The 115,343-nt window shown below is 34.1% G+C and carries 109 protein-coding genes, 1 tRNA gene, 2 pseudogenes and 1 other annotated feature (1 of these 113 running past the window's edge); of the genes and pseudogenes, 12 read left to right on the top strand and 100 right to left on the bottom strand.

Going from position 1 to position 115,343, the window contains the following annotated elements; translation table 11 throughout:
• Nucleotides 1-193 (top strand): IS3 family transposase (locus tag LrDSM24759_RS01295; RefSeq protein ID WP_157964221.1); only part of this gene is annotated, 193 nt, incomplete at its 5' end.
• 28 nt (nt 194-221) lie between these two features.
• Here the strand turns inward: LrDSM24759_RS01295 and LrDSM24759_RS01300 are convergent.
• The 6 genes from LrDSM24759_RS01300 to LrDSM24759_RS01325 form a co-directional block, all read right to left on the bottom strand.
• Nucleotides 222-491: a hypothetical protein gene (locus LrDSM24759_RS01300; protein ID WP_117117695.1), complete on the bottom strand. Its 270-nt coding sequence runs from the start codon at nt 489-491 to the stop codon at nt 222-224.
• 265 nt (nt 492-756) lie between these two features.
• A complete protein-coding gene (locus tag LrDSM24759_RS01305) occupies nt 757-1,986 on the bottom strand; it encodes a metallophosphoesterase (protein ID WP_117117696.1) in 1,230 nt (409 codons plus the stop codon).
• A gap of 4 nt (nt 1,987-1,990) precedes the next feature.
• Nucleotides 1,991-3,100 (bottom strand): glycosyltransferase, encoded by a 1,110-nt coding sequence (locus LrDSM24759_RS01310; RefSeq protein ID WP_117117697.1) that lies wholly within the window; start codon nt 3,098-3,100, stop codon nt 1,991-1,993.
• A gap of 106 nt (nt 3,101-3,206) precedes the next feature.
• Nucleotides 3,207-3,749, bottom strand: a complete 543-nt coding sequence (locus LrDSM24759_RS01315; RefSeq protein WP_117117698.1) for a PadR family transcriptional regulator — start codon at nt 3,747-3,749, stop codon at nt 3,207-3,209.
• Nucleotides 3,750-3,794: 45 nt separating this feature from the next.
• A complete protein-coding gene (locus LrDSM24759_RS01320; RefSeq protein WP_117117900.1) occupies nt 3,795-4,331 on the bottom strand; it encodes a phenolic acid decarboxylase in 537 nt (178 codons plus the stop codon).
• Between the two features lie 150 nt (nt 4,332-4,481).
• On the bottom strand, nt 4,482-4,862 hold the full coding sequence (locus LrDSM24759_RS01325) for a winged helix-turn-helix transcriptional regulator (RefSeq protein ID WP_117117699.1): 381 nt from the start codon (nt 4,860-4,862) through the stop codon (nt 4,482-4,484).
• Nucleotides 4,863-4,985: 123 nt separating this feature from the next.
• Between LrDSM24759_RS01325 and LrDSM24759_RS01330 the strand changes: the two genes are divergently transcribed.
• Nucleotides 4,986-6,167 (top strand): MFS transporter, encoded by a 1,182-nt coding sequence (locus tag LrDSM24759_RS01330; RefSeq protein ID WP_117117700.1) that lies wholly within the window; start codon nt 4,986-4,988, stop codon nt 6,165-6,167.
• 296 nt (nt 6,168-6,463) lie between these two features.
• Here LrDSM24759_RS01330 and LrDSM24759_RS01335 read toward each other — a convergent pair whose 3' ends face one another.
• The 3 genes from LrDSM24759_RS01335 to LrDSM24759_RS01345 all read right to left on the bottom strand — a co-directional run bounded on the left by LrDSM24759_RS01335 (nt 6,464) and on the right by LrDSM24759_RS01345 (nt 9,153).
• A complete protein-coding gene (locus LrDSM24759_RS01335; RefSeq protein ID WP_117117701.1) occupies nt 6,464-7,309 on the bottom strand; it encodes an aldo/keto reductase in 846 nt (281 codons plus the stop codon).
• Between the two features lie 123 nt (nt 7,310-7,432).
• Nucleotides 7,433-8,221, bottom strand: coding sequence for a glucose 1-dehydrogenase (locus LrDSM24759_RS01340; protein WP_117117702.1), 789 nt, complete (start codon nt 8,219-8,221; stop codon nt 7,433-7,435).
• Between the two features lie 74 nt (nt 8,222-8,295).
• The gene (locus LrDSM24759_RS01345; RefSeq protein ID WP_117117703.1) at nt 8,296-9,153 is read right to left on the bottom strand and encodes an aldo/keto reductase; all 858 of its coding nucleotides are present in this window, start codon (nt 9,151-9,153) and stop codon (nt 8,296-8,298) included.
• Nucleotides 9,154-9,285: 132 nt separating this feature from the next.
• Between LrDSM24759_RS01345 and LrDSM24759_RS01350 the strand changes: the two genes are divergently transcribed.
• Nucleotides 9,286-10,161, top strand: coding sequence for a LysR family transcriptional regulator (locus LrDSM24759_RS01350; RefSeq protein WP_245953318.1), 876 nt, complete (start codon nt 9,286-9,288; stop codon nt 10,159-10,161).
• 38 nt (nt 10,162-10,199) lie between these two features.
• Here LrDSM24759_RS01350 and LrDSM24759_RS01355 read toward each other — a convergent pair whose 3' ends face one another.
• Together LrDSM24759_RS01355 and LrDSM24759_RS01360 are read right to left on the bottom strand one after the other, a co-directional pair.
• Entirely contained in the window at nt 10,200-10,406 is a 207-nt protein-coding gene (locus tag LrDSM24759_RS01355) for a DUF3923 family protein (protein ID WP_117117704.1), read from the bottom strand.
• 103 nt (nt 10,407-10,509) lie between these two features.
• Nucleotides 10,510-11,400 carry a LysR family transcriptional regulator gene (locus tag LrDSM24759_RS01360; RefSeq protein ID WP_117117705.1) on the bottom strand — a complete coding sequence of 297 codons (891 nt, stop codon included), beginning with the start codon at nt 11,398-11,400 and terminating at the stop codon, nt 10,510-10,512.
• Nucleotides 11,401-11,510: 110 nt separating this feature from the next.
• Between LrDSM24759_RS01360 and LrDSM24759_RS01365 the strand changes: the two genes are divergently transcribed.
• On the top strand, nt 11,511-11,924 hold the full coding sequence (locus tag LrDSM24759_RS01365) for a cupin domain-containing protein (protein ID WP_117117706.1): 414 nt from the start codon (nt 11,511-11,513) through the stop codon (nt 11,922-11,924).
• Nucleotides 11,925-12,065: 141 nt separating this feature from the next.
• Here the strand turns inward: LrDSM24759_RS01365 and LrDSM24759_RS01370 are convergent, their stop codons facing one another.
• The 19 genes and pseudogenes from LrDSM24759_RS01370 to LrDSM24759_RS01460 form a co-directional block, all read right to left on the bottom strand.
• On the bottom strand, nt 12,066-12,878 hold the full coding sequence (locus LrDSM24759_RS01370) for a LysR family transcriptional regulator (protein ID WP_170133347.1): 813 nt from the start codon (nt 12,876-12,878) through the stop codon (nt 12,066-12,068).
• Between the two features lie 2 nt (nt 12,879-12,880).
• Nucleotides 12,881-13,459 carry a TMEM175 family protein gene (locus LrDSM24759_RS01375; RefSeq protein WP_117117707.1) on the bottom strand — a complete coding sequence of 193 codons (579 nt, stop codon included), beginning with the start codon at nt 13,457-13,459 and terminating at the stop codon, nt 12,881-12,883.
• A 22-nt stretch (nt 13,460-13,481) separates the two neighbouring features.
• Nucleotides 13,482-13,931: a flavodoxin family protein gene (locus tag LrDSM24759_RS01380; protein ID WP_245953319.1), complete on the bottom strand. Its 450-nt coding sequence runs from the start codon at nt 13,929-13,931 to the stop codon at nt 13,482-13,484.
• A 55-nt stretch (nt 13,932-13,986) separates the two neighbouring features.
• A complete protein-coding gene (locus tag LrDSM24759_RS01385) occupies nt 13,987-15,027 on the bottom strand; it encodes a zinc-dependent alcohol dehydrogenase family protein (protein ID WP_117117709.1) in 1,041 nt (346 codons plus the stop codon).
• A gap of 108 nt (nt 15,028-15,135) precedes the next feature.
• Nucleotides 15,136-16,274: pseudogene (locus LrDSM24759_RS01390) on the bottom strand (ArgE/DapE family deacylase).
• Nucleotides 16,275-16,336: 62 nt separating this feature from the next.
• Nucleotides 16,337-17,761 carry a C69 family dipeptidase gene (locus tag LrDSM24759_RS01395; protein ID WP_117117710.1) on the bottom strand — a complete coding sequence of 475 codons (1,425 nt, stop codon included), beginning with the start codon at nt 17,759-17,761 and terminating at the stop codon, nt 16,337-16,339.
• A 20-nt stretch (nt 17,762-17,781) separates the two neighbouring features.
• Nucleotides 17,782-19,143 carry a signal recognition particle-docking protein FtsY gene (gene ftsY / locus LrDSM24759_RS01400; protein ID WP_117117711.1) on the bottom strand — a complete coding sequence of 454 codons (1,362 nt, stop codon included), beginning with the start codon at nt 19,141-19,143 and terminating at the stop codon, nt 17,782-17,784.
• A complete protein-coding gene (smc, locus tag LrDSM24759_RS01405; protein ID WP_117117712.1) occupies nt 19,143-22,703 on the bottom strand; it encodes a chromosome segregation protein SMC in 3,561 nt (1,186 codons plus the stop codon). The genes ftsY and smc overlap by 1 nt, the downstream gene beginning before the upstream one ends.
• Nucleotides 22,704-22,723: 20 nt before the next feature.
• Complete coding sequence (gene rnc / locus LrDSM24759_RS01410) at nt 22,724-23,398, bottom strand: ribonuclease III (RefSeq protein ID WP_117117713.1); 675 nt, start codon at nt 23,396-23,398, stop codon at nt 22,724-22,726.
• A 116-nt stretch (nt 23,399-23,514) separates the two neighbouring features.
• The gene (locus LrDSM24759_RS01415) at nt 23,515-25,281 is read right to left on the bottom strand and encodes an oligopeptide ABC transporter substrate-binding protein (protein WP_117117714.1); all 1,767 of its coding nucleotides are present in this window, start codon (nt 25,279-25,281) and stop codon (nt 23,515-23,517) included.
• 251 nt (nt 25,282-25,532) lie between these two features.
• Complete coding sequence (locus LrDSM24759_RS01420; RefSeq protein ID WP_117117715.1) at nt 25,533-26,438, bottom strand: ABC transporter permease; 906 nt, start codon at nt 26,436-26,438, stop codon at nt 25,533-25,535.
• Nucleotides 26,439-26,451: 13 nt separating this feature from the next.
• Entirely contained in the window at nt 26,452-27,411 is a 960-nt protein-coding gene (opp4B, locus tag LrDSM24759_RS01425) for an oligopeptide ABC transporter permease (RefSeq protein WP_117117716.1), read from the bottom strand.
• Nucleotides 27,412-27,414: 3 nt separating this feature from the next.
• Complete coding sequence (locus LrDSM24759_RS01430; protein WP_117117717.1) at nt 27,415-28,383, bottom strand: ATP-binding cassette domain-containing protein; 969 nt, start codon at nt 28,381-28,383, stop codon at nt 27,415-27,417.
• A 14-nt stretch (nt 28,384-28,397) separates the two neighbouring features.
• The gene (locus tag LrDSM24759_RS01435; RefSeq protein WP_117117718.1) at nt 28,398-29,399 is read right to left on the bottom strand and encodes an ABC transporter ATP-binding protein; all 1,002 of its coding nucleotides are present in this window, start codon (nt 29,397-29,399) and stop codon (nt 28,398-28,400) included.
• Nucleotides 29,400-29,566: 167 nt separating this feature from the next.
• Nucleotides 29,567-29,809 carry an acyl carrier protein gene (gene acpP / locus LrDSM24759_RS01440; RefSeq protein WP_117117719.1) on the bottom strand — a complete coding sequence of 81 codons (243 nt, stop codon included), beginning with the start codon at nt 29,807-29,809 and terminating at the stop codon, nt 29,567-29,569.
• 13 nt (nt 29,810-29,822) lie between these two features.
• Entirely contained in the window at nt 29,823-30,830 is a 1,008-nt protein-coding gene (plsX, locus tag LrDSM24759_RS01445; protein ID WP_117117720.1) for a phosphate acyltransferase PlsX, read from the bottom strand.
• 35 nt (nt 30,831-30,865) lie between these two features.
• Nucleotides 30,866-32,917, bottom strand: a complete 2,052-nt coding sequence (gene recG / locus LrDSM24759_RS01450) for an ATP-dependent DNA helicase RecG (RefSeq protein WP_117117721.1) — start codon at nt 32,915-32,917, stop codon at nt 30,866-30,868.
• A gap of 1 nt (nt 32,918) precedes the next feature.
• Nucleotides 32,919-34,586: a DAK2 domain-containing protein gene (fakA, locus tag LrDSM24759_RS01455; RefSeq protein WP_117117722.1), complete on the bottom strand. Its 1,668-nt coding sequence runs from the start codon at nt 34,584-34,586 to the stop codon at nt 32,919-32,921.
• 22 nt (nt 34,587-34,608) lie between these two features.
• On the bottom strand, nt 34,609-34,971 hold the full coding sequence (locus LrDSM24759_RS01460; protein ID WP_117117723.1) for an Asp23/Gls24 family envelope stress response protein: 363 nt from the start codon (nt 34,969-34,971) through the stop codon (nt 34,609-34,611).
• Between the two features lie 186 nt (nt 34,972-35,157).
• On the opposite strand from LrDSM24759_RS01460, the gene rpmB reads away from it, so the two are divergent.
• Entirely contained in the window at nt 35,158-35,343 is a 186-nt protein-coding gene (rpmB, locus tag LrDSM24759_RS01465; protein WP_117117724.1) for a 50S ribosomal protein L28, read from the top strand.
• Nucleotides 35,344-35,383: 40 nt separating this feature from the next.
• On the opposite strand, the gene LrDSM24759_RS01470 is transcribed toward rpmB, so the two are convergent.
• Genes LrDSM24759_RS01470 through gmk form a run of 10 tightly spaced genes read right to left on the bottom strand, consistent with a single transcriptional unit; the run spans nt 35,384 to nt 45,913 of the window.
• Nucleotides 35,384-36,076 (bottom strand): thiamine diphosphokinase, encoded by a 693-nt coding sequence (locus LrDSM24759_RS01470; RefSeq protein ID WP_117117725.1) that lies wholly within the window; start codon nt 36,074-36,076, stop codon nt 35,384-35,386.
• Nucleotides 36,073-36,729 carry a ribulose-phosphate 3-epimerase gene (rpe, locus tag LrDSM24759_RS01475; RefSeq protein ID WP_117117726.1) on the bottom strand — a complete coding sequence of 219 codons (657 nt, stop codon included), beginning with the start codon at nt 36,727-36,729 and terminating at the stop codon, nt 36,073-36,075. Before rpe ends, LrDSM24759_RS01470 begins: the two co-directional genes overlap by 4 nt.
• Before the next feature lie 13 nt (nt 36,730-36,742).
• Entirely contained in the window at nt 36,743-37,636 is an 894-nt protein-coding gene (gene rsgA, locus LrDSM24759_RS01480; protein ID WP_117117727.1) for a ribosome small subunit-dependent GTPase A, read from the bottom strand.
• A complete protein-coding gene (pknB, locus tag LrDSM24759_RS01485; RefSeq protein ID WP_117117728.1) occupies nt 37,636-39,597 on the bottom strand; it encodes a Stk1 family PASTA domain-containing Ser/Thr kinase in 1,962 nt (653 codons plus the stop codon). The genes rsgA and pknB overlap by 1 nt, the downstream gene beginning before the upstream one ends.
• A complete protein-coding gene (locus LrDSM24759_RS01490; protein WP_117117729.1) occupies nt 39,597-40,349 on the bottom strand; it encodes a Stp1/IreP family PP2C-type Ser/Thr phosphatase in 753 nt (250 codons plus the stop codon). Before LrDSM24759_RS01490 ends, pknB begins: the two co-directional genes overlap by 1 nt.
• A 5-nt stretch (nt 40,350-40,354) precedes the next feature.
• The gene (rsmB, locus tag LrDSM24759_RS01495; RefSeq protein WP_117117730.1) at nt 40,355-41,671 is read right to left on the bottom strand and encodes a 16S rRNA (cytosine(967)-C(5))-methyltransferase RsmB; all 1,317 of its coding nucleotides are present in this window, start codon (nt 41,669-41,671) and stop codon (nt 40,355-40,357) included.
• On the bottom strand, nt 41,664-42,608 hold the full coding sequence (gene fmt / locus LrDSM24759_RS01500; RefSeq protein ID WP_117117731.1) for a methionyl-tRNA formyltransferase: 945 nt from the start codon (nt 42,606-42,608) through the stop codon (nt 41,664-41,666). The genes rsmB and fmt overlap by 8 nt, the downstream gene beginning before the upstream one ends.
• Nucleotides 42,609-42,624: 16 nt before the next feature.
• The gene (gene priA, locus LrDSM24759_RS01505) at nt 42,625-45,021 is read right to left on the bottom strand and encodes a primosomal protein N' (protein WP_117117902.1); all 2,397 of its coding nucleotides are present in this window, start codon (nt 45,019-45,021) and stop codon (nt 42,625-42,627) included.
• A 56-nt stretch (nt 45,022-45,077) separates the two neighbouring features.
• Nucleotides 45,078-45,296: a DNA-directed RNA polymerase subunit omega gene (gene rpoZ / locus LrDSM24759_RS01510; RefSeq protein WP_117117732.1), complete on the bottom strand. Its 219-nt coding sequence runs from the start codon at nt 45,294-45,296 to the stop codon at nt 45,078-45,080.
• A 2-nt stretch (nt 45,297-45,298) separates the two neighbouring features.
• Nucleotides 45,299-45,913, bottom strand: coding sequence for a guanylate kinase (gene gmk / locus LrDSM24759_RS01515; protein WP_117117733.1), 615 nt, complete (start codon nt 45,911-45,913; stop codon nt 45,299-45,301).
• A gap of 166 nt (nt 45,914-46,079) precedes the next feature.
• On the opposite strand from gmk, the gene LrDSM24759_RS01520 reads away from it, so the two are divergent.
• The gene (locus LrDSM24759_RS01520; protein ID WP_117117734.1) at nt 46,080-46,385 is read left to right on the top strand and encodes a hypothetical protein; all 306 of its coding nucleotides are present in this window, start codon (nt 46,080-46,082) and stop codon (nt 46,383-46,385) included.
• Between the two features lie 60 nt (nt 46,386-46,445).
• Here the strand turns inward: LrDSM24759_RS01520 and recN are convergent, their stop codons facing one another.
• The 13 genes from recN to LrDSM24759_RS01585 form a co-directional block, all read right to left on the bottom strand.
• A complete protein-coding gene (recN, locus tag LrDSM24759_RS01525) occupies nt 46,446-48,128 on the bottom strand; it encodes a DNA repair protein RecN (protein WP_117117735.1) in 1,683 nt (560 codons plus the stop codon).
• Between the two features lie 9 nt (nt 48,129-48,137).
• Nucleotides 48,138-48,950, bottom strand: a complete 813-nt coding sequence (locus tag LrDSM24759_RS01530) for a TlyA family RNA methyltransferase (RefSeq protein WP_117117736.1) — start codon at nt 48,948-48,950, stop codon at nt 48,138-48,140.
• Nucleotides 48,950-49,819, bottom strand: coding sequence for a polyprenyl synthetase family protein (locus LrDSM24759_RS01535; protein WP_117117737.1), 870 nt, complete (start codon nt 49,817-49,819; stop codon nt 48,950-48,952). Before LrDSM24759_RS01535 ends, LrDSM24759_RS01530 begins: the two co-directional genes overlap by 1 nt.
• Nucleotides 49,820-49,821: 2 nt before the next feature.
• The gene (locus LrDSM24759_RS01540; RefSeq protein ID WP_117117738.1) at nt 49,822-50,064 is read right to left on the bottom strand and encodes an exodeoxyribonuclease VII small subunit; all 243 of its coding nucleotides are present in this window, start codon (nt 50,062-50,064) and stop codon (nt 49,822-49,824) included.
• Nucleotides 50,045-51,415, bottom strand: coding sequence for an exodeoxyribonuclease VII large subunit (gene xseA, locus LrDSM24759_RS01545; protein WP_117117739.1), 1,371 nt, complete (start codon nt 51,413-51,415; stop codon nt 50,045-50,047). The genes LrDSM24759_RS01540 and xseA overlap by 20 nt, the downstream gene beginning before the upstream one ends.
• Nucleotides 51,405-52,256, bottom strand: coding sequence for a bifunctional 5,10-methylenetetrahydrofolate dehydrogenase/5,10-methenyltetrahydrofolate cyclohydrolase (locus tag LrDSM24759_RS01550; protein WP_117117740.1), 852 nt, complete (start codon nt 52,254-52,256; stop codon nt 51,405-51,407). Before LrDSM24759_RS01550 ends, xseA begins: the two co-directional genes overlap by 11 nt.
• A 42-nt stretch (nt 52,257-52,298) precedes the next feature.
• On the bottom strand, nt 52,299-52,700 hold the full coding sequence (nusB, locus tag LrDSM24759_RS01555; RefSeq protein WP_117117741.1) for a transcription antitermination factor NusB: 402 nt from the start codon (nt 52,698-52,700) through the stop codon (nt 52,299-52,301).
• Nucleotides 52,701-53,132 (bottom strand): Asp23/Gls24 family envelope stress response protein, encoded by a 432-nt coding sequence (locus LrDSM24759_RS01560; protein WP_117117742.1) that lies wholly within the window; start codon nt 53,130-53,132, stop codon nt 52,701-52,703.
• A 28-nt stretch (nt 53,133-53,160) separates the two neighbouring features.
• Entirely contained in the window at nt 53,161-53,730 is a 570-nt protein-coding gene (gene efp, locus LrDSM24759_RS01565) for an elongation factor P (protein ID WP_117117743.1), read from the bottom strand.
• A gap of 230 nt (nt 53,731-53,960) precedes the next feature.
• On the bottom strand, nt 53,961-54,275 hold the full coding sequence (gene rpmA, locus LrDSM24759_RS01570; RefSeq protein ID WP_117117744.1) for a 50S ribosomal protein L27: 315 nt from the start codon (nt 54,273-54,275) through the stop codon (nt 53,961-53,963).
• A 17-nt stretch (nt 54,276-54,292) separates the two neighbouring features.
• Nucleotides 54,293-54,604 carry a 50S ribosomal protein L21 gene (rplU, locus tag LrDSM24759_RS01575; protein ID WP_117117745.1) on the bottom strand — a complete coding sequence of 104 codons (312 nt, stop codon included), beginning with the start codon at nt 54,602-54,604 and terminating at the stop codon, nt 54,293-54,295.
• Nucleotides 54,605-54,619: 15 nt separating this feature from the next.
• Nucleotides 54,620-54,699, bottom strand: a sequence feature (ribosomal protein L21 leader region).
• A gap of 90 nt (nt 54,700-54,789) precedes the next feature.
• On the bottom strand, nt 54,790-55,629 hold the full coding sequence (locus LrDSM24759_RS01580; protein WP_117117746.1) for a YitT family protein: 840 nt from the start codon (nt 55,627-55,629) through the stop codon (nt 54,790-54,792).
• A gap of 100 nt (nt 55,630-55,729) precedes the next feature.
• The gene (locus LrDSM24759_RS01585) at nt 55,730-56,737 is read right to left on the bottom strand and encodes an alpha-hydroxy-acid oxidizing protein (protein WP_170133348.1); all 1,008 of its coding nucleotides are present in this window, start codon (nt 56,735-56,737) and stop codon (nt 55,730-55,732) included.
• A gap of 378 nt (nt 56,738-57,115) precedes the next feature.
• Between LrDSM24759_RS01585 and LrDSM24759_RS01595 the strand changes: the two genes are divergently transcribed.
• Entirely contained in the window at nt 57,116-58,150 is a 1,035-nt protein-coding gene (locus LrDSM24759_RS01595) for an aldose epimerase family protein (protein ID WP_117117748.1), read from the top strand.
• An 80-nt stretch (nt 58,151-58,230) separates the two neighbouring features.
• On the opposite strand, the gene pgmB is transcribed toward LrDSM24759_RS01595, so the two are convergent.
• The 5 genes from pgmB to thmT form a co-directional block, all read right to left on the bottom strand.
• Nucleotides 58,231-58,893, bottom strand: a complete 663-nt coding sequence (gene pgmB / locus LrDSM24759_RS01600; RefSeq protein WP_117117749.1) for a beta-phosphoglucomutase — start codon at nt 58,891-58,893, stop codon at nt 58,231-58,233.
• 16 nt (nt 58,894-58,909) lie between these two features.
• On the bottom strand, nt 58,910-61,162 hold the full coding sequence (locus LrDSM24759_RS01605) for a glycoside hydrolase family 65 protein (protein WP_117117750.1): 2,253 nt from the start codon (nt 61,160-61,162) through the stop codon (nt 58,910-58,912).
• A gap of 58 nt (nt 61,163-61,220) precedes the next feature.
• Nucleotides 61,221-62,564, bottom strand: coding sequence for an SLC45 family MFS transporter (locus LrDSM24759_RS01610; RefSeq protein ID WP_117117751.1), 1,344 nt, complete (start codon nt 62,562-62,564; stop codon nt 61,221-61,223).
• A gap of 118 nt (nt 62,565-62,682) precedes the next feature.
• Nucleotides 62,683-63,615, bottom strand: coding sequence for a LacI family DNA-binding transcriptional regulator (locus tag LrDSM24759_RS01615; protein WP_117117752.1), 933 nt, complete (start codon nt 63,613-63,615; stop codon nt 62,683-62,685).
• 88 nt (nt 63,616-63,703) lie between these two features.
• On the bottom strand, nt 63,704-63,883 hold the full coding sequence (thmT, locus tag LrDSM24759_RS01620) for a 2-hydroxymuconate tautomerase (protein WP_117117753.1): 180 nt from the start codon (nt 63,881-63,883) through the stop codon (nt 63,704-63,706).
• A 214-nt stretch (nt 63,884-64,097) separates the two neighbouring features.
• Between thmT and LrDSM24759_RS01625 the strand changes: the two genes are divergently transcribed.
• Nucleotides 64,098-64,171, top strand: a tRNA-Arg gene (locus tag LrDSM24759_RS01625).
• A 142-nt stretch (nt 64,172-64,313) separates the two neighbouring features.
• Here the strand turns inward: LrDSM24759_RS01625 and LrDSM24759_RS07695 are convergent.
• The 7 genes from LrDSM24759_RS07695 to LrDSM24759_RS07825 all read right to left on the bottom strand — a co-directional run bounded on the left by LrDSM24759_RS07695 (nt 64,314) and on the right by LrDSM24759_RS07825 (nt 74,534).
• A complete protein-coding gene (locus tag LrDSM24759_RS07695; protein ID WP_157964222.1) occupies nt 64,314-64,457 on the bottom strand; it encodes a hypothetical protein in 144 nt (47 codons plus the stop codon).
• A gap of 63 nt (nt 64,458-64,520) precedes the next feature.
• Nucleotides 64,521-66,119, bottom strand: coding sequence for an APC family permease (locus LrDSM24759_RS01630; RefSeq protein ID WP_117117754.1), 1,599 nt, complete (start codon nt 66,117-66,119; stop codon nt 64,521-64,523).
• A gap of 139 nt (nt 66,120-66,258) precedes the next feature.
• Nucleotides 66,259-66,804: a hypothetical protein gene (locus LrDSM24759_RS01635; protein ID WP_117117755.1), complete on the bottom strand. Its 546-nt coding sequence runs from the start codon at nt 66,802-66,804 to the stop codon at nt 66,259-66,261.
• 138 nt (nt 66,805-66,942) lie between these two features.
• Nucleotides 66,943-70,410 (bottom strand): Rib/alpha-like domain-containing protein, encoded by a 3,468-nt coding sequence (locus LrDSM24759_RS01640; protein ID WP_117117756.1) that lies wholly within the window; start codon nt 70,408-70,410, stop codon nt 66,943-66,945.
• A gap of 213 nt (nt 70,411-70,623) precedes the next feature.
• Complete coding sequence (locus LrDSM24759_RS01645) at nt 70,624-73,173, bottom strand: M1 family metallopeptidase (RefSeq protein ID WP_117117757.1); 2,550 nt, start codon at nt 73,171-73,173, stop codon at nt 70,624-70,626.
• A 654-nt stretch (nt 73,174-73,827) separates the two neighbouring features.
• Nucleotides 73,828-73,929 (bottom strand): type I toxin-antitoxin system Fst family toxin, encoded by a 102-nt coding sequence (locus tag LrDSM24759_RS07820; RefSeq protein ID WP_117117758.1) that lies wholly within the window; start codon nt 73,927-73,929, stop codon nt 73,828-73,830.
• Between the two features lie 506 nt (nt 73,930-74,435).
• A complete protein-coding gene (locus LrDSM24759_RS07825) occupies nt 74,436-74,534 on the bottom strand; it encodes a type I toxin-antitoxin system Fst family toxin (protein WP_117117759.1) in 99 nt (32 codons plus the stop codon).
• 137 nt (nt 74,535-74,671) lie between these two features.
• On the opposite strand from LrDSM24759_RS07825, the gene LrDSM24759_RS01660 reads away from it, so the two are divergent.
• Nucleotides 74,672-77,056, top strand: coding sequence for a Xaa-Pro dipeptidyl-peptidase (locus tag LrDSM24759_RS01660; RefSeq protein WP_117117760.1), 2,385 nt, complete (start codon nt 74,672-74,674; stop codon nt 77,054-77,056).
• Between the two features lie 69 nt (nt 77,057-77,125).
• Here LrDSM24759_RS01660 and LrDSM24759_RS01665 read toward each other — a convergent pair whose 3' ends face one another.
• From LrDSM24759_RS01665 to LrDSM24759_RS01755, 18 genes are all read right to left on the bottom strand, one after another.
• A complete protein-coding gene (locus tag LrDSM24759_RS01665) occupies nt 77,126-77,422 on the bottom strand; it encodes a type II toxin-antitoxin system RelE/ParE family toxin (protein WP_117117761.1) in 297 nt (98 codons plus the stop codon).
• Nucleotides 77,412-77,753, bottom strand: coding sequence for a toxin-antitoxin system (locus LrDSM24759_RS01670; RefSeq protein WP_117117762.1), 342 nt, complete (start codon nt 77,751-77,753; stop codon nt 77,412-77,414). The genes LrDSM24759_RS01665 and LrDSM24759_RS01670 overlap by 11 nt, the downstream gene beginning before the upstream one ends.
• 106 nt (nt 77,754-77,859) lie before the next feature.
• A complete protein-coding gene (locus tag LrDSM24759_RS01675) occupies nt 77,860-78,696 on the bottom strand; it encodes a helix-turn-helix domain-containing protein (protein WP_117117763.1) in 837 nt (278 codons plus the stop codon).
• A 149-nt stretch (nt 78,697-78,845) separates the two neighbouring features.
• Nucleotides 78,846-79,601: a helix-turn-helix domain-containing protein gene (locus LrDSM24759_RS01680; RefSeq protein ID WP_157964223.1), complete on the bottom strand. Its 756-nt coding sequence runs from the start codon at nt 79,599-79,601 to the stop codon at nt 78,846-78,848.
• Nucleotides 79,602-79,659: 58 nt separating this feature from the next.
• Nucleotides 79,660-80,421, bottom strand: coding sequence for a helix-turn-helix domain-containing protein (locus tag LrDSM24759_RS01685; RefSeq protein WP_117117765.1), 762 nt, complete (start codon nt 80,419-80,421; stop codon nt 79,660-79,662).
• Between the two features lie 255 nt (nt 80,422-80,676).
• Nucleotides 80,677-81,321 carry a hypothetical protein gene (locus LrDSM24759_RS01690; RefSeq protein WP_117117766.1) on the bottom strand — a complete coding sequence of 215 codons (645 nt, stop codon included), beginning with the start codon at nt 81,319-81,321 and terminating at the stop codon, nt 80,677-80,679.
• Nucleotides 81,322-81,342: 21 nt separating this feature from the next.
• The gene (locus tag LrDSM24759_RS01695; RefSeq protein ID WP_117117767.1) at nt 81,343-82,077 is read right to left on the bottom strand and encodes a hypothetical protein; all 735 of its coding nucleotides are present in this window, start codon (nt 82,075-82,077) and stop codon (nt 81,343-81,345) included.
• Nucleotides 82,078-82,506: 429 nt separating this feature from the next.
• Complete coding sequence (locus LrDSM24759_RS01705; RefSeq protein WP_133297773.1) at nt 82,507-83,133, bottom strand: hypothetical protein; 627 nt, start codon at nt 83,131-83,133, stop codon at nt 82,507-82,509.
• A 16-nt stretch (nt 83,134-83,149) separates the two neighbouring features.
• On the bottom strand, nt 83,150-84,037 hold the full coding sequence (locus LrDSM24759_RS01710) for a hypothetical protein (protein WP_117117770.1): 888 nt from the start codon (nt 84,035-84,037) through the stop codon (nt 83,150-83,152).
• 82 nt (nt 84,038-84,119) lie between these two features.
• A complete protein-coding gene (locus tag LrDSM24759_RS01715) occupies nt 84,120-87,620 on the bottom strand; it encodes an SEC10/PgrA surface exclusion domain-containing protein (protein ID WP_170133349.1) in 3,501 nt (1,166 codons plus the stop codon).
• 201 nt (nt 87,621-87,821) lie between these two features.
• Nucleotides 87,822-88,775 (bottom strand): Lreu_0056 family protein, encoded by a 954-nt coding sequence (locus LrDSM24759_RS01720; RefSeq protein ID WP_117117772.1) that lies wholly within the window; start codon nt 88,773-88,775, stop codon nt 87,822-87,824.
• Between the two features lie 143 nt (nt 88,776-88,918).
• The gene (locus tag LrDSM24759_RS01725) at nt 88,919-89,479 is read right to left on the bottom strand and encodes an LPXTG cell wall anchor domain-containing protein (RefSeq protein ID WP_157964224.1); all 561 of its coding nucleotides are present in this window, start codon (nt 89,477-89,479) and stop codon (nt 88,919-88,921) included.
• 170 nt (nt 89,480-89,649) lie between these two features.
• The gene (locus tag LrDSM24759_RS01730) at nt 89,650-90,450 is read right to left on the bottom strand and encodes a zinc-ribbon domain-containing protein (protein ID WP_117117774.1); all 801 of its coding nucleotides are present in this window, start codon (nt 90,448-90,450) and stop codon (nt 89,650-89,652) included.
• A 200-nt stretch (nt 90,451-90,650) separates the two neighbouring features.
• Nucleotides 90,651-91,064 (bottom strand): protein-export chaperone SecB, encoded by a 414-nt coding sequence (locus LrDSM24759_RS01735; protein WP_117117775.1) that lies wholly within the window; start codon nt 91,062-91,064, stop codon nt 90,651-90,653.
• Nucleotides 91,064-91,609 carry a helix-turn-helix domain-containing protein gene (locus tag LrDSM24759_RS01740; protein WP_245953320.1) on the bottom strand — a complete coding sequence of 182 codons (546 nt, stop codon included), beginning with the start codon at nt 91,607-91,609 and terminating at the stop codon, nt 91,064-91,066. The genes LrDSM24759_RS01735 and LrDSM24759_RS01740 overlap by 1 nt, the downstream gene beginning before the upstream one ends.
• A 10-nt stretch (nt 91,610-91,619) precedes the next feature.
• Complete coding sequence (locus LrDSM24759_RS01745) at nt 91,620-91,973, bottom strand: hypothetical protein (RefSeq protein WP_117117777.1); 354 nt, start codon at nt 91,971-91,973, stop codon at nt 91,620-91,622.
• 163 nt (nt 91,974-92,136) lie between these two features.
• Complete coding sequence (locus LrDSM24759_RS01750) at nt 92,137-92,997, bottom strand: DUF4767 domain-containing protein (protein WP_117117778.1); 861 nt, start codon at nt 92,995-92,997, stop codon at nt 92,137-92,139.
• Between the two features lie 105 nt (nt 92,998-93,102).
• Nucleotides 93,103-93,951 carry a zinc ribbon domain-containing protein gene (locus LrDSM24759_RS01755; protein ID WP_117117779.1) on the bottom strand — a complete coding sequence of 283 codons (849 nt, stop codon included), beginning with the start codon at nt 93,949-93,951 and terminating at the stop codon, nt 93,103-93,105.
• A 226-nt stretch (nt 93,952-94,177) separates the two neighbouring features.
• On the opposite strand from LrDSM24759_RS01755, the pseudogene LrDSM24759_RS01760 reads away from it, so the two are divergent.
• Together LrDSM24759_RS01760 and LrDSM24759_RS01765 are read left to right on the top strand one after the other, a co-directional pair.
• Nucleotides 94,178-94,531 (top strand): annotated as a pseudogene (locus LrDSM24759_RS01760) (type II toxin-antitoxin system RelE/ParE family toxin); the annotation flags it as partial.
• A gap of 2 nt (nt 94,532-94,533) precedes the next feature.
• A complete protein-coding gene (locus tag LrDSM24759_RS01765) occupies nt 94,534-94,809 on the top strand; it encodes a helix-turn-helix domain-containing protein (protein WP_117117781.1) in 276 nt (91 codons plus the stop codon).
• Nucleotides 94,810-94,925: 116 nt separating this feature from the next.
• Here LrDSM24759_RS01765 and LrDSM24759_RS01770 read toward each other — a convergent pair whose 3' ends face one another.
• The 13 genes from LrDSM24759_RS01770 to miaA all read right to left on the bottom strand — a co-directional run bounded on the left by LrDSM24759_RS01770 (nt 94,926) and on the right by miaA (nt 113,242).
• Nucleotides 94,926-96,197 carry a sensor histidine kinase gene (locus tag LrDSM24759_RS01770; protein WP_117117782.1) on the bottom strand — a complete coding sequence of 424 codons (1,272 nt, stop codon included), beginning with the start codon at nt 96,195-96,197 and terminating at the stop codon, nt 94,926-94,928.
• 13 nt (nt 96,198-96,210) lie between these two features.
• Nucleotides 96,211-96,876, bottom strand: a complete 666-nt coding sequence (locus tag LrDSM24759_RS01775; RefSeq protein WP_117117783.1) for a response regulator transcription factor — start codon at nt 96,874-96,876, stop codon at nt 96,211-96,213.
• Nucleotides 96,877-96,878: 2 nt separating this feature from the next.
• Complete coding sequence (locus tag LrDSM24759_RS01780; RefSeq protein WP_117117784.1) at nt 96,879-97,490, bottom strand: GTP pyrophosphokinase; 612 nt, start codon at nt 97,488-97,490, stop codon at nt 96,879-96,881.
• A 102-nt stretch (nt 97,491-97,592) separates the two neighbouring features.
• Complete coding sequence (locus LrDSM24759_RS01785) at nt 97,593-97,991, bottom strand: OsmC family protein (RefSeq protein ID WP_117117785.1); 399 nt, start codon at nt 97,989-97,991, stop codon at nt 97,593-97,595.
• Between the two features lie 134 nt (nt 97,992-98,125).
• Nucleotides 98,126-102,772 carry a BspA family leucine-rich repeat surface protein gene (locus tag LrDSM24759_RS01790; protein ID WP_117117786.1) on the bottom strand — a complete coding sequence of 1,549 codons (4,647 nt, stop codon included), beginning with the start codon at nt 102,770-102,772 and terminating at the stop codon, nt 98,126-98,128.
• Between the two features lie 456 nt (nt 102,773-103,228).
• The gene (locus tag LrDSM24759_RS01795; RefSeq protein WP_117117787.1) at nt 103,229-104,791 is read right to left on the bottom strand and encodes an ABC transporter permease/substrate-binding protein; all 1,563 of its coding nucleotides are present in this window, start codon (nt 104,789-104,791) and stop codon (nt 103,229-103,231) included.
• Entirely contained in the window at nt 104,784-105,746 is a 963-nt protein-coding gene (locus LrDSM24759_RS01800) for an ATP-binding cassette domain-containing protein (protein ID WP_117117788.1), read from the bottom strand. The genes LrDSM24759_RS01795 and LrDSM24759_RS01800 overlap by 8 nt, the downstream gene beginning before the upstream one ends.
• Nucleotides 105,747-105,817: 71 nt before the next feature.
• Nucleotides 105,818-106,636 carry a Cof-type HAD-IIB family hydrolase gene (locus LrDSM24759_RS01805; protein ID WP_117117789.1) on the bottom strand — a complete coding sequence of 273 codons (819 nt, stop codon included), beginning with the start codon at nt 106,634-106,636 and terminating at the stop codon, nt 105,818-105,820.
• Nucleotides 106,637-106,761: 125 nt separating this feature from the next.
• Complete coding sequence (locus LrDSM24759_RS01810) at nt 106,762-107,937, bottom strand: MFS transporter (protein ID WP_117117790.1); 1,176 nt, start codon at nt 107,935-107,937, stop codon at nt 106,762-106,764.
• Nucleotides 107,938-107,962: 25 nt separating this feature from the next.
• The gene (gene yjeM / locus LrDSM24759_RS01815) at nt 107,963-109,453 is read right to left on the bottom strand and encodes a glutamate/gamma-aminobutyrate family transporter YjeM (RefSeq protein ID WP_117117791.1); all 1,491 of its coding nucleotides are present in this window, start codon (nt 109,451-109,453) and stop codon (nt 107,963-107,965) included.
• Nucleotides 109,454-109,608: 155 nt separating this feature from the next.
• Nucleotides 109,609-110,943 carry a type I glutamate--ammonia ligase gene (gene glnA, locus LrDSM24759_RS01820; protein WP_117117792.1) on the bottom strand — a complete coding sequence of 445 codons (1,335 nt, stop codon included), beginning with the start codon at nt 110,941-110,943 and terminating at the stop codon, nt 109,609-109,611.
• Between the two features lie 138 nt (nt 110,944-111,081).
• Complete coding sequence (locus tag LrDSM24759_RS01825; RefSeq protein WP_117117793.1) at nt 111,082-112,329, bottom strand: methionine gamma-lyase family protein; 1,248 nt, start codon at nt 112,327-112,329, stop codon at nt 111,082-111,084.
• Nucleotides 112,322-113,242 carry a tRNA (adenosine(37)-N6)-dimethylallyltransferase MiaA gene (miaA, locus tag LrDSM24759_RS01830; protein ID WP_117117794.1) on the bottom strand — a complete coding sequence of 307 codons (921 nt, stop codon included), beginning with the start codon at nt 113,240-113,242 and terminating at the stop codon, nt 112,322-112,324. Before miaA ends, LrDSM24759_RS01825 begins: the two co-directional genes overlap by 8 nt.
• Before the next feature lie 155 nt (nt 113,243-113,397).
• On the opposite strand from miaA, the gene LrDSM24759_RS01835 reads away from it, so the two are divergent.
• Nucleotides 113,398-113,577 carry a DUF3042 family protein gene (locus LrDSM24759_RS01835; RefSeq protein ID WP_117117795.1) on the top strand — a complete coding sequence of 60 codons (180 nt, stop codon included), beginning with the start codon at nt 113,398-113,400 and terminating at the stop codon, nt 113,575-113,577.
• A gap of 60 nt (nt 113,578-113,637) precedes the next feature.
• Here LrDSM24759_RS01835 and LrDSM24759_RS01840 read toward each other — a convergent pair whose 3' ends face one another.
• The 4 genes in view from LrDSM24759_RS01840 to LrDSM24759_RS01855 are tightly spaced (at most 51 nt apart) and all read right to left on the bottom strand, a layout consistent with a single transcriptional unit that may run on beyond the window.
• Nucleotides 113,638-114,039, bottom strand: coding sequence for a rhodanese-like domain-containing protein (locus LrDSM24759_RS01840; protein ID WP_117117796.1), 402 nt, complete (start codon nt 114,037-114,039; stop codon nt 113,638-113,640).
• A gap of 51 nt (nt 114,040-114,090) precedes the next feature.
• The gene (locus tag LrDSM24759_RS01845; RefSeq protein WP_117117797.1) at nt 114,091-114,306 is read right to left on the bottom strand and encodes a YqgQ family protein; all 216 of its coding nucleotides are present in this window, start codon (nt 114,304-114,306) and stop codon (nt 114,091-114,093) included.
• Nucleotides 114,306-114,989, bottom strand: a complete 684-nt coding sequence (locus LrDSM24759_RS01850) for a rhomboid family intramembrane serine protease (RefSeq protein WP_117117798.1) — start codon at nt 114,987-114,989, stop codon at nt 114,306-114,308. Before LrDSM24759_RS01850 ends, LrDSM24759_RS01845 begins: the two co-directional genes overlap by 1 nt.
• Nucleotides 114,979-115,343, bottom strand: partial view of a 5-formyltetrahydrofolate cyclo-ligase gene (locus LrDSM24759_RS01855; RefSeq protein ID WP_117117799.1) — the 3' portion only. 208 nt of this gene lie beyond the right edge of the window; the window shows 365 of its 573 coding nt (coding positions 209-573); its start codon lies off the right edge, out of view — the gene reads right to left on this strand; the stop codon is at nt 114,979-114,981. Before LrDSM24759_RS01855 ends, LrDSM24759_RS01850 begins: the two co-directional genes overlap by 11 nt.

The following is a 115,343-nucleotide window of genomic DNA, read 5'->3' on the forward strand; positions in this document are numbered from 1 at the left end:
TGCGGCTATGGAGAGCTTCTTCCATACTATGAAAGTTGAAATGTACTTTAATCAACATTATCAAACTAAAGAAAAGTTAATCAAAGCAATAAAGAAATACCTAAGATATTACAACTTTGAGAGAATTCGCCATACATTAAAAGGCAAGACTCCAATGGAATATTGGAATCTTGCCTTAGAAAAATATATTTAAAACTAACGTCCAGTTTTAGGGGTTAGCTTCATAAGCCTTTTTGACTAATTACATAATTTCTAACTTTAGAACTTAAAGCAATTATAATGAAGAACACCCATGGAATAATTACAAAGAGAATTAGTAAGTTCAACATCTGGTTTGAATGAATAACATTGATCCTCATAAACTTAAGCATCCCCATTATCATAAAAACAATTACTACTAATAAATATTGTTTTAACACTTCTTTTTTATCCTTAATTTTATTTTGTCTAATCTCACGTAACTCTTTTTCATTTAACTTTTCTATTTTCATAATTTTCCCTCAAATATATAATTAATTGTATTTCATAATAACAAACTATTCTTAATTAGACTAATCTAGTCACAAAATAGACTGATTTCGTTAAATCTAATTACTAAAAAATGTTAGTAATCTCTTTTTAAAATAAATTACTAATATTTTTATCCATCTTCCACGTCTATAATTTTTAAATAAGATTTTAATTTCTTCATTATCTAAATCATAGGAGTAAATAAAAAGTGCAGTTTCAAAAAACTACACTTTTATTACACACATTCTAAAATTTAATTTTTAAATACTGACTATCTTGATTTACATCCAGTAATGAATCAAGATAATTTTTCATCTCAGGTAATTTTTTCTTAACTAATTGATATATCTTAGAAGCTTTGATTTTATTCTTTTCCTCTACTGAATAATTACTTTGACCAACAAAATAATTCCAATTAAGTCGTTCAATGAACTCTAAAATATCTTTGTATTCTTTTGGATTCCTTATTTTCTTTCTTAACCATGACATCTGTTTTTCGTTAGTTCGGTAAAAAATATCGTGTAAATATTCATGAAAATCTTGTTTTGGTAATAACGCCTTTTCCCTCTCTGTTAAATAAGGCACCATATCAAATGAATGACGTTGGTATTCTAATGAATTTTCTTGTAAGTCAATAATTCCATAACCTTGATCAGACATTGAAAATCCAGAGCTAGCCACTTCTGGTGTATTGCATTCTGAATTACCACGAATAATATTTTGGGCATGAATATGGCCCGAAAAGACTACTGCAACCTGATATTGTTGACATAATTTACGTAACTCAGCAGCGTTATCGAGAGTAAAACCACCCTTAATAATTTCATTATGGTCATACAAGTTGTGATGCATAAAAAACAAAATATGTTGATTTTGAGCTTTGGCTTGCTTAAATTCTGTTTCGATCCATTTTAATTGTTTACTACTTAATTTTCCATTAGTAATGGGATGAGCTCGCGATTCTTGCTCACCATAAATATTAGAATCTGCAAAAACAAAACGGTATTTTTTATTGAAATTAACGCTATATGAAAGGCCATTAATACTCGCAGCCTTCTTATACGAGGCCACAAAAATACTTTTCCATTGTGCGGGACTAATCTGGTCAGCATAATAACTTTTTTCATCTCGGAACTTCCTGGCCCACCCATCATAAATATCATGGTTACCAGGTATAACTAAAAATGCAATTCCAGCTTCTTTAAGTGGTGCAAAAATCCAGGCTAATTTTTCGGCTGATTGTTTTTCCCCATTAAAAGTTAAATCACCAGTAATGATCACTGCTGCCGGTTTTTCTTTTAAAATTTTACGAACAAAAGCTATTAATGCCAGCCCTTGATAATCTAGGTCTTTACCTGCACTTGTATCACGCATGCGTTGAAAGGCGGTACCATCATCATGCAAATCTTGAGCAATTAAATGCGTATCAGATAAAAGATAAATCTTATTATTCTCACTAGTAGTTAAATAAGTCATTTAATCACTTCTTTTCTAACTCACGCATCATATTTAGCGCTTTTTCGGCAGATTTTCGAACGGTTAAATTTTTCGCATATTCGCGATAAGTTTGACGCATTTTCTTAAGCTCCGTGGGATGTTCGTACCAATAATCAATTTGTTTAGCTAATTTTTGGCTATCGCCAGCAGGAAAAAGATTGTGCTCAGTTAAAGCATAAGACGCAGTTGAAGATAATGGACTATTGGCAATTATCGGTACACACCTTGCCGCAAAAGCTTCCATACATGCCATTCCTTCGACTTCTACATCAGCACAATGAACCACTAAATCAGCTTTGCTCATTGCCTTACATAACTGCTCTGGTGTAAAAAACTGCATAATTACTTTATTTGGTAAAGTTTCAGCTAGTTTTTCATATTCTTGCTTCAAAGGTCCTTTGCCCGCAAAAATTAATTTAATTTCTTGATTATGCTTAACAGTTTGCATCGCTTTAAAAAGAACCTCTTGATGCTTTTCTCTTGAAAAACGTCCAATGCATAAAATCGTAAAAGGATGACCTATTTCTTGTTTATGGGGATTTTGGATAAACTTTTCTGTAATTCCATTAGAAATAACAAATAATTTTTGCTTAAAGTGATACTTTTCTAATTGCTGCTTAACTTTTTCAGTAGGACACTGCATTGCTAGACAATTGCGGAAGGAAATATTTTTAAAGAAATACATAAAAAAGTTATTAAAGAAGTGATTATTAATGTGCAAGGTTTCAGTAATGTTACCTGGATAGATATGAAAAGTACCATAAGCTGGTTTACCCATCTTTTTGGCAACTTTTGCTGCACGCCAGGAAACTGGAAAAGGCGTTTCTATGGCTACTACATCAGCCCAAGCAACTGCCTTTTTTAAAACAATTGTTTTGGGCCAAGCAAGATGATAACCTTCTTTGGCAATAATTTTTCTAAAAAATGGAACCATTAATTCTGGTAATGAATAATCGGCTTTTCCATTATCATTACAAGAAACAATTCTTACTTCATGGCCTGCTTTTTTAAATTCATGGGCAAAACGCTGGGTTGAAATACACATGCCATTGCTTTTGTTGAAAAAGTCGTCAATTACAATTAGAATTCGCATTTTATTAGCCTCACTGATAATCTTTATTTTAATTATATTAGTTTTACGCCAAAAAGTTGAATTCTTAACGCTGAATAAAAGAAAAAGCGCAGTTTATCTCACTGCGCTAATTATTTAACTTACTTAATTCTTCTTTTAACCAGTTAATTTGTCCTTCAGTACGTGAAATTGCACGTGTCAAAATCAAATAATGCCCATAATGATGATCAATTGCAGCCTGCTCAGCAAAAATTAATTTTTTACGTTCTAACAAATGCTCTAAGTCATCTTTTAGTAACTTAATTTGCTGTACAAGCAAATCCTTGATACGAGGATCATTAGCCTTTTTAATAAAGAATAATTTAAGGGAAAATAAATCTTGGTGAATTGGAAGTTTAGTTACCGCCTGCGTCAACCAATGATTAAGAACTTCTTTTCCCTCTGAGGTTAAATCATAAAATTTTTCTTTAGCATTATCTGGATTCATAGTGACCTTGATCCAGTGATCCGTCAACATGCGTTTCAATTCGGGATAAATTTGACTGTGGGATGCTTTCCAAAAATCTCCAATTTCAGTATTAAATTCATTTGTAATTTCTCTTCCCGTAATTTTGGGATGATTATCAATAATTCCCAAAATAATAAAAGGAAGAATACGCTCTTTGGGCATAATTAAGCCTCCAAACTAGATTCTTCCTTTATTATACTAGAAAAATTATTTATTAATACGTTTGTAGTTCTCGTCAAAGTACTTACCATCACGGATATCATCAGTCATCCCTTCATAAGGTGCTTCAGCAATAACTTCTTCGTTATTTTGACCAGCATCTCCCATATAAGTGATGGTAGCAAATTCTGGTACCACCATCTTTGGGTAAGTATCATATTTTTCACGTGATTCATGCATTAAATCAATGTGTTCATTTTGGAAAGTAACAGTAATTTCGGGATGATCTTGAACCCACTTAGGGAAAAAGATAGTTCCGTTTAACTTATGCTCATTAGGTACAAAATCAAGTGCAACATCAGTTCCAGTTGGTTCAGTCCAAGCAATCTTATAAATACCTTCAGTTAAAAGATTAATATGTGCTTCTTGATCTTTTACCCAACGACCAGCAACCATTCCGCCGTGAATGCGGTAGTCAACAGTATGATCATTTTTGGCATACCATTCGTATTCCCAACCATTGTCATAAGTATAAATGAAGTGAGTACCTAAAAAGTCATCTAAAGTTTTGAACTTTTTGTCCATGTGATTTAAGTTTGCCATAATTTATCTTCTCCTTTTATGTTTATATCGACATATTTCATTAACTAGTATAAGTCGTTATCGACATATTGTCAAACAAAAATAAAAAGTACTTAGTTAATAACTAAGTACTCTCTTAAATTTAAATACAAATCATCTCATTTTATCAAAGCCATTTAAATTATGGTCCAAAATAGTGACCTTTTCGCCTCTTTTTTGTTGCTGACTAACTCTTTTTTCACCCCAGTCTGACATTGCCAATAAAATTTCGCGTAAACTTCTTCCTTCTTTTGTTAAAGAATATTCAACCCTTGGTGGAACTTCACCATAAATTTTACGTGAAATAATTCCGTCTTGTTCCAATTCACGTAATTGTTGAGTTAAAACTTTTTGCGAAATATTAGGAATCAGTTTTTTCAATTCACCATTACGTTGACTTTTTTCTCCTAAGTGACAAAGAATAATTGGTTTCCATTTACCACCAATTACGTCTAGAGTTGCTTCTACTGCCAAATGATAAATTTTTTCTGTCATCTAATCCCCTTCTTTTCCAATTCTTACTTTACGGTAACTAAGGTACTATAAAGTTCGTACTTACTTTTTGTTAGTTGTGCTTTTAAAATAACTTTATTAACTTAAAAATTTTTGGAGGTAATTATGACAAACAAAAAAATCAAAATTGCTCTTTTTGCATTAGCAATGACCTTTTTTGCCGTAGGGGTAACTGAATTTATTAGTGTTGGAGTACTTCCATCAGTAGCACATGAATTCAACCTAACTACTTCAATTGCAGGTCTTATTACAACACTTTATGCTTTAGGTGTTGCACTTGGTGCACCTGTACTTACTTTATTAACCAATAATTTAATTAAGAAAAAAGTTATTTCTGGTGCCCTCTTAATTTTTGTTCTTGCTCATTTAATCATTGCTTTAGCGCCTAACTTTTTAACTGTCTTAGTAGGTCGCTTTATTGCAGGTGCGGCTCATGGATTACTCTTTGCACTTAGTTCTTCCATCGCTGCCGAATTAGTAGGTGAGTCAAAACAAGCACGTGCCATTGCCTATATTTTTTCTGGATTCACCATTGCCACTGCAATTGGTGCTCCATTAGGCACATCTATTAGCAGCTTTATTGGCTGGCGAATTCCTTTTATGATCATTGCTTTTTTAGGTTTTATTGCCTTTATCCTCAATACTTTAATTTTACCAGTTGATGCCAAAAACAATGATAAATTAAAAATTAAAACTCAACTTAAACTTTTTAGTCATCAACATATCTTATTAACGTTAATTATAACTATTTTAGGATATGGCGGAACCTTCGCTGCGTTCACTTACTTGTCACCAATTCTTGAAAAAGTTACCCATGTCAAAACTAATTATATCAGTCTTATTTTAGTAATCTATGGAGTAGCTATTGCTATTGGTAATAATTTAGGTGGTAAATTCGGTAATAATAAACCAGTTAAAGTCTTATTCAATATCTTCCTTATTCAGGCAATTGCTTTATTTGCATTCTACTTTACGGCTTCCAATCTTATTTTAGCAATTTTAAATATTATTGTTTTAGGATTACTAGCCTTTATGAGTGTGCCAGTTTTACAATCATATATTTTGTCTCTAGCAAAAAGCTACCAACCGGAAGCAATTGACATGGCCTCATCCCTTAACATTTCTTCGTTTAGTTGGGGGATTGTATTAGGCTCATTTGTCGGTGGTAAAGTAATTGATCGGATAGATTTAAAACATACTGCTATTGCTGCAGGATTATTAGTAACTATTGCTATCGTTTTAACTATAATTGAATTTAAATTAGAAAGAGAACGTTTAAGTAACTAAAAAATTTATCTTATTAAAAATGGATGATTATTCAAAATTATCTTTCGCTTAAACTTGAACAAACAAAAACCTCGATACGGAAATAGTATCGAGGTTTTTTAATGAGAATAATTAGTAAGGATGAATTAATATACCGGCTTATCTGAACCTTGAGTTGCAAGATCGAGCCAAGTTATACACATCACAGTCCAGTTAAGGATGGTGCTATTCAGAGCACGTATAATAATTTAAAACTATTATTATCAAAATTTTTGCAATAAAAAACTGAGCTTAAAGCTCAGTTTTAAAATATAAAATTATTTTTGAGAATTAAAATCCATTTTCATGTTAGCATAGCTTTCTTCTAAGCTATCTGAAGGGATGTAATATCTCTTATTCTTCTTAATCTTAGCAATCTCTGCCATGTCTTCAGCACTTAAACTGAAATCAAAGATATCTGCATTGGCCTTGATATGTGCAGGATTTGTTGAACCTGGAATTACGATATTACCTTCTTGAATATGCCATCGTAAGATAATTTGAACGTTAGATTTGTGATATTTCTTGCCTAATTCAGAAAATACAGGTTCGTTAATTAAACTTGCATCTCCATGGCCTAAAGGATACCATGCCATAATTCTAGTACCATAAGGTTTTAAGAATTCTTTTAATTCAGTTTCAGGGAAATATGGATGTGCTTCAACTTGCATTACTTGAGGCTTAATTTCAGCCATTTCGAATAATTTGCTTAACTTTTCATCATGAAAGTTAGAAATACCAATCGCTTTAACTTTTCCCTCTTTATATGCTTTTTCAATTTGCTTATAGCCTTTTTCCCAATTACCTGCTGGTTGGTGGAGGAAAAGCAAATCAATGTAATCAATACCTAAACGTTTTAAGGTATCATCAATTGCATTTTCATCTTCATAAACAGTTGGCCAAAGCTTTGAACTTATAAAAATATCTTCACGTTTAATGCCACTTTCTTTAATGGCACGTCCAACAGCTCTTTCATTCATATAACCATTAGCTGTATCAATCAAATGATATCCATCGTTCAAAGCGTCCACTACCGCCTTCTCAGCTGCTTCTGGTTCCATTTGAAATGTACCGATACCAAGTTTTGGAATTTCAACTCCATTATTTAATTTAAAAGTTTCCATAAGAGCATCTCTCCCTTTTTCTTTCTTGATTTAATTTTCAAATATATTTTATTAAGTTTCATCATAAAAGAAAATTACTATAGTTTTATACTTCTATACACTTTTAGAATAGTAACTATAATTTTAGCCACGTCCACCTTGGAATGATGGGTAAAGGGTCATACCACCGTCAACAAACATGGTAATTCCAGTTACATAACTAGATTCATCAGAAGCAAGCCACGCAGCAGCTGCCGCAACTTCTTCAGGATCACCAATTCTTCCCATTGGAATCATTGAAGTAGTAATTGCTTTTTGTTCTGGATCGGCAAATTTTTCTGCATTAATTGGTGTATTAATTGCACCAGGTCCAATAGCATTAACACGGATATTTTGCTTAGCATATTCCATCGCTACTGTTTCAGTAAAGAGCTTAACTCCACCCTTACTTGCTACATAGTGAGCAAAAGTAGGCCAAGGAATTTGTTCGTGAACACTAGACATATTAATGATGTTCCCCTTCTTATTGTGATCAGTAAAGTAACGAAGAGCCATCTTAGTTCCTAAAAATACACCAGTTAAGTTAACATTAATAACTTTATTCCAATCATCTAAAGAAAGATCTTTAGTAGGAACTTGGTTTTCCATGCCGGCATTGTTTACCCAAATATCTAAACCGCCAAAATTATCAACTGCAGCATCAATTAACTTTTGAGCACCTTCTTCAGAACCAATATCAGCTTGAGCAATGACAGCATCCCCGCCATTTTTCTTAACGCTATCAGCTGCCCTTTGGGCACCTTCTTTGTCAGAGTGATAGTTGATAACAACTTTCATTCCTTCTTTACCAAAACGTTCACTGATTGCTGTTCCGATTCCTTTTGAACCACCGGTAACTACAGCAACTTTATCTTTTAATTCAGAATAAACCATCTATTTCTTCTCCTTTTATAATATTTAATTATGTAAACTAAATTTTTTAATAAAATGTATATTGGTATTTGCCTTTAACGTAATGCTCTCAAACTTGATCCAAAGATTGATTCAATCGCTGCTGGATCACGGTGATCAAAGAATTGACTTTCATTCTTATTAAGTTTACTAATTGTTTCCATATCTTCTTGTGATAATTCAAAATCAAAGACATTGAAGTTTTCTTCCATTCTTGTTTTATGAACAGACTTTGGAATTACAACAATTCCTCTTTGAAGAAGCCAACGTAAAATAACTTGACCATTGCTTTTACCGTATTTTTTACCAATTTTAGCTAAAGTCTCATTAGTAAAAATTTCATGTTTTCCTTCTGCAAATGGTGCCCAGGCTTCTACAGCAATATCTTCTTTTTGCATAAAGTTAACATCTTGATCTTGCTGGAACCATGGGGAAACTTCAATTTGGTTAACTGCTGGTTTGACTTCACTCATTAATTCCAAGTTTTTAACTTGGTCGGGATAAAAGTTTGAAACACCAATTGACTTAATTTTTCCTGCTTTTTGAGCTTCTTCTAGGGCACGCCAAGCCCCATAAGTATCACCATAAGGTTGGTGCAATAAATATAAGTCCATATAATCCATTTTTAACTTCTTAAGTGAATCATCAATTCCTTGCTTAGCCTTTTCATAAGTAAAATGATCTACCCATAATTTTGAAGTAACAAAGAATTCACTTCGATCAATTCCACTATTATTAATTGCTGCACCAACTGCTTCTTCATTTAGATAAGCTGCTGCTGTATCAAATAAACGGTAACCTACATCAATTGCATCAGTAACTGCTTGACGAGCTTCTTTTAAATCAGGTACTTGGAAAACACCGAATCCTAACATTGGCATTTTATTTCCATCATTTAATTTAATATATTCCATTTTTCTACCTCGGATTATTATTTACTTTTATTTTTAATTCAGTTATGAGTATATTGCACAATCTTCAAGCTTAAAATTACCAAAGAATTATGCTAGTATACGATTAGTGTATAGTAGAAAGAAGGTTAGGCTTTGATTAATCCAGAATTATTAGAAGAATTAGTATCCTTTAAAAAATATGGAACTTTAAGTGCAACGGCAGAACATCTGCTAATTACGCAACCTAGTGTTACTCGGGGTATGAAAAAACTTGAACAAGAACTTGGCGTTACTCTTTTTAATCGGAGCGCTAATAAAATCGAACTAACTGCTACGGGAAATCTAGCTGCCCAAGAAGCTGAAAAATTATTAAAAAGCCAGGAAGTCTTTATCGAAAAGGTAATTAATTTTGATAAGAGTCAGCAATCTATCAAGCTAGGTAGTGTAGCACCTGGTCCTCTATTATTTATTCAATCTGAATACGATCAAAATAAATTTGAACAAAAATTAACCTTTAATCATCAATTAGTTACTCCAGAAGATGTAACTTCAGACTTACTTACTTATAAAGAACAAATTGTTTTTTCTCATCAAGAAATTCAAACTAAAGAAATTGAATCTCTTTATTTAGGGAGCGAACAATTATCAGTAAGAATCGATAAGTTTAACCCACTATCACAACAAAAAAGTGTTAGTTTTGCGGATTTAGCTGGCGTAAGTTTTTTAGTTGCTCAAGATATTGGCCCCTGGAAAAATATTTGTGAAACTTATATTCCTAAGGCTAAGTTTCTTTACCAAGACGATCTCAATTCACTTGATGAGTTAACGCGTTATTCAAATTTCCCTGTTTTTCGTTCCAATCTAACTCGATTAGATCAAAATCGTAATGAAAATGATAACCGAAAAGAAGTCCAAATTAGTGATGAACATAATTTCTTACCAATTTATGCTAGCTATTTAAAATACAAAGAAAATAAGGCTCGCATCAAACCATTTTTGCAAAAGTTAATTAAAATCTGGCCTAAATAAAAGAGATAGCTCATACAGTGAACTATCTCTTTTTTGCATTAACTTTTCTTCTTTAATATAATCAGCCAAATTAGATACCCGATAATGACAGGAACAGCACAGGCCAACCAAATTAATAAAGTAATTTCTTTTATTGGAACTGTTTGTACTACTCCTGCCCCATCAACCTTCCTAAACCAAATAATTGCTGTAACAACTAACCAAAATATTAAAATAATTGCACCACTAATTTTCCAAGCTTTCATAGTTTCCTCCTAATATTCTAGTATTAACTATTAAACCAATTTTACTTTATCTTAATCTTGAGAACTATATAAAAAAACTATTTCCATTCTTAGCTGAATAGAACTAGTTATTAGAAGAATTTAAAGTACCAGTAATCAATTGTAAAAATGTAGTCATTAAAGATGAAAGATATGTATTTTTACGCCAAGCAATAATATGCCCCGTTGTTGTATTAGGTTCTAGAGGAATAAAAACTAAATCGGGATCATTATGTAATTCTAAAACACCCTTAATTCCTAAATGAAAACTGGCATGATTTTTCACTAATTGAAGTGGATTACTAGCCAAATTATGTGTCGAAGTAATATTCAAACGATTAGGATTAAGCTGAAGTGATTGGGCTAATTCATTACGTACTAATGATCTTTTAGATAAGGTAAGTGGAATTTGATAAAGATCATTCGTCGTAATAACTTCTTTTTTTGCTAAATAACTATCTTTGGCTGCAATAATACCCCAAGTATCTTTAATTGGTAATCTAATATAGTTATACTTTTTAGCCTCAATGGGTTCTAATAAGAGCGCTAGATCCAAAATTCCTTGATCCAACTTTTCTTTTAGATCATCCCCATTAGCAGTATAAATATCAAACCCTACTTGCGGATAACGTTCTTGCATTTTTTTGACCAAGTTCATTAACCAAATTGAAGCAGTACTTTCGACACTACCTAAATTAATCGTCCCAGTTAATTCATTTTCTTGGGTTTGTAAGTCTGCCTCTGTTTGAGAAACTAGATCTAAAATCATATGCGCGCGTTTTTCAAAAAACTTCCCTGCTTGAGTAAGTTTCAAATGCCGATTCGTTCGATCAAATAGCCTTACATTAAGTGAAGCTTCCAAATCACTTATTTGTCTTGAAAGTGTCGGCTGGGTAATATGTAATTTTTGAGCAGCCTTGGTTACGTTACCCTCTTTGGCAACAGTTAAGAAATAATTGAGTACTCGTGTATCCATTTTATTCATACCTTTTAAGCATTAAATTTAAGAAACTATAAGCATTTTACATAGAATTGCTCTCTATTTACAATAATATTGAATAAAAAATTAATTATGAGGTGAATAAAATGGCTAAAAATGAAAAAGAAGTAAAAAATAATATGTTTGGTTTTGGTGATGAAAACGTAGCTTATGCTAAATATTTCAAAGGTACCAGTTACTTAAATGGCTTAGTTGCACCAGATGACAATATCGATGTTAGTGTTGCTAATGTTTCCTTTGAACCAGGTGCACGTAATGATTGGCATGAACACCATGGCTACCAAATTTTAATGTGTACTGGTGGTGAAGGCTGGTTCCAAGAAGAAGGAAAACCTGCGCAATTAATGAAGCCCGGTGATGTAGTCGAAGTTCACGATGGTGTGAAACACTGGCATGGAGCTACCAAAGATAGCTGGTTCTCTCACCTTGCTATTACTAAGGGAACTACTACGTGGGAAGAACCTGTTGACAGTGATTACTATAACTCATTGAAGGATTAACTATTCTTAATTAAAACAAAAGCGCTGAAATTCAAAGTAAAACTGAATTTCAGCGCTTTTAAGTTCTAAATTATTTTAATCGAACTGCTTCTTAAGAATTTTTGCAAAGTCCTTTATATATGGGTTAGTATTTTCTTTTTTTCAATAAGCATAATACTTTTGATGTAATGGAATATCACCATTATATAAAGGAACAATTGAAACTAGCTCTTGATTTATCAAATTAATCGTTCGCGAATTGGCAACCAAATAACCTTGATTAGAAGCAACCATTAACTGTGCTTCATCTGAATTCATTACGGTTAAAAATGAACTTTTTACTCCCAGAATTTCACGATAATATTGTTCTTCTTGAGCCTCTTGGCGACTATTTACCACAATTATACAAGGTAAATCTTTTAATTTAGTAGTTGAAATTTTATCTTCTACTTTAAAACTTGGTGGTAAAACGGCCATAAAATCAGTTTCGGTTAAAAATTCATTATTATACTCTGGTGATAATGCCCTTCTTTGATCAGAAAAGTTAAGATCAATTTTATCGTTCCGGATTAAATTAAATAAATACTCATGCATCCCACTCGTAATTTTAACCTTAACTTGAGGATTCTTTTTAGAAAATTCGGCCACTGCCTGTAAAAATTCTTTAGAACCAAAATTAATTAAATACCCTAAATCCAAAGTATTATCTTTATTTTGATTGGCAATTTCTTGAGTAGTAACGGTTATATTTTCCATCTCGGCAACTATTCCTTGAGCCTGATGATAAAAATATTCGCCGGCCTGAGTAAACTTAAAACTACGGCCCTCTCTTTTTAATAGTTCAACTGCAAGCGTATTTTCTAATTCTTTAATCTGTTGAGAAATGGCCGATTGTGAAATATTACATTCTTCTGCAGCTTTAGTAAAACTATGCTCATCTACTACTGCAATAAAGTATTTCATTTGCTGAAACACAATTATTCACCCTTTGAACGTTTTATTTGATTAGGAATTACCAAAAATAACAAGGTAATTAAAACTGAATACAACATTGCAGGTGGGTAGATAGTTGCAGCTAAGACTAATCCTAAAACCTTTATAATAATGTCCCAAATGGCCCAACCACGTTTTCGTTGTTTCATCCACTTACCTAAGGACAAATGTAAATCTTCTTTAGCAATTGAAGTATACATATTACCATTAGCAAAAGTAATCAATAAAACAATAATTCCATAAAAAACTTGTGCCTCTTTATTGTTATAGTTGGTTGAAACGATACTTGTAGCATATGGGAATAAAGATGAAAAGAATAACATAATCAGAGTTGCCCAAAGAGTCCTAGTTCCAATTTTTTTAACGTTATACCATTCATTATGCATGTTAATCCACATCGCACCTAGCCAAAAGAATGAAATAGTATAAGCCATATAGTTAGGCCATAATTCTAAAAAGCCATTTAGGGTTAAAGTATGTGGCTTCTCTAATTCTAAAACTAAAATTGTAATAATAATTGCAAGTACGGCATCGGTAAAAGCCGCTAGTCGTTCTTTACTCATTATTAGTCCTTTCAATTAAATATTATTTTTCAATCCATTCACTAATTTTAGACGAATCTCGTCTAGTACCTATTATATTTAAATTTTTACCCCATGTCTTAAAAGTTTGATCATAATTTCCATCTTGACCAACATCAGTAAAAAATGAAGCCACATTACCAGAATAATTAACTCTTTGTAATTCATTCAAAAAACTTTTAATCGGACTGGCTGGCATCCCCGACCAAACTGGGCTACCAATTAAAATAAGATCATATTGTTCAAAATCAACTTTAGGTAAGTTAATTTGAGGAAGTTGATTTGTCTCTATTTGTTCTTTAAAAATATCATTAGTTTCATACATATCAGCAGAAAAAGTCCCCGCAGGCACTTTAATTTCTACCAAATCACTATTTTTTACTTCATGATGAATCTTCTCTGCTCCTCTTTTCGTATTACCAGACCCAGAATAATAAATAATCAAAGTTTTCATTTTTAAATTTCTCCTCATATACAAAATAACTGGTCATAAATTGACCAGTTACTTTTTATTTATCATTTACAATTATTAAAGACTTAATTGCTTCCCGTTTATCCATTGCTTCATAAGCTTTTTGAATATCATCTAATGGAAAACGTTTAGTAAATACTTTACCAGGATTAATATTACCGGCTAATACTTCATTAAGCAGACGTTGCTTATCATAAGTAGTTACTGGTGCAATACCACCTCTTAAACCAATATTTTTCCAGAAAAGTTGGTTAGAAGCAGGCTCGGTTTGCGGTACACCAACACGACCAATGACGCTACCTGCACGTCCTACTTGACCTGCTTGTTCAATTGCACTGGTTGCTCCGACACATTCCAAAACGCTGTCTGCGCCCACGCCATTAGTGAGTTTCATTACTTCAGCTACAGCATCATCGCCACGACTGCTGACAATATCAGTTGCACCAAATTCTCTACCCAACTTTGCTCGATCTTCATGGTGACTCATTAAAATAATTCTTTTAGCACCTAATAAACGTGCACCAATAACACCACATAAACCTACAGCACCATCACCAATGACAACTGTGGTGTCTCCTGACTTTACTTCAGCACTTGCTGCAGCATGATATCCCGTTGCCATTACATCTGACAAGGCTAAGAGATTATTTAGTTGACTATCGGTATAATCTTCAGGTTGTCCAGGAATTTTAATTAAAGCCCAATTAGCATTGGTAAAGCGTAAGTATTCTCCTTGGTAACCACCATTAGAGCCTGGTTCTTGATTGAGACAGTTACCGTCAAATCCTGCACGACAATTAGCACAATAACCGCAGCCATGAGTAAAAGGAGCAATGACAAAATCCCCAGGGTGAACAGCAGTTACATCTTCTCCAATACTTTCAACAATTCCAATTGCTTCATGACCAATCGTTGAACCACCATCACGTTTAGCAATTCCACGATACCACCATAAGTCTGAACCACAAACACATGCCCGAATAACACGAATAATTGTATCAGTTGGCTTTTCAACTTTTGGCATTGGCATTTCTTTTACTTCAACTTTTTTAGGTTCAACAAAAATTGCTGCTTTCATTTTATTACCTCTTAATCAAATAAACTTACTCTATTATTTTAATATTAAGGTTAAAAATTAAATATTACTATCTATTAATACTGCTATGCATTGAGTGTATAGTGATTTTTATTTAAAAAAGTCTCTTATTATTTCTTTATAAGTTTCAATTGTGGCCAGATAACTTGAGAGCGTAGTATATTCATTAGTTTTGTGAGCCTGATCCCATTTATCTGATCCCAAAACTACTACTGGTAAGTCTGGTCTTCTTAAAGTAAAGACACTAGCATCAGTAGCACCGTTAATGATATCTAATTTTGGATCTTTAAAATTATTCTTAGCAGCTCTTAAAGCTAATTTCACAAAGTAATTTTCGGGTTTGGTTGCAATTGGCTGAAAGCTCTGAAAAACATTTAAGGTCAATTTATAATCTGAGTTTTGATTAATCTCATTTACTAGATTTTGCAAACGTTCAATTACTTTTTGATTTGGAAAAATTGCAGTTGGGCGAATATTTCCTTTCAGTGAAGCTTTGTCAGGGATAATGTTAACTTGATTACCACCCTCAATGATAGTAATACTATGTTTTAATTCCCCTAAATATGGGTCTTTCTCGATATCATTAAATAAATCTTTTTCTCGATTAATAAATTCTACCAGCCCTTGAATGGCATTAATTCCCTTTTCTGGTTTTGAACTATGAAAAGCACGTCCTTCACTAATAACCTCATAATTCATACTACCAGAATGGGAAAAATAATATTTCCTCCAGTTGGTTCACCAACTAAAAGTGCACTTAAATCTTGGGCAATATTTTGATCTTGTAAACGATTAGCACCAGGTGTCCCATATTCTTCACCCGCTGTGATAATTAATCTTATTTTTCCATTTTGTGGTAATTGTTCTGCTTCTTTTAATTCAATCAAACTAATAATTTGCGCGGCCAAACCACTTTTCATATCACTACTACCACGACCGTATAATTTATCACCAATAATTGTGGCCGTAAAAGGTGGATACTGCCACTCTTTTTCATTGACTGCAACTGTATCCATGTGACCAGTAATTCCAAGAATTTTTTGTCTAGCTTTATTTCCTACTTCGGCCACCAAATTTGCTCGCTGATCTCCAAATTCATCTATTTTTGACTCAATACCATACTTTTTTAATAATTTGAGTAAATATTGTGCTACTTCTAATTCATTTCCATTAACTGAATTAATTGCAATTAAATCTTTTAGTATTTGTACTTTTTCAGTATCTTTCATTTTTCCATCTTCTTCATTTATAACTTTACAAAAAAATCCTGCCAAAGCAGGATTTTAGATTATTAAAGATTTTCATCCATATTAAAAGTTAATTTAGACATGTTGATTGAATCAGTAAACATTTGGCCCATTAACTTATCACTTTCTTGACGAGTATACTTAACCGTCTTTTGATTTTCCTTAGTTAAGTAATTAGTCAATTCTTCACCAGAAAGCCCTTCACTATCCTTAATAATTTCTTCAACACGCCCACGGTAGTAACGGTTTAAGTCAGTGAGGTAGGTAATATCTAATTGAACAAATTGAGGATAATGACTTTCAACTAAAGCAGATAATGACTTGTAGTACCACCAAGCATCCCGGTTATTCCACTTCATCTTGGTGTTCTTATAAGTTGGATCAGTATCATTCATGTTAGTAAAGAATGGAACATATGGTGAAAAGGTTGGGCCACCAATACATAACCACATGATAGCAGCTCTATCCTCAGGAACATCACTTCTTATTTGTAAAATATGTGAGTTTTGCGTTCTGTTCAAACCAATTGGACGATAGCGGTGCTTTTCTTCTTCTGTTCCCTTACCGTATGGATCATATGGCGTATCTTGATAATGTGAACCTAAAAGATATTCAATATCTTCACGGGTAATTTTCTTGTTAGCACGACGAATAAATGGGATATCACCATCTTCAGGATCTTGTTCAATATCTGGGTTAAAGTACTTTTGAATATACCATTGACGACTAGTATTGTAGTGACGATCTTGTTCAGTATAAGTACCAAAAATGTGACGGAAGTTCCAACCTTCGTGGTCTGGGTTTAAATCATGTTCTTCAACAAATTCTTGAATTCCTTCTGACCACATAAAGTTATCCGGATCGTTAAAGTCAACTTGTTGAATTGCCACACGGTTACCAGTTGCTGCATAACAATCATCTGGAATACGCTGTGCAACCCAGTGGTGACCAGTAACAATTTCCATGTACCAAACTTCATCTTTATCACTAAATAAAACTGAATTTCCTGCTGGAGAACCATATTTAGCAATTAATTTACCAAGGTATTGCACACCATCACGAGCAGAATGAATATATGGTAAAACAACGGTTTGCATACAATCTTCATCAAGACCATCTTTTACTAATGGATCAAAAGCTAAAGTTCTTTCGTTACCATAAGTAGATTCAGTACATGACATGGCGACATTTTCTTCGTTAATACCACTTTCATCATAGTACCCTTGAGTCTTGTAATCTACATTAGGTACAGCCGGTACACGTTGCGCATTTTCAGGTAATTCCATTTGGAACTTATTAAGCCATGATTTAATCTTGCGTCCCTTTTCACCTTTAACAGCGGGTTCAATAATGAAACGTTGCGGGGTAATTGGACGGAAAGTATCATCATTGCGGGCAATCATAGTTGAGCCGTCAATTGATGCCTTTTTTCCTACTAAAATTGTGGTACAAGCACTTAATTTACTCATAAATTTTCTCCTTAAAATATCTAAATCAACCCTTGGAACAAGCCAATTGCAAATTTCTCGGCATCAAAATCAGCCAAGTCATCAACTTTTTCTCCTAGACCAACAAGTTTTACTGGCAAATTCATTTCATTTCTAATGGCAATAACTACTCCACCCTTAGATGAACCATCAAGTTTAGTCAAAACTAAGCCAGTTAATTCAGTAGTCTTATTAAAGTCTTTTGCTTGTAATAAGGCGTTTTGTCCGGTTGAGCCATCTAAAACTAATAAAACTTCATTTGGTTGATCAGGTAAAATCTTCTTGATTGTTCGTTCAATTTTATCAAGCTCATTCATTAAGTTAACTTTATTTTGCAAACGACCAGCAGTATCAACTAATAAGTAATCAATCCCCTGTTCTTTAGCCTTACTTACTCCATCATACACTACTGAAGCAGGATCAGCATTTTCTTTTCCAGTGATTACTTCAACACCATCACGCTTGCCCCATTCAACTAATTGTTCAACGGCACCTGCTCTAAATGTATCACCAGCAACCATCATTACGGATTTGCCAGAATCTTTTAACCTTTTAGCTAATTTACCAATGGTTGTAGTTTTACCTGCACCATTAACACCGACAAAAAGATACACATTTGGTTTTGCATCTGGATCATAAGTTAAGGCTGAATCTTTATTATTTTCACCTTGATCATAAATTTCAACTAATTTTTCAACAACCACTTGTTTTAATTCATCGTGACTTTTAGCCTTTTGTAATTTTGCTTCATCACGTAAAGAATCAGTTAATTGCATGGCAGTTTCATAACCAACATCTGATTCAATTAGTAGATCTTCAAGATCGTCAAAGAAATCTTCATCAACACTTCTGAATTTTGCGAAGAAAGCATTTAATCTTTCACCAAAAGTACGGTTAGTTTTTTCAAGGCCTTTATCATACTTTTCCTGGTCTGCTTCTTCAGTCTCTTCAGTAGTCTCAACTTTTGTATCTTCAGAATCAGTCTCTGTTTCATCATCACTTGAACTTTCTTCAGGTACAGATTCAGATTCTATTACTGTTTCATCAGTAACCTCAACCTCATTACTTTGAGTACTAGTTTCTTCCTTATTTTGACTAGCATTTGAACTTTCTTGCTTTTCTTGTTCAGTAACCACACTAGTTTTTTCATTTTCAGGAGCTTGAGAATTAATTTCAGCTTGTTGATCTTCTTGTTTTAGGTCTGATGAACTTGCTTCTTGCTTATCTTCAGGCGTTGCTACTTTTTCTTCAGTTTCTGAAGCTTGTTCCTCTTCCTCTGATTGAGAAGTATTTTTCTCATCTTCGACTTCTTGTTCGTCTTTTTTATTAAATAGTGACTTTTTGATTCGATCAAATAAACCCATTATTTCACCTCATCCTTTATTTCTTTTAAAGATACTGATAATACTTGTGATACTCCCGATTCCTGCATTACAACACCATAAAGCTGATCAGCTTGTTGCATTGTTCCACGACGGTGAGTAATAACGATAAACTGAGTTGAGGTATCATAACGACTCAAGAACTTGGCAAATCTAGTTACATTTGCTTCATCTAGAGCAGCTTCCACTTCGTCAAGAATACAAAATGGCACTGGATTTACTTCCAAAATGGCAAAGAGCAGTGTAATGGCAGTTAGCGCCCGCTCACCTCCGGAAAGTAATCCTAATCCTTGTAATTTCTTACCAGGTGGTTGAGCAATAATATCAACTCCAGTTTCTAATAAATTATCAGGATCAGTTAAAACTAATTGCGCCTTACCACCACCAAACATTAAAGGAAAAATCTTTTCAAATTTTGCCTCTATTTGGTCAAAAGTGTCTTTAAAGCGTTGTTTTACATTCTCATCAAGAGCAGACATAGATTTTTCAATATCCTGACGTGCCGTTAAGAGATCATCCTGTTGTCCATGCAAAAAATCATAACGAGTTTTTACATCTTCGTATTCTTGAATCGCATTTAAATTAACTGGACCAATATCTTCAAGTGACATTTTATTAAGTTTAACAGCACGTTGAAGTTGTTCACGAGCTTCAGATGTATTTTCTTGCGAACATAAACTTCGAGCAGCTTCATAAGTTAAGGCATAATCTTCACGTAGTTCTGTTAACCTCTGATCAATTTGTCCACTTAATTTACTTGCTTGAACTGATAATTGTTCTTGTTCATCCGCAGCATCTTTACGTAAATCATAATTTCGGTTAGCTAGTAATTCTAATTGGTTGATTTTTGCCTCTTGTCGACCAAGAAATTCATTGGCTTCAACCAATTCGGTACTTAGTTGATTTTTTCTTTTGGTAAGTGATGCAATTTCTTCCTTAATTTCAATAGTTGATTTGCCATTCTTACCACTATTACCTAAATTATTAATCTTATTATCTAAGTCAGTAATTTGACTTTGATTATTCTTCAAATTTTGACTAATTTGTGCTTGCTGTGCCTGTAAATTGCTAATTTGATTATGTACAACAGCAATTTGTGAATTAAGTTCACTAAGTTGAGCTTGAATTTTGGTATAGGCCTGATCCAAATCCTCTAAAGTAGCTCGTATCTGAGCCATCTTTTCTTTATATTTATCTGCTTTTTGATCTAAATCACTACGTTTTTGCTTTTCACTAGCTAATTTTTGTTTTAATTCTTCTAATTCACTAGCCCTTGCTACTTGCTCAGCATCTTGGAGTTGTTTAAGCTTTTGAATTCGTTCAAGATCACGTTCTTGATTTTGATATCTAATGGCTTGTTCATTAATTTTTTGTTTTAATTCTTGCAAATTATTTTGCAGTTCCTGCAAAGCTTTATTATCTTGAGCAGAATTTATTTGTAATTTAGTTAATTCTTCTTTCAACGAACTAACTTGTTGAGACAAAGTGGCAACATTTTGATTAAGACGATTAATTTCTGTATTTGTTTGGAGCGGAGAATTATTGCGTCGATTACGTGCTCCACCAGTCATACTACCACCAGGGCTTATAATGTCACCGTCTAAGGTTACAATCCGATAATAATGACCAGTTCGTTTTTGAATTCTTAAAGCCGTATCCATATCTTGAGCAACTAGTACATTACCCAATAAATAATTAATAGCCCGTGAAATATCAACTTTAGCCTTTGACTTAACTAAGTCAGCTGCTACCCCAATAAAGCCATCAATTGTTTGCAAGGTATTAATGGTAGAAGTTGCAATTGTATTTTGACGCACACCATCTAATGGTAAAAACGTTGCGCGGCCTGCATGATTTTGTTTAAGTTTAGCAATTGCACCGCGAGCATTTTCACGCGTCTGGGTAACAATATTTTGGACTCCCGCTCCCAAAGCCGTAGTCATGGCTGCTTCTAATTCATTGGGAAAATTAATTAATTCACCAATTACTCCGACCACGCCCTTAAAGTCCTGTGACTGATTTAAAACATATTTAACCCCTGCATAATATCCTTCATGTCTTTCTTGAAGACGTTTTAAACCATTTAATTGTGCACGGTGTTGGGCTATCTGAGTCTCTAATTGTTGAAGTTTTTGCGTTAAACTTGCTTCTTTTTCTTTTTGATCTTTAACTTTATTTTCTTGACCTGCTAATTGCGCTTCAATCTGCTTTCTTTGCGCAACTAAATCACTACCCTTTTCTTTTAATTGGGTTAGCTTCTTTTTGGCTTGCTCTAACTCATGGTCCATTGCTGGAGTCGAATTATTAGCCTGCTTTGTACGTTCTAATTCATTATTTAAATAGACAACCTGATTATTAGCAGAGGTTTGAGCTTGTAAAATATCAATATACTCAGTTCGTAATTGTTCTAATTGCGCATTTAACTCTTCTGGATCCTGTTGCAAAGCATTAGCTAAGTCTTGTTTTTGATCATTTAATTTGGATAAACGATCTTGTTCGTTAGCTAAATTAGCTTCATATTCCTTTAAAGAATGAGTTAGCTTTTCCCCTTGTTTAATTAATTCTTGCTTTTGAGTTTCATATTCCTTTTTAGTTGCGGCATCATATTGACTAGATTGTTCTTTAATTTGCAAGTCAGTATTAAGTTGCGCAATATCTTGAGTTAAGTTCAAAAGCGACTTTTGTTGTTCATCTTTTTTCTCATGCCAAGCATTATATTCTTGGCGATATTTTTCCAGGTTTTCTTTGCTTTCTTTAACTTCGTGATCAAGTTTATTTAAAAGATTCTGATTCTTTGTGGACTTAGATACAACTTGCTCTTTTTCTTGATTTAAATTTTCAATTTCTAAGGCCAATAACTGCTTTAAATTAATATCAAGTTTTTCTTTAGCAAATTGATATTCCTTAGCTAAAGAACTTTGCTCATGAAGAGGTTCAACTCGATCCTCTAATTCTTTGACTAAGTCATTAATTCGAATCAAATTATTATTAGTTTGTTCAAGTTGTTTAAGCGCCGTTTCTTTTTGTTGCTTGAAATGCAACACACCAGCGGCTTCTTCAAAAATACTACGTCTTTCTTGCGCTTGAGAATTTAAGATTTGATCGACTCTTCCCTGAGAAATAATCGCCAAACTATCATGCGATAAACCCACATCCATAAAGAGATTACGAATATCTTTTAATCTAACTGATTGGTTATTAATAAGATATTCATTATCTCCTGAACGCAAAATTTTCCTGGTAACTGTTACTTGATCATTATTAAAATTGAGTTTGCGATCATGATTATCAAAAACTAAACTCACTTCAGCTTTATTTAATGGCGGACGTGATTGACTTCCGGCAAAAATAATATCCTTCATTTTTGCACCACGAAGCGACTTGGCAGAACTTTCCCCCATTACCCAACGAATTGCTTCAGTAATATTACTCTTCCCACTTCCGTTGGGTCCAACAATCCCGGTAATTCCAGAATCATAATTAATAGTTGTTTTGTCTGCAAATGACTTAAAGCCATTTAAAATTAATTGTTTAAGCGGCAAAATCTCACCTATTCATAAAATTATTTTTTCAATGCTTTAGCTGCAGCTTGTTGCTCAGCTGCTTTTTTATTTCTTCCAGTTCCAGTTGCAACTTTTTGATTATTTACCAAAAGTTGAACAGTAAAGGTCGGTACACTTTCATCTTCAGCAATAACTTCATATTTGATATCAATTGCACCATTTATCTGTAATTTTTCTTGAAGCTCTGTCTTGTAATCACGGGATGCATCAAAGTCCCCTTCATCAATCAAAGGATAAACAGTTTGTTTAAGAAATCTTTGAACCGCTGACATCCCTTGATCAAGAAATAAAGCACCATTAAAAGCTTCAAAAACATCTTCTAAGAGCGTCTTACGATTACGTGCACCAGATTTTTCTTCACCATTACCCAAGTAAATCTCATTTTGAAAACCTACTTCTTTAGCAAATTCAGAAAAACCTTCAGTTCGCACAATATTAGAACGCATTCTAGTTAGCTGACCTTCATTCAGCTTAGGATAATTACGATAAAGATAATCAGAAATGGCCAATTCCAAAACTGCGTCACCCAAGAATTCTAATTTTTCATAATTATGTTTGCCATGATGTTCATTGGCATAAGATGAATGCGTAAAAGCTCTTTCTAATAAATCTTCATTATTAAATTCAATACCATATTTTTCTTTTAAATTTTTTTTGAAAGCTACTGATACCATTAAATCGTCCTTTCATCTAACTCCTTAATTATACCCATTTTTAGAAGGATAAAAAAGCACACAAAAGAGCCATCTTATTAAAAAGATGACTCTTTAAAAATATTTAACTAATTAACTTATTTTACGTATGCAATATGGTACCATAAGCTGTTAGCATCTGATGGTTTAGTTGAATAACCTGTTAATTTATTATTCACCGCAGTAACTTGGTAAGCATTTGCTACTGGTAATACATAAGCTTCATCATGCATATATTGTTGCCACTCATGGAACTTATTTACACGATATTTATTATTAAATGCCTTTTCAGAATCCATTTCATTTAATAATTCAGTATTCTTATCAGTTACAAAACGTCCATAGTTAAATGGTGCCTTTTCGCCATAAAGATCATTAGGTGAAGGTTCTGATGATAATGACCATGCACCTAAAAACATATCAACTGAAGAAGAATCATTTTGTAATTTATCATAGAAGGAATTCATCTCAAGCAGACGGCCACTAGTTAATTTAACGTTTAATCCTAACTTTTGCCATTGTTGAATATAATTTTGAACAATTGGTTCTACTGCTGAACTACCCGTGGCATAGTCAGTTGTTTTGGAAGCAAGATAAATCGTTAAAGGTTTACCATTAGGCTGAGTACGCCACTTACCCTTCTTCTTGTAACCAGCCTGATCAAGCAATTTATTGGCTTTCTTCATATTTTGAGTATAGGCTTTAACATCAGGATTGAAGTAATCACCAAATTGTTCAGGAATTAAAGTAGGTACTTGGAAGGCTAAACCTTTGGTATAACGTTTAGTTACAGGTTCAATATTCATACCATAAGCAATTGCTTGACGTAAATTTTTATTATTCATCTTGGCATTAGGATCCATGACATTTTTGCCTTCTTTAGCATCCCATTTACCAACTTTAAAACCTAAATATGAATATGCTAGTGGTACTTGCTTTACAAAGTTTACTCCACTTGTATTCTTAACATCATCCCATTGGGTATTTACTACATCAGCAATATCATATTTGTTTGACTTAATTGCTTGACTAGCTGAGTTAGGACTTACTACAGAAAGACTGACTTTGTTAAGCTTAGGAGTACCTCTCCAATAATACTTATTAGGAACAAAAGTTACTGATTGACCACGAACAACTTTTGAAACCTTATAAGGGCCGAAGAAAATTGGATTCTTTCTAATTTGATCAGATGATTCTAATTTCTTAAATGGCACATCCTTTAAATAGTGGTAAGGAACAGCTGATTCCCAAATATAACCATTACCAGATTGCTTCATGCCCGGTTTCATTTCTTTAAAGTGGAGGACAATCTCTCGGCCATTTTCTCCATCTGGCATCTCAATTCCAGAAATAGTCTTTGCCTTACCATCATGATATTCTTCCAGACCTTCTAAGTCGGCCAAACTACTAGTATATCGTTGTGAAGCAGTATCAGGGTTAGCGATTATTTCATAGGCATACTCGTAATCTTTAGCAGTTACTTGCTTACCATCTGACCACTTGACACCCTTTTTAATATTAATTGTAACTGTTTTAGCATTTTCATTAATATCAATCGTTGCTGGACCTTTATTAGTATATTGATAAGTATTATTAGTATCAAATAAAGTTTCATTCGCAGGTGCCATTACATCTGTATCAGTTTGAGAAGTAGCTAATTCATTTGAAAAGATACCAGTAAATGGAGTATCAGTTTCAATTGCCTTAGTTACTGTACCGCCCTTTTTGGCAGTTTTAGTTGGAACAGCAGATTTAATCTTCTTGATTGAACTAGCATCATTTGAACTAGAGTTACCACAAGCGGCCATAGTTAAAGCCACACCCGTTAATAACGTTAAACTTCCGAATAATTTGGCTTTTTTCATATATTTATCCTCCAAAATCTGGAAATAATTTTTAATTACAATTAAATATTACCATCGTAATTTTTAAAATACAACAATTTTACTTATTTATTTTTAATTTTATTATCAAATAATCATTTTGATTAATTAAGCGGTTTAATAAGTATTAATCCCCTTTCATCATTCATCATTTCATTAAAAAACCTCTTATATTTTTTAATATTAAACAAAAAAATAAGGATTTAGTAATTACTAAATCCTTATTTAATATGTTAATTTTCACGTTGACGCGCATCAAATGCTCTTTGCAAGGCACGTCCAACATAGTTAATACTCAATGAAATTGCTAATAACAATATCGTAGCCGGTAGCCATAACCAAGGTCTCGTAGTAACGTTAACTGGATCATTAGCAAATCCAATCAAACTACCTAATGATGGTACATTACTTGGCAAACCATAGCCAATAAATGAAAGTGTTGTTTCAATTCCAATGTTTCCTGCAATTGTTAATACGACATCAATAATGATCATTGAGGTAATGTTGGGTAAAACTTCACGGAACATAATTTGTAAGTTTGAAGAACCGGATGTTTTAGAGGCCAAAACATACTCACGTCCACTTTGTGATAAAACAAATGAACGGTAATACCTAACAGTAGTGGTCCATCCAAACATGGCAATTAATAATACCAAAGTAAAGGCATTGTAGTTAGGAATAACAGTTACCAAAACAATTAAAATTGGCATTTGTGGCAAAATTTGAATGAAATCCACAATACGCATGATAATCGAGTCAGTTAAACCACCAAAGTATCCGGCAACTAATCCAATAACTAAACCAACACATTCGGTAATGATAGTGATGGCAACCCCAATAAAGATTGAGTTTCTACCACCCATCATTAACAATTGCACAATATCGCGACCACCATCGTCAGTTCCAAGCAAGTGGCCAGCCTCACCCCAACCATAATAAGCATCAGCAATATTAATTTGGGTAACTTGACTACTATTTAAAAATAAAGAGCCAACAAACGTAAATAGCAAAATTAAGATAATTATAATTAAAGCTATCATCGCGGTCGGATCATGAAAGATTTCTCTGGCTACAACTCTAAAACCTGAAGCAGGAAGAGTTGGCTTATTTTGTTTATCTTGTTTTGTTTCTTCAGCCATTTTTCTCTCCCTCCTATTGGACTCTAATTCTTGGATCAACAATACTCATGACAATATCGGAAATCAAATTACCGAGTAAAGTTAAAATACCGAAGATCATAATTAAAGCTGTTAAAGTAGTGTAATCACGTTGACCAATTGAATCTAAGAATAGTTTACCCATTCCAGGATAACTAAAGACAGTTTCAATTATCATTGAACCAGAAAGCAATCCAGTAATAGTAGTTCCTAAAAAGGCAGCAATTGGCAACATTGAGTTTCGTAAAATATGTTTATTAAAGACAACTTTATCAGGTACACCTTTACTGCGAGCGGTTCTAACATAATCTTCAACCTTGTTATCAACAATTCCAGTTCGTAAATATTGAACAGTTGCTGTAGTTGTGATTAAAGCACAGAGGATCGCCGGCAAGATGATGTGATATAACCTACTGCCTAAAATACCAAAGAATTCTGATGCAGTATCAGAAACTGATCCGGATACTGGGAACCAACCTAAAACAAAACCAAAAATATATAATCCCAAAATATAAAATACAAAGGCTGGAGTAGCCAAAGTTATATAGTTAAAGATTTGAATTGATTGGTCTTGCCACTGATCTTGGTGACGACCAGCAGTAATTCCTAAAGGAATTGCAATTGCATACGTAATAATTACAGTGACTAATGACAACCAAAAAGTATTAACCGCACGATCCCAAATTAAGGATGCAACTGGTACTTTTTGAATGTAGGATTGGCCTAAATCACCATGGAATAAATTACCAACCCATCGTCCATATTGCACCCAAACTGGATCGTTTAAACCATATTCTTGTTTTAAATGAGCGATTGTCTTAGGATCAGAGTTCGGATTAATCATCCCTGTAAATGGATCCCCAGGCATCATTTTAGCTAAGAAGAAAACTAAAATACTCAAAATAATTAATTGAGGGATCATAATTAAAATACGACGTAAAACTGTCTTCCACATTTTCTATTCACCCTCCTTTAATTCTTCTTGAATCATATCTTCTGGTAAAGCGACATAATGGCGATCTGAAACCTTCTTCAAAGGCAGAACCCGACCGTCTTTGTCATACCATTTGTCCTGATTATCCAAGAATTCTTTCTCTACTCTTTGACGTTCTTTTTTATGTTCTTCACGATGTTCAACGTCAACTTTAGGTATTGCTGAAAGTAGTCGTTTGGTATAGATATGCATTGGATCATTGTAAATTTGATCTCGATCACCAATTTCAACAAAACGACCACGGTGCATAATCGCAATATCTTCTGACATATGCTTAACTACACCTAAATCGTGAGAAATGAATAAGAAAGCGATGTTATATTGTTGCTGGATTTGCTTCATGAAGTTAAGCACTTGGGCTTGAACCGATAAATCCAGTGCTGAAGTTGGTTCATCAGCAACGATTAATTTTGGATTAGTTGCTACAGCACGTGCAACACCAATTCTTTGTCTTTGACCACCAGAGAATTCATGTGGGTACTTATAAATTGCATCACTTGGCATCCCAACGATATCAAGTAATTCTTGTACTCTTTTTCTTTCTTCATCAGTAGTTAAATTTTCAAAGTTTCTGATTGGTTCAGCAATAATATCTTCAATTCTTTTACGTGGATTGAGCGAAGACATCGAATCCTGAAAGATCATTTGGACATCTTTGTTATAATTCAGCTTCTTACGATTTGCTGCTTTAGTAACATCCACACCTTTATATAGAATTTGTCCGCTAGTGACTTTTTCTACACCGACAATTGCCTTACCAGTAGTTGATTTTCCAGAACCCGACTCACCAATTAAGCCGTATGTTTCTCCTTCTTTGATGGAAAGATTAATCCCATCCACGGCACGAACATAATCAGTAATCCGATTCCAAAAACCAGAGCGAATAGGATAATGGACTTTTAAATCTTTAATTTGAATTATTTCTTCTGCCATAAGCCACTCCTGCTTTATTTCTCATCCTCAAAATGGAATCCTTGCCAACAAGTACATCTTACAAAATGATTTGGTTCTACTTCATGAATCCTTGGATTATCTTCATGAGCTGAAGCTGGAATCCAAGGAATTCTTGCTGCAAAACGATCACCAGAGCGAGGCATATTCTTTAATGAAGGAACAGTCCCTTGAATTACGTGTAATTCTTCATCATTACTATCAGTTTGTGGCATTGAATGTAATAATGATCTGGTATATGGATGCAATGGATTAGAGAAGATAGTTTTCACATCTGCCTTTTCTACAATTTGTCCTGCATACATTACTGCTACTTGGTCTGCAGTTTCTGCAACTACTCCTAAATCGTGAGTAATTAAAATGATTCCTGAGTGCGTCTCTTTTTGAATTTCCTTTAGTAAATCCAAAATTTGAGCCTGAATAGTAACATCCAAAGCAGTAGTAGGTTCATCAGCAATAATAATTTCAGGTTTGCAAGCAATCGCAATTGCGATCACAACACGTTGACGTAATCCACCAGATAATTCATGTGGGTACATACTATACATTTCTTCTGGACGAGGCATACCGACTTGATTAAAAAGTTCAATTACCCGATCATGTCGTTGCTTTTCATCCATATCAGTATGATAATACAAAGTTTCAGCAACTTGATCACCAACCCGCATTAAAGGATTAAGAGAAGCTAGAGGATCTTGAAAAATCATGCCAATACGTTTACCACGGATTTGATTAAAGAGCTTATCATTTAAGCCGACTAAATTTAATTCATTATATAAAATATCTCCAGTTACTCTAGTATTTTTCTGGTCATATAAACCAATGATACTTGAGGCAATCGTACTTTTACCAGAGCCTGACTCACCAACAATGGCCAAAATTTCATCTCGTTTTAGTCTCAAATTAATATCATCAGCTGCATCATAGAACTTTCCTTGCAAACGATAGGCAGTATGCAAATGTTCGATGTCTAATAATACATCAGTTTGTTTGTCCAAAGTTCATTCTCCTCTCAACCCTTTTTGAATATAAAATTAAAAGTCAATTAGATTCTTAATTAATGCTCTCATTATATATAAAAAAAACCACCAATTCAATGATTTCACAAACATTTTTCATTAATTGGTAGTTTTTTCTTAATCTATTTCTTACTTTTAAAATCAAATTAACTTTGATGTGACTTAATATAAGCAACTGCTTCTCCCACAGTAGCTAATTTTTCGGCATCTTCATCAGGAATTTCTTCTCCAAAAGTATCTTCTAAATCCATGACGAATTCTACAAAATCAATTGAATCGGCATCCAAATCATTTTGGAAATTCAAATCATTAGTAATTTTATCACGATCAAATTCAAAACGATCAGCAATCATATCAGCAATCTTATTAAAAATTTCTTCTTCAGTCATTGTTTTTCTCCTTTTACTTCTTATTATCTTTAAATAATTCAGTATATTTAGCAACTAAATTTTGATCAAGCATTTTATCCACTTGCTTAAAGGCGTAATAAATAGTAGTTGCATCTGACCGGCCATGGGGCTTAACTACAATACCATTAACTCCTAATAAAACCGCACCACCATAACGTTTAGTATCAAAACGTTTGGCTAAATTTCTAAGAGCTGGTTTAGCAAGGCCCGCACCAATTTTAGGTATTACTCCACTATTTAATAATGAATCTTTTAACATATGTAAGATAACTGTGGCAGTTCCTTCAATCGCTTTGAGAACAGCATTACCGGTAAAACCATCAGTTACAACGACATCGGCTTTACCCTCCATCAATTCATTACCTTCAATATTTCCAGTAAAATTCAAATCTGTCTCTGATAAAAGTTTATATGCTTCTTGGTGCATTGGATCCCCTTTATCATCTTCAGCACCATTATTTAACAGAGCTACTTTGGGATTTTTAATATTACGAATTTTTTCAGCATAATAGTTTGCCATTTGAGCCCATTGCACTAAATAACTTGCTTTACTTTGTGCATTAGCTCCAACATCAATAATATTAAAGCCTTGTTCGCCCTTTTGACTCGGCATCGTGGGCATTAAAGCTGGACGATCTACGCCCTTAATGCGACCAATGATAAAGATTCCACTAGAAAGTAAAGCTCCTGTATTACCTAAAGACACTAAGGCATCAGCCTTCTTATCTTTGACATAATTAGCTGCTACTACCATGGAAGAATCTTTTTTGCGACGAATTGCTTTTACGGGCTCATCACTATCAGCGATTACTTCAGTTGTATTAACAAATTCTACTTGCTTAAAGTCATCGTCTTTTGGAAAAGCACCCTTAACCTTTTGTTCATCGCCAAATAAGATAAAAGTTACATTAGGTAATTCTTTACGGGTTTTAATAACTGCATCTACAATAGCTTGCGGTGCATGCTCTCCGCCCATTGCATCTACGGCAATTCTTTTCATCACTATATCTCCTATAAACAAATTACTTAAAATAATTAATCACTATTTTGTAAGTCTTTGCTATATTTTAACACTTTATTTAAAAAGTCATATTCATAATTTTCTAAATTTGGATCTTTTTTAATTAAATTCCTTGCTTCTTTTTGAGCTGTTTGGAGAGCATTAAAATCTTGTACCACATCTCCAACTCTAAACTGCGGCAAGCCAGATTGTGCCTTACCAAAAATATCACCTTCACCACGAAGTTTGAGATCTTCTTCTGCAAGTTTAAACCCATCAGAAATATTAGCAATAATTTCCATGCGCTTTTTTCCCACTTCTGTTTTGGGATCACTAACAAAGATACAATAACTTTGGGTTTGGCCACGTCCAATTCTACCGCGTAACTGATGCAATTGACTTAGGCCAAACCGATCAGCATTAAAAATAATCATCATATTAGCATTAGGAACATCCACTCCTACTTCAATAACGCTGGTTGTCACCAAAATATCAATTTTTTTGTCTGCAAAAGCATCCATAATTTGATTTTTTTCTTCACCAGACATCCGACCATGAAGTAAAACAACATTTTGCTCTTTAAAGTATTGAGCAAGTTTTGCTTGAAGTTCTTCCGCATTTTTTAAATCAGTCGTTTCGGATTCACTAATTAAAGGAGTAACTACATAAATCTGAAATCCTTGATCTAATTGACGTTGCATTTGGGTTAATACTTCACGCAGTTTATTAGAAGTTATCCACGATGAAATTATTGGTTTTCTTCCCTTAGGTAATTGATGAATTGAAGAAACGTTCATATTACCGTAAACTGTCAAAGCCAAAGTTCGTGGAATCGGCGTAGCTGTCATCGCAAGAATATCAGGCTGATTCCCTTTTTGAATTAACTTATTGCGCTGATTAACTCCAAAACGGTGTTGTTCATCAATAATTACTAATCCTAAGTTTTTAAATTCAACTGGATCTTGGATTAAAGCATGGGTACCAATAACCACATTAATTGTCCCATCTGCTAATTCACGATAGATTTCTTTTTTCTCTAGTTCTTTAGTATCACCAGTTAATAAAGCAACCCTTACTCCCAACTGACTTAGCATCTCATTAATTTTATCAAAGTGCTGTTGTGCTAAAATTTCGGTCGGTACCATTAAGGTAGCCTGATAACCAGCAGTTACCACAGCATAAATAGCAAAAACAGCAACAATTGTTTTTCCAGCTCCTACATCCCCCTGGAGTAAGCGCCGCATTTGACGTGATGAGTGAAGATCAGCAAAAATTTCATTTACTACCTTTTTTTGATCATCAGATAATTCAAAAGGTAATAAGTTAATTAATCTTTTTATTTCTTTGAGATCATACTTCTTTGCTTCACCTGGAGCTTCATCATCTTGCTGATTGAGCATTTGCGCTAACTGAACTTGAAATAGGAAAAATTCTCGAAAAATTGCACTTCGTTTAGCTTTTCTTGCCATCATACTATTTTTGGGATGATGTAAATCTTGAACAATCGCTTGATCTGTCTCTAATTTATATTTAGTGCGCACTTCTGGAGGAACAATATTTCCTAATAAAGGCAAATAATCTGTTATTGCCAAATCTATTAATTCTTGCAGCTTTTTTTGCTTAATATGCCGATTAAGGGGATAAATTGGCTCCATCGCCGCTCCCTCTTTTTTTTCAGCTACGAATTTAAAGGCACTGAGAGATTGACGATTTACATTATATTTGCCATATATGGCTACTTCTTTACCAAGTTCAATCTTATCTTTTAACCAAGGCCGATTAAAAAAATTGACCATGACAACATCATGGTCAATTTTGATTTTAAAGCTAAGACGACTTTTTTTGTAGCCAAATCTACTAACATAAGGCTCAGTAACAACTATTCCCTTTAAAAGAGTCTTTTGTCCATCCATTAATTGATCAAGGGGCAAGGTTTCCAAATCGTTATAACGAAAAGGAAAATACATTAGTAAATCGTAAATACTTTTAATTCCTAACGAAGCCAATCCTTGGGCAGTCTTGTCTCCAACTCCCTTTAAAACTGTTACTGGTGCAAACAAGTCTTTTTCTTGAGCTATAGTATTCATTTTATTCCACAGAAACTAAGAAGTAATAAACTGGTTGACCACCATCATGTACTTCAAATTCTAAATCATCATCGTCACTAACTGCTTTGATTTTTTCAATAACTGCTTCAGCATCTTTCTTAGTAGCGTCACTACCATACATCACAGTAATGATTTCACTATCTTCATCAAGCATTTTTTGAATCATTTCAACAGTAGTGTTAATTAGGTCAGGATTATCAACTGCAATCTTGCCATCAATAATACCTAAGAAGTCATCTTTATGTACTTGAATATCATCAATTTCAGTATCACGAATTGCCTTTGTTACTTCACCTGATTTTACTGTATCCAGATCTTCAGACATTGCTTCAACATTCTCATCAACATCAGCATCTGGATCAAAGGAAAGCATAGCAGTTAAACCTTGGGAAATGGTCTTAGTTGGAACAATTCCTACTGGAATATCAGCAAGCTCGGCTGCTTGTTTTGCAGCCATCACAATATTACCGTTATTAGGTAAAATAATCGCTTTCTTTGCCCCAGACTTCTTAATTGCATCAAGAATATCTTGAGTTGAAGGATTCATTGTTTGACCACCCGAAATAATGCGGTTAACACCTTCACTCTTAAATAATTCACGAATACCATGACCAGAAGCAACCGCAATTACGGCAAAATCAACAGCTTCTTCTTGTTCATCATGATTTTCAACAATAGTTTCATGTTGAATTCGCATATTATCAATCTTTATCTTGCCTAATTTTCCAAATTGTTTACCGTAAGTAAATACTTCAGCTGGATGTTCAGTATGAACATGGACTTTAGCCACTTCGCCGTCAGAAACAGCTAATAAAGAATCTCCTAATTCAGATAAGTGCTTTCTAAATTCATCTAGATCAAATTTCTTTTTATCTGGTACATCAGCAGCCAAGTCAACCATAATTTCAGTACAGTAACCATTCTTGATATCACTAGTAGCTAACTGTACTTGTGCAGATTCTGCTTGATGATGAGCGGCATTAATTAGCTCGTCCATTTCAGTATCATCTAATTGATACTCATTATCCTTTTCACCAAGTAAGCCTTCTAAGAATCCTTGATAAATAAAGACTAAACCTTGACCACCAGAGTCTACTACTCCTACTTGTTTTAAAACTGGTAACAAATCAGGAGTTGTCTTTAAAGCTTTACGTGCTCCGTCAACTACTGCACGCATTACTTCACTGACATCATCAGTTTCAGCAGCCTTATTTTTACCTGATTCAGCAGCCACTCGAGCCACGGTTAAGATAGTTCCTTCAACTGGCTTCATTACAGCCTTGTAAGCTGAAGCAACACCATTAGAAAATGCAGTTGCTAGATCTGTGGCAGTCAAAGTATCTAAATCTTCAGTAGCCTTATAAAAGCCACGGAAAAGTTGAGAAGTAATTACTCCAGAGTTACCTCTTGCACCCATCAACATTCCCTTTGACAATGCTTCAGTTAAATCACCAATGCGATCACTATCACATTCATTTACTGCTTTTGCACCACTAGTAACGGTTAAGTTCATGTTTGTTCCAGTATCACCATCAGGAACTGGAAATACATTTAATTTATCAACAAATTCAGCATTCTTGCTTAAACGATGAGATGCTGAACGGACCATATCTTTAAATTGTTGACCTGTAATTTCGGTTAATACCACTATGTCTTCCTCCAAATAAGCACTATTCGTCTAAAACTTTAACGCCTTGTACGATTACGTTAACTGATTTCGCTTTAATGCCTAAAAGATGTTCGAGATTATATTTTACACTATCTTGTACATTGCGGCTAACCTCGGAAATTTTAAGACCGTAACCAACAATAATATAAACATCGACAATAATTTGATTATCTTTTGATTTAATTACTACACCACGACGGTAGTTTTCCTTATTCAAAATAGTAAAAGCACCATCACGGATAGTATTTTTAGATGCCATTCCTACTACACCATAATTAGATGTAGCGGCACCTCCAACTACAGTAGCAATCACATTATTAGAAATATCAATTAATCCATATTTAGCTTTAATTTTTACTGCCATAATTTCCTCCATTTCTGAAGAATACTTTTCTATATTTATTTTAACATAGCATAATTAACATCAAAGTACCAACTTTAACAATTAAAGAAAAAGCAGATATATCTTAATAAGATATTGAAATCAATTTAAGGGTATGATAACCTAATAAGGTACTAACAACCGATATAAAAGGAGGGTTTAGCACAAATGGCAAAAGACTTTATTACTGGCCGCAAGACCACTTTCGGTAACAAGCGTTCAAAGGCTTTGAACTCTACTAGACGTTCATGGAAGCCAAACCTTCAAAAAGTTCGCATTCTTGTCAATGGCAAGCCAAAGCGTGTTTGGGTTTCTGCAAAAGCATTGAAATCAGGTAAGGTTACCCGAGTTTAATTAAAGATTATAAAAAAAGCAGGTTAATAACCTGCTTTTTTTATTTGGCTATATTGCTAAAACGATCCTTATCACATGAATAGATTGCAATTACTTCTCCTTTATCAAAGGAAACTTCTATTTTATTTTGACCAATAAATTCATTTGAAGAAAACATGTGTGGCACAGTAGTATTAAATGATTTTAAAGGATATTTAGCACCAATGATATTGAGATTCTTAACTGGAGTTAAATTAGCCAGGCCTAAATAAGAATACGAAAGAATTGGAAACAGACTATTCATTCTCGGTTTTAGAAAAAGAATTAAATTTTGTTGATCAATAATTCTAATGCGGTCGTTATACTTAGCTAAAGGTGGATTTAAAAAAGTAAAAATATTTACAAAAAAATGATCTAGCCTTCCACCAGTAGCACCATAAAGATCCACTTGTTCAATCTGATAATCTTCAAATAAAGTTAACAATAACAATTCTGAATCTGTTTCATCTTTTGCTGGTGGCGCATAACGAATATCAGCAACACTTTTTTCGATTTGCCCTAATTCAAAATCACGAAGTGAATCAAAATCTCCCATTGCTAAATCTGGAATAATTCCTAATTCTAACAAAAACAGACTTCCACGATCGCTACTAGCAATCATAATGCCAGAGTTCTTGGCTTTGACTAACTTTTCTTTTAAATTAGGTGGCCAATTCTCAGTTGGCCCTCCTAAAACTGCAATTGCTTTTTTCATACTAAAATATTCTCTAGTTTTAGAATTTGTTGCGCAATTGGACCCTTTTTAAAGATAAAAGAACCAGCCACAAAAATATCTGCCCCTGCATTTTTAGCTATTTCTGCCGTGTGATCATCTATCCCACCATCAACTTCAATTTTAATATTTTTACCACTAGCAGTAATTAATTCTTTGACCTGACTAATTCTTTCATCAGAATCTGGTCTAAAACTTTGACCACCAAAACCTGGCTTGACTGTCATAACTAAAATTTGGTCAACTAGATCTAAGTAAGGCTTAATTTTTTCAACAGGGGTTTCAGGATTAATTACTAATCCTGCTTTTACATTATGATCTTTTAAGTAATTAAGCCACTTTTCTACTTGATCAGTTGCTTCATAATGAAACTCTACTAAATCTGCTCCGGCTTTTACAAAAGCAGGAATTGTAACATCTAAATTATTACTCATTAAGTGAATCTCTGCTTCAATATTAGGAAAGGCTTCTTTAAAATCTTTTACTAATTCTGGACCATAAGATAAATTAGGTACAAAATGACCATCCATAATATCAATATGAAATCTCTTAATTCCTGTATCAATGGCTTCTTGAATATCACTACCTAAATTCATGTTATCGGCATTCAAAATTGATGGTGCAATTTTACTCATATCTTAATTCCTCTTATTTTAAATAATCAGGCATTCTCTTATCCTGAATTTCTTGTCTAATTTTTAAATAATCATCATAACGACTTTGCGCAATTTCTCCGGCTTTAACCAACTTTTTCACTTCACATTTTGGTTCTTGCAGGTGCTGACAACTCCTAAATTTACACTTTGCACTTGCCTTTTTAAATTCATAAAAATCATTAGCCAATTCATCAAGTTTAATTTTATAAAGATCGACCGCAGAAAAACCAGGAGTATCTGCGATATAGCCCTTTCCATATTTAAATAATTGTACTTGACGCGTTGTGTGTTTTCCTCGATTCAAGGCATAAGAAATTTGTCCCGTTGCTTGATTAGCCTCTTTTTCTAACTGATTAAGTAGAGTTGACTTGCCAGCGCCTGATTGACCAGCCAAGGTCCAAATTGCATCTTTCTTGATTAATTCTGGTAAGTCTTTTTCTAATTTATTACCATCAGTGAAAACTGGATAACCAATTTTTTCATAGTAGGACAATTCCTCTTTAATTTTCACTAGTTGTGCAGCAGGAGTAATATCAGTTTTCGATAGGTAAATTGTTACTCCGATATTTTTCCAAGCAAAAAATGTTAAGTAACGATCTAATAATTCCAGAGAAAAATCAGGTTCTACTGCTGAAATAACTAATAATACCTGATCTACATTAGCTACAGCTGGGCGACCAATTTCATTTTTTCGGGGTAAAATTTCTACTAAATAGTTCATCCCTTGTTCATCTAATTGAACAATGACATGATCTCCTACTAATGGCTTTTGTTTCCGGTTACGAAAAACGCCACGCGCTCGAGAGCGAATGGCGCCTTTTTTAGTTTCAACATCATAGTAGCCTGAAATTACGCTGATTACAATTCCTTCTATTTTTTCAAGCATTATTTATTAATATCCTCATCTAAAATAGTATTACCATCTCTTTCAATTCTAATATGGCCATTGCCTTTACTCAAATTAAAAGGAATAGTAAATGTTTGATCTTGGGTAATTACTTGATCACGGTAAATATTATTCAAACTATGGTTAGCATCAGAAATATAAATTTGGATATGATTACCCTGATTACTACCATCACTTGCTTGGTAAGGAACAGTAAATGCTTTAGTTACCTCATCATTATCTGACGAAGTATCTTCGTCACTCGTGTCGCCGTCCTTACCTTTTGAAATTACTAAATGAATTTTTGATCCTTTTTTCACTCGCGTACCTGGTGCTGGATCTTGTCGCATTACTGTACCCTTTTGAGCAGAATCAGAATTTTCTTCACTAATATCTAAACTTAAATCATTATCTTTAGCATAGTCTTGTGCCCCTTTTAGGGTATAGCCTGTTAAATCTCGTAATTTTACTTCATCTTTTGAAGCTCTAGCTTTACCTGTAGAAACAAATAAAGTAATAGTTGTTTTATTTGCCTGTACTTTTTTGCCAGGTGTTACATCTTGAGAAATAACGGTATTTTTAGGGATAACAGCATCTGGTTGATTAACCTTAGATACTTTAAATCCAGCCTTAATTAATCTCTTTCGAGCACTCGTATAATTTTCACCAGCCACATCTGGAACTGTTTTTAATTTTGCACCACGAGAAATTATTAGATCAACTGTTTGTCCATTTTTAACTGTAATTCCAGTTTGAGGGTCAGTACTTATAATTCGACCCTTTTTAACCTTATCTGAATATTGGTATTTATCTTTTCCAATTTTTAAGCCACGAGCCAAAAGGCTTTGTCTTGCATCACTTTCACTTAAATTGTTTACGTTAGGTACAGTTACATCATCTTTACGACCTAAAGCAAAAATCAAAATTAACATAATGCTTAAAAAGGCAATCCCAGCTCCTAGCCACCACCATTTATGGTTTTTAATATTTTCCCATAATGTTGGTGAATTGCTATTTTCTTTGTCTTTATCAGCAATTTTTTGTGTATTTTGGACTGAGCCATCCATTTGGGGTAAAACAATCGTATTATCTTTATTAGGATCAAATTTAGGCTCAAAAACTGGCTCATTGCGACGACTAGGATCTAAACTAGTATCCAAATCCTGCTTCATTTCCATCACAGAATGATAACGATCCCGCGGATCTTTAGCAGTTGCTTTAAATACTACATTTTCTAAGGCCTGCGGAATATCTGGGTTTTGTTTTCGAAGTGAAGGAGTAGTTTCTTGGAAATGTTTCAAAGCTACTGCAACGGCATTTTCTCCACCGAAGGGAACTTGTCCCATTAACAATTCATACAAAATAATACCTAAAGAATAAATATCAGATTGAATGGTTGCACGATTCCCACGCGCTTGTTCTGGCGACATATAATGTACTGAACCAATGGCGGTATTAGTTTGACTCATAGTACTTTGATTTAAAGCCACAGCAATTCCGAAATCAACGATTTTGATATTACCTTTTTTATCTATCAAAATATTTTGTGGTTTTAAATCTCGGTGAATCACATGATGCTTATGAGCTAGTGCCATAGCCGATAAAATTTGATCCATAATCGCAATTACTTTTGGTAATGGAATAGGATTATTTTTTTGAATATATTGTTCTAGATCTGGGCCTTCAACATATTCCATGACCAAATAATGGCGATTATGGTCACTACCAACATCTAAAATTGAAACAATATTGGGATGACTTAATTCACTAGTGGCACGTGCTTCTCTTTTAAATCTTTCAATGGTCTTAGGATCTTTTTGTAAGTCTAATCTTAAAATTTTAACTGCAACTTTACGCTTGAGAATGATATCTTCTGCTAAATAGACATTAGCCATCCCACCCTCACCCAGTAAAGTAAGGATTTTATAGCGACCGCCAATTAAGTAGCCCTTATCAAACACTAGTGTTCAGCCTCCTTTTCGGTGTAGGCAATTAAACAAACTGTGATATTATCGCCACCACCTAATCGGTTGGCTTCATTAATTAACTTATTACATCTTTCCTTCAAAGTTAGATTTTTAGTTGCGAGAATTTGTTGAATTTGTAAATCAGTTAACGAATTTGTTAAACCATCAGTACATAAAAGAAAAATATCACCAGCGTGAACTTCTAAAGTATTAAACTCAGGATTAACTGTACTTGATACGCCTAATGTTTCAGTAATAATATTTTTTTGAGGATGATTACGAGCTTCTTGTTCAGTAATCTGTCCCATTTTGACTAATTCATTTACTAAAGAATGATCTTGAGTAATTTGTTTAAAATTTTTATTACCATAAATATAAGCACGAGAATCGCCTAAATGAGCAACTAAAATCTTTTCAGCAAAAGCAATTGCTAAAACAACAGTAGTCCCCATTCCATTCAAATCTGCAAAACGATCTGCAGTATTTAAAATAATATCATTTTCCAATTTTAATTGGACCAAAAGCCATTTTTGGGCTAATTCAGCATTAGTAAAATCAGTTTTTTCAAATGCGTGTCCCAAATGACTAACTGCCATTGTAGAAGCAACATCACCACCTTGGTGACCACCCATTCCATCACAAACAATTCCCATTACAATATTGTTTTGATTCTTAAAAACTTTAACAAAGTCTTGATTTGTCTCTCTTACTCTTCCGATACTTGAGGCAAAAGCTGTTTTAATCAAAATAATTAACCTCGTTTTTTAAATTTAGCAATAAAAAAGCCATCGCTATTAAATTCATCTGGTAATATTTTAACAAAATCTTGCTTAGGTAAATTACCAACCTTAATTGGAACTAATTCAAAATCAGCATGATTCTTCAAAAAAGCTGCAACCACATCTTCATCTTCTTCTTTAGTAATCGTACATGTAGAATAGACTAATTCCCCACCTGGTGCAAGTAAAGGTGCGATGTGATTCAAAATGTCTTTTTGAATTTTACTTAAATTTTTTATATCAGCTAATTTTTTATCATATCTAATTTCTGGTTTTCGTCTAATTAAGCCAAGTCCAGAACAGGGAGCATCTACAAGAATTTTATTAAAAGTTCCGGAAGTAAAATGATCTTGCGCCTTGCGTGCATCAAGTGCTACTGTTTTTACTTTATCACTTACTCCAAGACGTTGAGCAGCTTTTTTTACTAAAGCTAATTTATTTTCATGAATATCTGATGCTGTTACATTTCCAGTAGTCAATTGTTCGGCAATTTGTACTGTCTTGCCCCCAGGAGCGCTACAGGCATCGAGCACTTTTTCATTGCCCTTAAAATTAAAAGCATCTACTGCTAAAGAAGCAGCACTATCTTGAATCGTAATTTTTCCCTCTTTAAATAAGTCGGATTTTGCGACATTACCATGCTCAATTAATAAATTATGATCAGTTAATTTAGAAGGCAAGGTTTTTATCTTTTCTTTTGCTAATTGATCAGCAACATCTGAGTGACTTAAATTAGAATCGGTAATTCTAATACTGGTTGCCGCTGGAATATTACTTGCGCTTAAAATACTTTTAGCTCGCTTTAAACCAAATAAATCAATAAAATATTCTACTAACCATTTTGGAAAAGAATATTTAATGCTTAAATACTCCTCTGTATTATTTTTATTTGGTAATAGTTCCCCCTGTCGATCTAGAGCACGTAAAATTCCATTCACCAATTTGTAACTACCAGAATTTCTTCCACTATAATTTTTAGCAAGTTTATTAGCCTCATCAAAAATTGCACTAGTTGGAATACGTTCCAAAAAGAAATATTGATAAGCCGACATTAAAAGCAGAGGATAAATAAATTTATCCTTTAACTTTGTTTTTATCAGTGGTTTTAGTTGATAATCTAAAAATATTTTATATTGAATAGTTCCATAAACTATCTTAGTAGTCAAAGCCTTATCTTTATCGCTTAACTTACTTTTTTCTAAAGCATTATTAAGTGCAATATTTGAATATGAATTTTGATTAAGTACCTTAATTAAGGTATCTAAGGCTACACTCCGAGCACTAGTCATCAATTATTTTTTCTCCGCTCTTAAACTTACTACCTTGTCCATTTACATAATCTCTAATTGGCATTCTCTTTTTGCCAGTTGGTTGAACTTCTAATAAATCTAATACCGTTCCATCTGCAAAGGCAATAGCAAAACGTTTTTTGTTAGTAACCAAACTACCTGGAGCAAGATCAGTTTTTTCATCACTAACTTTGGTTTGCCAAACTTTCATGCGTTTACCATCTACTAATATATAGGCACCAGGATCAGGATTTAATCCTCTCACTAAGTTATGTGCTTGTTGGGCCGTCATACTAGTTTTAATTTGTTCTTGTTCTTTTGAAATATTAGGTGAAAATACTACGCCCGCTTCATCTTGCTTAGTTCTAGTTACAGTACCATCAAGAAATTTAGGTAAAGTTTCTAATAAAAGATCGCGTCCCAGAACACTTAGTTTTTCAAAAAGACTGCCAGAAGTATCATCATCTTTAATTGACAAGCTGGCTTGTGCAAAAATATCACCAGCATCCATTTTTTTAACCATTTCCATAATTGAAATTCCAGTCTCTTTATCTCCGTTTAATAAAGAGTATTGGATTGGAGCACCACCGCGATATTTAGGAAGTAAAGATCCATGCACATTTACTGGAGCAATCTTAGCTGATTGTAAAAACTTGCTTGGTAAAAATTGGCCATAAGCTGCGGTAACAATAAAATCAGGTTGAATTTGCAACAACTCAGCTAATTCTTCTGAACCTGACAATTTTGCTGGTTGGTAAACTTTTAAATGATTGGCTAATGCAAGTTCTTTAACTGGGGATTGGTGAAGAACTTGTTTACGGCCTATTTTTTTATCAGGTTGTGTAACAACAGCCTTAATGTCATAGTTGGAATCTATTAATCCTTCTAAAACTGTGCGTCCAAATTCTGGTGTTCCTAAAAAAATTATTGATGGCATGTAACAACACTTCTTTCTAAATTATTCGTTCAGGTTCATTATCAATATAAACATTTAGACCCTGCTTTTTAATTTTTTGTGCCTCATCTTGGAGTTCATGCAAGATTGGGATTAATTTGTCTTCTTTCTTATATTTTACCAGTATTTGATAAAAATATTGATTCTTGATTTTTGCAATACTACTTGGAGTTGGTCCCAGAATAATGGTCGGTGCATGTAACTGCTCCATTAATTTTCTTTTAACCACAAAAGCAAACTTCGCTGCCGCTTGTTCATTTTTTGAAGCAATAGAAATTAAAATAGTATAAAAGAACGGTGGATAATTTCCTTGGTGTCGCACTACCATTTCTTTTTGATAAAAGCTTTCATAATCTTGATTCTGGGCTAATTGGATTGCATAATGCTCAGGATTATAGGTTTGAATCATTACTTCTCCCTTTTTGTCTGCACGACCAGCTCGACCAGACACCTGGGTCAAAAGATCAAATGTTTTTTCAGAAGCATTATAATCAGGAACTTGCAAGGAAGTATCGGCATTGATTACTCCCACTAGCGTCACATTGGGAAAATCAAGTCCTTTGGCAATCATTTGCGTACCTAGTAAGATATCAGCCTTACCTTCACCAAATTGATCAAGAATTTTTTTATAACTTCCTTTTCTTCTTGTCGTATCTACATCCATTCGGAGGATTTTACTAGCAGGAATTAATTCCTTTAACTCCTCTTCAACTTTTTGGGTTCCTGTACCCAAAAAACGAATTTTTGTTTCACCACATTTAGGACATTTGCGCGGAATTGGTTCCTTATGACCACAATAATGACATTCCATCATTCCTGTATCTTTATGCATTGTTAAAGAAATATCACAATTGGGACATTGCATCACATATCCACAAGACCGACAAAGCATAAAATTAGCGAATCCACGTCTGTTCAACAGTAAGATAACTTGCTCTTTTTTGGCAATTTTCTCTTTAATTTTATCTACTAACTCTACTGAAAGATCAAATTGACCACCTGCAAATTCAACATGCTTTAAATCGACCAGCTTCACTTCTGGGAGTGCTTTTTTATTTGCTCGCTGAGTTAACCTTAATAATTGATAGTTACCTTTTTGTGCTCGAGCACGACTAGCTAACGAAGGAGTTGCACTTCCTAAAACTACCGGACAGTTGTGGTATTTACTTCTTAATAAAGCCACATCACGCGCATGATAACGCGGATTATCTTCTTGCTTATAAGAAGATTCATGTTCTTCATCAATTATGATTAAGCCTATATTTTGTAAGGGAGCAAACACCGCACTACGTGCCCCAACTACTACTTGTGCCTCTCCACGACGAATTCTACGCCATTCATCATAACGTTCTCCAGTAGATAAGCCACTATGTAAAACTGCAACACTTGAACCGAATCTCGCTTTAACTTGCTCAACCATTTGGGGCGTTAAAGATATTTCAGGAACTAGCATTAAGGCATTACGCTTACTTGCCAAGGCTTTTTGGATGGCATGGAGATAAACTTCAGTTTTCCCACTGCCAGTTACACCCTCAAGTAAAAACGGTTGTGCCTTCTTAGCTGTAATAGCCTTATTTATTTCATTTAAAGCATTTTCCTGATCTTTATTCAACACAATATCTTTGGGGACGTTTTTAGTATCAACTTCAGCTAAAGGATCACGATAGGTTTCTTTTTTTGTTCTTTTTAACCAGCCTTTTTCTACCGCTTGTTTTAAAATTGCGCTATTTAAATGCAATTGCTCTTGTAACTCTTTACCGGTTTTGGGATAACTAGCAATATTATCGATAAGATCAGTGATTAATGCCAACTGATTAATAGCATTTTTTCGCAGCGAAGTTTTAATTTCTGGATAAACATGCGCGCCAAGATTAGGTTGATAAACAAATTCTTCTTTTTTCTTTGCCTTATTTTCAACTAAGTATTCAATTTTAGCCTTATTAGTTTTGATTAATTTTTTAATTTGAACGATTTTTTTAAGATCAGTTACTTCATCTAAATCAATTGGTTCTCCAGAAAACAGGTCTAATTGAGCTGTTGCTTTATCGATAGGCGTTAAAATTTTACGATAATTTGCTTTCATTACCCGTGGTAACATCGTTTGAAGTATAGTTATCCGATAGGAAAAAATTTTTTTAGCCAAAATAGCAGATAACTCAACTAATTCCGGTGTTAATGGTGGCATTTCATCAACAACTACTAAAAGATCTTTTAATTTTCCTTTATATTCTGTTTTATCAGTAATCCCAACCACAAATCCTTGGACCTTTCGACGTCCAAAAGGGACTACTACTCTAGACCCGACAGTTACATCAGTTAGTGCGGTTGGAATATTATATTCAAATATTCGATCTGTTTGCTTTGCAGCTACATCTACAATAACTTGTGCAATCATTTTCTCACCTATCAAAAAACCTCCATTGAAAAACAATGAAGGTTTAATGTTAAATATTAATCAATCTTTTCAAAGTGTTCAGGATCAATTGTTACCTTACCAGCTGCAATTTCTTCTAAAGCCTTACCAACTGCCTTAGCTGAATTATAATGAGTTAAAGCTCCTGGAGCACCTGCTTCTAATTCATGCGCTCTTTTTGCTGCTAAAACTGAAAGTGAATAACGTGAATCAACCTTAGCTAATAAATCATCAATTGATGGGTAAGTAATTCTCATAATTAATCCTCCTTAACCATATTTCTGTAATCATTAATGACTCTAGGAACACGGACATGTTCTGCTTCAACAATAGACTTAATGTGATCTACGGCATTAGCCACGGTATCATTAACAACTGCATAATCATAATCTTCCATCATTAGGATTTCTTTGCGTGCCTGTTGCATTCTTTTAGCAATCACTGCTGCAGAATCAGTTCCCCGATTTACAATTCTATCCTTCAATTCATGCAAATCTGGTGGTGTTAAGAAAATAAAGACTCCATCTGGCATTAACTTTCTTACCTGTCGTGCACCATTAACATCAATTTCTAAAAGAACATCTTTACCCTCATCAAGTAACTTCTTAACTGGGGCCAATGGTGTTCCGTAATGATGACCAACATATTCATTATATTCTAGTAATTCATTATTTTTAATTGCTTCTTGAAAACGTTCTTCAGAAACAAAGAAATAATCTTTACCATCTTCTTCCCCTGGACGAGGTTTACGTGTGGTCATTGAAACTGAATATTCAAATGAAAAAGCTCTTTGCTTTACCATTGCACTTTTAACAGTACCCTTTCCGACACCAGAAGGGCCAGAAAGCACAATTAATAATCCTTGCTTTGCCATGATTGCTCCTAACGATAAATGTTAACATGATTATTTTGCATTAAATCGCCATCTAATGCAAGTTTAAGCCAAATTTTTTCAAAAATAAAATTTTTCTTGATTTTCAGAACGCTTGTTCGTATAATGATTATTGCAAACATTTGTTCGAGCTTAAAGGAGCCTAATAATGTCTTTTACTAAAAATTTACAATCTAAACTTAAAACCTCAGTTAAAAATATTTATCATCACTTTTTTGAATACGACTTATCAAAATTAACTACCCTAGGACAAGAACCAAGCTTAATCATTAGAAGACTTGAACATGCATTTTTCCAGCGTGAATTTGTCTTAATTACTTATCAAAATGGCAAAACTGAAATTGGTCAATTAATTGCTCGTTCTACTAATGGACGCTTTGTTCTTCGTTCTTACGATCACAAAGTTTATCGTTTAATCGATTTAACAACTATTTTTAATATTGAAGTAGCTTAAATAAAACTAATTTCTTGGCTCTTAAACAAAAAAACTTTAGGTTATTAACCTAAAGTTTTTTTATTTATCCTTAAAACTATTCATTAAATCAGCAGCATTTTGTTTTGCTGCAGCAGTAACATCCTGACCAGCCATCATTTTGGCAATCGCAGTTACCGCTTCCTCTTGACTCAAAGGACCAACTTGCGTGTAAGTGGCGCCATCTTCGACTTTCTTTTCAACCGAATAGCGTTGGTCACCAGCAGCAGCAACTTGAGGTGAGTGAGTAATAGCAATAACTTGTTTTTCTTGACCAATGGCATGCATTTTCTTTCCAATCGCAGCTGAAACACGACCGGAAACACCTGTATCGATTTCATCAAAAATCATTGTGCCAACTGGTTCTACTTTACTAAAGATTGCCTTTAGGGCAAGAATAAGTCGTGACTGCTCCCCACCGGAAACAATTTTAACCAAAGGCATTAATTCTTCACCAGGATTAGGAGCAATCATAAACGTCACTTCATCAAGACCAAGTTTGTTAAATTGACTACTCTGATTAATTCTAATTGCAAACCGGGCCTTTTCCATATATAGATCGGCTAGCTCATGCTTAATTTTTTCTTCTAAGTCATGTGCAACTTTTTCTCTTTCATTATGAAGCTCATTTGCTTCTAAACTCATTGTTTTTTCGAGTTCTTGTAATTCTTTTTGTAATTTACCTTCATCCAGACCGCCAGTTTCAAATTGATCCAATTCTCTTTGAACTTTTTCGTAAAACTTAAAAACTTCAGGCAAGGAAGGTCCATATTTCTTTTTTAAAGAATTCAAGGTATCAAGTCTGCTAGTAACAAATTTATATCGTTCTTCATCAAAATCCATACTATCGATTAAGGAAGATAATTCACTGCGAGCATCATTAAGGGAATAGACTCCATCATTAAAACTTTGGGTAAAATTTTCAAACTTTTTACCATACTCAGAAAGTTCTTCAGCCGCATTTTGCGCATCTCCCAATAAGGTAGCTAAACCATGATCGGCATCATCATACAATTGCATAAAATAATTGGCCGTATCGGCAATTTTTTGAAAATTACTTAATTCATTGAATTCTTCTTCAAGCGCTTCATCTTCATGGGGATCAACTAAATCAGCATTACTAAGTTCATTATTTTGAAATTCCAAAATATCTTGTCGTTGTGCTAATTCTTGGGCATCTTCTTTTAATTGATGAAGACGCTTATTCAAAGTCTGCCATTTTTGATAATGTTTTTGATAGGAAACTAATTTATTTTGAAAATTAACTGAAGCATAATTATCCACCAAATCAATTTGGCGATCAGGATCCATTAAAATTTGTTGATCATTTTGGCCATGAATATCAACTAAATTCTTCCCCAGTTCACGTAGAACATTAATAGTCGTTAGTTGACCATTAATTCTAACAACATTTCGTCCTTTAGCAGATAATTCGCGACTAATCACAATTTGTTTATCTTCACATGGTAAACCATATTGATCACAAATAGCCTTCACTTGTTCAAATTGGTCATCAAGTTCAAAAAGTCCAGTAATAATTGCTTTTTCTTCACCACTACGAATCATTTCATGTTGTGCCCGACTGCCTAACAACAATGAAACTGCATCAATAATAATTGACTTACCTGCTCCTGTTTCACCAATGATTACAGTCATATTTTCTTGAAAGCGAACTTTTAAAGCCTTAATAATTGCAAAATTTTTAATATCAAGTTCAACTAACATACTTTTCTCCTACAAACCTGCAACTGCCTTTTGTACTAAAGCTGTAATATCTCCTTGCCACAAATTTTGACCGGGATTAGTAGTATCTTTACCCAAATGAATTAAAAATTCAATGTTTCCCTTACCACCTTTAATTGGTGAATAATCTACTCCTAAAATATTAAAGCCAATTTTCATTGCTTCTTGCATGGTATGAGCAATTACATCATGATGCACTTGATGGTCATGAACTATGCCATGTTTTCCAACGTTTTCTGGACCAGCTTCAAATTGTGGTTTAATTAGGCAAACTGCATCACACTGATCAGCTAAAATTTCATACATTGGAGGCATAATCAAATCTAACGAAATAAACGAAACATCAGTCATCGCAAAAGTTGGTCGGCCTTCAGTAAAGTCTGCTAACTTACTAAAACGAAAATTTTGTTTTTCCATCACGACAACTTGAGGATTATCGCGTAATTTCCAGGCTAATTGGTTGTACCCTACATCTAGTGCATAGACCATTTTAGCACCATTTTGTAGAGCAACATCGGTAAAGCCCCCAGTAGAAGCACCGATATCTAGACAGATTCGCCCTTGTAAATCAATCTTAAAAACTTGCAATGCTTTTTCTAATTTATAACCACCACGGGAAACATACTTTTTACCGTCTGATTTAATATAAAAAACTTCATCTTCATCAAACTTTTGTCCTGCCTTATCAATTCTCTGATGGTTATGATCACTAACTAAGCCTGCCATAATAGCTCTTTGAGCTGCAGTACGAGAATGAAAAAGATTTTGTTCAAATAGTAAAACATCTGCTCTTTTTTTACTCATTACAATACCTTCTGATATAAATCAAATAACTGAGCCAAGATTGGTTCATCAAATATTTTTAAGGCACTTCTTCCCTGATTTACTAAATCAATTAATTCTTGACGACTCTGATCAATTCCTAGCAGAGTTAAAGTATTATTTTTGCCTTCAGCTTCATCTTTGTGAGTAGCTTTACCAGCTTCTTGACTACTTTCAACTACATCTACTAAATCATCATAAATTTGATAGGAACGACCAAATGTGTAGGCAAATTGCTTCAAAGCTGCAATTTTATCTGCATTTTTTTCTTTTACTTTCGCAATTGCCATTTCTACACATGCCTGGAGTAAACAGCCGGTTTTTAGCCATTCCATTTGGGAAATAAATTCATTATTATCTTTAACAGAACTATTATTGGTAGAATCAATATCTAAATATTGACCACCGACCATTCCATTGGGTCCTACGGCCTGAGTAATAATTTCTACTTCAGTAATGTTTCTACTACCTTCAGCAATCCATTGAATACCTAAGGGCAATAAAGCGTCCCCGGCTAAAATTGCTTCAGCCTCACCCCATTTTTTGTGACTTGTTGGCATGCCACGACGATAATCATCGTTATCCATGGCTGGTAAATCATCATGAATTAAAGAATAAGTATGAATTAGTTCGATACCACAAGCTGTTTGTAAATCACTTGTTTCAATTTGGTGCCCTAATGTTTTTAAAGTAGCCAAGTAAATTAATGGCCGTAAACGTTTACCGCCAGCCATGACTGAATAAGCCATGATTTGACCAATTTTCTTATTATTAATGTCTTCTTTTAGATGAGTTTCTAAAAACTCATTAATTAAGGGCGTAAAATATTGACGAAATTCTGTTAGATTCATTTTTATTCCTCGGGAGCAGCAGCATCTTCAGGGTTGAGAGTTTTTTCATTGCCATCTTGATCAATCAACTTAGCTACTGTTTGTTCAGCTGCTGTTAACTTCTTTTCGAGATCGCGACTAAGCTTAACTCCTGCCTGAAATTCATTCAAGGCATCTTCTAAAGGCACATTACCACTTTCCAATTTATTAACAATTTCTTGTAACTCAGTTAATTGTTCTTCAAAATTATTTTTCTTTTCTGGCATTTTCTTCTCTCCTAATATCTGTTACTTTAGCACTAGCTTGACCATCTTTAAATTGTAATTTTAAGACTTCATTTACTTTCAATTGAGCTACTGAGGTTACGGTAGTTCCTGCTTCATTTTCAGTATAAACATAACCACGACTAATGGTTTTTAAAGGACTATTATCGTCTAATTTTTGTTCTAAACCGGCAAACTTATTACGCTGCTCCTTGAGATAATTAAGCATGACCCGATTGAGATTTTGACGTAAATATAATGTTTGTTGTCTAATTTGCTCTAATTGCTTTTGAGGACCATTAGCCCACAATTGCTGTTTAAGTAGATTATACTGAGCTTGTTTTTGATTAAGAATATTATGTTGCGCCTGAAAAAGTCGTTGCTTTAACATATCAACTCTTTGAATCGGCTCATCATAAATACGACTTGGATCACGCAACACAGGTGAATTTTTTAATCTTTTTACTTGTTCCGCCTTATTACGGATAATCCCTTGCATTGAAGCTACCAAGCGATTACGTAATTGGCTAATCTGAGTAAGTACTTCCACCAAATTCGGGGTTGCATATTCAGCAGCAGCAGTTGGTGTTGCTGCTCTTGCATCTGCAACCAAATCAGCTAATGTCGTATCAGTTTCATGACCAACAGAGGAAATAACCGGCATCTGCATGGCGAAAATTTGGCGCACTACCTTTTCTTCATTAAAAGGCCATAAATCTTCTAGTGAGCCTCCTCCACGACCGATAATAACCGTGTCGTATTTCTTCCCACTGGCTGCAATTTGTTGCAAAGCGGCTACAATAGTATCCGCTGCATCATCCCCTTGAACTTTAGCTGGAAATAAATCAATTTCTGCATGAGGGAAGCGACGATTTGCCGTCACCATAATATCATGAATAACCGCGCCTGAAGCACTAGTTACAACAGCGATACGATCAGGAAAACGTGGAATTGGCTTTTTATATTCAGAATTAAAAAGGCCTTCTTTTGCCAATTTCTCTTGAAGTTGGCGTAATTGTTCATACAAGGCACCTAGACCTGCTGGTTCCATAGTCTGGGCATAAAATTGATAAGAACCTTGCGGCCCATATACTCCTACATACCCACTTACATAAACCTTCATCCCTTCTTCAGGTTTAAACTTTAATTTTTCAAAGAATGATTTAAACATTACAACATTAATTTTTGATTTTTCATCTTTTAAAGAAAAATATTGGTGAGAATTCATTCGAAAACGAAAGTTCGAAAGTTCTCCCTGAAGATAAACCTTATGTAGGTAAGGATCATTTTTAAACTTCTGTGAAATATAGTAATTTAAATCGCTAACTTTTAAATAATTTGAACTATCGACCATCTACTTGGTACTCCGTTAAAATAATTACTTGTTTCATTAAACTAGCTACGGTTAAAGGTCCAACTCCTCCTGGAACTGGAGTAATGGCTTGGGCTTTTTCGAAACATTCCTCATATTCAATATCGCCCATTAATTTTCCTTGCTCACGGTTCATACCTACATCAACTAAAATTGCTCCTTTTTTAATCATTTCACTAGTAATTAAATGTGCTTTACCAACATCTGAAATGATTAAATCAGCTTGCTTGGTTAGTTGCTCTAAGTTAATAGTTTTGGAGTGAGCAATAGTAACCGTAGCATCACGATTCAATAATTGACTAGCAATTGGTTTACCCACAATCAGACTTCGTCCAATCACTAAGACATTCTTACCAGAAACATTAATCTTATAATAATCTAGTATTTCCAAAATTCCACGCACAGTAGCAGGTAAGATATCGCTTGCTCCTTGCCAAGCTAGACCTTGATTATAGGGATGAAAACCATCTGCATCTTTAGCCGGTTCAATCGCCTTAACAATCGTTAAAGGATTAATCTGCTCAGGTAATGGTAATTGCACCATAATCGCATTTATTTTGGGGTCTCGATTAAGCTCTGCTATTTTTTGAAGCAATTCTACTTCAGTTACACTACTTGGAAATTTAATAGTGATTTCGTTAATTCCTATTTTTTTTGCTAGATTTCTTTTCGCTCTTAAATAGATTGTACTTGCTGGATCTTCTCCCACTTCTATTACGCATAAAGTTGGAAAGATATTTTTTGTTTTTAGTTCTTTTACCTTATTTTGCAAAGATTTGGATAATTGTTGAGCAATAATTTTGCCATCTAATCTTAATGCCACAAGTTCACCTCATAAAAAAAGCCGACTTTTCAGCCGACTTAATTATTTTTCATCAATAAAGTTACCTAAGACACCATTAATAAATGCCTTTGACTTTTCTGAAGAAAATTCTTCGCCAAGATTCAAAGCTTCATCTAAAGCTGCAACTGGTTCAATTTGTTTACTATTTTTGATTTCATACAAACCTAATTCAAGGATTGCACGATCAATTTGAGCCAATCGTTCAATTCGCCATCCCGACTTTAAATACTTACTAATTTCTTCATCCAAATCAGCTTTTTGACTTAAAACACCTTTGACTAATTCTTGAGAAAAATCAGGAAGATCTTTGAGATCTAAAGCTCTTTGGGTACGTGAAACTATTTCGTCGTAATCTAAGTCTGGTTCTTGATTAGCTAAATAGAGAGCTTGCAAGGCTATCCGTCTCATTTCATGTTGGGTCATTTATCTGTCAGCCTCGCTATCTTCAGTTGAGGAAAATAGTGTATCGGCTTCTTCAACCTTATCATCTTCAGAAACAAGACCAACTACATGAATATTAACTGCCTTTAAAGCTAAGTCAGTCATTTGTTGTAATTGAGCGACTAATTTCTTTTGTAATTGAACTGCTACTTTAGGAACATTAACGCCATAGTCAAGATAGACATAAATATCGGCAGTTAATTTATTGTCTTCAACACTTAAAGAAACGCCTTTACCTCGATTTGAATGACCAAAAAGAGAATTTAAGCCACTACGAAGTGACCCGCGCATATCATTAACGCCGTCTACTTTTCTAGCAGCAATTCCTAAAATGACTTCAAGAACACTCAAATCAACTCTAGTTTCATCGCCATTGTCATTGCTTGATAAAAGAATTGTTGAATTATCAGCCATAATTTACCTCGAAAATATAATCAATTAATTACTTGTTTGCACGAGATACATAAGTACCATCGGCAGTATTAATAGTTAAGATATCACCTTGATTAATAAAGAATGGTACGTTAACTACTAAACCAGTTTCCATAGTTGCTGGTTTACCACCACCGGAAGAAGTATCTCCTTTTATATTAGGTTCAGTTTCTGCAACTTCCAAGTCAACAGTATTTGGTAATTCAATACCTAAAGTTTCACCTTCATGAGTAATAACATTAACTTGCATATTTTCCTTTAAGTATTTTGCTTCTTCTTCAATTTGAGCATTAGGAATTTCAAGTTGTTCATAAGTGTTATTATCCATGAATACGTAACTTGAACCATCATTGTAAAGATATTGCATACCCTTAGTTTGAATATCAGCAGTATCAACCTTTGCAGTTGAACGGAAAGTATATTCTTGAACAGCACCAGTTCTTAAACTCTTAAGTTTTGAACGAACAAATGCACTACCCTTTCCTGGCTTAACGTGTTGGAATTCAACAATACGCCACAAATCATTGTTGTATTGAATAGTGAGTCCATTTTTGAACTCATTAACGGAGATCATTGTCATGTTAAATTACCTCATTTCTATCTAATATTATATTACCAATCTTGCTCTATTTTTAGCAACTCAAACCATTAAAATTAAGTTTAAATTTAGCTTTTTTATCACAGGCGTAAACCTTACTTATTATACCAAATGATAAGATTAAACTAAAAATAATTTCTAAATCCGGTCATCTTCTTAACAAAAAAGACTGAATGCCTTAAACATTCAGTCTTTAAAAATCAAAATATTAATTATTTTGCTTCTTCAGCTGGGTAAACAGAAGCTGGGTAAACAGAAACTTGTTTCTTATCTCTACCCAAACGTTCAAATTTAACAACACCATCAACTAATGCGAATAAAGTGTCGTCACCACCACGGCCAACATTCTTACCTGGGTGGATCTTAGTACCACGTTGACGGTAAATGATTGAACCTGCGTGGATTTCTTGACCGTCAGCACGCTTTGCGCCTAAACGACGACCAGCTGAGTTACGACCATTGGCAGTTGAACCACCACCCTTGTGGTGGGCAAATAATTTAAGTGCTTCAAGATTATTAATCATCATATTGTTTCACCCCTTAATTAAGCTTCGATGCTTTCAACAGTCACCTTAGTGTAAGGTTGACGGTGGCCATACTTAGTGTGTGAGTGCTTCTTAGGCTTGTACTTGAAAGTTACAACTTTCTTTTCCTTACCTTGCTTGTCAACTTTAGCAACAACCTTAGCACCATCAACTACTGGAGTACCAATCTTAGTTGACTTACCATCGTTTACAAGAATAACTTCATCAAAAGTTACCTTTTCGCCTGGTTTAACTTCAAGCTTTTCAACAAAAATACTATCGCCTTCAGCAACCTTGTATTGCTTACCACCGGTTTTAATAATTGCGTACATTTGTACACCTCCGAAATAAATACTTAGACTCGCCACTTGAGGTGAGATTAACGCTAATCTTCTTACTTACCTTAAGTGCGCGGTTGCAGATGTGAGGTTTCCACAAATACAACTCCTTTAGTTTACTACTGTTATGCAATTTACGCAATCTGTAATAAATAAAAAAATGCACCTAAGTGTATTTTTTATAGTCCCCATTTACCACCATGGACACTTACTACCGTATCCGTGATTATAAAGGCATTATCATCAATCTCATGAATCTTACTAATTAGTGGACCATAGTCACGGGTATCCACCACTATTAAAATTTGTTGCTTATCTTCTTCACTATATCCACCAACAACATTATAGACAGTCAATCCATCATATTCTTTCATGAGCATGTCTTTAATCTCTTCAAAATGATTATTACTCATAATACGCACTTGGTATTTTCGATCAAAACCTGCTTCAGCAAAATTCATTGTAATAGCAGTTACTACTTGAGAAAATGCTGCTAAGAAAAAGGCATTTAACCCATCTACAAAAATATTGAGGAAAATAATTATCATATCAATACATAGTAGTGAAATAGCCGGATTAATAAAGAAGTATTTCTTTATAATCATTGGTGGAATTGTCGTACCACCACTAGAAGCATTAACACGATATAAAAGTGAAACCCCTAACCCCATTAAAGCTCCACCATAGATAACCGCTAAGAGGTCATTATTAGTTACCTTAAAACTTGGGGTAATTTCCATTAAAACAGGCAAAAGAAAACTTCCAAGTGCGACATTTTTAGTAGTAGTTTTACCTAAAAAAATCGCTGCTAGAATTAGCATCAAGACATTTACGATAAATACTGTAATTGAACGATTAATACCCCAGACCGCATCTACTAAAATAGAAATACCCGTTGAGCCTCCAGCGGCTATATTTATAGGTCCATAGAAAAAGTTAATTGAAATTGCAATAATTTCTAAAGCAATTAAAAACACAATCCATCTCATCCAGGAACGTTTTTTAAGTTTTTTTGTCATCTCAGCGTCCTTTCTGATTAAAATCTTTCTATAGATAGTTTATCGATAAAGTGAGACCTTAAGCAAGTTTAAACAAAAATCTTATCAAATTATAAAAACACTAATTAAAGTGCAATACATTAGGATCAAACGTTGCTGTATTTTTTACTCCAGTATAGAGCATCATTTCAGCTAATTCTTCATTCATCTTGAGAACCTTTTCCTCTACGGCTTCACTGCCTTGATCAAGCAAACCACGCAAGATAGCACGTCCTATTAAGACACCGTCAGCCCCAAGTGCTAAGGCCTTATATGCATCATAGCCAGTCATAATTGAACCGTCGACAAAAATTGTCATTTGACTATTACCTAAAGCTTTTTTAATTGCAGGTAAAACTTTTAACGGTGGCACGCCAAAGGGTAAACGACCATGATGATGTGACACCACAATTGCCTGACAACCAGCGTCCCGAGCCTTTAATGCATCTTGCACAGATAAAACTCCTTTAGCAACAAACGGCACATCAGCAAAAGCTGCATATTTGGCTAAGTCAGCTTGAGTTATTGGTCCCAGCTCAATGCCATCAACTACATCATATTTGCCATTAGTTCCTGGCACGTGATCAATATCAATTCCAACTACTGCACCAGTTTCTTGAGCAACTTTTATCTCATCAAAAATACGATTATGATCAGCAAAAGGCTTAATAATTCTAACGGTATCGCTACCTTCGGCAACGATATCACGGTATTCACTATTTTCTTCCATCCCGATCCAATTTAAAACATTTAAATTTTTAGCAGCTTCTGCTTTTTCTTGCATCGGTTTACGACTTTTATCATCTAAAACCTTATTTAAATGAGAAACCGCAGCTAAATTAATTGGTGAAGCATATTTTTTACCAAAAAATTCTGTTTCTAAATTTGGTTCTACCGCATCAATAATCCGCATCTCTACCAAAATATTATCAAGATAAGCACGGTTATGAACATTAGCATCTTCTGCCTGCCCACTAGTCACCGGAATCATCCCTTTTGGACCAGGCCAGGGACTTTTAATTTCTTTTTCTTCTGGTGCATCAAAGTTATGCCTTGAGGCGCCAGTTGCAGAATCAATTTTCTTACTCATTATCTTTTCCTTTCTTAGTAAATACTACTTTATCTTAATGTTTTACCTTTATTTTACTGCCAAAAAGTAAAAATTTCTGGTAAAAAGATGGGCATGTTCTTAAAAATGAGCTATAGTTAACTTATAAAATAAAAAGTGAGGAATTAATTATGACTAAATATACTGTTAAATTAACTGAAGAAGATCTTCAAATGATTAAAGATTGTCACTCAAAGAACCCATCAATTATGAAGGCTTTAAGTGAAGCTAAAAAAGAAGACTAATTTTAGTTTTTTATGTGCAAAAGGGATGTTAATAGTAACATCCCTTTTTTCTTATCTTTATTTATAACTATGTTAAAATAATTTATGTAAGCGTTTGCTGAAAGGAGTAGCTGAAATGCAAGTTTATGAAAATGACTTTGGAAAAATAAATCATGATTCAGTAACTCGTTATACCATTGAAAACGATCATGGTATCAGAATGAGTGTCTTGAATTATGGCGGAATTTGGCAAGAATATTCAATTCCTACAAAAAATGGTCAGTTTAACTTATTATTGGCCGGCGACTCAATGGCGGATTATTTAAAAGCCGGATACAGTATTGGACAATTAATTGGACCGGTCGCTAACCGCACTAAGAATGCTGAATTTGAAATTGATGGTAAAACTTACCGAATTCAAAAAAATGAAGGCAATAATAATATTCATAGTGGTGACAAAGGCTGGCAAAATCATTTTTGGGATGCCGAAGCTAAAGTATTCAAAGATAGTGGTCAAGTAGTTCTGCATCAAACATTTTCGCCTGATAATGACGGAATGCCTGCTACAACAGATATTTATGTAGTCTACACTTTAGATAATTTAGATCGTGTCACTATCGATCTTTATGGTCAAAGTGATGGTCCTACCCTCTTTAATCCTACCAGTCACACTTATTGGAATCTTAGTGATACCGATAAGACAATTGAAGGTCAAAATTTAACGATCAATTCTAACTATCATTTAGCTGTTGATAGTGAAAAGTTACCTACTGGAGAATTAATAACTAATGCCGGTCAAGGTTATGACTTTAAAAATGGCAATTCATTGAAAGCTGCTCTTAGTGAAATGAATAAAACTAAAGAAAAGGGTTATGATGATTTCTTTGTAGTTAAGCCAAGTTCAACTTACGGTTATGAGCCAATTGCAATTTTAAGTGATCCAAAATCAGGACGCGAAATGCGGATGTATTCTGATCGAAATGCCCTAATTATGTTTTCGGCAAATGGTTTACCTCATGATGCACCACTCAACCATACTGGTAATTGGGCTGCATTAGCCTTAGAAGCACAAAATCTTCCTGATGCTACTAATTATCCTGAATTTGGCGATATAACTTTACGTCCTCTTGCACCAGTTCACCACCAAATCCATTACGAAATTAAATATTAATTATTTAAATAAAACGATAAAAAAAGATCGCTTAGAAATATTTATTCTAAGCGATCTTTTAGTTTTCTACTCTAGTACTATTAAGCCATTCTTTCTTTAATTGCTTCTAGAGTCATTTCACTAGTATCAGCAAACTTAATGTCAGCATTCTTAAGGCTTTCACCAATTCCAATAGATAATTCTCCAGCCGCATTAATTGCCGCAATTCCAGCTTGTGCATCTTCAATTCCTGCAACTTGATCAGGTTTCAAGCCAATTGATTTGGCTGCTTCAAGATAAATTTCTGGATCTGGTTTACCCTTCTTTAAATCAGCTGGGTTAACAATTCCCTCAAAATAGTCAGTTAATTGTAATTGCTTCAAAATTTTTGGAGCATTTTTTGATGCTGAAGCTAAGGCGATTTTATAATTCTTAGCTTTTAATTTATCTAAAAAGTTTTTGATGCCAGGCAAGATATCAGCTGGGGTTAAAGTATCAACTAACTTAAGGTAGTTATTATTCTTTTCTTCAGCCAAAGCTTCTTTTTCAGCTTGAGAATAATCATTTTCATGGCCACCGGCTTTAAGAATTAATTCTAAAGAGTCCATGCGGCTAACACCCTTTAAGTTGTTTGCTAACTCATCTGTCCACTCAGTACCAACCTTTTTAGCAACTTCATTCCAAGCTTGACCATGGAAACGTGCAGTATCAGCAATAACACCATCTAAATCAAAAGCAAAGCCCTTAAGATCTTCAAATTTCATTAATATGCCTCCAGACTTACTTTAATTCGAGTTTCTTACCTGCTAAGTCAATCGTAATTGGATCACCTGAGATTAACTTAATATCAGTACCATTCTTATCAACTTTAACTTCTAAGATACGGTCACGGAAGTTTTGACGGAACTTGTATGAATTCCACTTCTTAGGAAGGAATGGTGCATAGTGTAATTCTCCATTACGGACACGCATACCAGCAAATCCTTGAACAATATCAAGCCAGCTACCAGTCATTGAAGTAATGTGTAAACCATCAGCAGTATCATTGTTGTAGTTATCTAAGTCAAGACGAGCTGAACGTTCATATAATTCAACAGCCTTATCTTCGTAACCAACATCAGCTGCAATAATTGAGTAAACTGAAGCAGATAAACTTGATTCATGAACAGTAAATTGTTCGTAGAAGTCAAAGTTACGCTTCTTTTCTTCCTTACTAAAGTCATCGATAAAGTCCCAAAGACCTTGAATAACATCACCTTGTTTTACATATGGTGAACGCAAGATCTTATCCCATGACCAGTGTTGGTTCAATGGTAATTGATCACTTGGAATTTCAGAAACAGGAGTTAAATCCTTATCCATGAAGCCATCATTTTCTGGGAAGATCTTCTTGTCTGGATCGTATGGAAGATACATATTGTCAACGATGCCCTTCCATTTACGTTTTTCATCTTCAGTAACATTTAACTTTTTAGCTACTTCTGGATCAACTTGATCAAGAATGTCTAAAGTATATTGAAGAGTCCAGCGGCAAAGTAAGTTAGTGTACCAGTCGTTGTTTACGTTGTTGTCGTATTCATCAGGACCAGTTACGGCATGAAGCATGTACTTATTCTTGGATTGTGAGTAGTGTACACGATCTGCCCAGAAACGAGAAATTTCAGTTAAAACTTCAGCACCTTCATGAAGTACGTATGAACGATCACCAGTGTAATTAGTGTAAAGGTAAATTGCATAAGCAATATCACCATTACGGTGAATTTCTTCAAAGGTGATTTCCCATTCGTTGTGACATTCAACACCATTGAAAGTAACCATTGGGAATAAAGCACCATCTAAACCTTGTTGTTTAGCATTAATAAAGGCTCCATCCAATTGGTTGTAACGATACATTAATAAGTTACGTGCAACTTCTGGATTAGCAACACCAAGGTAAACTGGAATACAGTATGCTTCAGTATCCCAGTAAGTAGCACCACCGTATTTTTCACCGGTAAATCCTTTAGGACTGATATTTAAGCGGTAATCTTGACCATAGTAAGTTGAGAAGAGTTGGAATAAGTTGAAGCGGATACCTTGTTGAGCACCTTCATCACCATCAATTTCAACATCTGATTTTTCCCAACGACTTGCCCATTCTTTAATATGAGGAGCAAGCAAACCGTCAAAACTTTCTGCATCTAAAGCATCACTTAATTCGTCAAGGTAGTTAGTGATTGCTGATTCTGAGTCAAAATCTCTTGAAGTAGCTACGATTGTACGCTTTTCGAATTCTGCGGCTGCACCAGCTGCAATTGAACCTTCAAAGATATTTTCAACTGATTTTTCGTTTACACGATCTTCTTTGTGACTTAAATCAGTTTTGGTAGTTGACTTCATCCCCACAGTAAATTGAGGAGTACCAAAATCATTCTTCTTAGTCATTGAAACTAATTCAGTATGATCACCGTCAGCTTTTTTAGCTAAAATGTTCCAGAATTGTTCGTCGTAGTTAGCATCTTCATTGTAAACATCAGCGTCAATCATACTTGAAATTTCGATCTTAGCTTCAGAACTACCCAAATTATTGATCTTAATTCTTTGACCTACTAATTCTTTTTGGGTCACACTAACAAAACGTTCAAAACTAAAACCTAATTTAGTTCCACCAATTTCAACATTAAAGGTTCTAGTGAAAATACCCTGCTTCATATCCAAATCTAATTTGAAATCTGAAGGAGTTTGTTTAGCAAGATCAAGTTGTTCACCATTAACTTTAATAATTACTTTCATAAAGTTAACCGCGTTAATCATCTTACCAAAGTATTGTGGGTAACCATTCTTCCACCAACCAACACGGGTCTTATCAGGGAACCAAACACCACCTAGGTAAACACCTTCTAAAGTATCACCAGAATATCCTTCTTCAAAAAAGCCACGCATACCAAGATTTTCATTGGCTAAACTAGTGATGGATTCTTGAATACGTTTATCTTCAGGACTCCATTTAGTAGTTGTAACGTGCCATGGAGCAATATCAAATGTTTGTTTCATTTTTTTGTTCCTTCCTACTCGTAATAAACTATCTATAATTTTATTTTACTTCCATATTTTACTCAACAAAAGTTTCACGAATTGCACCTACTGAAATTGCAGCTAAAACCATTGCAATTGCACCAGCAATGAACATATTAGTTTGTGATCCACCAAGTAATGGGAATAAAACAAAACTAAGAAGTGAAGCAACGATTTGTGGTAGACAAATTGAACCGTTGAATAAACCTAAGTAAGTACCCATGTGCTTACCTGATAATGCATTAGTAACAATAGTTAATGGGTAAGTATTAATTGCAGCCCATGAAATACCAACTAAAGCATAAGAAATAATTAAAAGCCATTGGTTAGTAATAAAGAAGATTGAAATAAAACCAACTGCACCAGCAGCTAAACTACCAGCATAACCAACTTTGTGATATTTATTTGGTACTTTTGCCAAAACAAATGACCAAATAACAGCAGCAATTGATTGAACAGCAGCTAAAACACCGTACCAGTTACCAGCTGCTTGGTATCCTGCACTAGTTGCGTCAGTAGTATGCCAAACATTTTTAGCAATAGCACCAACTGAATAAGTCCAAAGATATTGGAAAGCAAACCAGCAGAAGAATTGAACTAAAGTTGTAGTCCAAAAGGCCTTGGGAGCTTTACGAAGTAAAGTAAACCAGTTACCGCCTTCTTTGTTATCTGCTTCTGTAATACCATGATATTTAGCATAGGTTGCTGGATCATATTCATGAACGCGGAAAACACTAAATAAAGTGGTAATAATTAAGATGGCAGCACCTACATAGAATGAAATAATAACTGATTGTGGTACTACACCCTTTTTGGCAACATTAGAAACACCAAAGTAAGTTAATAGGAATGGGAAAATTGCGGCTAAAACTGCACCAGTGTTTGACAAGAAACTTTGAATTCCGTAAGCATAACTCTTTTGGTCGTCATTAACCATGTCACCAACCATCATCTTAAATGGTTGCATGGCAATATTTGATGAAAGATCAAGTAAAGCCACAGTAATTGCACCAAACCATAAGGCAGCAAGTGAGCCATAACCAAAACCAAAACTACCCGCATTTGGTAATAAGATCATTACGATCACGGCAATAATTGAACCTAACAATAAATAAGGTAAACGACGTCCACCTAATTTTGGTAACCAGGTCCGATCTGATAAAGAACCAATAATTGGTTGCACGATCAAACCAGCTAGTGGTGGCAAAATAAAGAACCATCCTAAACTATCCGGATTTGCCCCAATAGTTTGGAAAATTCTACTCATTTGTGAACTTTGTAAAGTAAAAGCGATTTGTACGCCCAAGAAACCAAAGTTAATCATCCAGATCATTTCTTTAGTAAGCGTTGGCAAGCCAGTACTTTTAGTTTGCTTATCCATAAAATCTTCCTCCAATCTAGAAAGTAACTGTAAGCGTTTACTAACATATTTATAATATACCAGCAAATTATATTTTGTGCAACCGCTTGCACAAAAAATAAAATAAAAAAAGCAAGCTTTAAACCTTACTTTCCTCAATTTGATATGGAACAAAATAATGACTAGTTTGTTGATTAAACAACAACTTAACGGCCTGCTTACCTAGCAATTGGGGCTGTAAATCAATTATTTTCTCATGTTCAAAAATTAATTTTACCAATTCACTATCATTGAAACAAACAACTGGAAGATTATATTTTAAGACTTCACGCGCACAAGCTAGAAAAATGCGATCATCAGAAAAAATAATGCCATTTAACTCGTCTAAATTATGATAAATTTCACTTTTCTCTTCAATTGTAAGAACTTGAGGTTTTAATCCTTCTTGTTTCATTATTTTACGATAGCCTGCTTCGCGATCTTCTTCAAAAGGACGTGCATGCTTAGTCCGAATAAACGCTGGTCGCTTTACTTGCGGATAAGTTAGTAATAATTTAGTAGCAGCTTGTCCTACTTTAAAATTATCATTATCCACAAAACGTTCATGATGAAAAGGATGACCAATAATCACGAAATCAATTTTTTGTTTAGTTAAATATTCAATTACAGGATCTTTTTTTGCTGAATATAGCAAGACAAACTTTCTCACTTTAACTTCTTCAACCATTGCTTTAACTTGTTCAAGAAAAGTTTGTTCATTACGACCCATTACTAACATAATTTTATAGTCAGAAGAATCTAGGGCTCCGTTGATGCCACGTAAAATTTCTAAATGAAAAGTATCGGCTGCTTTAGTATTTTTAAAGGGCAAAGGAAATACTACTCCGATAATCTGACTTTGACCCCGACTTAAATTTTTAGCCGCAAAATCAGGATGATAATTTAATTCATCCGCATATTTTTTTACTAATTCCCGAGTCTTTTTACTAATTCGAGCATTTTCATTCAAAGCTCTTGATGCTGTTGATTCTGAAACTCCAGCGGCTAGAGCTACATCCCTTAAAGTTGACATTTATTTTCACTCCAACTTGATTTATTTGTCCCTTTTATCATAACAAATAAAAAGAGCCAATTAGTATTTTACTAATTAGCTCTCTTAGTTAAGCTTTCCACTCACCATTATTTCCATAAGTATGGTGATCTAATTCATTGATAATGACATGAATATGTTCATTTGGTGCCCCAGTATTCTTATGAACGGCTTCAGTGATATCTTTCATCAAATTAGTTAATTGTTCATCACTACGACCCTTAATTAATTCTACATGTACAAATGGCATAAATTTTCCTCCTAACATATTAGGGTTTTAGTTAATTTTACCATTTTATTGAGGCAGAAATAATAATTCTCCTCTAGCTAACTAGTGATTTTATTTATTATAAAGTTCTTTGATCATTCTACAGTAAAAATAATTTAATAATTAAAAATATAATTGCCAATTGTATTGACAAAATATCCATATTTCCAATATAATGTTCTTTGTTGTCAGCAACGGTTCGGTAGCTCAGCTGGATAGAGCAACGGTCTTCTAAACCGTGGGTCGTGAGTTCGAATCTCACCCGAATCACTACAACAGGCGCCCTTAATGGGCGTCTTTTTTTGTGCTTTTTTCTAGGTGGTAACATTTATGCATCAGAAAAGAGAGTATTCATTGAATACCCTCTTTTTTTCTTACATTTTTCCAAGAAACTGAAGCTGTATAAATATCATTAGTTTTCATCAAAAAAATCCGCTATTTCTTTATCAGTTTCTATTTTTTGAGTGGGAAGTTTCTTAGCAGCCTCTTTTATTCTCATCGATACAATTTTTCGATTAACATTCACTTGAATCTTTTTTGTTTCACTTGCTTTCATACTCTTCTCTCCTTAAATATCTTTCAATCTAGATTTCTCTACAACAACAGAAATCTAACTTTCTTATCTATTTTTGACCCGTTTATTAACTTCAATTGCAGCAGGTTCAACTTTGGCTAAGCGTGAACGTATGCCCCATAAGTAAAATAAATATGAAGCAATAACAATCACTAAGAAATCCCAGGGATATTTAATCCAATCTTGACCACCAAAACCAGTACTCCCGACATACGACATGATTGAAATAAAAACTAAATATCCCAACATCCACCAAAATCCCTTAAGTTGTTTTTTAAGTGATGCATTTTGGTAGCGAATTTCATAATAAAGATAACTTGGCAAACCTAGAATAATAACAAAAATAACCTGGATTGTCGTTGGCCACATTGTCCAATAAATTGCCAAACTAGTTAAGATAAAGGCCAAAGGTGCTACCCACTTCATCCAATTCGGCTTAAAAGGACGCTCTAATTTAGGTGCAATTTTACGTAATGAAATTACTGTTACCGGGCCAGTTAAATAAGCAATTAAAGTAGCTGCCGTAATCACTGTAGCTAATAGATTCCAATTTCTAAAAACACTAACTAAAATCATCGCTAAGAAAAAGTCGACTACCATCGCAAATCTCGGCACCATATAACGGCGATCTAAATGACCCAACCATTTTGGTAAGTGTCTTGTGTGCGTCATCGCAGCGATCGCTCTTGAGGCAGTTGCCACAAAAGCCACCCCAGTTCCAAATGGCGATACAAATGCATCTAAGTAAAGTAAAATGACTAACCAATTAATTCCTAATAAAATCGCAATATCTGCAAAAGGTGAACTAAAATTAATTCCCTTCCAGCTACTATGAGCTAACATTTTAGGATCAATGGCACCAATAAAAGTTACTTGTAACAAAATATAAATCGCTGCAGTAATAAGCATTGATATTAAGACGCCACGGACAATGTTTTTACGCGGATTTTTTAATTCTCCACCCATATTAATTACAGTTTGAAAGGCATCATAAGACATAATAATCCCAGCTACAGAAGTGGCTTCAAAAATTGAACGACTGCCATAAGGCATAAAAGTACTTACACTGTGGCCAAAGTTTTCTGCATGAAAACCACTACAAATTAGGACAACGATTGTCAAAGTTGGCAGTAAAACCTTAAAAACTGAAATCAAGTTAGTAAAGTGTGTCATTAACTTAACTGACCAAAAATTAATCAGAGTAAAGACCAACATGAATAAAAAAACTACCCAAAGCCCTTTAAAAGTGATTGTGCCATGACTCATAAACTGACTCGTCCAGTTCGCCCAGCTCCATGGCCATGAGCTCATGTATTGTACTGCGGCTACAGCTTCCATTGGCACTAAAGTAACTAAAGAGATCCAATTAGCCCATGCGGCAATAAAACCTAGTAAGGGGCCATGGCTATATTGTGCATATTTACTCATCCCGCCACTTTCCGGAAACATTGAACCCAATTCAATATAAGTTAAGGCAATAATGATGATAATTGCCCCACCAAGAATCCAAGAAATAATTGCTGCCGGGCCTGCAATTTTAGCTGCTGAACCTGCTCCGAATAGCCATCCTGAGCCAATTAAAGAGTTTAAAGCCAGCATTACCGCTGAAAAAAGACTTATTTTATGTAGCTTACTTTTATCCATTAACTTTTCCCTATTTCATAAGTATATTTTTACTTAATTTTACCAAAATCCTATTTTTTCTTTCAATTTAATTTAAAAATTAGATTGCTTATGTATATAAAAACAGCACTAAACTAACTTGTTTAGTACTGTTTTTGCTTTATTTAATAACAATATTCAATCTACCTGGATTTACCTCTGGATCAATAAAGGGATCACCAATAATTTCTTCTGGCACTTCCATTACCTTTTGCAAAAGATTTTCGTGATATTGTTCATCATAGCTATCAACGGCTTCATTATATTTAAAAGGCACGCGAATATTAATTGGCTTTTTATTAGTATATTTTAAGGTCACCATGGTAATATCCTTGGCATCTTTTACATGCTCAAAAAATTCTTGAGGTGTTGCCCGCACTTTAGTCAAACTATCAGTCGTCTGTTCATACTTACGGACAGTAACATTTTTTTCAATATCATCGGTCCAAAAAGAAAGATAAATTGCTGGAGCAATATAAACAATGTCGATACCATCATCATTCTTATCAGGATTAAAATGGTAAAACTTAGATTCAGTTACTTCAGGAATTTGCATGCGAGCAATTCCAGCTGCTTTAATAGTCGTTTCAAAGACACCACGACCTAAATTTTCACTTTGACTACTGCCACGTCCTTGTGAATGAATTGTAATTGATTCTAGACTCATTTATATCCCTCATTTTTTATTACTTATTCAAGCTTTATTTTAACAAACTTTTATTTAGAACTTTAATTTCTGCGCTCAATAAAAAAAGATTGACCAAATTATTTTGATCAATCTTTTTTGGTTAAACATTATTGCGTATTAGTTTTTACGTCTCTTAGTTCCAGCTAAACCTAAAAGTGCACCAACACTAGCAATTGCTAAACCGAGTAAGCCTAGTTTATCAGCTTGTACACCAGTTTGCGGTAAAGTCTTAGCTTTATCAGAAATGTTATCTTCGATGTCAGCATAAGCATAAACAGTTGCGCTCTTAGTTTCAAGCTTATCTGGTTTAATTGGGTTATCCTCGTTAACATTTTCATGAGTAACACTATCGCTAGAAGTTGTTTTCTCACTATCAGAATCTGGTCCATTTAATTCAATTGGGTCGTCTGCTTTACCTTCATGGTTTTCAGTCGGACCTTTAGCTATTTCTTCCTTTACTACATTTACAACAATTGGAGTACCATCTTTAGGAATTACAAGATCCGGAGTATCAACACTTATGTAGCCTTCAGGTAATTTAGGAGTAACTTTGTCGCCTGGTTTACCTGTGAGTTCTTGAGTACCAACTACATCGCCATTTGAATCTTTGTAAATAATTACGTGCTTAGTTTCGGTGTCATTTTGAGTAAGTGGAGTATCTGTAGCTATTTCTTTCTTAACAACCTTTACAGTTACAACACCACTTTCAGGGATAGTTACTTCAGTGATATCACCATTGTAGTAACCATCTGGAATATGTGGTTTTACCTTATCATTTGGCTTACCGGCCACATCTTCAGTACCTACAACATTACCCTTTCCATCTTTGTAAACGATCACGGTCTTAGTTGGTAACTTGTCAGCTTCCGCGACGTCACCGTTTGAAGTTTCTTTCTTAGTAACATTAACAGTGATTACTCCACTTTCTGGAATAGTTACTTCATCACTATCACCGTTCCAATAACCTTCTGGGATATTAGCTTTAACCTTATCGTTAGGCTTACCTGTGATATCTTGAGTACCTACAACATTACCGTGTCCGTCTTTGTAAATAATGACGTTCTTAGTTGGTAAGTTATCAGCTTCTGCAACATCACCGTTCGAAGTTTCCTTCTTAACTACGTTGACAGTTACAATGCCTGATTCTGGAATTGTTACTTTGTCAGTGTCGCCGTTCCAGTAACCTTCTGGGATATTGGCTTTAACCTTATCGTTAGGCTTACCTGTGATATCTTGAGTACCAACTACATTACCGTTTCCGTCTTTGTAAATGATCATGTTCTTAGTTGGTAAGTTATCAGCTTCTGCGACATCACCATTTGAAGTTTCTTTCTTAATAACCTTTACAGTAATTGGAGCAGGATCATCAGTGTCGAAAGTAATCTTGTCTGGAATGTTTTCATAAGTTACATAACCATTAGGTACTTCTGGAGTTACGGTAATTTCTTCACCGGTCTTACCAGTCACAGTTTGAGTGCTAACAGTTGTGCCATCACCATCTACATAATTAATGATTTGGTTATGACTGTTTGCACTATAAGTAAATGTAACAGTTGAATCTTCACTTAAATCTACTTTTGGTGCAGCATCAGGATTTTCTACGGTATAACCCTTGATATTTGGAGCTGATACAGCATCAAAGCTTGCCTTTGACCAATCTGACCATTCGCCCCAGTGAGAAGTATTTTCAGTAGAACTATCATTTGAAGTAGAACTATTATCACTACTATCAGTTCTTACCCAATCAGTATAAGTTACGCGTTTTGGATCACTTTCAGGCAAGCCATAATTAATGATCTTACTTCTGACATAAATGGTCACTCCCTTTACATCAGATTCAGAACCATCACTGCCAGACAATTGACTACCGGTGCCTACTACTCTGTATAAGTTCTTGTCATCTTGGTGATCACTACCATTTTCTACTTCAATCCATGAACGTTTACGTGAAATAGTTCCTGTTTGCTTTGTGACTTCTTTTGTTTCACCGCTTGCTGGATCAATGTAATTTACCGTTCTGGTAATGGTCTTATCGTCAACTTGATCATTTGGTGTGTAAGTCACCATTACCACAATGCGACTTGGAGTCTTGTCATTAGGCGTAATTTTACCTAAAGCATAACTTGGATCAATATCTTGACCTTCATCTTGAGTAGCATTTGGAGTAGTTACTAAGTTAGTAAATAATGCAGTAGTTGGTACAGATGCTTTATCCATACCGGTAACCGGAATAATGTGACCTGTGTAAGTGGTGTTATCACTTGTGTCAGTACCAGGGTAGTGTATTCCGGTAGTTACATCTTGTCCGTCAGGAACAACAGGCTTAACAGTGATTGTGGTATCTGCAGTGATAATGTATCCATTGGCGTTAATTTTCACAGTAGCTGGATAAATCTTGGCGTTAGCAGAGCCAGTATTCACATCTTTACTTACTTGATCAGGATCATTCCAAGCATAAGTTGTATTAGCAGGGAATTGATTCTTATTTAAAACTGCTTCTCCCGCATCAGGAATTTGACCATAATCGGTGCTGACAGCGGTAACTTTTGGAGTACTTGGACGTACAATTGTGGAAACATCAACAACTTTAGTACTGCCATCTGGATAAATAACAGTTACTTTTCCCGGCATATTTTGATTAAAAGTTGAAGTCACATCTGGTTTTTCAAGCCAAGTGATACGGGATCCTGAAGGAAGATCATTATTGTTCCTTATTTCATCATCTGATTTTGGAATTTTTCCAAAAGAAGTATGTGTAGGAGTCGGAATAGGTGTCAAATATTGAACATGTACATCAATTGAATCAGGAGTTTTATTTGAAAACGTAATAGAAGTTGGAAACTTGCTATTAGGAACTAATTCATATCCCTTAGGAACATTCAATTGAACATTTTTAGTTTCACCTGTCTTACCAAAAATAGTTTGAGTGTCAACAGTTCTGCTGTTTGGATCAATATAATTGACAGTCACGCTCTGTTCAGGTGCAACAACATCAACAGTTGACTTAACATTGTATTCATTACCATTTGGCGTAGATACTTTGGTAGTAACATTTTGTTTACCTTCAGTATTTATGTCAGGTTGATTATCAAAATTATAACGAGTACCTGTTGGCATTTGACTATTATTTGCAATAGAATTTTTGGCATCAGGTATTTGTCCTAACTCAGTGGTAGTATCTTGAGGAGTTGGCTTTTCTTCATAGTAAGCTTTAGCTATTACATGTGCAGTGTAGCCTGGCTTTTCGATGTTGACAGCGTCTAAACTATCGCCACTCCAAGTGCCGTTATTATTTTTAGTACTGGCTGTTTGGGTGGTAGATGTAACTTTCCCAGTTTCTGGATCAGTTATATTAATCGTACGTGTCACAGTACTTGCTGTTTGAGTGACTGAATTATCTTGTTGCTGTGTTTGAGCAGTAGACAAACCATCCGCGTGAACAACGTTGTTATTTGGTGTAGCTAAAGCGAAAAATGCAGTTCCAAGTAACACGCTTGCTAAACCGAAGCTGTACTTACGAAAGCTGAATCTTTCTTGTTTACCATTTAATTTATTAACATATCCAACATCATGTTTGTGTAACATAACTTATCTTCTTCCTTTTTCTCCAATGTTGTTTCTTATTTTATATTACCACCAGGTGTTATTTTTGTAACCATTAATATACAAGAAATATTTATTTATTATGCAAGTTATAATAAATAACAATATATTTTAAGTTATTTATTATCTAAAATAAAAAAAGAACTAAATCTGTATTCATACAGTCTTAGTCCTTTTTCATACGGAATAGTAGTATTAACCTACAACTCGGGCAATTGCCTCGTTAACACTGGCTGCTTCTTTTTCAACCAAGTTAACTTTAGTTTCGATTACTCGAATATCCATTTTAATTTCACGAGTTAAACCTGGAGTGTTAACTTTTGGTTCAAAGAAGTCTTTAAATTGTTCTAATCTTTCACGAGTATGGAAAATATTAGCAGTTACAGTGACAAAGGTGGCAAATTCCATGTCGCCACCAACAGTAGCTTCGAGCCAATTCCAGTCAGTTCTGATCCAATCCCAGGCTTGAGTTTGACCATAGTTATTAGCTAATACACCACGATACCATGCACGCAAGTCTTGTGGCTTGATCACTTGTGAATCTTCGAAATCATCAACAATTGCATCAATTAAATCAGGCTGCTTAGTGTAGGTAATTGCACCACATAAGTCCTGTTTCAAACTAGCATCAGCAGTAGCAACATAAAGTTTCAATAACTTGTCATGTAAAGTCATACTACCAAAGTTGCGCACTTCATTATCCAAAACAATACCACGGATATCAGCTGACATGTTTTCCAAGTTGTCACTATATTCTTGGTAAAGTTCATGCAATTTATTAATAGTAGTCTTGTTTTCACCATAAAGTGAGGCACTTAACACGATTGGACGTAATAAATTATCATCATTTGATTCACCTTCGCGTGGTAAGTAACCTAGACGAGCAACTTGTTTTTCTGAAAGCAAGTTGTAAAGCTTGCGTAATTGAGCATCTTCTGCAGATTCAGGTTCAACAAAGTTACGTAAACTTGCCATAATGCGATATAAGGCATTAGCTACAATTGGTGAAGTTGAATCAGCAAACTTAGGTAATAATGGCACGATTTCAGCATAAGACATGTGTCCACCTTCAGCTAATAAACGGAAGTCTTGGAGAAGTTGTAACTTATCAACGGCACCTAATTCATCAATATTAGCCAAAATATCATCTAATAACTTCTTATCATACTTAATAATAAAGTCAGAGTTATTACCGACGTTTAATCTAAATGGTAAACCATTATTGGCACGTAAATCATCATAGTCACCAATGGTAATCGTAGTATCTTTCATGATTTGTGGCACTCCTTCATAGTTTGAATTCAATGGAATTTGCCACTTGCGACCAACTTCTTTACCTTCACCAATGAAGAATTGCTTTTGACTAAGGACCAATTTGCCATCTTTAACTTCAGCAGTAACTAATGGATAACCTGGTTGTTCAAGCCATGAGTTCATGATGCTACCAATATCTAAACCAGAAGCATCCCCCAAGGCTGACCAAAGATCATTACCAGTTGCATTAGCATATTTGTGAGCAGCAAAGTAATTCTTGAGTCCTTCACGTAAAGCCTTGTCACCAAGTAAAGCACGAACCATAACTAACATACGTGAACCCTTAGCATAAACAATTGCGCCATCAAATAAAGCATCAATTTCACGTGGGTCATTAACCATCACGTGAACTGATTGGACACCATCAGTGGCATCTCTTTGAAGTGCTTGTGGTACTTCACTAGTTTGGAACATTTCCCAAATGTGCCAATCTGGTTCTAAGGCATCAACAGCAACATATTCCATCATGTTGGCAAAACTTTCGTTAAGCCATAAGTTGTCCCACCATTCCATGGTTACTAAGTCACCGAACCATTGGTGAGCTAATTCGTGAGCAATAACAGTAGCGACTAATTGCTTCATTTCTAATGAAGTATTATCAGGATCTAGCAATAAGTAAGCTTCACGATAAGTTACACAACCCCAGTTTTCCATAGCACCTGCTGAAAAGTCAGGGAGTGCCACTTGGTATGAGTGTTCTAGTGGATATGGAGTTTCGTAAAAGTCTTCGTAAAACTCAATTGAGCGTTTAGCAATATCTAAGGCAAAGTCTAATTCCTTCGGCTTGTGGGCTTTTGTAGCAAAGACACCAATTTCAACACCTGACTTAGTCTTAGTTAATTTTCTCTGCATATCACCAAAGACAAAGGCAACTAAGTAAGTAGACATGCGCAACGTTTCTTTAAAGTAGTGAACGCCGTCTTCTTCTTTTTCTTCAGGTTGGTTAGAAATAATACTTTCACCTGGTTGTTCATCGAACTTGATGGCTAAACTAAAGGTAGCTTTTGCAGCTGGCTCATCCACACATGGGAAAGCTTGACGGGCAAAAGTTGTTTCAAATTGAGTACCAACTAATTCCTTCTTTTCACCATTTACTTGATAGTAAGAAGGATAAATTCCCATCATCGAATCAGTTAATTTACCTGCAAATTCAACTTCTACCTTTACCTTGCCAGTTTGATTACTAATGATATTGATTACTTCATCTTCATTATTAAAATCAAATTCGACTGCAGCATCGTTAACTTTGACTGATTTAATATCTAAAAACTTTTGGTTAAGTTTAATTGTATCTTCTAATTCTTCACCAGCAACAGTTACTTTACCGGAAAACTTCTTATCCTTACGACTGATGTCTAAATAAACATCGTAGTGGTCAGGATGAAAAGTATCATAAAGACGTTTTGCTTGTGCACGTGTTTCTTGCGCCATATTAAGACCTCCCAATATATTTCTGACAAATTAATTATAAATTTTTTTGATAAAACTTACCAATTTTTAATTTATATAATTGATTGGGAACTTGTGTAAATGGTTTTTAATATGGTAAAATTATTTTTATAAAGCGTGAGAAACCATACTCATCAAACACAAAAAGCATTACCTGATCTGCTCAAAAGGTAATGCTTTTTTTATCACTTAAAAATTTTTAAGCGTTGAAAGCTTTTTATCCAAAAAAATATTTAGAAAAAAGCATAGCTCTACATATTCTCAGCAATTTGGTAAATTTATCATCCAAGAAATTAAAAAAGACCTCAACATTTAATTGAAAGTCAAAAAAGTGTAAAAAAATAAGATAACCCCCGGCACATAGGAATACTCAATGCTTTAAGCACCTACCCCATTTTGGGACCCAGCGTTAATCCTTCACAAGTTATCTTCACTAGAATTTATTTGAATTATCCTACAATTATTATTTAATTGCAAACTTGCGCACACTATTTGGAAAATGATATAATTGTGTCTGTAAAGCGTGAAAATTAAAATTCATTAAACACAAAAAGCATTACCTAATCGCGACAAAAGGTAATGCTTTTTTTATCACTTAAAAATTTTTAAGCGTTGTGGGTTGGATCAAGGCGACTATTATCGCTTTTTGTTGTGCCGATCATCCAACCAATGGTCGAATAGTGTAGTCACTATTTCCACAATTAGTGGAGCTACAACTAGCGTGAAAATTAATTTCATCAAACGTCACCTCCTTTCAAAGAGGAGGAAATAGTCGCTCTGTAATTATATCAAACTTATGCAGCTTAATTTTATTAACTTAGCGCTGTCTCAATTTTCGGGTACAACTTTAAGACTCTGTACCTGCAGCGTAAAAATAAACTTATTTCAATTTAAGCATCTGTTTAATAACTTACATATCAATTTTCAAAAATGGTATAATGACTCTTGTAAAAGTGATAAACCAAATTCATAAAACTCAAAAAGCATTACCAATCCGTCAATTGATAATGCTTTTTTATCACTTAAAATTTTAAGCGTTGAGGGTCGAATAATACGACTATTTTTTTCTATTATTTATTGTGGTGATTACTCAACCAATAATCAAATAGCTTGACGCTGTCTCAATTTTCGGGTACAACTTTCAAAAACTGTCACCCTATTACGAAGACAAAGAATATGTTAGAATAATAATGCAACCCATTAAAAGAAATTTTTAAGCATTGTGGGTTGAACTAATGCGACTATTAACGCTTTTTGTTGTGCCGACTGTCCAACCAGTGGTCGAATAGTGTAGTCACTATTTCCACAAAAAGTGGAGCTACAATAAAATACAAAAAAAGCATTACCTAATCTGGACAAAAGGTAATGCTTTTTTGCATGTTCAAAAATCTAGCTACTTTTTCTTTTCCCTCTCCAAGTAAAACTAGTAGAATTTAGGTGAATAGTAATAAAATGCTGAATTACCTAAAGGAGGTTCTTCATGAAATACAATCAATTTGGTTATGTCAAAACACCATTCAAAGAGCAAATTAAAGAATTAGAGTCAATTAATTTTTTGCCTAGTGATTGGCAAGATCAAACTACTGCTGACTTATTTGCCCTATTTGTCGGTAATATCTTAGCTGAAGCTAAAACTTATGAAGCCAAACAAGTTAAATTAGCAGAATTTGCGGCTACTGACCAAGAAGACCTGTCTACCTATTTAAAAGCAAATCCGCAAACTATTTCCCAAAAAGTTTTCTATAATGTTGCTTTGCAATTATTGGGCTACCATGTTGGTTACGACTATGATTTAAATGATCCTACTAACTTAATGCAAAAAAATTCACTCTCCTTTTTTAAGGATGCCGAATTTAATAAAGATACTCTCATCCAAGCAACTTATCGTCTGCTCAACACTCGGAGTAAAAATGGTCAAACCTTAATTGACGTGATGGCTGGTAAGGGATACTTTAAGCAATTCTACGGCAATGATAAGTTCATGTACTTCAATGGCAAGTCATTACCGACTTTTGATATGAGTAAAGTGATTCGTGAAGTTGTTTATGTTGAAAGCGACCTCGACACCGATGAAGATGGCAAACCTGATTTATTACAGGTCACTATCTTTAGGCCATATCAATCAAATAACTTTAAATTCCCTGCTCTTTATACGGCTGATCCTTATTTTGGTGGCATTATTGATAATGCTGCTAAAAATCACAGTGTTGATGTTAATTTAGAGGATGCTAGTGTTGCCGAAGAGATTAAATATGAGGCAATGCCTAAAGTTACAGCAGCTAAACCGAGTTCGGAAGATCTAGCTCCGAGTGAAGAAGCAGTTCATAAGGCTGCTTATACGTTGAATGAATACTTACTGGCTCGCGGTTTTGCCAATGTTTACGCTGGTGGGATTGGAACGCGTGGCAGTGATGGTCTCAGAATTACGGGAGCTCCTGAAGAAACAGAATCTGCAAAAGAAATTATTGAATGGCTTCATGGTGATCGCATTGCTTATACTGATCGTTCACGGCAGCATGAAACTAAAGCCTCTTGGTGTAACGGTAACATTGGAATGACCGGTCGTTCATATTTGGGAACCTTACAAATCGCAGTTGCTACTACTGGCGTTGCTGGTCTTAAGACTGTTGTATCTGAAGCAGCAATTTCTTCTTGGTATGATTATTATCGTGAACATGGTCTAGTAGTTGCACCTGGTGAATGCCAAGGTGAAGATCTCGATATGCTTGCTGAAACTTGTCAATCTAACTTGTGGGATGCCGGTGATTACTTAAAAATCAAGCCTAAGTATGATACTATGCAGAAAAAATTACTTGCTAAAGCTGATCGTAAAACTGGCCAATATTCTGACTTCTGGGAAGCACGTAATTACCGTCACCATACTGATAGGATTAAGTGTTCTTGGATCTCAGTCCATGGTTTGAACGACTGGAATGTGAAGCCAAAGAATGTTTATAAACTTTGGCAAAAAATTTCCAAGTTGCCAATTGAACATAAATTATTCTTACATCAAGGGCCCCACTATAATATGAATAATTTGATTTCGATCGACTTTACCGATTTGATGAACCTCTGGTTCTGTCATGAATTATTAGGAATTAAAAATAATGCCTACCACCAATGGGATACTGTTTTATGGCAAGATAATATTTATCCTGATATTTGGCATGGTGAACCTAATTGGAATAATGAAATGGGTCATGAAGAAATCTATTATCCTGAAGCGGACGGCAGTTTGCTTAAAGAAGGTGGCAATGATGATGCCAAGCTTTCCTTTACTGATCAAGGTGGTAAGACCTTCAAAGAAGCCAAAATTTCTGAAGGTCAGTGGGAATATGAATTTATTACTGGCAAAGAAAAATGGACTGATCAACAATTACGTTTTGTAACAGATCCTTATATCCACCCCATCACGATTGTGGGTCGACCAAAAATTAAATTACGTGTTAGTGCAAGTTTAGCTAAAGGACAAATTTCAGTTGCCTTAGTAGAATTAGGCCAGCGTAAACGTTTAACCCCAACGCCAAAATTCTTCCGTGATCAAATTCAAGAATTAGGTTATCGCTTTGGCACGCAATATTTACAAGAGTTTATCCCTGATAAAATTACTGCTGGAAAATTAATTACCAAGGCGCATATGAATATCCAAAATTATGCCGATATGAAAAAGGCTAAGAGTATCAAGCCGGACGAATTTTATGACTTGAAATTTTACTTACAACCTACCTTCTACAATGTGCCTGCTGGTTCACAATTAGGTTTAATTATTTATTCAACTGATCAAGGGATGACTAAACGCCCACTTGAAGAAGAAACATATACGATTGACTTAAGTCAGTCCGAATTACGCTATCGTCAGATGTAATAAATACGATAGAAATTAAAAACGGAATTCTATTAAGAATTCCGTTTTTTAGTTTATTAATCTTAAAAGCTAATTATTTATGAGTCGCTTTAATTTCTCATAAAATTTTTCATGACTTCCAGTAAGAATAATAATTACAATTTCATCTTTATCATTTATGGTATATGCAATACGATATTGCGTCCCCTTATAAGTAAAAGGATAAGCATAAATCCCTGCTAAATCACCAATTTTGCTATAGAAACTATAGGGATGATTAGCAATCTCTTTATATATACCATTCACAAATTTTTCTTTTAATTTTCTCTCCTTTAGCTTTTTCAAATATTTTTTACTTTTATTCAGTAACCTGACTTTATAAACCAATTTCTTTTCTCAATTCTTCCTCAGATGTTGTCGGGGTATTTTCAGCTTCCAATAAGGCTTCGTCAATCATCTTATTAAATCCTTGGTTTATATTAGCTCTTCTCTTTTTAAACTCTTTTAATAAATTTTGACCAGAAAAACCTTCTTGAATTAAATCGCTTAAAATATCTTCATCAAAATTAAAGAAATTATCTTCTTTTTGAGTAAATCTATAAAAAATTCCATTTGCTCTTAACTCAGGTATAAATTCAGTCCCAGTTTTTATTTTAAATTTTGCAGGAACAGTTATCATTGCGGAATTTCCTTGTTTACGTACTTTAATCGGTTCCATAATTTCACCTCTCTTTTAATTCTTACATTTTTAATATGTAATTACAAGTAATTACTCAATATAATTTTTCAATTTTGATTTTTATTCTTCTCTATTCATTATTACGCTAATTATCTAAATTCTTTTTTATTTCTGCAGGCAAAGTATCAACTATTGTACTCAAATACCCCATCTGCTTAAGCAACCGAGCCAGCCACTTCACTTGCTCAAAATCATGGTTAAATAAGGCTTCATAATAAGTTGCCAAGACTTGATAAAAACCAATTACTGGATCAACTGGCAATGTATGCATGAAGTCAATTACTGTTTCAATATAATTTTTGGGAGCCTTTTGATAATAACAACAATTCAAAAAATTAATGCAAGCTAAGCAAATAAATTGTAAAGATAAAGTATCGAACTTTTGGTTCCTCTTAAAAGCCTTAAAAGCAGATTGATACAATTCAAATGCCTCGTCAATATCAAGTAAAACCACAATTTGGCTCAAACTGTGGTAAGCATAACGATTCCAATCGGCATGTAAGATATTCGATTTAATTTTATTCTTAATCTCAGGTGAGACAAGCTTGTTAGAATGGAGTACCCAGGCATATGCAATCTGCAAGCGCGACTTCAGGTTAAAATCCACCTGCTCACGCGATTCCAATTCGGCCTTAATTTCATCTAACTTCTTCAAGTCCTTATGGTTCTGGGCAAAACTAATCTCATTAATGAGATCATAATTAGGCTCTCCTTCAGTGTTCTGTCCAATAATTAAATTAAAAAAATGGAGCACATCAAAATGGTGAGCAGCCAATAAATTAATCAAAGTTTCGGCATCAATAGCATGGACGCCACGTTCAACTTTAGAATAAAAAGATTCGGTAATTAACCCCGCCGCCATCTGCGTTTGTGTTAATCCTGCTTGCTTGCGAATTTGCTTTAAGGCTTCACCAATTGTCATGCCAATCACTCCTGCTTGAATTAAGTTATCAACCTTATCATTGTACAATATTGACTATTTTTTGTATTTATTAAACTTAATTGCCGCAAGTTCTGCTCTAACTCAAACAATACAAAAAGACGAAATTCAAATTGAATTTCGTCTTATTCTTAATCTGTAAATGCAAGAAGCCGATCATAATTATTTACTTGCAAAAGGCGTCTAATACCAGCTGCCTGATCCTGATTGCCCTGAAGCAAGTTCAAATAATATTTTGCAACCAAATGTTCTAGTACCAAAACTGAACGTGGCGGTATAGCATCAATCAACTGAGCCGTAATTAAAGCTTGCGCCTGCATACCCGCTTGATAGAAGCGTTGCAAACACGTTATAAGCGTATTAACTAAAATCCGCCAAGAAAAATCATCACTGTACACTGGCAAAGCCAGCACCACCTTATCAACCACAGTGGCAACTTCATCAATTTCACACAGATAGGCCAGCAAACACCAGGCAAAAATATTCTTTTCGGGATTTTCACTGTGTTTTAGATAATCTGTCAGTGCAGTCGGCTCATGAGAGTAGCTAGAGGATCCTTTCCACCCCCCCAAAATAGAAATCATCAAGTCAACTACCGCTTCTTGACGTTCATTCATGGGCTTGTAATCTTTAAGACGCTCACAATCACGATCAATAAAGGCTAAAATTGCTTGCTGTTCAATATTACCTTCAAACGCTGGTTCAAAAAAATCATAGAGTGAGACATGATGATAGTTCAGTAATTCAATCAGCTTCGACATACTGATATTACTGCGTCCATTTTCGACTCGTGAATAAAATGATTCGGTCACAATTCCACTACTGAATTGCGCTTGAGTTAAACCCAAATATTTTCTGGTATTTTTTAAACGCTTTCCAATCTTCACTCTTCCACCTCGTATTTTATCCTCTTAAACACGAAGAATTAACATGTTTTCTCGTAACTCAGTTAATTGGTAAGTAATGCGAAATAAGGTACATTTTATCCCATTGTCCTCTTTGTGCCGCCTTAATATAGGCACCTTGCATCTTCTCATAAAAGATAATTGAACGATTCGGTAAGGCTGCTAGATAATGGTAACCACGCTCAATTTGACCTTGTACATAATTTTCTTTGACTGCTTGTTCTAAGTAACTAACCACAATTTGAGCCAAAAGTTTAATGTGATAGTCCGTATAATGATCAAAATCACGCTGATTACTAAACAACCAAGTAACTATACGATCAACTTCCTCCAAAGTATAAAGTTCTAAACTATTAGCAATAATCCATAAACTATTTTCATCCCAGTCCTCGATGGCGAGTAGGAACTTCTTAATTATCAACCGTTTTTTTCTTGGAAAAGCTTGAGGTTGACCATTTAACTTATCAATCATGAACTCAATAACTTGGAATGAAACTGAATCAGGATAAGGAGCATTGTCAATTAAAGTTTGCAAAGTTTCAACATCATGATTGAAGTAGGCCTCACTAGCCTTGATCTGCATGGCATGACTTTGAGCATGAAAAGAACCAAAATTTTCTAAAAAATCAATGATTGAAATTTTATTCTCATTCAGCAGCTCAATAAAAGTTACCGCTCTAATCTCATTGCGGTTATTCTCAACATGAGCCAAGTGCGAACTATCAATGACGTTCTTAGAAAATTCTTTTCTTGATAACTTCAACTGCAAACGTTGTTGCTTAAGATAATCTCCAATAACCAAAATTGGTTCCCCACCCTTTTTAGATTCACTCTTATCTTAATTTGGGTTTGAAATTAAATTGGAAAATCTTCCAAATCGACTTTTTAAATTTTTCCTCCAAATCCTATGTAATCAAAACATACTTTTTGAATTCTGTCCGTGAACTTGCAGATTTACCTAAAAATATTTTTTTCAAAGGTATATTTAAAGTGTTTTTGGGTATAAAAAACACCCCATAACTCGGGGTGAGTTGTGGGGTGATTGGGTTGAAATTAATCATTGCAAGTTAACATTATTAGTCTCTTGTGTTTTACGATATTCATGGACAATTGGGCCCATGTTAGCCAAGCCGGAAATAAAAGCAACTGGCCAAAGCATAATTCTTAAGAACCAAAAATAAACTTTCATAGAAAGCCATCCAAGACCGCTTCCCATTCCATTACCTACTGCATTAACATAATGAGATACCTTACTTTCTTGTCTAGTTCTTGGGCTATTATCTATTACTTTCCACTCTCCTTGTTTAAAAGCAGAATGCCTGATAATTTTATCAGCAGAAGTTGTACCATCAGGACGTTCGGAAAAAGTACGCGGACCTGCATTTCTGACTTCCTTATATTGAGCTACACTCTCTTCAATAATCTTTTGAGTACTTACTTTCATTTTTTTAAAAGCAAACGGATAAAACCGAATATTCAAAATCCATAAAACAAATGTAAGTATCACAATTATTATTGCAAATAATAATTGAACAAGAGTATCCGTAACATTAGGAGTAATTGCACCTTGGCAGAAGTCAATTACTAAATTATAGAGAAAAAAGGCTAGTGCAATAGTCCATAAAATATTTGCTATTCCAAAATACTTTAATTTATTTAAATTACCTGAAATTTTCCAGGCATCTTTTATATAATCAATCATTTAAATTTTCCTTTAATTAAATTATTTACCTAAATACTTATTTACTTTATTTTCAAGAGTTTGAATTTCATAAAAAATCGAATCAGGGAGCGAAGAATCAAGAAGATTTGTTGGCAAGATATTATCTGAAGTAGTAACTTCTTTCTTATCTCTCCATCGATCTTCTAATAATCTAATTCCTTCACTTAAATTCTTGGCTTGGCCAGTACGAATTATTTCATATAATTCACCATAGTAAGCTAATACAAATCTTCTATTATCGGGAACTGAATTTACAACTGAAGGAATAGTGGCTTCTAATCTACTTTCGATACTAGTTGCCTCATTCATAAATTTGGAAAGACCCGCATTATATTGTTCTAAATTTTTTTTCTTATTGTTTAAATCTGTAGTTTTTGATTTTAAAATACTTTGTTCAACCTTTTGAACAATTTTCCAAGCACCTGCAAAACTTCCTATAAAAATAACAATACCAAATAAAAAATACAGTGTGGAACTAGAGATTCTTCCATAGGGATTCAAAACACTATCAAGTATCCCAAAAAAGATAATTCCCAGTACTAACACTGAAATAATTGTCCATTTAGGTGATAAAAATGTATCCTGATCTTCTATTTCTTTATTAACTTTAGTTAATCTAGATCGAATATTCTTTGAACTTTGATCAAGATCATCTACTACTGAATCTATTTGAAACTTTTCTGTTACATACAAGTATGCTTCTTGGATTTGCTGTAATGTTTCTTCTTTTTCCATACATTCTCCTCATTAAATTCTAAACAACATGTTTGACTACTTAATAAAACCACAGTTTAAAATTACTGTCTTAAAATCTGCAGATTTACCTAAATATTTTTAATGACAAAGAGATAAAATACCCCATAACTCGGATTGAGTTATGGGGTATTTAAAATTGATTGTAATTAGAATATTCTATTAATTTTAATTATCCAATGAAGTTTTTTTAGTTACAGTTACTTTTATAACATTAAATTCACTTCCATAAAAGCAGTATTGACATTTTTAATTTTCTTTTATTTTTTCATTATTTTCTTATATTCTTTTGGAACAGAACATTGATACTTACTTATTCGACCTTTAAGTTTCTTCGCCCAATCATGTAAATAATTAAATACTATTTTTCTTGATCTGTTTTTCATATCTTCCCAAACCTTCATTAAATCCTTAATGGTACAAATTTGTTTTTTTATCTGAGATTTTAGCATTTTTTAATGCTTTCTTCTCATTATAAGAGGCTTTATGAAAACATTTTTGAAACAAGCTTACACTACTATCTAATATATGGCCTGTACTATCTTGAATAAAACAGATCCAATGCATATTATGTGTACTTTTCTTTGAAGATTTTGGACAATCTCCTGAATTTATCGGAATAATATAAAAAGACCAGCTCCCTTTTTTATTTTGACTATCAATTTTTAGCTCTTTTTCAAATTTTTCAACACATTTTATTTTATCTATCTCATAGTCTTGTATTTTCAATTCATTTAAAATATTTAAAATTTGATCTTTTTCATTATTAAGAAAAGCATATAGGGCATTAGAACTAAAAAATTCACCTATTAAAGAATAAGAGTTAGCGTTACTACCAATAAAGTCATCATTATGATATACCTCTTCGATATTTATATTCTTTTTGATTGCTTTTTCCCACAAATCTTTTGCAATTTTATTTATTGTATTTTGTTTAAAATCTCCATCAAATGCAATACCATTCAAAAAGGCATAAATTGCACAAATTGGGCGACTTCCCTGTCTAAATCCTTTTCTATGTTCAATTTCATTTTCCATAAATGCTCCTACGAATTTATTCATCAAATTTTTTAATATGCAAATCACTTAATTTCCCATTCTTAAAAAATTCTCTATAGTTTTCAACAGTTAAATCGTTTGGTACACTTGCTAAATTTTCTTCAGCATAATCACAATTAGGAATAAACACATGAACGGGAATATCTAATTTATCTGGATGGTTTAGATTTTTTTGTTTATTAATATTTTCTAATTTATCTAGATTTTTAATTACAAATAATCTTGTGCCAATTGGAATTTTATCGTCCTTTTCCTTAAAAATGGCTTCACACTCATAGTAAAAAATCATTTCATTATTATTCAATTTAAAAGATTGATGCTCATTATTATATTTAGCAATCAAGCTTTCAAAATATCCTTGTCCATTTTTACCAGAACCTAGTCTTCGATTCTCATTGGCACGCTTAAACTGCGGATATTCATCATAAACATTTCTTCGAGGAGTCTTTTTATGATGATTACCAAAAAAACTTTCAAATGGAAAATAGTTATGAATAAAATTCCCCAAAATATGACCGCCCTGTACTACTTCATGAGCATCTCTTTCATTAATTTTTTTATCTGCTTCAGTATTATTTGAATTAATTCTTAAAAATGGTGGTTCATATTGTTTATTACTCTCAGCTTGTTCTTTATTTAAAATTATTCTCCATCCAACTACTCTTCCATAAAAATAAATGGGCACAATTGATTGAGAATTACTTAACACATATTTATAGTTTTCAATTAATTTTTCCTGTTTTTCCTTAAACTGCTCTTTAAATTCAACTTCAAAATAGTTCTCTTTATAATTGAGATTATAGGGTGCTAATTGCACAACTTGCTCATTATCAAAATCGCAATTAGAAAATCCCATTCTTTTAAAAACATCTTCTTCATTCATTTTTATTAATCTCCTCAATAAAAAGAGAAGTTGCGTTTCTCCGCAACTTCTCTTTCAACATATTGTCTCTATGTATATTTTCTTATTTCACCCAAGCAACGTAATCCATTGGAATCCATTGTGCTTGGTTACCAATTCTAGCCATCATACGACCGTTGATAAATTCGACATCTAAGACTTTCCAGCTAGTATTTGGTTTTACAAATTTACCAGTATATTCACCATTTTGGTTAAGCAATGCAATCTTCCAGGTTGGGTGGTTCTTTACTGGGTTAGCCTTAACCACACCAGTCTTCTTAACTTGTAAGAAGCTTGCTGGAATCCATTGTTGGTCGGTACCTAATCTGTAATATGTTTGGTCATTGATAGTCTTCTTAGCAAATACTTTCCACTTAGTGTTAGTTGGTAAGTATTGACCAGTGTAGTTACCATTACCGTCGACAAGAGCAATCTTCCAGGTTGGGTGACTATTCAATACAGGAATGTAACCATGAGCTGCGAATGGTTCTTCTGCATTAGATTTAGCAGGCACACCATCAGTAATTGAAGAAACAGCATCTTCAACAACCCATTGATTATCAGTACCTAATCTATAGTAAGTCTTACCATTGATGGTCTTCTTAGCAAATACCTTGTAGTTAGTATCAGCATTAATAGTTTGAGAAACTGCTTCACCCTTACCATTTACTAAAGTAACGTTGTTCTTAATGTGAGCTACACCAGTCATTGGAGTTTCTTTGCTATTAGAATTATTGATTGCTGGAGTTTGAGATGCTTCATAAGCACTTTGAGCAGAAGCTAATTCACTCTCAGCATTACTTAATTCTTGTTGAGCATCACTTACTACAGCTTGGGCCTTATCTAAAGCCTTATCAGCAGCATCTCTTGCTGGTTTCAATTTATTTAATTTTTCATTCTCTGCATCAGCATTCTTCTTAGCTGCATCATAATTACTTTGGGCTACCTTTTGACCGTTTAGGGCCACGGCTAACATTTCCGGTGCCTTATTCAAATTAGCAAGGTAAGTCTTAGCATTATTAAGTGCAGTTTGAGCTTGTTGAATAGCTTCCTTCTTTGCTAGAACATCATTATTTGCTGCTGTCTGATTTTGTTTTGCACCATTTAATTTATTTTGAGCATTTGCTAAAGCCTTTTGAGCATCCTTAAGTGCATTTGCTGCTTTGGTTTGAGCTGAAACAGCAGCCTTCAAATTATCAGCCTTCTTATTTGGTTCAGCTAATAACATGTTATAAGTGGCTTGTTTTTCTTGTTGATCTTTTTGATCATTTGCTAGTTTAGTTTGAATTTGACTTTGAAACTTAATTGCATTATTTAAAGCGTTTTGTGCACTAATATTTGAATTTTTAGCATTGTTTAATACTATTTGAGCATCTTTAAGTGCATTTTGAGCTTTATTTAATGCTTGTTGTGCTTGTTCAGTTTGACTAGCTGAACTATTTAAAGTGGCTAATTCAGAATCAATTGCTGTAATTTGTTTATTAATATTTGCAATTTGATCGGCATATGATGGAATTATCGTACGATCAAAGGTCGAATTTTCGTGAATTCCGCTTAACCCTGGCATCTCGAACAAAATTTCCCAATTTGGAGTTTTCCAGGTTTCATACGGTTCACCTTCTACATGGGGAGTAAAGTAATCGTAATAATGTGAAGATTCATAGATAGTTCCAGAATAAAAAGTTGGCGTATTTAAACTTTGTTTTTGTTGAATCAATTGATCATTACATTGTTTTATAAAACTTCTTACTGCCGATTCAAATTCTTGTTTAGAAACTATTTTCCAATCTTTTTCTCCTTCATTATCTCCTGAAACTCCAGTAGGATATAAAACTTGATAAATTGGTTCTGGACTATAAGGTTGAACAGATGCACCGAATACAGTATGTGGCAAGTTTGGTGAAATAGTAGTAAGAGGAGTATATACACTCCGACCTTTAGAACCATTTTCGGCTAGTATTGTATTATATTCTTGTATGTATTGATTTAACCCACGGATTGTATCATTAATATAAGATTTAGAGGTATCAACTAATTCATTATTTTCATTAGTACCTATACCTAGTAAACCATAACCATGTCCCAACTCGGGAGCAGTTTTACCTGGTGCATAAGTTCCTGCATGTGCAGGTAAAATCATGTCAACAAATGTTTGATAAGCACCGCGCTTTAAATCATCCATTGTTGTAGGCTCACCATCTTGATGACGTGACATTACAAATGTTCCACCCTTACATTCATCCGTACCAATACCTAATTTATCTACTGCTTTTTTTATCGCATCTTCATCATGCCAACCTACGTTAGGATTGTTTTTAGGATCATCCCAGCTATCAGCAACATAATTTTTAGCTATTTCTTTAGCAAGTTCCATTGATCCTTTAGTTACTTCGGCTGAATCCCAACCCAATTGCTTACGCACCTTAGTTTGTAAGTCCGCAATAAATAAAGATAACTCTTTAATTTGATCATCAGTCATCTTATTTGGATAAACTAATTCTTTTTTATCCACATCCGAAGAAATATAATGATTTTCCGCATTTTCCTTCTTGGTCCATGCAAAATCTTCATCTGACATTAATTCACCATGTGAGTATACTTGTTTAAATTTATCAATATCAGAAATAACAATATTATTCTTTGATTTATCCTTTAAATCATCAAGTTGCTTTTGAAGGTCATCTTTTTTAACCTTATCTTTAGCAATAGTTGCATTAGCTTGATCACTAGCCTTTTTCTTAGCATCATAATCTGCTTGAGCTTTTTGTAAACTGTTATTTGCTTGATCACTTGCTTTTTGAGCCTGATCTAAGTTTGCTTCAGTATTCTTTTTATTTTGAGTAGCTTGATCAACAGCCTTATCTGCATTCTTAAGACTAGTTTGGTCTTGACTAACTTTGGCATTCGCATCAGCTAAGTTCTTTGCGGCTTGGTCAAGACTAGAATCCTTTAATGCATCTTGAGCTGCTTTCACATCTGCATCAGCTTTATTCTTATCAGCTTGCTTTGCATTAACATCATTTTGTTTAGCATTTACATCTTGAGTAGCCTCAGTAACTTCTTGGGCAGCATTATTAGCTTTCGTTTCAACTGCTTTTGCTGCTTCTTGTGCATTAGTTAATGCAGTTTCTTTATCTGTAATATTCTTTTGTGCATTTTCTTTTACACCAGGCTTGTTGGCATCATCTACACCCTTCTGAGCATTAGATACTTGATCATTAGCTTGGTCTAGTGCTTGCTTTGTTGCATCTGCTTTTTGATTTGCACTATCTGCCTTATATGCTTGATCATTATATGCTTTATTAGCTTGATCAGCCTTTTGTTGGGCATCATTTAAATTGCTTTGAGCCTTATTAAGATTAGATTGAGCACTATCAACATGAGCTTGTGCAGTTTCGATTGCACTTGATGCTGAACTAGTTTGTGCAGTAGTGGCCACCGGCATATCTGCAGCATGAACAGTATTGTTATCTCTTATTGAGATAAATGAAATACCAATAAGTACTGAAGCAGCACCAACACTTAATTTTCTAATTGAAAATTTTTGTAATTTCTTGTTGAACATATTTCCCTCACATAATTCAAAAATAAATAACATGTTTGACTACTTAATAAAAACATATAAATTTTGTACTGTCCTCAAATCTGCAAATTTACCTAAATCTTTTTTATATGTATGTAACAAATGCCTAATTATAATTCTCCCATAATACTTTCTTAGCGTATAAAAAGCACAATTCCATCCATAGAATTGTGCTTTTATATATTATTTATCATCTTTTAATGCATCTGCTAAGCTATTTACTTTTTCTCTTTGTTGTTTTGTATTGTAATATTTCTTAACTAAATCATTTAATGAGTAGGTAGTTGTTTTAATGTTAGCATCTTCTGCGTCATAATCATATCCCATATAGAGAGTGCTAATTTCGATATTATTGCCATTACACTTAAACCAAATTGGATCTCTAGCTCCCTTTATATATTGGCTACCACGAATTTTGGGATTACCCTTTGGGTAGTGTTTTCCATAATGAAAAGAACCATTATCAAGTGAATCCATATAACCATCATGGTTAACAGCAAAAGCCATTACAGCAATCGCTTTATCATTGGTTTTGGATAAATCTGCACTATGAGCTTCATGCTCTGCTTCTTTTTGCTGATCATCTTTCAACTTATTAGCATATTTATCAATTTTTTCTTTTTGTTCAGTAGTATTATAATTCTCTTTAACAAGTTTATTAATTGAATAAGTACGGGTTACTAACTCAGGTTCTTCTAAATCTGTATTATAAATCGTTACATAGAGTTTATCGCCATTACGTTTAAACCATACATCACTATTACTATCGGTATCAACATCGTTTACATAATGGGTCCCTCGAATTTTGGCAGCATCAGATTTAGAAACGTTGTAAGTTGGCATTTTACCTTGATAATTCGTTCCATATACATTGTTATTAGCATTATCCAAATCCTCCATACTTGTATATGGACGAGATATGTCAAAAGCAATCACAGCAAGGGCTTTATCACTAATATTTGCTACTTTTTTATCAGTAGAAGTAGAAGTACTTTCTGCGGTAGAACTTTTACTTGTTGTTTGCGGAACATTATTACTTTTAGTAGCACTATTATTTGTACTAGTGCTACATCCTGTAGTTAATACTCCTAAAAGGCCAATCGTACTTGCAAAAACATACAATGTCTTTTTCTTCAATTATATCTCCTCTTCCATGTTTTAATTTTATTTACTTATTTACTAAAACATAAATTTAATATTCTGACTCTAAATCTGCAGATTTACACAAAATTTAGCAAAAAAATACCTGGAAAGAAAACTTTCCAGGTATTTAAAATTATTTAGTTTAACTTCTTACGGATTCCAAATAATCCAACTAATGATAAAAGACTACCTAAACCAGCTAAAATTCCTGTAGTTGCCTTTGCACCAGTTTGTGGTAATTCAGTCATAGTAGTTGAATCAGTTGCAGTAGTAGTTGCATTTGGAGTAGCACTCTTGGTACTTGCTACTGCACTGTTATCAGCTGAAGCATTGGTAGTTGCTGCTTCATTACTTGCAGCTGCTGTTGTATTTTCACTATCAGAAATTACTTCATTAGCTGAATTGTCACTTGATTGAGTTGATTCTGTTGTATCACTTGAATCGTTAGTTTGAGTAGTAGTTTGGTTGCTTGAATCATTTGTTGATGATGCAGTATCAGAAGTTTTACTTTCACTACTTGAACCACCAAATAATTTGCTGTAACCTTCTTCGTCATCACTTATAAACCCAAAATTACTACCGTCAGGGCCATCAGCATGTACAGTAGAACTAGTATGAGTAGAAATTAATGAAGTTCCACCTAATACTAAAGCTGCACTAAGTGCAATTTTACAAATACTATTTTTCTTGATAGACATATTATCCTCCATAAAAATACAATATTGTTGTTTTCACAACACCAACAAGAATTAAATCATACTAAGTATTTCTTGTCCTAAAATCTGCAAATTTACCTAAAAATTTCAACCTTTATATTTTTTCAAGAACATCCAAGATTAACAACCAAATATTATCATTACTATTTTAATTAATCTTCTCCGGTTTTAACTTCCATTTTTGCTGCCAAATCTTTAACAGCAGAATTATCTTGAGCTTGCTGAATTTCTTTAGCACTTAAAGTTGCAAATGGAGTTACATGGCGCGTTGCAGAATCTTTTTCAGGTTGTTGATAACAATATACGATTGATCCATTTGAACTTAATCGGTATTCAAGAACCTCGCCATAATTTCTTCCTTCACTCGTAAACATATAACTTACGCCAGTACCTGGTTCAGAATAGTTATCATCATCAGATGATGCTTGAATTACATTAACTTCAAGACTATCTTGCGTTGTCAAATTTTTCCAAACTTCACTTTTTTGTCCACCTAATAACAAAATCGTAGCAGCTAATGTCTGTGGATCAATATTGGCGACTGTATCTGATTCGTTGTTATCGCTTTTACTATGATCAACTTCATTATTATTTGAGGTCATATTTTCGTGATTACTCTTCTTTTCGGTGCTAGTACTTTTGGCACTCTTTGAATTAGTTGCTGAAGAAGACTTTTTAGTTGCTGTCATAGCAGAGTTATTTGAATCAATCTTATTTTCATAAATTAAATATCCACCTTCAGCTAATAGTGCTATCACGCCGATACCAATAACCCATTTGAAAACAGAATGTTTTTTCTTTTTAGTAGGGTTAGTTGCTTCTCGCTTCACTGATTCTTCATTTTTAGTAGGTAGCTTGCTAGATTTTGATTGAGTAAGAGGTTTACCACAATTCCCACAAACCTTATCAGTTTCCTTAACTGGATGACCACAATTCGAACAAAATTTATTCATTTTTCCTCACTTTTTATCTTCATTAAATCTTACTTTACTATCGAAGCATATTATAGGAAGTTTAAGCTTCTTTCTTTTTCTACTAAACCATAATTTATCCAGTCTGACTCAAATTCTGCAGATTTACCTAAAATATCGACAAAAAAATACTATTAGATAAAGTTTAAAACTTTATCTAATAGTATAAAACCACTTTAAACTTATTTTTTATTCTGCTTTTCTAATACTCTAGCAACATTAATTGTTGGCAGAATATATGTAGGATATTCATTAGATTGTTGAGTTATAGAAGCAATCAATTGACGAACATATGGATAAAGAATTGCAACCGTATTATTCTTTATAATTGTTTCTTTAGATATTTCCGTATCATTTTGATCCTCATCATAGATAAATTCTCCGATTATTTCACATTCAACCTTAAAAGGCACTTTTTTATCTTCTAATGAACCAACTAAAACATTTAGTTTGACTTGAATATTATTTTTATCAATCTTAAAATCAGCGTTAAATACGGGTCTTAAATTAATTCTTTTTTCTGAATTATCAAAGTATTTATTTTTTATATAAGAAACATCATTAACTATATAATTTTTAAATTCTAAAGCAGCCATTATGCAATTACTCCAATATCTCTATTAATTCCATAGATTTCATAGGAAGATTTGTCTTCATTATAAAAACTATCTTTTATAAAATATTTATTTTCTTTTACTGAACTATTTATATTATTAATAGCATCATCATTATTAGTACTTACTAAATTATTTAAATTATTTTTATTTAAAGCCACTAACTTAAAAAGTTGATCTTGATATTTAGTTTGAATTCGATGATTATTTTCAATTTTAGTTAAAGTTGATGAGCTTATTCCCAATATATTTGCAAATTCTCTAACTGACAAATTTAGATCATTTCTAATACCTTTAATTTGATTTGGGGTTAAAAAACTTTTCTTTTTCCTATAAGCTTTAAAACTTTCGTAAACATTTTCCATTGGATTATCAAAGTCAGCCCAGAGTTCGCCCGAACTATCTTTCCAATAATGATTTTTTACTAATAAACCTTTTTCATCTTTAACATTTACTCTTTCACTTATCCAAACTTCTTCATAAACATCATAACTATTTAATTCTGGATTATAAAATCTTTTTTTCATAATTTGCCTCCTATTTGTATGGATAGTTAATTGGATATTCGGCACTATGAATAGAAATCCAAAGAATATCATCCAAGGGTTGGGGTCGATCCTGAAATTTTATATAAAGTTCATTATTTTCAATAATTAAGCCAAACTTCCAAATGTCTCCAGGAATAGGTGGCACATGATTATCTGGTTCTGGACCTTCAAAATAATCTGTCCACTTTAAGTTTTTTTCAATTAACTCAAAAATTTCTTCTTCATCTATCCCTAGTAATGACAAAGTTAAAGTATTCTTGCGTCTAGGACTAAGTTTCCATGTACTTCTTTTGTTGAGAATTTTTTGAATAATTTTTTCAATTTCATTTTTAGAAGAATACACCTCCTCAAATCCTCCTCTTATTTAAGTAGTTCCTGAACTACTTAAATTATACTATATTTATCAATATTAAATAATTAAATAAATTATTTAGCCTCAATCTTAATTTATCCTTAGTCTTTAACTTAGTGACTTTTTCTAAGGGTGATAACATCATTATTTTCCTTTAGTCTCCTGCAGCAATTCGAGCAAAACCTTCTCTTAACTTCTGATTATCAGTTACCTTAGCTTTAATTCGATCACCATTAGTCGTTTGGTCAACTAGAACTACTGGTTTCCCATTGTGGAAGGTAAAGAAATAGGTAATATGGAATTCATAATTACCATGATTATACACTGCTACCACATTATAATCTTTATTACCGCGACCATCCTTGCTCATTCCGATTGTGACAGGTTCACCATCCACATCAAACTTATCAAAAGCAGCTGGATATTCGGCGGGACCAGCCTTAAAAGTACCATCAGTATTTACCTTGGTGTAATCTTGGTCCATCCCATCAGCCCAATTATCGAAGAAATCATCAAATTTTGCTTGTTTACTACTATTCCAGTCATCACTACTATTACTGGTGCTATCTGAACTATTGCTAGTTTGTGCATTACTACTTGTAGTATCACTGTCATGATTATCATGCCTAGCGGATGAATTAGCCGAAGAACTACTTTGACTCGCATTATTGTCTGATTGAACAGTTTGCGTACTATTATCATTGAAATGTTCATAAAGTAAATAACCACCTTCGCCTAGCAGAGCTAAGATACACAAGCCAATGAATACCTTAAAAAATGTGCCTGATGATTTCTTATTGGGCTTTTGCTTAGGTTTTTGTTTTTTTACTTTTGCTGCTTTTTGTTGTGCGCGACGTCTTGGCGCAGGTTCTACTTGCTGACTAGATGGTTCCACTATTTGTTCTGGTGGAACTTGCGCTGCCGTAGGCCGACTTGGGGTTAATCTGTGACCACAATTTCCACATACATTATCAGTTGGTTTTACCTCATGACCACAATTTGGACAAAATTTCATCTTATTCCTCCAATAATAATATTTTTCTTAATTATACATTTCCCTTTCAATTATTTATTTAAAATAATAAGCCTCTTATAAATAAGAGACTTATTAATGCAAATTTTAAAATAAATGAGTTACTGAACTTTGTAATTGATTACTAATACTTTCACCAAAAATAGCAGTTAACATCATAAACACAAATATTTGAATAACCACTGCAATAATTAAACCGTAGAACTTGTCTCGCTTAGCATGCTTATCAGCTAATACCGGTACAAAGACTGCTAATAAAAAGAAAATAGCAGCTAAAAGTGACATCATGCCATACAAAGTATAGCTCTTGATCAGGCCACCAAGAAAGGCAACTACAATAAAGATCGCATTTAAGTTACTTATTTGCGCAATTCGGTTAGTGTATTCCCACCAGCCATCAGTTTCATTGCCATAAACAAATTTGCTACCAATAAATGACGCCAAAATACTACCTAAGGTTAACAAGAGCAAATATAAGAATAGCTGAATAAATGCACCATTCGTATCACTATTGCCAGAAAATAAACCAAACGTTGCACTACTCATTGCAGCATTGGCTGATACAGTTGTAGCAATTATAAATAAAAGATCTTCAACAATAAAAGTAACAATACCGTACCACTTTTCTGCCTTTTGTTTTTTCACTGGATGCTTCCAAGAATTAACAAACCATTGCCACAAGTTATGAGCATCAAAATTTTGAACTGCGTTACTAATTTGACTAGTAACTTGATTTTGAGCTTGTGGTTGTTGCGGAACTTGATTTTGCACTGGTGCAGGATTTTGTTTTTGCACCTGTGGTTGGGGTTCAGCTGGCTTATTTACATTAACATTTTGTGCTTGAACAGGTTGAGCTACAGGAAATTTATAACCACAATGGGTACAAAACTTAACATCTTCCTCAACTTGAGCTCCACAATTTGGACAAATTTTCATATAATATACTCCTCTTTATTTTTAATTCCATTACTTATTAAAACATAAAGTAATTATTATTAAAGCATAAATTTATTTATTAGACCTTAAATCTGCAAAAATACCTTTTTCTCACTATATTTTAATCCTTAATAATTTTCACTAACCGGAATACTTTATTAGTGCAAAATTTGATAGCATATATTGTATAAGTGACCATTATATGCTATCATGAAAACATGAATAAGTAGAATTTGAGTTTTATACACGGCCAAATGGCCATACTGAATTTCAGGAATATTTAAATAGTTTAAATTTAAAAACTAGAGCAAAACTTTTGGCTAGGATTGCTGCTGTTTCGAAAAATGGAATTGAAGTTGGAATTGAGCATGACTGGGTTAAACGAATTGATAAAAATTTATACGAAATTCGTTCACGTGTAAGTAATAACCAACAACGAGGATTATATTTTCATGTCGATGGTCCACGCTACATAATTATGCATGGTTTTACAAAGAAAAGGGAAAAAACACCGCCTAGAGAAATCAAGCATGCCAAAGAATTAAGAAAAGAATATTTTTGTAATAGAAAGGATAAGTAAACATGAGTAATGTTAATTTCCAGGATTATTTAAACGAACAATTAAAAGATCCAAAATTTAAGACTGAGTTTGATACAGAAAGTGCCAAATTAGAAAGTGCAGTTGCTTTAGCTAAAATTAGAAAACAGAAAGGGCTTTCTCAACGAGAGCTTGCAAATATTTCTAATGTTCCCCAATCTACTATTGCTAGAATAGAACGCGGAGATAACACTAGCATCGGAACTTTAACCAAAATTGCTACTGCCCTTGGAAAAAAACTATCAGTTACTTTTGCTTAAGCAGGTAATAAATACATTAATGTACACTAAACTGTTCTCTGTGATAATACTTACTTTTTTGACTTGAAATCTGCAAAAATGCCATAAAAAAAACCAATTCCGTAGAATTGGTTTTTTTATTTAACTAATTTCAAATTAATATTGAAGTAAATCATCCCATCTTTCCAATGAACACTAATCTTCCCACCGAATAATTGGACAATATCAGCAGTCATGGCTAAGCCAATTCCATAACCCTTCTTTTGCGAATTATGGGATTGATCCCCACGGTAGAAACGATCAAAGAAGCGACGATAATTTACTCTTTTACCATTAGCAAAAGTATTAGCTACTTTTAAAACTGCCGTTTTACCCAAACGACTCTTTTGCAGCGAAACGATTACTTTACCATTGGCATCACAATACTTGGCTGCATTATCAATTAAAATATTTACCACTTCAGTTAATGAATGTGGTTCAGCATTGACAAACAAGTCAGAAGTAACATCTACTTGATAGTCCAGGTGATCTTTTTCCATCACTGATTTAAAACTATGTGCACTTGTTTCAACTACTTGTGAGAAGTCAATCCGACTTAAGGTTAAATCTTGCTGCTCCCGTGTGCGGGCTATGGCAATTAACCGATTAATCAAGTTTTGCAAACGCACTACTTGTTCCTTAGTACTTTGATTCCACTCAGAATTATCCCCTAGCATTTCTTCCATTTCAGTATTAGCAGAAATAATTGATAATGGAGTCTTTAATTCATGTCCGGCATTGGTAATGAATTCTTTTTGTTTATTATAAGTTTCGACAATTGGCTTAATCGCTTTGCCAGAAAGTAAAATTAAAACTAAGGCAAAAACTAATAGGGCTGTTATACCGAAGAAGATACTAATGCGAAGTAAGGTCCAGTAACGGTTAAAAATCAAAGTTTCATTGAGGAAAATAATGATTTTTTGACCAGTTTTAGTTTTGCTTTGTCGATAAGCATAAATATTATCATCAATTCTGACCTGGCCAGATTTATTGTTTTTATCAATAATTTGCTGACTCTTCTTAAAGACTAAATCCTGATTGACTCGATTCTTGCCGTCATTATTCTGCAAGGTTAATTGACCATTAGGATCTACCTGTACCGTGAAATAACGATATTGAAAGACCTGCTCCGGATTATAAGGTCCACGTAACAAACTATTATTAAGACCGCCGTCTTCGCCCAGAACAGGACTAGCATTACGAGGAGTTAAGCCACCATCATTTTTTACTAAGGCTGTCATTACCCTTTCTTCTTCACTACGGTTTTGGTGATAGGTAATGCCAAGCAAACCACCAAAAGTAAAAATTAGCACAATAAATAAAGAAGTAATTGAAAGGAAAATGAAATGCCACCTGAATTTTTGAATCATTGACACTTTCCTCCTACTTAATTAAGGTAAAACCCGTTTCTTGGTCACCTTCAATACGTACCTGACTTTGAATCGAAGTTAATTTTTGGCGTAAATAAGAAATATAAACCCAAACAATCCCTTCCTCAACATCAGTTTCATTTTTCCAAACATGGTTAAAAATTTCTTGAACTGAAATCTGCTTATTTTGATTAAGCAGTAAATAGTTCATTAACTGCGTTTCTTTGCTATTTAAGCGAATTGAGTTTTTACTCTCTAGTTCTTGATCTTCAACATTTAAAGTCACATCCCCAAAAGCTAATTCCTTTGGGGTAAAGGTGTCATCACGGCGTACTTTAGAACGCAAGCGTGCTAATAATTCTTTCAGTGAAAATGGTTTAGTCAAATAATCATCAGCGCCACTGTCAAGGCCCGTAACGCGATCGTCGACTTCAGCCTTAGCAGTCAACATCAAAATATAAGTTTTGTCACCACTTTCACGAATTTTTTTCAAGGCGGTAATCCCATCCATTACTGGCATCATGATATCTAACATAATGATATCGTAAGTGTTTTGGCGCGCTTTTGCGACTGCATCTTTACCATTAAAAACTGGATCAACTTCATAACCAGCGTTAGTCATGGCAGCAACTAAGACACGAGAAAGTTGGGGTTCATCTTCGGCTACTAAGATTTTCATCATTAATCCTCTTCTCTAATTAACTGGCGAATGGTTTGCATACTTACATCACAAGATGCCAATTCATCAGCGACACGTTTTAATTCTTGGCTAATCATTTCTGCATGCTTAACTTCATGCTTATATTTCATCTCATGTTCAAGACTAGCCCAAGTATCCATGGCGATTGTCCGTAATTGAATTTCAATATAATAATGGCCTGGTGTATTACCATCAACATCTGTTTCTGGTAGTTCTTGATCTAAAATTAGGTGATAAGATCGATAACCGTTTGGCTTAACATTAGTTATGTAGTCCTTCTTTTTAATAATGGTCGCATTCTCCCAGGAATCGATCAAATCAATCCATTGGTAAATATCATCAATAAAATTGCAGACTACGCGAATACCAACACTATCTTTATTTTCCTTGAGGGCGGAATGAGGAGTTAAGGGCAAGTGCTTACGTTCACATTTTTCTGTCATACTAGCTTCAGTCTTAACCCGTCCAATTAAGTGTTCATATAAATGGTCTCCATGTTGCTTAGCATAAGCCTGATTAATACTTTCAAAATGTTCCATAGTTTGGGCTAATAAATTTTCTAAAAGTGGTTGATAATTACCATAAATATTCATGAACTCACCTCATACGTCTTATCATACCAAACAATTTTCTCTTTGCCCGTAAATTAACAAATCTTAGCAAAAAAGCTAAAAGATTTCTCCTTTAGCTTTGACCTAATTGATTTTAATATTCATTTTAACTGCCTTGGCCACAGTTTGATAAACAGTCGACACCTCAAATAATCGTTTAATAAAAGCATCTTCTTGTTCTTGACTGGCTTGACTGTCAAAAGTAATATGCAGGTCCATGCTTGCAACATCACTCATCCCATGCTCTAATTTGCGCGTATGGGCAGTATTGTGAATTTTAAAATTCTTGATATCTAGTTTGCGATGAGCAATTAGCATTGCCGCCGAAATCGAAAGACAAGAGTTAACTGCACCAGTTAAGTATTCTACTGGATTTGGACCTTGCCCCTTACCTTCATCCGCCAGAAAAGTATAACTTTGCGTTGCATTTTCAATTGCCCAAGGTTCACCACTATATTCTGAATTTACAAAATACTCACTCATCTAAATCTCTCCTTTTAACTATATACTAAATCACAACTCCAACAAAAAATCACTTAAGAACTCTATCTTAAGTGATTTTTTATGACTAAATATTCTAATCAATTCAAAATACAGATTATTTATTTTAGTTAATATTAGTTACGTTTCCTAAGTCTACTGTATAATCCACTCATTAATGCCCCAAGACTAACAAACAATGCACCTACTGCAACCATATTAGCATCGTTTTCACCAGTTTGTGGCAAGGTATTTTGCTTGTTGCCACTAGAAGCATTAGTTGCTTCGTCCATATGAGCATCACTGGAGTTATTTGCAACACGTTCGATAATTTGGGTGTTTGAATTGTCTTGTTGTGATTTATTATTACCACTATTAGGTACGTTAGGAACATCAAGTGTAACATCACTATCATTATTGTTATCACTAGGTTCAGTGTAAGCTGGGAGACTTGGTTGAATTAGTGAATCACCATTTGAAGTTTCTTTCTTAACAACCTTTACAGTTACAATGCCGTTTTCTGGAATAGTTACTTCAGTTGTATCACCAGTGTAGTATCCATCTGGAATATGAGGTTTTATCTTGTCACCAGGTTTACCATCCACTTCTTCAGTTCCCACTACATCGCCATTACCGTCTTTGTAAATAATTACATTCTTAGTAGGTAACGCTTCAGGATTAGCAGCATCTCCATTTGAAGTTTCCTTCTTGACTACATTAACAGTAATTGGTGCTCCGTCTTCTGGAATAGTTACTTCAGTTGTATCACCAGTGTAGTATCCGTCTGGAATCTTAGGTGTTACTTTCTCACCTGGTTTTCCAGTGATATCTTGAGTACCTACGACATCGCCATTACCGTCTTTGTACATGACAACAGTCTTAATTGGTAATACATCAGTATTAGCAACGTCACCATTTGAAGTTTTCTTCTTAACTACATTAACAGTTGCAATACCGCCTTCAGGAATTGTTACTTCAGTAATATCACCGGTGTAGTATCCGTCTGGAATATTAGGTGTTACTTTATCGTTAGGTTTACCGGTTACTTCTTCAGTTCCTACTACATCACCATTGCCATCTTTATAAATGATTACATTCTTAGTAGGTAATGCATCAATAGCAGTTACGTCGCCGTTTGAGGTTTTCTTCTTAATTACAGTGACTTCAACAATACCACTTTCTGGAATAGTTACTTCATCGATATCACCGTTCCAGTATCCTTCGGGGATGTTTAGTGTTACCTTATCGTTTGGCTTACCAGTTATTTCTTGGGTACCTACAACATCACCATTACCGTTTTTGTAAATGATTACATTCTTAGTAGGTAATGCATCAGGGTTTGCTACGTCACCATTAGAAGTTTCCTTCTTAACTACATTGACAATAGCAATACCAGATTCAGGAATAGTGATATCAGTTACATCACCAGTCCAATAGCCCTCTGGAATCTTAGGAGTTATTTTGTCGTTTGGTTTACCAGTGATTTCTTGAACGCCAGCTACATCACCGTTTTTATCTTTATAGATGATAACGTTCTTGGTTGGTAGGATATCAGTTTCTTCTACATCACCAGTTGAAGTTTCTTTCTTGACTACAGTTACAGGCACTACGCCTGATTCTGGAATTGTAATATCCGTTATATCGCCGTTCCAGTAACCTTCTGGAATATTAGGTTTTGCCTTGTCGCCAGGTTTACCAGTGATTTCTTGAGTATCTACTACATCACCATTGTCATCTTTGTAAATAATAATGTTCTTGGCTGGTAATGCATCAGTGTTTGCTACATCACCGGTTGAAGTTTCCTTCTTAGTCACAGTAACTTCTACGATGCCACTTTCAGGGATAGTTACTTCGGTTGTATCACCGCTGTAGTATCCTTCTGGAATATTAGGTTTTACTTTGGCACCAGGCTTACCTTCAACTTCTTCATTACCTACCACATTACCATTGTTGTCTTTATAAATGATCACATTCTTAGTTGGTAACTTGTCAGTTTCTGCTACATCACCGTTTGAAGTTTCTTTCTTGACAACAGTTATAGTCACAACACCTGATTCTGGAATTGTAATATCCGTTACATCGCCGTTAAAGTAACCTTCAGGAATGTTTGGTTTTACTTTATCATTAGACTCACCAGTGATTTCTTCAGTTCCAACAACGTCGCCATTGTCATCTTTGTAGACAATAATATTCTTAATAGGTAATTTATCAGTTTCTGCCACATCGCCATTTGAAGTTACCTTTTTGATTACGCTAACAGTAATATTTGGAATCCCGTCAGCAGGAACTGTGATAGTTGTTGGCACATCTTTGTCACCATCAAGAACATAACCATCGGGCACTTCAGGAGTGATATTAATAGTTTCATCAGTTTTACCTGTGATAGGAGTAGTTCCAACTCGATTGCCATCTTGGTCAACATAAACAATTTCACCAGTTTGAGTATTAGCTGTATAAGTGATGTTAAAAGTTAAATCCTTATCGCCAGGTTTAACAGTTTGAGCTGAAATACTACTTTGACTTGGCGTATAGCCTGCGTAAGTTGGTGCTGTATAAGCTTCAAAAGTATCACTTTGCTTATTCCAAGTGCCATAAGTTACATCACCTGTTAGTTTATCTTTTGTAGCAGTTCTGGTAAAAGTAACGAATTTATTAACAGGAACTGTCTTATTGCCGCTTGGATCAGTTACATTAATTGTTTCATTTACTGTCCATTTAGTGGCTGTATCAACATTACTATCGTTTTCATGATCTTTTGTTACATCTCTATATTTATCAGTCATTGAAATATTAACGTTAGAGTTTGCTAACTTAATTGGATCGGTAGTATTTGAAGCAAGCGATAAAGTAACAATTTTATTGGGATTAGCTTTTTCAAGTTCTGTCTTTTTAGTTTCAATCGCGTTATCAACAGCTTGTTTAACGGCATTTAAAATCGATTCATCATTATTTTCCGCATTAATAAACACAGGCGTATCCATTGTAGTACCATTACTAAAAGTTATCTTGTTAAAAGCTTTGTTTGGGTTAGCTAATAAATCATGATTTGATGTAACAATTAAATGGCCACCTTTTGATGTAGTGAAAATATTCTCATTCTTAGGATCTATGAAATTAGTTGGTAAATTGGTGTTATTACCTAAATAAATCACAGCAGCTGAATTTTCATCTATCATAAGGTCAGTGTCAACTACATTCAACATATTCCACTTAGATAGATCGCCTGTTTTAATAGGATTCATATAAAACATACCCCTCATATCAGTGACATTGGATACATCCCAGTTAGATAGAGGCGTTAAATCATCAATTTGATTGTTCAAAAAAATATTTTTCATATCAGTGACATTGGATACATCCCAGTTAGATAGAGGCGTCAAATCATCAATTTGATTGTTACCAAACATAACATACATATTAGTAACATGAGATACGTTCCAGTTAGATAGAGGTGTTAAATTACTAATTTTGTTATGATCAAACATAGAACTCATATCAGTAACATTAGTTGTATCCCAATTAAATAATGGTGATAAATCACTAATTTGATTGTATTCAAACATCAAACTCATATTAGTAACGTTAGTTACATTCCATTTAGATAGAGGTACTAAATCACTAATTTGATTATTGTAAAACATATAACTCATATTAGTGACGTTAGTTACATTCCATTTAGATAAAGGTATTAAATCACTAATTTGATTATTGTAAAACATATAACTCATATTAGTAACATTAGCTACATTCCATTTAATTAATGAATTCAAATCATTAATTTTATTATTCCAAAACATTCTATCCATATCAGTAACATTAGCTACATTCCATTTAGATAGTGGCGATAAATCACTAATTTCGTTATGATCAAACATAGAACTCATATCAGTAACATTAGTTGTATCCCAATTAGATAATGGTGATAAATCACTAATTTTGTTATGATCAAACATAGAATACATATCAGTAATATGGCTAGTATCCGCATTAGCTAAGCCACTAATATCAGTTAAATTAGAGTTAGTAAATGTATCGATATCATTACTATTTCGTCTTAATAATGCGACCTTTTGACCATCAGTGTCACTTAATTTGGGTGCAACTCCGTTACGGATAAGATTTTTAACAGTTTCAATGTTTGCAAAAGTTTGCAAACCATTAGTATTAAAACCTGCTTCTTCAAAGTCCGCACTGTTTGGAATAGTTAAATTGCTAGTTGTGTCACTGCCCTTGTAGCCAGTGATTAGGAATTCGTCACCATCAATTTGTGTGTTCCAGTCATTAGCGTTAACGGGCACAAAAGTTGGTGTAGATTTAATATCTTGAGTATCATTAGCAACTTGCTCTGTTTTAACTAGCTTAATTTGCTTAACATCATTTTGTATTGAAGAGCTAACAGCATTTGCAGATAGTTTTTCAGTTTTCTGAATATTGTTATCAGCTACTTTAGTATTATCAATTTTTGTATTAGCTGATTGACTATCTGTATTTTTCATTGCTGAAGCTGATTTTTTAGATAATTGAGAAATTGCACCTGTTTCAGATCTAGATCTATTAGTGTCGTCAGTTTGGTTATCTAAATTTGCTTGTACTTTAGACGAATCATCTTGATTATTATTTAAAGCAGCTGTTTCTTGTTGATCAGATGCAGGTGTGAATGTATCAGCATGAACAATATTGCCACTGGTTAGATAAAAAGTTGTACCAATTAGTACACTGGCTGCACCGATGGTAAGTTTTCTAATTGAAAAGTGATGTTTAGTATCTTCATAATTTTTTTGCATTGATGAATATTCCTCAATCTTTACTTAAAAATAATTTGGTCAAGCACTTTTAAACATCAAAAGGTATTTAAAAAGTACTTTTTATTTTTGAAAAATTTTAAATAACATTAAACGATAATTGGCATTTTAGTAAGCCCTAAATCCAATTAAGGGTAAATTAAATACTTTATTATTGCAAGTTAAATAACAAATTCTTTTCCCTATAATTAGATAACGAATGTTGCAATAAATTAAAAATAGTAATCAATTAGGATGAATTAAATATAAAACTAAACCCTTGTATACCAGCTTTTTCTCAATTAAGTCAGACTCAAATAAACAAACCACGTTATATTGAAAAGGTGAGACCGACTAAAACAATTATGGTGTATAAAATAATTTCTTATGATCATAAAAAAATACCTCACAATCGTTAGATCTATGTCTAACAATCATGAGGTACTTCATCGATTTTTATTATTTCTTCAATAATCCTTGTTGAATCAAGAAATCACGGGCAACTTTACTTACAGACTTGTGTTCAACTTTAACTTCATAGTTCATTGTCTGCATTTGTTCAGTAGTAATTTTACCAGCGAGTTTATTTAAAGCTTTGACAACTTTAGGATTTTCTTTGGCAAATTTATTTGTCATCAGTGGTGCCCCTTGATATGGTGGGAAATACTTCAAATCATCTTGGAGTAAAACTAATTTGTTTTGTTTTACTTCAGGATCAGTTGTATAACTATCCACGATATTAGATTTACCTTGAGCAATCGCTTGATAGCGAATGCTTGCATCGGTACTTTTGATCGTAGCAAAGTCTAATTTATAAACTTTTTGCAATCCTGGGTAACCATCATTTTGACTAGCAAAATCAGTATCAAAGGTTGCATTAACCTTCTTATTGATCCTCTTCAAGTCGCTAATCTTAGTCAATTTATTTTCTTTGGCAAATTTTTCGGTTGTAGCTAGTGCGTAACCATTTTGGTAAGCCATTGGCTCTAAATAAGTCATTTGATATTGCTTATTTAAATCATCTTTAGCCTGTTTATAAACGGCTTTTGGATCATTACCGGTCTTTTTCCCAGTTTTGACAATTGTCTGTAAGACAGTGCCTGTGAATTCAGGGTAAATATCAATTTTGTCAGTCTTGAGAGCATTGAATAAAAAGTTGGTAGTACCAAAGTTTGGTTTCAAAACTACTTCAGTATGAGGATCATTAGCTTCAATCAAATCTTTATACATATGAATCAAAAGATTTGGCTCTGTTCCCATCTTACCGCCAATGACAATTTTCTTAGTTTCAACCCGATGCGTTTGTGGCTGCGTGTGAGGTTTGACATAGTTGTTGTAAACGCTGGTTCCACCCCAAAAAAGTAATAACACTGCCACAAGGCCTAAACCAAATTTAGTACGAGTTTTATTTTTAGAGATAAAACTCAAGAACCAAGAAAATACTAGGGCTAGCAATGCAGAAAGAATTGCTCCCAACAAGACCTCGGTGGAATTATCAGAATTGATACCTTGATAGATATAAGTACCAAGACCACCACCACCAATTAAAGCAGCTAAAGTAGCGGTACCAATAATCATAACTAACGCAATCCTAATTCCTGAAAGAATCATTGGAAAAGCCAAAGGCCATTCTAATTTTTGAAATCTTTTCCATTTAGTAAGACCAAATGCTGTAGCTGCTTCTTTCAAATTATCAGGAATATTTTCTAAGCCTGAATAAGTATTTTGAAAAATTGGCATTAAGGCATAAAGCACTAAAGCGATAATTGCTGGTGTAGTTCCAATACCAACAAATGGTAATAATAAACCCAGGATAGCTAAACTAGGAATCGTTTGAATAATACCGGCAATTTGTAAGAAAAAGCCTGCAGCACGTTTATGGTTCCTAACAGCAAAGGCCAAAGGAATTGCAATAATCATCGCAATGAAGAGCGAGATCAATGAAATCCTAATGTGAACCAAGGTGGTAGCCCAAATTTGGTCATGATTTTCGACAATCATTTTTCCTAAAGAATTAATCATTGGCGCTCACCCTCTTCAATAAAAATTTCCACACTTGTTTTGGTTCAATGACATAATCACCAAAACTCGTCTCCGCTACAAATAACTTATCAGGATTATCTGAACAATCTTTAATTAAGTCTTGGACATTATAAACGTGATAGTGAGGCAAGGTTTCTGTTTTTGGATAATACTTCACATCTACCCCAATTTCACTCTTTACTAATGTTTCCAAATCAAGTGCACTATGAGATTCGCTGCCCGCAAAGAAATTCTTAACAAATTCAGTTGCTGGGTGTTGTAAAATCTCTCTCGGTTTACCCACTTGTTCCAAATGACCTTCGTGAACTACTCCAATCTGGTTACCCATGCGAATTGCCTCATTCATATCATGTGTTACGAACATGATTGTGACATGGAAACGTTTTTGAAGTTTGAGTACTAAATCTTGTAATTGTTTCCGGACCACAGGATCAAGAGCAGAAAATGGTTCATCCATTAAAACCACCTTAGGATCACCTGCTAAAGCACGGCCAATTCCTACCCTTTGTGCTTCACCACCAGATAATTGGTCTGGATATCGATCCAAATAAACTTCGGGATCCAGTTGCACTCCTTCAAGCACAGTCTTTTGTACTTTTAAGCGCTCCTTTTTAGTGAAACCCTTTCTTTGTTCAAGTGGTAAAGTGATATTTTCACCCACAGTTAAATTAGGAAACAAAGAAGCTGACTGCAGAACATAGCCTGTCTTTTGTCTTAATTCTCTTAAATTATAATCTTTGATATTTTTATCATTATAAAAAATATTGCCACTGCTAGGTTCAATAAGACGATTGAACATCTTAAGCAAGGTAGTTTTACCACTACCACTTGGACCTACCAAAACGAATATTTCACCATCTTTAACGGTAAATGAAACATCGTCCAAAATCATTCGTTCTCCATATTTTTTGGAGATTTGTTCATATTTAATCATTCTGTTTTCCTTAATCCTTGCATTCTTTACTTAATTCTTTCATAGCAGAACTACGAACACAAGTTTTAAAACTAATTCAAATACTTCTTAATATAATCTTCTAAAACCTTGAAGACCCCATTTTCGGAGTTTTTGGGAGCGATATAACGCGCAACTTGTTTAACTTCATCCATGCCATTTTCCATCGCGTAAGAATATTTAGCTAGCTTAAGCATTTCAATATCATTACCGCCATCACCAAAGGCAATTAAGTCTTCCCCAGTTAAACCAAATTTAGCCAGAAGTTCTTTTAAGCCTTCGGCCTTACTTACACCATAAGCATCAACGTCAACCGCAAAGTCAGCTGAGCCGTAAGCAGAAATCACCTTACCATATTTATCGTTAATGGCTTTTTGAATATCTGGTGCATTTTTACCACCACAATTAAAGGTAATTTGCACAAAATCTTCATCAGGTAAATCTTCCCACTTATCGAGCTCACCGACATCCCCAGCAAAATAAGCCAAGAATTTTTTCTCTTCTTCGGGCGCACTCTTGAGCACATAAGCTTTACCAGGACCAAACACTAAGGTTGTAACGCCGTTATAAGTTCTTTCACCAAAGGCTACAGTGGCTAGAATCAAGTCACGCTTAATTGGAGTGATACCAATTTGTTTACCTTCTGCAATTAAACGTGCACCATTTACCGTTACAAAATCCATCCGATCTCTAAAATCAACAAAATCTTGCTTTAAGCGTGCATAAGGTCGACCAGAGGCAACAATAAAATGAACCCCTTCTTTTTCAAAGATAGATAAAATTTTGGCAAATTCTTCATGGTCAAAATCTCTTTTTTCGTTTAAAAAGGTTCCATCCATATCAACGGCCACTGCTTTAAAAGGTAATGTCATTGTTTGTTTCCTCCTTCAAATACTTACTTATATTATTTAATGCTTTATTTTGCATTATGTAAATATCTCAGAATTATTTTTCATAAAAAAAGTATAACGTTTTAACGTTATACTGTCGTTATACTTTAATGATGATCAATTGCTCCGTTTAACCGTTTATGATAAATCAAGTAAACAATTATCATAAATGGAATTTCAATTAATAAAACTAGATAGAATAAGCTATGTGGAATTTTTGCTGCTAATACCCCACCAAGCATTGGTCCAAAGGCCATCGCAATATCCATACCCAAATAAAATGTGGCTGTGGCTAAACCTTGTTCTTCCATTGGAGCTAATAATAAAGCAGTTGATTGCAAGACTGAGTAAATTACACCATATCCTACTGCTAAAGCTAACGCAGCTAAACCCATGATCCAGTCATTAAACATATAAGTAGCCGCAATTAAGAAAACAATCATGGCTACAATACTAATCCAGAACCAGCGACCAAATCGAACGGTATCAAAATCTTTCTTGAGTACAGTTCTAATAATTAATAAAGCAATTGCATAAATAATAAAGAATGATCCCACAGAGATATTTAAGTGGCGATAAGTTGCGTACATCACAATATCAGCCTGCGTGATAAAGTATGGAAAGGCAAAAAGCATAATTAAAATCCCAACAGGGATAGAATCTCGCTGAATAATTTTGAACTTCCTTTGCCTTTGATCAGCTTGCTTTTGTTGAGGCTGGCCTTTATCGCCCACAAATTGAATCATAATCACCATCAATAAGGCAGCCAAAGCGGCAATTGCCAAAGACCAGCGATAGCCAATAACTTTATATAAGTTAATCGACATTGCGGGAGCCACTGCCATTGCTAACGCATTCATCAAGCCATAAAAACCCATTGCCTGACCAACATTTGCCCGCGGTACCAGCATGGAAAGCCAAGTTGCCATACAAACGGTCGCCAAAACAAAGCCAACACCATTAATTAGTCTAAATATTAAAAGCCAAGCACCAGATGGTGAAAAACAATATCCCCCAACACCAATAAAAATCAAAATACCACCAATAAAAGATAATTGATATTTTGAAAAACGATCAGTTAAGTTTCCTGCTACTGGACGTAAAAACATGGAAATAATACTCATCATCCCCGTAATTACTCCGGCAAAAATGGTACTTGCCCCCAAATCAAGGGCAAAACCATTAATTAATGGTGTCACAAACATTACTGAAAACATAAAGAAAAACGAGGCCGCCATTACTAGCACCACGTCTTTCGTATAGATTGATTTAGATTTCTTCAAATCTAGGTCTCCTATTAGTTAATTTTTACTTATTCTTACGTTCTTGGTAGGAATAATAAATCCAAGCTACAATTCCAAAAGCTACTGGTCCAATTGCTGTCCAGAATGAAGTCATATAATCGCCAGTAAATAATGGTTCGATACAAGTAAAGATAATACCGATTGCCACTACTAACCAAACTACTGTCGTAATTGTCCAGACTTTTTTCATCCCAGTTACAAAGACAAAGGGACGATCGAGGTCTTTTTTCATCTTAAAGAATGGAAAGGCACCGATTAAGAAGAGGTATGGAGCTGATGAAGAAACATTCATCATATCCATTAAGATAGTATAAAATTGTCCAGCCGCATTACCACCAAAGGCAATGAACAAAATAATGACACTAACAATTAATGCTTGAACCCACATACCGCGTTCAGGCATGTTGTGCTTGTTTAACTTCGTTAAGCCTTTTGGTAAAAGCTTAGGATCACAACCTTCAATAAAGGACTTAATTGGTGAATAAACCATCAAGAAAGCAGCTGAGATACCAGCTAAAACATCAGCAATACCAGCAAATCTTGAAAAGATTACTCCTAAAGTTGCGGCAGTACTATGTGAAAGGCCCAAACTATGACCCATAACAAGACCCAAATTGTTGATCAAAACATATTCAACATTGGCCAAGTCAACATTTTTGCTAGCCAAAGCATGGTTCCAGTTAACTGCCACCCCACACATTAAAATGTTAAAGACATAAAGTGCAGTCATCAAAACCATGGCAATAATCAAGGCTTTGGGATAAGTTTTTTCAGGTTTATCTACTGAATCAATCACACCTGATGAAGTTTCCAAACCACCATAAGCAAATAAAGCATAAACAATGAATGAAATAACTGCAATTGGACTTTGGAAAGCTGGATTCGGTGAATGAACCAAATTAGTTGTGGTTAATGGTTCGGCAAGTTGACCATGATTAAGAAAGAAGACGATCAAAGATACTACCATAAAACCGATTGCGATCGCTAAGGTAAAGAAACCACCAATGTTACTTACAAAGGCAATTTTATCAACACCTTTAGCTGCACAAAAAGTAACAACGACTAAGAAAACTACTTCAAGCACACCTAAAAGTTGAGTCGAAGTCAAGATATTTCCTAAATGCCAACTTTGGGTGGTATCGTGACCAAAAATTGCAGTTGATAATGATACCAGGAAGAATTGAGTTGATGACACAAGCCAGACAACCCAAGCAGCGAGCCAAATGAAAGTTCCGATAAAGGATGTTTTTTCACTAACTGAGCCACGTAGCCAAGAAAAAATTCCTCCTTTAGCACCCTTAAAAGTTGCTCCATATTCGGCGAACATTAATGCAGATGGGATAAAGAACAGTACCGCAGTTAAGATATACCACAAAATACTGGCGTAACCCATTTGATAATAAGCTGTCAATGAATTACTAAATCCAAAGATAGCTGAGAAAATCATCAAAACTAAAGCACCGGTCTTTAGCTTGACGCCATTTTTCTGATCCATAAAAAATAAAACTCCTTTTTGTAAAACACCTATTTTATTATGGTCCTACTTTTAATTATTTTCAAAGATTTAACGAAATTAATTTTAATTTTTATAAAAAAATAGCGACTACTTTTTCAAGTAATCGCTATTGTTAATCTTATTTAGGTAAAAGATTAATAGTTAATATACATCTTTCTTTCCCAATCAGAAACTGATTGGGTGTATTGTGCCCATTCATATTCTTTAGATTCAATAAAACTATGAGTTAAGTGGTCACCTAATGCTTCTTGCATTAACTCATCTTCCTTAAATGCCTTAATCGCATTGTGAAGAGTTGAAGGAAGTGGTTTAATACCACGTTTAGCTCTTTCTTCTTCACTCATTTCGAAGACATTTGAAGTAATAGGTTCCATTGGCATCTTTTCTTGCTTAATTCCATCTAATCCAGCTTTGAGAACTGCGGCTAATAATAAGTATGGGTTAGCCATTGGATCAGCAGAACGCATTTCCAAACGAGTACCAACTTCATCAGCATCAGGAATACGAACAAGCGGTGAACGATTCTTGGTTGCCCATGAAATATATACAGGTGCTTCAAAACCTGGAATTAAACGTTTATATGAGTTAACAGTTGGATTAGCAATTGCAGTAATTGCACGTGCATGTTCCAAAATACCATTTAAGAAGTATAAAGCAGTCTTTGATAAGTGGTATTCACCATCTTTATCATAAAAGACATTCTTGCCATCCTTAAATAGTGACATATTAGTATGCATCCCGTTACCAGCAGCACCTTCAAGTGGTTTAGCCATAAAGGTAGCTACTAAACCATGCTTGCGAGCAATAGTTCTTACCACCATCTTGAAAGTTTGAACACGGTCAGCAGTTGTTAAGGCATCATCAAACTTAAAGTCAATTTCTTGTTGGCCTTCCCCTACTTCGTGGTGAGCAGCTTCAACTTCAAAACCAATTTTTTCTAAAGTTTCCACAATGTCACGACGACATCTTGCACCTTCATCATCAGAAGTCATATCAAAGTAAGAAGCATGATCGGGAACTTCAGTAGTCCATTCGCCATTTTCACCCATCTTGAAGAGGTGGAATTCTGCTTCAAAACCAATATCAAAAGTAGAAAAGCCCATGTCTTTCATTTCTTTGACAACACGCTTCAAATTGTTGCGGGGATCACCTTCAAATGGTTCACCATTAGTCTTATAAACGTCACAGATTAAGCGACCAATCTTACCATCCTCAGTATCCCAAGGTAAAATCATCCAAGTTGAAAAGTCTGGATGTAATACCATATCACTTTCTTCAATTCTAACGAAACCTTCAATTGAAGAACCATCAAAGCGAATATCATTAGTTAAAACTTTTTCTAATTGACTAGTTGGAACTTCTACGCTTTTCATTGTTCCATTTACATCAGTAAAAGCTAAACGTAAAAATCGAACGTCATTATCTTTAACGCTCTTTCTAATATCTTCAGCACTAATTTGTTTTGTCATTGTACACACCTATCTAAAGGACTTTAAATTGGTATAGTCCTCAAAAACAACTTTTTTGCTTTGTGCTAAGCACATCTAAACAATAGCAAAAGAAATTGGTATCGTCAATTAAAAGTGAAAAGATATTTTAAAATAATTTTAATCTTTAAAATAAATTGCTCTAACTGCCGCCGTAATTGCTAACTTAACATGCGCATAAGTTAGCCCACCTTGCATATAAACCACATATGGAGGTCTAATTGGTCCATCAGCTGAAAACTCAACTGTTGAACCTTCCACAAATGATCCAGCTGCCATAATAATTTTGTCTTCATAACCAGGTTGTTCACTAGGAACTGGCGATACAAATGAATCAATTGGTGAATTAGCCTGAATTTGTTGCACAAATTGAATCATTTTATCAGGATCATTAAAAATAATGGCTTGAATTAAATCGGTTCTTGGTTCGTTCCATTTTGGTGAAACATCCGCACCCATCTTTTCTAATAGTGCGGCACTATAAATCGCGCCTTTAATTGCACTTCCGGTAGTGGTTGGGGCCATAAAGAGTCCTTGATAAAAGTCACGATTATTATTTAACGTAGCTCCTTCATCACGGCCAATACCTGCTGCGGTCAATCTAAAAGTTGCATTTTCGACATATTCTTTCTTACCAACAATATAACCACCAATTTTAGCAAAACCACCACCAGCATTTTTAATTAGAGATCCTGCCATTAAATCAGCACCATACTCAGTTGGTTCATGTTTTTCAGAAAATTCGCCATAACAGTTATCAATAAAGACAATACTTTTTGGTGATGCCTTTTTAACCATTTTAATCATTTTTTTGATTTTTTGAACCGTAAAACTTTGACGAGGATCATAGCCACGAGAACGCTGAATTACCACCATTTTTGGTTGATGTTGCGCTAAAAATTGGGGTGCTTGCTCATAATCGACATCACCATCTTTTAGTGGGATGTAAGAGAACTTAACGCCATATTGGGCTAAACTTCCTCGCTTATCGCCAGCCATACCAATTACTTCTTGCATGGTGTCATATGGCATCCCTGTTAAATAAGTTAATTCGTCACCTGGAACCAAATTACCTGCCATTGCTGTAGCTAGAGTGTGAGTCCCCGAGACAAATTGCGACCGTACTAAAGCATCTTCAGTTTTAAAAATTTGTGCATAAATTTGATCTAATTTATCACGACCTTCATCATTATTACCATATCCAGTAGTTCCCAAAAGGTCACTTTCGGCTACTTGATGATCTTTGAAGGCCTGTAAAACCTTATTTTGGTTATATAAAATTTGGTCATCGATTTCTTTTAACCGTGGATCAATCATTGCATCAACGTCTCTAACAATTTTTTGTAATTTATCAGGTAAATTATTCATTCAAAAATTCCTCTACTCTCTTGATAATTTTTTCTTGATAGTTTTTATCCTGGAGAGGATCAAACCACTCTACTGGTAACTGATGTTTAAAATATGTTAACTGTCTTTTGGCATATTTGCGTGAGGCCTGTTTCAATTTAGCTACTGCCTGGTCAAGATCTTGCTCACCTTCAAAATAAGGGAAAAATTCCTTATAACCAATTGCCTGAATCGCCTGATGTTCCTGATCGCGATGATCAAAGACAAAACGCGCTTCATTTAATAATCCTGCTGCCATCATCTTATCTACCCGCTGATTAATCCGGTCATAGACTAGCTGGCGCTCACTATTAAGGCCAATAATTAAAGCGTTATAACGCGGTTCAATCTTTTTTTGTTGGCTACTAAAAGGTTTACCGGTCCGCGAGATTACAGTGAGGGCTCGCAACGTTCTTCTTGAATTTTGAATAGCAATTTTTTTAGCTGCTTCAGGATCTCTCTTATTTAACTCCGCCCATAATTTTTCTGGACCATAGCGAGCCAAATAATCCTCCCACTCCTTATCGACACTTGTACGATATTCACCTGGTTCTCCTAGCTGCATTTTATTAACCAAAGCATTGATATAAAAACCTGTCCCTCCAACTACAAGCGGAACATGGTGATTACGAGCAATTTGCCCAATTGCTTCATTTGCTTGTTTGACAAAATCTTTGACCGAATATTCTTCAAAAATTGATTTTTCATCTACTAAATAATGCTTGACCCTAGCTTGTTCTGCTGGTGTAGGCTTCGCTGTGCCAATTCCGACTTCTTGGTAGATTTGCATTGAATCACCTGAAATAATTTCGCCGTCTATTTTTTCAGCCAAGTCTAAGCCAAAAGCACTTTTCCCTACTGCAGTAGGTCCTACAATTACAATTATTTTTTGCATTTTATTCCTGTTTTCTCTTTTTTAATTCATCTTAATTTTAACAAATAAATCTCAAATTTTATTCGCTTTTCCTTATTCATAATTCTTTATTTCAACTTCACTAACTGCTAAAATTAAAAGTGTAAAGAAAAATAATATATTAGGAGGCACAAATTATGGCAAAGAAATTTGGTGCAGGTTTAGCAACTGGTATTTTAGCAAGCATTGGTGCAATTGCTGCAGGTGCTTTTACTTACAAGAAAAAGGTTCTTGATCCAGAAATTGAACAAGAAAATAAGATGGAAGAAAACAGAATTAAGGCTAACAGAAAGAGTCACGTTTCTCACCAAGCTTAATTCATGATTTTCAATAATAAAAGGCTACAAGTTTTAATACTTGTAGCCTTTTTGCTTGCTTTAATATTTTGAAGCCTTAGTTTGACCTTCCCATTTATCAAAGGGATCTTCTAACCAATACACTTTTTGATAGCCATTCTTTTTTAAGATCTTGGCTGCTCTTAAGGTCATTGCTTGCGAATCAGAATATAAATATACTGGTAAATCAGGTCTAATTTCTGAAAATTGATATTTAAACATAGTCAAGGGAATGTTGCGAGCACCTAAGATATGTTTCTTTTTAAATGGTCCTTTTTCTCGAACATCAATAATTTGCGCCTTACGTTTACCTGCTTCAAATTCTTTTTGGGTAAGTTTTCCGCCTACGCTTTTTGCTTGAATTTTTTGCCAAAGCCAACTTAGTACAAAAGCTAAAATGATAATAATTAAAACAGTGTTGATAATCCAAAAGATATTATTCATTTACCGGCACGACTCCTCTTTTATTTATTCTATTAAATATCATAAGCTAATCTACGCTTTTGTGCTAGCTTCTTTTTTTAGTTCATATTCATATTCATGGCGCAAAACTAACTTGGCATTCATATATTCTTTTTTCGTTATAACGCCACGATGATGTAAATTATCTAATTCAATTCCCATTAATTCAATATCCCACTTACGTTTACCAACATGAACCAAGATATTGAAACGTTTTAATAGTTGTTGGACATCATATAAAGTTTTCATTAGTAACTGATCACCATTCCTGATCTCAAACTCCAAACAGTGTATAAAATTAATACTACTAAACTAATTACCCTTAATTTTGTATGGTATTGACGTAAATTCTTATTACCAATCAAAATGCATAAGAAAAATCCACTGATTAAACCACCAACATGTCCCAAAATATCAATATCTTTAATAAAGAGGTCCAATCCCAGATTAATCACAGCCAAGGCAATTGACATTTTTCCTAACTGTTCAATAAAAGGCAAATTGCGATTGCGAACATAGAGAGCAATCACGGCACCTAATAAGCCAAACAAGGCGGTAGATGCACCTGCAGCAATGCTATAGTCATTTCCCACTGCAAAACTCAACAAGTTACCACCAACACCTGATAAAAGGTAAATTCCTAAGAAGCGCCAAGAACCTATAATTGGTTCTAAATATTGACCCAAATAATAAATCATCACTGCATTGGAGGCTAAATGAAGCCAACCAATATGCAAAAATTGAGCAGTAAATAAACGCCAAAATTGATGGTGTTCGGCGACAGCTAAATTATTCATCGCACCAAGTCGCATTAAAACTGTCCCACTTGTCGAACCACCCATCACAGTTTCAACCAAATACATTACTACTAAAACTGCCAAGATAGCAATTGTCATATATGGTAAGGGTAAGCGCGTCTTTCTAGTTTCCATTATCTTTATCCTCATCAGTTAAAATAAGCTGCTTCAAATCTATATCAAAATCTTCGACTGGCCATTGGGGGCTTGCTACTAGCTGTTTACTATTTACTAGGGCAACCGTTTGTAAATCATGCTTTGCTAAATAACGGTCATAATATCCTCCCCCAAAGCCAAGTCGTTCATTATTATTTAAACTAAAAGCCAGTCCTGGTACAACCATTAAATCTAATTGTGAAGAAACTTTAACATTTTCATTCCAATTTTCCCAAACACCAAACTTACTCTTGGTCAACTTCGTCTCTGGCTTATATTGGGTAAATTCCATTTGTCGTTTCGGTAAAACACGCGGAATATACACTTCTTTTC

The sequence above is a fragment of the Lactobacillus rodentium genome (assembly GCF_003423665.1).
In the GTDB taxonomy this organism is placed as follows: domain Bacteria; phylum Bacillota; class Bacilli; order Lactobacillales; family Lactobacillaceae; genus Lactobacillus; species Lactobacillus rodentium.

Bases quoted from the DNA above. Each gene is read 5' to 3' on its own strand.
- LrDSM24759_RS01300 (WP_117117695.1), bottom strand. From the start codon at position 491: ATGAAAATAGAAAAGTTAAATGAAAAAGAGTTACGTGAGATTAGACAA.
- LrDSM24759_RS01305 (WP_117117696.1), bottom strand. From the start codon at position 1,986: ATGACTTATTTAACTACTAGTGAGAATAATAAGATTTATCTTTTATCT.
- LrDSM24759_RS01310 (WP_117117697.1), bottom strand. From the start codon at position 3,100: ATGCGAATTCTAATTGTAATTGACGACTTTTTCAACAAAAGCAATGGC.
- LrDSM24759_RS01315 (WP_117117698.1), bottom strand. From the start codon at position 3,749: ATGCCCAAAGAGCGTATTCTTCCTTTTATTATTTTGGGAATTATTGAT.
- LrDSM24759_RS01320 (WP_117117900.1), bottom strand. From the start codon at position 4,331: ATGGACAAAAAGTTCAAAACTTTAGATGACTTTTTAGGTACTCACTTC.
- LrDSM24759_RS01325 (WP_117117699.1), bottom strand. From the start codon at position 4,862: ATGACAGAAAAAATTTATCATTTGGCAGTAGAAGCAACTCTAGACGTA.
- LrDSM24759_RS01330 (WP_117117700.1), top strand. From the start codon at position 4,986: ATGACAAACAAAAAAATCAAAATTGCTCTTTTTGCATTAGCAATGACC.
- LrDSM24759_RS01335 (WP_117117701.1), bottom strand. From the start codon at position 7,309: ATGGAAACTTTTAAATTAAATAATGGAGTTGAAATTCCAAAACTTGGT.
- LrDSM24759_RS01340 (WP_117117702.1), bottom strand. From the start codon at position 8,221: ATGGTTTATTCTGAATTAAAAGATAAAGTTGCTGTAGTTACCGGTGGT.
- LrDSM24759_RS01345 (WP_117117703.1), bottom strand. From the start codon at position 9,153: ATGGAATATATTAAATTAAATGATGGAAATAAAATGCCAATGTTAGGA.
- LrDSM24759_RS01355 (WP_117117704.1), bottom strand. From the start codon at position 10,406: ATGAAAGCTTGGAAAATTAGTGGTGCAATTATTTTAATATTTTGGTTA.
- LrDSM24759_RS01360 (WP_117117705.1), bottom strand. From the start codon at position 11,400: ATGGATACACGAGTACTCAATTATTTCTTAACTGTTGCCAAAGAGGGT.
- LrDSM24759_RS01365 (WP_117117706.1), top strand. From the start codon at position 11,511: ATGGCTAAAAATGAAAAAGAAGTAAAAAATAATATGTTTGGTTTTGGT.
- LrDSM24759_RS01375 (WP_117117707.1), bottom strand. From the start codon at position 13,459: ATGAGTAAAGAACGACTAGCGGCTTTTACCGATGCCGTACTTGCAATT.
- LrDSM24759_RS01380 (WP_245953319.1), bottom strand. From the start codon at position 13,931: ATGAAAACTTTGATTATTTATTATTCTGGGTCTGGTAATACGAAAAGA.
- LrDSM24759_RS01385 (WP_117117709.1), bottom strand. From the start codon at position 15,027: ATGAAAGCAGCAATTTTTGTTGAACCTAAAAAAGTTGAAGTAAAAGAA.
- LrDSM24759_RS01395 (WP_117117710.1), bottom strand. From the start codon at position 17,761: ATGAGTAAATTAAGTGCTTGTACCACAATTTTAGTAGGAAAAAAGGCA.
- ftsY (WP_117117711.1), bottom strand. From the start codon at position 19,143: ATGGGTTTATTTGATCGAATCAAAAAGTCACTATTTAATAAAAAAGAC.
- rnc (WP_117117713.1), bottom strand. From the start codon at position 23,398: ATGGTATCAGTAGCTTTCAAAAAAAATTTAAAAGAAAAATATGGTATT.
- LrDSM24759_RS01415 (WP_117117714.1), bottom strand. From the start codon at position 25,281: ATGAAAAAAGCCAAATTATTCGGAAGTTTAACGTTATTAACGGGTGTG.
- LrDSM24759_RS01420 (WP_117117715.1), bottom strand. From the start codon at position 26,438: ATGGCTGAAGAAACAAAACAAGATAAACAAAATAAGCCAACTCTTCCT.
- opp4B (WP_117117716.1), bottom strand. From the start codon at position 27,411: ATGTGGAAGACAGTTTTACGTCGTATTTTAATTATGATCCCTCAATTA.
- LrDSM24759_RS01430 (WP_117117717.1), bottom strand. From the start codon at position 28,383: ATGGCAGAAGAAATAATTCAAATTAAAGATTTAAAAGTCCATTATCCT.
- acpP (WP_117117719.1), bottom strand. From the start codon at position 29,809: ATGACTGAAGAAGAAATTTTTAATAAGATTGCTGATATGATTGCTGAT.
- plsX (WP_117117720.1), bottom strand. From the start codon at position 30,830: ATGAAAAGAATTGCCGTAGATGCAATGGGCGGAGAGCATGCACCGCAA.
- recG (WP_117117721.1), bottom strand. From the start codon at position 32,917: ATGAATACTATAGCTCAAGAAAAAGACTTGTTTGCACCAGTAACAGTT.
- LrDSM24759_RS01460 (WP_117117723.1), bottom strand. From the start codon at position 34,971: ATGGCAGTAAAAATTAAAGCTAAATATGGATTAATTGATATTTCTAAT.
- rpmB (WP_117117724.1), top strand. From the start codon at position 35,158: ATGGCAAAAGACTTTATTACTGGCCGCAAGACCACTTTCGGTAACAAG.
- LrDSM24759_RS01470 (WP_117117725.1), bottom strand. From the start codon at position 36,076: ATGAAAAAAGCAATTGCAGTTTTAGGAGGGCCAACTGAGAATTGGCCA.
- rpe (WP_117117726.1), bottom strand. From the start codon at position 36,729: ATGAGTAAAATTGCACCATCAATTTTGAATGCCGATAACATGAATTTA.
- rsgA (WP_117117727.1), bottom strand. From the start codon at position 37,636: ATGCTTGAAAAAATAGAAGGAATTGTAATCAGCGTAATTTCAGGCTAC.
- rsmB (WP_117117730.1), bottom strand. From the start codon at position 41,671: ATGACTAGTGCTCGGAGTGTAGCCTTAGATACCTTAATTAAGGTACTT.
- fmt (WP_117117731.1), bottom strand. From the start codon at position 42,608: ATGCCATCAATAATTTTTTTAGGAACACCAGAATTTGGACGCACAGTT.
- priA (WP_117117902.1), bottom strand. From the start codon at position 45,021: ATGATTGCACAAGTTATTGTAGATGTAGCTGCAAAGCAAACAGATCGA.
- rpoZ (WP_117117732.1), bottom strand. From the start codon at position 45,296: ATGAGAATTACTTACCCATCAATTGATGATTTATTAGCTAAGGTTGAT.
- gmk (WP_117117733.1), bottom strand. From the start codon at position 45,913: ATGGCAAAGCAAGGATTATTAATTGTGCTTTCTGGCCCTTCTGGTGTC.
- LrDSM24759_RS01520 (WP_117117734.1), top strand. From the start codon at position 46,080: ATGTCTTTTACTAAAAATTTACAATCTAAACTTAAAACCTCAGTTAAA.
- recN (WP_117117735.1), bottom strand. From the start codon at position 48,128: ATGTTAGTTGAACTTGATATTAAAAATTTTGCAATTATTAAGGCTTTA.
- LrDSM24759_RS01530 (WP_117117736.1), bottom strand. From the start codon at position 48,950: ATGAGTAAAAAAAGAGCAGATGTTTTACTATTTGAACAAAATCTTTTT.
- LrDSM24759_RS01535 (WP_117117737.1), bottom strand. From the start codon at position 49,819: ATGAATCTAACAGAATTTCGTCAATATTTTACGCCCTTAATTAATGAG.
- LrDSM24759_RS01540 (WP_117117738.1), bottom strand. From the start codon at position 50,064: ATGCCAGAAAAGAAAAATAATTTTGAAGAACAATTAACTGAGTTACAA.
- xseA (WP_117117739.1), bottom strand. From the start codon at position 51,415: ATGGTCGATAGTTCAAATTATTTAAAAGTTAGCGATTTAAATTACTAT.
- nusB (WP_117117741.1), bottom strand. From the start codon at position 52,700: ATGACCCAACATGAAATGAGACGGATAGCCTTGCAAGCTCTCTATTTA.
- LrDSM24759_RS01560 (WP_117117742.1), bottom strand. From the start codon at position 53,132: ATGGCTGATAATTCAACAATTCTTTTATCAAGCAATGACAATGGCGAT.
- efp (WP_117117743.1), bottom strand. From the start codon at position 53,730: ATGACAATGATCTCCGTTAATGAGTTCAAAAATGGACTCACTATTCAA.
- rpmA (WP_117117744.1), bottom strand. From the start codon at position 54,275: ATGATGATTAATAATCTTGAAGCACTTAAATTATTTGCCCACCACAAG.
- rplU (WP_117117745.1), bottom strand. From the start codon at position 54,604: ATGTACGCAATTATTAAAACCGGTGGTAAGCAATACAAGGTTGCTGAA.
- LrDSM24759_RS01580 (WP_117117746.1), bottom strand. From the start codon at position 55,629: ATGACAAAAAAACTTAAAAAACGTTCCTGGATGAGATGGATTGTGTTT.
- LrDSM24759_RS01585 (WP_170133348.1), bottom strand. From the start codon at position 56,737: ATGAGTAAGAAAATTGATTCTGCAACTGGCGCCTCAAGGCATAACTTT.
- LrDSM24759_RS01595 (WP_117117748.1), top strand. From the start codon at position 57,116: ATGCAAGTTTATGAAAATGACTTTGGAAAAATAAATCATGATTCAGTA.
- pgmB (WP_117117749.1), bottom strand. From the start codon at position 58,893: ATGAAATTTGAAGATCTTAAGGGCTTTGCTTTTGATTTAGATGGTGTT.
- LrDSM24759_RS01605 (WP_117117750.1), bottom strand. From the start codon at position 61,162: ATGAAACAAACATTTGATATTGCTCCATGGCACGTTACAACTACTAAA.
- LrDSM24759_RS01610 (WP_117117751.1), bottom strand. From the start codon at position 62,564: ATGGATAAGCAAACTAAAAGTACTGGCTTGCCAACGCTTACTAAAGAA.
- LrDSM24759_RS01615 (WP_117117752.1), bottom strand. From the start codon at position 63,615: ATGTCAACTTTAAGGGATGTAGCTCTAGCCGCTGGAGTTTCAGAATCA.
- thmT (WP_117117753.1), bottom strand. From the start codon at position 63,883: ATGCCATTTGTACATGTAGAATTAATTAAGGGTCGTAGTGATGAACAA.
- LrDSM24759_RS07695 (WP_157964222.1), bottom strand. From the start codon at position 64,457: ATGAAAGCAAGTGAAACAAAAAAGATTCAAGTGAATGTTAATCGAAAA.
- LrDSM24759_RS01630 (WP_117117754.1), bottom strand. From the start codon at position 66,119: ATGGATAAAAGTAAGCTACATAAAATAAGTCTTTTTTCAGCGGTAATG.
- LrDSM24759_RS01635 (WP_117117755.1), bottom strand. From the start codon at position 66,804: ATGAGTCTAGAATCAATTACAATTCATTCACAAGGACGTGGCAGTAGT.
- LrDSM24759_RS01640 (WP_117117756.1), bottom strand. From the start codon at position 70,410: ATGTTACACAAACATGATGTTGGATATGTTAATAAATTAAATGGTAAA.
- LrDSM24759_RS01645 (WP_117117757.1), bottom strand. From the start codon at position 73,173: ATGGCGCAAGAAACACGTGCACAAGCAAAACGTCTTTATGATACTTTT.
- LrDSM24759_RS07820 (WP_117117758.1), bottom strand. From the start codon at position 73,929: ATGAAATTAATTTTCACGCTAGTTGTAGCTCCACTAATTGTGGAAATA.
- LrDSM24759_RS07825 (WP_117117759.1), bottom strand. From the start codon at position 74,534: ATGCTTTTTTTGTATTTTATTGTAGCTCCACTTTTTGTGGAAATAGTG.
- LrDSM24759_RS01660 (WP_117117760.1), top strand. From the start codon at position 74,672: ATGAAATACAATCAATTTGGTTATGTCAAAACACCATTCAAAGAGCAA.
- LrDSM24759_RS01670 (WP_117117762.1), bottom strand. From the start codon at position 77,753: ATGGAACCGATTAAAGTACGTAAACAAGGAAATTCCGCAATGATAACT.
- LrDSM24759_RS01675 (WP_117117763.1), bottom strand. From the start codon at position 78,696: ATGACAATTGGTGAAGCCTTAAAGCAAATTCGCAAGCAAGCAGGATTA.
- LrDSM24759_RS01690 (WP_117117766.1), bottom strand. From the start codon at position 81,321: ATGATTGATTATATAAAAGATGCCTGGAAAATTTCAGGTAATTTAAAT.
- LrDSM24759_RS01695 (WP_117117767.1), bottom strand. From the start codon at position 82,077: ATGGAAAAAGAAGAAACATTACAGCAAATCCAAGAAGCATACTTGTAT.
- LrDSM24759_RS01705 (WP_133297773.1), bottom strand. From the start codon at position 83,133: ATGGAAAATGAAATTGAACATAGAAAAGGATTTAGACAGGGAAGTCGC.
- LrDSM24759_RS01710 (WP_117117770.1), bottom strand. From the start codon at position 84,037: ATGAATGAAGAAGATGTTTTTAAAAGAATGGGATTTTCTAATTGCGAT.
- LrDSM24759_RS01715 (WP_170133349.1), bottom strand. From the start codon at position 87,620: ATGTTCAACAAGAAATTACAAAAATTTTCAATTAGAAAATTAAGTGTT.
- LrDSM24759_RS01725 (WP_157964224.1), bottom strand. From the start codon at position 89,479: ATGTCTATCAAGAAAAATAGTATTTGTAAAATTGCACTTAGTGCAGCT.
- LrDSM24759_RS01730 (WP_117117774.1), bottom strand. From the start codon at position 90,450: ATGAATAAATTTTGTTCGAATTGTGGTCATCCAGTTAAGGAAACTGAT.
- LrDSM24759_RS01735 (WP_117117775.1), bottom strand. From the start codon at position 91,064: ATGGCTGCTTTAGAATTTAAAAATTATATAGTTAATGATGTTTCTTAT.
- LrDSM24759_RS01740 (WP_245953320.1), bottom strand. From the start codon at position 91,609: ATGAAAAAAAGATTTTATAATCCAGAATTAAATAGTTATGATGTTTAT.
- LrDSM24759_RS01750 (WP_117117778.1), bottom strand. From the start codon at position 92,997: ATGAAATTTTGTCCAAATTGTGGTCATGAGGTAAAACCAACTGATAAT.
- LrDSM24759_RS01755 (WP_117117779.1), bottom strand. From the start codon at position 93,951: ATGAAAATTTGTCCAAATTGTGGAGCTCAAGTTGAGGAAGATGTTAAG.
- LrDSM24759_RS01765 (WP_117117781.1), top strand. From the start codon at position 94,534: ATGAGTAATGTTAATTTCCAGGATTATTTAAACGAACAATTAAAAGAT.
- LrDSM24759_RS01770 (WP_117117782.1), bottom strand. From the start codon at position 96,197: ATGATTCAAAAATTCAGGTGGCATTTCATTTTCCTTTCAATTACTTCT.
- LrDSM24759_RS01775 (WP_117117783.1), bottom strand. From the start codon at position 96,876: ATGAAAATCTTAGTAGCCGAAGATGAACCCCAACTTTCTCGTGTCTTA.
- LrDSM24759_RS01780 (WP_117117784.1), bottom strand. From the start codon at position 97,490: ATGAATATTTATGGTAATTATCAACCACTTTTAGAAAATTTATTAGCC.
- LrDSM24759_RS01785 (WP_117117785.1), bottom strand. From the start codon at position 97,991: ATGAGTGAGTATTTTGTAAATTCAGAATATAGTGGTGAACCTTGGGCA.
- LrDSM24759_RS01790 (WP_117117786.1), bottom strand. From the start codon at position 102,772: ATGCAAAAAAATTATGAAGATACTAAACATCACTTTTCAATTAGAAAA.
- LrDSM24759_RS01795 (WP_117117787.1), bottom strand. From the start codon at position 104,791: ATGATTAATTCTTTAGGAAAAATGATTGTCGAAAATCATGACCAAATT.
- LrDSM24759_RS01800 (WP_117117788.1), bottom strand. From the start codon at position 105,746: ATGATTAAATATGAACAAATCTCCAAAAAATATGGAGAACGAATGATT.
- LrDSM24759_RS01805 (WP_117117789.1), bottom strand. From the start codon at position 106,636: ATGACATTACCTTTTAAAGCAGTGGCCGTTGATATGGATGGAACCTTT.
- yjeM (WP_117117791.1), bottom strand. From the start codon at position 109,453: ATGGATCAGAAAAATGGCGTCAAGCTAAAGACCGGTGCTTTAGTTTTG.
- glnA (WP_117117792.1), bottom strand. From the start codon at position 110,943: ATGACAAAACAAATTAGTGCTGAAGATATTAGAAAGAGCGTTAAAGAT.
- LrDSM24759_RS01825 (WP_117117793.1), bottom strand. From the start codon at position 112,329: ATGAATAATTTACCTGATAAATTACAAAAAATTGTTAGAGACGTTGAT.
- miaA (WP_117117794.1), bottom strand. From the start codon at position 113,242: ATGCAAAAAATAATTGTAATTGTAGGACCTACTGCAGTAGGGAAAAGT.
- LrDSM24759_RS01835 (WP_117117795.1), top strand. From the start codon at position 113,398: ATGGCAAAGAAATTTGGTGCAGGTTTAGCAACTGGTATTTTAGCAAGC.
- LrDSM24759_RS01840 (WP_117117796.1), bottom strand. From the start codon at position 114,039: ATGAATAATATCTTTTGGATTATCAACACTGTTTTAATTATTATCATT.
- LrDSM24759_RS01845 (WP_117117797.1), bottom strand. From the start codon at position 114,306: ATGAAAACTTTATATGATGTCCAACAACTATTAAAACGTTTCAATATC.
- LrDSM24759_RS01850 (WP_117117798.1), bottom strand. From the start codon at position 114,989: ATGGAAACTAGAAAGACGCGCTTACCCTTACCATATATGACAATTGCT.